Below are 92,152 nucleotides of genomic sequence, written 5' to 3' on the forward strand. Positions count from 1 at the left end.
CCAGCCGGATCGTCCGGCTCAGGGAGTCGTCGTCGATGTGGGAGAGGACCTCGCGCGCCGTGGCCACGGGGAGGCGGCCCACCCGGATCAGGGCCGGAGTGGGTGCCGTCCGCGAGAGCGCGTTCGCGCTCGGCCGGGAAGTGCACCATCAGCTGCACCGTCCTGCCGGCGCGGTCGAGCCGGACGGGCAGCGGGGCCGCTCGGGCGGCGGTGAGGTGATCCGGATGCGAAGTGGGCCGTCCGGCGCGAGGATCGAGGTACGGGCAGTGGCCCGGCTGCGCCCCGACTCCCCGGGAGTCGGCCCCTTCCCCGGCGCTCCGGTCCGCTTCCCGGCCGTCGTCGCGCCTTCCGCGACCTTCGGCGTCACTCCCGGTCGGCAGGGCTGCGCCGGCAGCGCGATGCAGACCCATCAGAATCTGGGCCGGATCCTCGTCCTCAACGCCTTCCTGAGCGCTGGATCGAACGCCCACGCCGGCTACACCGCCGCCTCCGCACTGCTGCTGGTGCCCGGCGTCCTGGCCGCCTGCTCGCCACCCGGGCCCGCAGCGCGCGAGATCCGCTCCCGGCACGACCGGCGACCGACCGGGCCTGACGGACGCACGGCGCGCAAACGCCGGAAACGCGCCTTAATCAGACGGAAAGCGGCCCTGTGGGTCGAGGGCGGACATCTTTAGGCTCGTCCCCATGCGTGTACTTTTCGCCTCGACCCGCGGCTCGGGCCACTTCCAACCACTGGTTCCCTTCATCGACGCGTGCACGGCACGGGGCGACGACGTCCTCGTCGTCGCCCCACCAGCACTCGAAGCGTTACTGGCGTCCCGGAAACAGCCGTACCGCATCAGTGGGGAGCTGCCCCAGGAGGAACTCGCGCGGGTCATGGAGCGCGGACTGGCCCTGTCCCCGGAGGACGCAGTCGCCATGACGGTCAGGGAGGTGTTCGGCCGGCTCTGCACCGCCGCGATGCTTCCCGCGCTGGAGGAGGCCTGCCGTGACTGGCGGCCCGACCTGGTCCTGCACGAGACGTTCGAGTTTGCTTCGGTGGTCGCCGCCGAGCGCCATGGAGTCCCGCATGCCCGGGTCGCGGTCTCGGCCGCGAGGTTCACCGGGGCCACCGACCATCTGCTGGGCCCCGTGCTCGACCCGTACGGCCCCGGCATCGCCGAGCGGCTCCTCGCCGCCCCTTATCTGACCCGCCTGCCCGCCTCCCTGGACCCCTCGCCGTACGCCGCGACCCGCCGCTACCACGAGAACCTCCGGCAGGAGGCGCTGCCGGACTGGTGGGACGGTGCGGAGGAACCGCTGGTCCATGTCACCCTCGGCACCGAGGCGGGCGTCCTGCCGACCGCGACCGGCCTGTACCGCGCGGTTGTGGAGGCGGTGAGCGTACTGCCGGTGCGCGTACTGCTCACGACCGGGCACCACATCGACGCGGCGGACCTCGGACCGCTGCCGCCCCATGTCCACGCGGAGCCGTGGGTGCCGCAGGCGGACGTCCTGCGCAGCGCCTCCCTCGTGGTCTGCCACGGCGGCTCGGGGACGGTCTACGGCGCCCTCGCGGCCGGCGTCCCCGTGGTCTGCGTACCTCTCTTCGCCGACCAGCCGGAGAACGCCCGGCTGGCGACCGAGGCAGGGGCGGGGGCGGCCGTCGCCCCGACCGGCGGCCCGGCGAACGAGCCGCCGGTGCTGAGCCCCGACGACGTACGGAGCATCCGTGCGGCCGCCGAACGCGTCCTCGAGGAACCGGCATACCGTGTGCGGGCCCAGTCCCTGGCCGACGAGGTGCGGACCACCGCCACGGCCGCGGAACTGCTCGCCGCCCTCGAACCGTGACCCGGGGCCACGACCGGCCCGCCGGCCTGCACGCCCGTACGGTGGGTGTCGCCTCGCCCAGGTGCTTCCGCGGCGTACGGGCGGGCATGGGAAGGAGATGGCCCGAGTATCCGTACCCGTGATCGAGCTCGTCCGGCGTACGACCGAGCCCGTCGGGGCGCAGACCCTGCGTTCCACGGCGGCCGCGGTCATCGCCTACGTCGTGGCGGTGTGGGCCCTGCCGCATCCCGCACCGCTCACGGCACCGCTCACCGCGCTGCTCGTCGTGCAGGTCACCCTCTACGCGACTCTCACCACGGGCATCCGCCGGGTGAACTCGGTCGTGGTCGGGGTGCTCATCGCCACTGCGCTCAGCGCGCTGGTGGGCCTGAACTGGTGGAGCCTCGGGCTGACGATCTTCGCCTCGCTGATCATCGGGCGGCTGGTGCGCGTCGGCGAGTTCGTACCCGAGGTGGCGATCAGCGCGATGCTCGTGCTGGGCGTCTCGCAGGTCGCGTCCACCGCCTGGGACCGGGTGCTGGAGACCCTGATCGGCGCCGGCGTGGGGCTGCTGTTCAACCTGCTCCTCGCACCTCCCGTGTGGGTGCAGCCCGCCGGTGCCTCCATCGACGGCCTGGCCCGCGAAATGGGACGGATGCTCCGTGCGATGGGCCAGGACGTGAGCGGTCACCTCACCGTCGAGCGGGCGGCCGACCGGCTCCACGCCGCCCGCCGCCTCGACCACGACATCGTGGAGGTCGACGCCTCGCTCCGGCAGGCCGAGGACAGCCTCACACTCAATCCGCGCGTCCGGCAGGGACTGCTGTACCGGGTCGTGCTGCGCACCGGCCTGGACGCCCTGGAGATCTGCGCCGTGGTGCTGCGGGTGCTCTCGCGCACCCTGACCGACCTGGCCAAGGCCCGTACCGACGAGAAGCTGCTTCCCGTCGATGTGGCCGAGTCGCTGACGGAGCTGTTCGGGCAGATGGCCGGTGCCGTCGAGAGCTTCTCGGAGCTGATCACCACTCCGCTCGCGGAGAACGCCGAGGAGGCGGAGGTCCGGCTGGCACAGGCACTCGCCGCCGGCCGCGCGACCAGGGACCGGGTGGCCGGTCTGCTGCTCGAAGACATCCAGGAACACCCCCGGCAGTGGCAGTTGCACGGCGCGCTGCTCGCCGAGGTCGACCGGATCCTGGACGAGCTCGACATCGACAAGCGCACGGAACGCCTGGGCAAGGAGCTGGACCGGCGCTCCGCGCAGCTCCACGAACGCCATCCCTGGGCGCGCGCCGTGTCACGTCGGCTGGGAGCCGGGCAGAGCTGACGGCGGGGCGTGCGGCGGAGCCCAGGACCCTGCCGGAGCGGGCGCCGTCCGGCCAGTCCGCCGGTCCGACCCCCGGCGCCACCGCCCGGATCACCCGTGACGGCACCACCACCCCCTACACGGTGACGGTGCCGTCGGCATCGCTCGGCCTCGCCGGCAAGCCCACCGCGTCCATCGGGCTCGGCTTCGTGGTCAACGACAGCGACAAGACTGCCCGGCGCGCGGCTGGTCGGAGTGGGGTGGCTCCATCGCCAACAACTCCAAGAGCGCCGCCGGCCCGCGGGGCTGTCCAGCTGACCGACTGAACCACCCCATGACGGGCGGGGCCGGGTGCACCTGACAGCACCCGGACCCGCCGCTCCATGCCGCACCGGCGCACGGCAGACTTGTCCGGAATCCCACCGTGAGGAGACCAGCTCCATGGCCCTGTTCGACATGCCGCTGCCCGAACTGCGCGCCTACCGGCCGCAGATCGACGAGCCGGACGACTTCGACGCCTTCTGGGCGAAGACCCTCGCCGAGACGCGCGCCCACGATCCCGCGGTCTCCTTCGAACCCGTCGAGACCGGGCTGACCGGCCTGCGCACCTGGGACGTCACCTTCGCCGGCTTCGGCGGCCACCCCATCAAGGGCTGGTTCAGCGCCCCCGCGCACGCCGAGGGCCCGCTCCCGCTCGTCGTCCAGTTCCACGGCTACAACGGCGGCCGCAGCCTTCCGCACTGCTGGGGCATGTGGCCGCTGGCCGGCTTCGCCCACTTCATCATGGACGTACGCGGCCAGGGCAGCGGCGGCAGCGTCGGCGACACCCCCGACCCGGTCGGCTCCGGTCCCTCCCACGCGGGCTTCATGACCCGGGGCATCGAGGACCCGGAGAGCTATTACTACCGCCGGGTCCACGCCGACGCCGTACGCGCCGTCGAAGCCGCCCGCTCCCATCCGCTGGCCGACCCCACCCGCACCGTCGCCCTCGGCGGAAGCCAGGGCGGCGGCATCACCCTCGCGGTCGGCGCACTCGTCCCCGACCTGGCCGCCATCGCCGTCGACGTCCCGTTCCTCTGCCACTTCGGACGGGCCGTCACGCTCACCGACTCCAACCCGTACGCGGAGATAGCCCGTTACCTCAAGATGCACCGTGGCAAGGAGGAGACCGTTCTGCGCACTCTCTCGTACGTCGACGGGGTTTCCTTCGCAGCCCGGGGCAGCGCCCCCGCGCTCTTCTCCGTCGCACTGATGGACCAGGTCTGCCCGCCGTCCACGGTCTTCGCCGCCCACAACGCGTACCCGGGCGAGAAGGAGATCGAGGTCTACCCGTTCAACGGGCACGAGGGCGGTGCCATGTTCCAGGAGGCCGCCCAGCTCCGCTGGCTACCGAAAGCGCTGAACAGGGCAGTCTGAACCCCGCCGCAGCCGCAGTCGGCGTGGTGTGGATCACGGACAGGCTGTGGACAGCACATATAGGTTCCACCGGGGTACGTCAATGCCCCGTGACGTGGCGAGGACAAGGGCGAACAGTGCGGCAGAAGGCCTATGCGCAGGCGATGCGCGTCATCGCGTGCGCGCTGATGGTGTGGCAGGTCTGGATGATGTGGCACATCTCCAGCCACGAGGCGGTGGGGGTGAGATGGGCCTGCGACGCGGCCGGGGGCTGCGCCAGTGACCAGCTCGCGGCAGTGTCGCCGATGCTCGGAATCGCCTGCGCCGTCGTCCTCGGCCTGCTCTCCGCCCGGTACCTGCACCGGGCGGCACCGGGCGCGGTGATCGCACTCTCGGCCGTCGCGGCCGCAGCCGGCTGGTACGACGCGCTGGCGGAGGGCCAGGTCGAGCGGAACACCGTCACCAGCTTCCACATCCTCCTACCGCTCGGCGACTTCTCCGTCTCCCAATGGCTCACCTTCCTGTGGTCCGTCGCAGGCGTGGGCTGCCTCGCCGCCTGGTGGGGCGCGGCAGTCAGCCTGCGGCGCGCCGGAGGACTGCGCCGGCTTACCCGCCGTTACACCACAGCCGACGCGGTGATCGAGGGCTGGCGGTCGGTGGGCCGCAAGTACGGCGAGGTCACCGTGGTGTTCGACGACACGGCCGGGGTGCGCCACGAGGTCCCGGCCGTCGTGGAACGCGTCGCCCTCGGGCGGGACGTCCTCGCCCTCTACGACGCCGACCGACCCGACGACCCGGCACACACCAGGGTCGTCATCCCCCGCCGGAAGGTGCTGCGCCTCTCATGACCACCTCGACCTCCACCGCGTCCTCTCCGCGCGGCTTCTTCAGACTGTTCACCGTGGTGTCCGCGATCGGCACCGGTCTCGCGCTGGCCGCACTCGTCCACGGCGCCGTGGACGGCCCCCGCTGGCTGCTGATGCTCGCGCTCCCCGTGACAGCCCTGGCCCTGACGGCGTACGGCAGGGCGGCCGAGGACATGAAGTCCGGCGTCGCCGCCCCCGGGCTGCGCTCCGGCGGCCCGCGCGCCTTCGCACCCGCCGTGGTCAACGGAGTGAGGGCGGTGAACAAGGAGAGCGGCCGGACGGCCGCCGACGGGCAGGCCCTGAAGTCCGTGTTCGCCTTCGATCTGACCGTGGTGACCGACGAACTGCCCCCATACCGCATCGAGGTCCGACACCCCCTCGACCTGCAGGGGCTGCTGCACAAGTCCAGGGCGGTCGTCGAGTACGACCCCGAGCAGCCCTGGCGGGTCGTCGTCCCCAACAACCCGCCGCGGGAGTGGCTGGCCCGCGCGGAGAACCTCGTCCCGCCCGCGGGCGAGGTGAAGCGCCGGGCCGGCGGCGTTCCGGCAGGGTTCCACGCGCTGGTGTCGGGCGTGGTGATCGCGGCCGTACTGCTGGTGCTGGTACGGGTGCTGGGCTGAGAGGCCGTCGGGCGACCTCTCGGCCGCCACGGGCTCAGCCGTTGCGCGGGTACTTCTTGAGCACCTTGCCGTTGATGTCGGCCCGCAGATAGGCGCCGCCGTACTCGTCCGAGACGTAGACGCTGAGCGTCGGCCGGTAGTCGTCGAACGGGGAGGCCGGGTCGATGTCCACGTAGTGGCTGGTGGGCTCGGCGACGCCGAGCTCCTTGTCCGCCCGCCGGATCAGCCCCGGCAGGGCGTCCCAGTTGAACTTCTCCAGGTCCACGGACTTGGCGCCCGACATGAGGGTGCCGCCCGCCCGTTCCCGGGTGGCCTTGCCGTCCCGGTAGGTGAAGACGTCGTACAGGGCCTTGTTCTTCGGGACCGGGGCCTCGGCGCTCGCGTGTACGTCGTACAGCGTGAACGACGTGACCTCGGTGCCGCCCATCACCGGCTTGAGCGCCGCGATGACGGACCGTGTGGCGGAGGGCGTCAGCAGATTCTTGGCCGGTGCCGTGGTCTTCTGCGGGCTGTCCCCCTCCTCGACGGCCGAGGGGCTGCCCATGGCCCGGCCCGGGGCCCGGTCCGGGGCGGACGAGGTGGTGCCGTCCCCCTCCGTCTTCGAGTCGGGCACCAGCGACCACACCAGGACGCCGGTCAGGGCGGTTCCGGCGAGCGCGGTGGTGATCGCGACGGCGCGGCCCCGCCTGACCCGGCGACGGATCTCCTGGGTGCCCAGCGTCGCGGGCCGGGCGCGCGGGGGAGCGGTGACGGGCGGACGCCGTACGGGAGCGGTGGGCAGGGCGGTGGTCGGGCCGGCCTGGCCGTAGCCGGCCGGCACCGCGTCCCGCCGGGTGGGCGCGTCCTGGCGAGGCGATACGGCGTCCTGCGGCGCCGCACGGCCCGGTCCGGGTGCCGGCGCCGGCTCGCTCACCGAGGCCAGCATCCGGTCGAGCTCCTCGGGACCGGGCCGCGCGGCCGTGTCCCGGGTCAGCAGCGCCTGCAGCACCGGAGCCAGCGGACCGGCCTGCCGGGGCGGCGGGATCTCCTCGTCCAGCACGGCCGCCAGTGTCGCCAGCGTGGTGGCCTTGCGCAGCGGATGCCGGCCCTCCACGGCGACGTACAGCATCATGCCGAGCGACCACAGGTCCGACGAGGGGTCGCCCTCCTTGCCGCGGATGCGCTCGGGCGCCATGTAGTCGGGGGAACCGATGATGGAGCCGGTCGCCGTCAGACTGGTGGACTCGCGGATCGCCGCGATGCCGAAGTCGGTGAGCACCGGGCTCCCGTCGGCCCGCAGCAGTACGTTGGCGGGCTTGACGTCGCGGTGCAGGATTCCGGCGGCATGGGCGGCGCGCAGCGCGGACAGCACCCCGCGGCCCAGCCCGGCGGCCTCGGCCGGGGTGAGCGTCCCCTCTGCCAGGCGCTCCGCGAGCGAGGCGCCGGGCACCAGCTCCATCACGATCCACGGATACGCACCCTCGCCGCCGTCCACGATGTGATGGACCGTGACGACACCCGGGTGGTCGAGCCGGGCCAGCGCACGGGCCTCGCGCAGCACCCGCTCGCGCAGCAGCCCGGCCGACTCCGGGTCGTTCTCGGCGAGCGCCGGATCCGGGGGCCGTACCTCCTTGAGCGCCACATCGCGGTGCAGGGCCAGGTCGTGGGCCCGCCACACCATGCCCATACCACCACTGCCGAGCCTGTTCACCAGCTCGAAACGGTCGTCGATCACACGGCGCGCAGGCCCCCCAGCGGTCATGGAAAAAGACTACGGGGCAGGTCCGCGGCAGTGCGCACCCACCCCGACCGCCTCCGGGCGCCGGGTGGCCTCCGACCGGGCGGCCGCGCCCCTGGCACGCACGCTCCCGCGTTGTCGCCCGCACCGGACCGCGTTCGCCATCCGATCCGGGCTCACCCGACCGCCGCCTCTCACACGTCGTCGTTCGGGCGGAGCCGTCCCGCACGGCGGCCGACGGCTTGCCGCACACCCATGGAAGAGCGGCAAGACATCGGCCGTCGGCATGAGCCAGGTGCTACTTGGGCGGGCGGATGTTGCCGCCGCCCGTGGTGCCCATCTGGTCGCACTGCTCCTGAAGCTTCCGGGCCTTCTCCTGGAGCCGCTGGCGCTGCTCAGGGTCGGTGGTGCGCTCGGCGGCCTCCGTCATGTGCCGGGCCTTGTCGCGCAGCTGCTGCGCACGGTCACCGGATTCACGTGCAATGCTCATCATCGCTCCTTGTGCGGTTGGGAAGAGCGGGCCCCATCAGAGAACCAGCGCCGTCGGGCCGCCGCACCTCGAATCGTCACTCAGGGTCACGGTCACCGGTGGGGTGCTGCGACGCTGGCATGATCGGGGGTATGAACGAAAGCATCATCGCCGCGTGTGACGGGGCGTCCAAGGGCAATCCGGGACCCGCTGCCTGGGCGTGGGTCGTGGCCGACGCGCAGGGGCGGCCCGAGCGCTGGGAGGCGGGGCCGCTGGGGACCGCCACCAACAATGTCGCCGAACTCACCGCGCTGCACGAGCTGTTGGAGTCGACGGACCCGTCCGTTCCGATCGAGGTGCGGATGGACTCGCAGTACGCGATGAACGCGGTCACGAAGTGGCTGCCGGGGTGGAAGCGCAACGGCTGGAAGACCTCGGCCGGAAAGCCGGTGGCCAATCGTGAGCTCGTGGTCGGCATCGACGCCCTGCTGACCGGCCGGTCCGTGCGCTTCACCTACGTTCCCGCCCACCAGGTCGACGGCGACCCGCTCAACGCGCTCGCCGACCAGGCGGCCAGCGAGGCCGCGGTGGCCCAGCGGCCGGCCGGAACCGTCCACGGTGCCACGCAGTTGCCGACGCCCGCCCCGGCCCGTGCGACCGAGGGGCGACGGAGCGGCACGGCGACGAAGAAGGCCGGGGGCGCGTCACGCCCCACCCGCTCCGGGGGAACCATCCGGGCCAGGTTCGCCGGCCGCTGCCACTGCGGAAAGTCCTACGCGGCACAGGACATGATCGCCAAGAACCCCAACGGCTGGGGCCACCCGGAGTGCCGCACCCTGCCCGCCTGACACACACTGTCCCCGCCGTGGCCGACCGGAGCGGGCGAGTGGCCGCGCGGGACCGGGCCCGCGTGCCATGATGCGGCTCCGACGGCAACGGCGGCACGCTGGGGGCGGGATGGGAAGCACAGGCACGGTACTGCGCGAGCTGCGCGGCGCGCAGAAGACGGCCAAAGGGGTGTCGCTGTACTCGCGGTACGTGAACCGGCCGGCCGGTCGGGTGCTCGCGGCCGGTGCGTACCGAATAGGGATGACGCCCAATCAAGTAACCTTGGTCAGCGCCGCATTCACCTTCGCTGCACTCGCATCGGTAGCCCTCGTCCGTCCGTCCCCCGGGCTCGCGGTCGCGGTGTACGCCGGTCTCGCCATCGGATTCGCCCTCGACTCGGCCGACGGGCAACTGGCCCGGCTCACCGGTCGGGGCGGCCCGGACGGTGAGTGGCTGGACCATGTCGTCGACTGCGCCAAGATGATCCTCGTACACACCGCCGTGCTGATCTCGTTCCGGAGATTCATCTCGCTGCCTGGCGAGGGCTGGCTGCTGCTGCCGCTGGGATTCCTGTTCACGGCCGTGCTGACCTTCTGCGCGGGGCTGCTGCGCGAACAGCTGGGAAAGGCGTCCGCCCGGCCCGCGGCGGACGCCGGAGCCGCCGCCCCGGTGTCGCGGCTGCGGGCCGTCCTACTGCTGCCCGCCGACTACGGAGTGTTCTGCCTGGTGTTTCTGCTCCTCGGCGATCCCGCCGCGTTCCGCGTCGGCTACGCGGCCCTGGCGCTGGTGCACGCGCTGTTCCTGGTGGTGTTCCTCGCCAAGTGGTTCAGGGAGCTCAGAGCGCTCCGGACTGCGGACTGACGAGTGTGTCCAGCGCCCGGCGCAGCTGGGTGCTGGACGTGTGCACGGTGTACGGGAAGTAGACGACCTCCACACCGACCTCGGCGAAGTCGCGTTCCAGCCGTTTTCCTCGCTCCGTGTCCCGCCAGTCGTCCCCCTTGAAGATCACGTCGAACCTCACCTGCTGCCAGGTCTCGACCTTGTCGGGCACCGTCTCGACGAACGCAGCGTCCACGTAGCGCACGCTGCGCACGATCTCCAGCCGCTCCGGCAGCGGAATCACCGGCCGGTGGCCCTTGGCGAGTGCGGCCATCTCGTCCGAGACAACCCCGGCGACGAGATAGTCGCACTGACTGCGGGCATGCCGCAGGATGTTGAGGTGCCCCACATGGAACAGGTCGTAGACCCCCGGCGCGTAGCCGACCCTGTGCGCCATCCGTTCTCTCCCCCCATGGTGAACGCGATGCCGGTGTCCCACACGGCAGTTGTCCGGACATGGCATCCGGTGCGGTGGGATGTCGGTATCGGAGTTGATGGTGCAACGACCTTACTGTGAAGGCCACTTGCGCATCACGTGAACGGATAAGCTCGCATTTGGGGCTGTTCCTTGGGGGGAAGACAGATTGTTCCGGGGGGAAGGCGAGCGTCCATGTCCGATGCCGAGTGTCACAAGCCGTTCGAGGACCGCACCTTGCTGGTGGTCTCGACGAACTACGCACCGGAGGTGACGGGCATCGGCCCGTACGCCGCGCAGCTTGCCGAGCACTGGGCCGCGGCCGGGGCCGACACACACGTACTGACCGGAATGCCGCACTACCCCTCCTGGCGGACCGACCCGGAGTACCGGGGGGTGTGGCGGGTCGCCGAGACGCGGGCCGGGGTCACCGTGCACCGGCGAAGACACTACGTGCCGTCCCGTCAGTCCGCCCTGCGCAGAGCCGCGTTCGAGGCGACGGTGCTCGCGCACGGCCTGCTGTCGCCGCCCGCATCGCGCCCGCCGGACACGGTGGTCTCCCAGATTCCCAGCCTCGCCGGGGGCGTCATCGGTGCCCGGCTGGCCGCCCGCCACCGTGTCCCTTACATACCGGTCGTGCAGGACCTGATGGGCGCCGCCGCCGCGCAGAGCGGTATCCGGGGCGGAGGCAGGGCGGCGGCCGCCGCCTCGGCCGCCGAACGGTACGCGCTGCGCTCCGCGGCCCTCGTCGGCGTCATCCACGAGAGCTTCGTGCCCCGTGTCACCGCGTACGGAGTGGACCCGGGGCGCATCCGCACCGTGCCCAACTGGTCCCATGTGCGGGCGCCTTCCGCCGACCGGGCCGGCACCCGGGCGCGGCTGGGCTGGAGCGAGGGCACCCCGGTGGTCCTGCACTCCGGGAACATGGGGCTCAAGCAGGGGCTTGAGGTCCTTGTCGACGCGGCCCGGCTCGCCCCGGAGATACGCGTGGTGCTCATGGGGGACGGGAATCAGCGCCAGGCGCTGCTGCAGCGCGCCGCGGGCCTGCGCAACCTGGACATCCTGCCCCCGGCCGACGCTTCCGAGTTCACGGACATCCTCGCCGCCGCCGATGTGCTCGCGGTGACACAGCGGGCATCCGTACTCGACATGAGCGTCCCGTCCAAGCTCACCTCCTACTTCGTCTCGGGCCGGCCCGTGGTGGCCTCGGTCGCCGCCGGGGGAGGCACCGCGCAGGAGGTCCAACGGTCCGGAGCCGGGCTCCTCGTCGCCCCGGAGGACCCCGCGGCCCTGCTGTCGGCCGTACGCAAGCTCATCGAGGCACCGGCCGGGGCGGACGCGCTCGGGGCCAACGGGCCACAGTACGTCGCACGTCACCTGAGCCGCGAGGCGGGCCTGGCCCGCTTCGACGCCCTGCTCACCGAGGTCCTTGCGGACACACAAGGGAGACCACGTCGATGAACCAGCCGATCCGCACCCTGGAGGACCAGGACGAACCCGCGCTGCTGAGGGACCAGTTCCGCCAGCTCCTGCGCTACCGGGCCCTGCTCGCCTGCGGCGTGGTCGTCGGGCTTCTCGGCGGCGGCTGGCTCGCCCTGAGCGGCGAGGAGGGCTACACCTCGACCGGCGAGGTCGTCGTACGCTCCGCCGCCTCGGACCCCTTCGCCGCCGGGGCCTCCGCCGACAAGGGCATCAACATCGGCTCGGAACGGCAGACCGCTGTCAGCGACACCGTGGGTAACCTGGCCGTCGCCACCCTGGCCAGGCAGGGGGACCGGGTGGAGGTCGGACCGCTGCTCTCCGGTCTCCAGGTCACCAACCCGCCGAACACCCTCGTGCTCCGCTTCTCCTATACCGGCCGGACCCCGGAACTGGCGAAGGAACGGGCCCAGGCACTGGCCGACGCCTATCTGGAGATTCGCAGACAGCGCACCGAGAACAGCATCGCCAACATGGTCGAGGGCTACCGAGCCCAGCTGAGCCCGCTCACCGCACAGCGCGACCAGCTGACGGAGCAGGCCGCCGGGAGCGACGACGTGGCCGGCGCACGGGCCAACCTTGTGGTCGCGATCTCCGAACTCAGCCGGAAGATCTCCGAGTTGCGTGCGCTGGACACCACCCCCGGATACCTGACGAAGAAGCCCGTCGCCCCGAGCGGGCCCACCGGCGCAGGGCTGCCCCTGCTGCTGGGGCTCGGCGCGGGAGTCGGCCTGGCCCTGGGACTGCTCCTGTCGTGGGTGCGCCTCGTCTTCGACCCTGCCGTGCGCTCGACCAGGGAACTGGTCCGTTCGCTCGGCGCGCCCCTGCTCGGCACCCTGCCCAGGGAGCGGGCGTCCGCCGGCACGCTGCTGGCCATCGGGCGGAGCGGCAGCCGGCTTGCCGAGGAGTACCGCGCGGTGGCCTTCCGGCTCGCCTACGATCCCTCGTTCGCCCAGCGTCGCAGGCTCCTGGTCACGGCCCCGCGCGGGGACGGCACGGGGGCGGCCGCCGCCGCGGCCAACCTGGCCGCGGCCTTCGCCGAGATGGGGCGTGACGTCATCCTGGTCGAGGCCGATCTGCGTGCCCCCGCGCTGGCCAGGGACCTGGGACCGGCGGTGCAGGGCCCCCGGCCCCGCTGGGCGACCCGGGGCGAACGGGCCTGGCCGTCGGAGAGCAGGATGAACGTCGACGTACCCGGGTCGGGCGCCTTCACCCTGATAGCGGGCCGGCACACGGACAACGTGCCGCGAGCCCTGACGTCGGCACCCGTCGGGGTGATCGTCGCCGAGGGCGACCGGCCCGGCGCGGTCGTCATCGTGCTGGCCCCGCCCGTGCTCTCGTACGCCGACGCCGTCGCGCTGATCGACCGGGTGGAGGGCGTCGTGGTGGTGTGCGACCCGCGCGAGGTCCACCGCAGTGACCTGGAGCGGATCCGGGAGATCATCGGGGCGGCGGGCGGCACCGTGCTCGGCGCCCTGCTGCACCCCGGCCGCAGCCGCCACGAGCGCCGGGCCCTCAAGAAGGCGGCCAGGCGCCGCACGGGCGGCGGGCGGCAGGGCCGGGGAAGTGACGGAGGCGGACCGGAGTACGCCGGGGACCCGGCCGAGACGCTGGGGCTGCGCCCCTTCGACTCCACCGCCGGACACAGATGAGGGCACGGACCGCGATCGTCTGCTCGGTCGCGGACCAGGGCGTGGCCGCGCTCACCAACATCCTGGTGCTGGTGGCGGCCGCCCGGCTCTCCACCGTGGCCGACTTCGCCCGGTTCTCCGCGGTCTACCTCGTCTTCACGGTGCTTCTGGGCGTGTCGGGCGCCTACATCGGTCAGCCGCTCGTGCTGAGGCGCGGCGGGAGCGAGGAGGTGCGCGGCGCCTGCCGGTCGGCGGTCACCTTCACGCTGCTCGCGGCGGCGGTGCTGGGCGCGCTGCTGGCCGGCGTCTGCCCGACGCTGCCGGGGGCCACCGCGCAGGCCCTGACGGCACTGGGACTCGTCCTGCCGGTCGTGCTGGGCCAGGACGCCATGCGGTACGCCTTCTCCACCCTGCACCTGCCGCACCTGGCGCTGGCGGGCGACGCGCTCCGACTGGTCTGCGTGCTGGGCGTGCTGGGTGTGCAGCCACACGGTGCCCCGGCCGCCCGGCTGGTCGCCGTCTGGGGGCTGTCCGCGCTGCCGGCCCTGCTGCTGTCGGCCGCCCTGCTGCACCGCGAAGTGGCCGGTACGCCCCTGCGGCTGGGAGTGCTGCTGCGACGAGGCCATCTGGGGCGGCGCTTCGTGGTGGAGTTCGCGGTGGGCAATGCCACCGGCCAGCTCTCCGTGCTCGGGCTCGGTGCGATCGGCAGCCCCCTGGTGGTCGGTGCCCTGCGCGGTGCGACCACCCTCTTCGGGCCGCTGAACGTGCTGTACACCTCGGCCACCGGCTTCGGCCCGCCCCTGCTGGGAAGACTCGCCGACGAACGGCGCAGGGTACGGGCCGCGGCGACGCTCGCAGCCGTCCTGGCGGCCGCCGCGGCCGCCTGGGCCACCGCACTGGCCCTGCTGCCCGGCCCGGTCGGACGCCACCTGCTCGGCGACACCTGGCCCACGGCCGCCGCCCTGCTCCCGGCGACCGGCAGCCAGTACGCGGCGATGGCTGTCGGTACCTGCGGACTGCTGGCCCTGCGCATCCTCGACCCGCGTACCACCCTCCGTGTCCAGGTGGTCTTCTCGCTCGCCTCGGTCGCCTTCCTCACCGGCGGCTACCTGCTCGGCGGAGTCCAGGGTGCCGCCTGGGGGCTGTGCCTGGGTTCCGTGTGCAAGGCAGTGGCCTCCTGGACACGGGTGGCCGGGCTGCTGCGTCGCACTGCCGTCGAGCGCCCACCGCTCAGTGCGGACGCCGCCCGCCCTCGGCCCGGAGGCTTGTGACCAGCAGCAGACAGAGCGCCGCGACGGCGGGCTTCCCCGCCGCCTGCAACAGCGGTCCGCGCAACAGGATGAAGGTGTACCCGGCGATCAGCGGCACGGTTACGGCCAGCACGCTGCCGGGTCCAGGGCCGTCCCGCGAGACGGCCCGCGCGTACCGCCGGTCGGTACGGGCGGCCGCGTACCCGATCAGCGCGAAGGCACCGGCCATGCCCGGCGCGCCGAAGTCGACCCAGAGCTCCGTCCACAGCGGCGCCGACAGGTTGGTCATGCTCATTCCCATCCACTGACCGACGCGCACCCCCGTGTCCTCCGGCTTGCCGCTCCACACCGACCGGGGCACGAAGAAGAGGGCGGAGCCCGCCAGTTGACGGCCGTAGGTGTGGCCACGGGTGTCGACCCAGGTGATGGTGTTGGCGAACATCACCGTCTGGTCGTAGTCCTTGGTGGCCAGCGGCTCGAACACCGACGACGACTCCACCGGCCGGTACCCGGCGCTGTCGTAGCGGAACCGGTCCGCGTACGGAAACAGCACCAGCGCTCCGACCACTCCGGCGGCCAGCACCGAGCGGTACATCGCAGCGCTGCTCGGGAACGCGGTGAAAAGCAGCGAGACCAGCACTGTCAGGAACCAGTAACGGGCGTTGGAGACCGGGTTGTTGACGATCACATTGAGGATGATCAGCCCGGCCCAGGCCAGCACCGTCGACGGGGAGCGCCGGGCCCTGCGCGACGTCACAAGACGGCGGGTGAAGAAGAGCAGCGCGAGCAGCGCGGGTACCGTCCCGAAGCCCTTGAGGAAGGCCGAACCCACATTGGACCGGCCCGACCCCACCCCGCTGGCCGCGACCGAGGCACTGATCTCCTGACGGCTGGTGAAGAAGACGGCGGGTCCGCCGAGCTTCACGATGTAGTAGCCGCTCGCCGCGAAGGCCAGCAGCACCAGCAGTCTGAGCCGCACCCGGTGCGCGACGGCCGGACCGCCCCCGGAACGCACTGCGGCCCGTTGCCGCAGCGGCCGCCGGGACGCCAGCAGGGCCCCCAGGTCGAACGCGGCACAGCCCACCAGGATCAGCGCGACGGCCGTCACCAGATCCGATCGCGGCCCGACCATCGGAGTGGGCGTCTGCCCGATCACGGCCTGGGCGAAAGGCGCCACCCCCATCGCGATGTACACGAACATCCAGAAGACGCCCTGGAGCAGCCGCCGCCGGGTGGAGAGGATCATGGTCGCGAGCCGGGTCCCCGCATAACAGGTCAGCACCAGCTGGAGCCAGTAAGCGGTGTCCCGGACGCCCGCACCCGGCTGCGCGGCGATCACCGCGGGCAGGAAGCAGACCAGAGCGAGGATGAGAGGCACGGCCAGAGCGCGCGAGAGCATCGCCCACGACATGGGCTTCGCCGGCGCCGCCTCGTGCACGGACGTCATGTGCTCCCCGTTCCCGTGGACCGGTGAACACTCTAACGAATCAACCCACTTGGGGGGTTTGGATGACTAGTCTGTAGAAGGCTGGCCGAGGTCGAGGGGAACCCTGGTGAAGATCCTGCACGTCGTCACACTGCACACCCCGGACCATGCGTTCGGCGGCCCGACCAGAGTGGCGCTCAATCTGTCGAAGGTCCAGAGGGCCGCCGGTGACGATGCCAGGATCATGGCGCTCGGCGACGGATTCGAGGGCCCCCTCCCACGCCAGGTCGAGGGAGTGCCGGCCCGTCTCTTCCGGGCCCGCCATCTGCTCCCCGCGTTCGAGGTCAGCGGGATCACCTCCGGTGCGCTCCTGCTCGCCGCGCGCCGGATGATGCGCGGCGCCGACATCGTCCACGTCCATCTCATGCGCGACCTGGTGACACTGCCCGCCGCGCTGCTCGCGCTGGCCTCCGGCACACCCCTGGTCCTCCAGACCCACGGCATGGTGGATCCCACCGAGAACCGGGTCGCCCGGCTGACGGACCTGCTGGGGGTACGCAGGGTGCTGCGCGGGGCCGACGCCGTACTGCACCTCACCGAGACCGAGCGCCTCGATGTGAACGCGGTCGCCGCGCCGGTCCCGCTGACCCGCACCGTACGGCTCGTCAACGGCGTACGCCCGCAGAGGATCAAGCCCGCCCGGGAGCCGGGGCGGGCGCCGACGGTCCTCTTCCTCGCCCGGATCCAGGAGCGCAAGCGCCCGGAGGACTTCGTCGCCGCGATGCCGGCGGTTCTGGCCGAGCACCCGGACGCCCGCTTCGTGCTGGCCGGCCCCGACACCGGCGCGCTGCCCGCGACCCTCGAACTCGCCCGCCGACTCGGGGTGATGGGATCGCTCGACCATGTGGGCCCGCTCGGTCACGAAGAGGTCCTGGCGGCGGGGCGGCAGGCCGATGTGTACGTACTGCCGTCGATCGAGGAACCCCTGGGCGTGTCCGTCCTCGAAGCGATGTCCGTCGGCACCCCTGTGGTCATCACCCGCACCTGCGGACTCGGCCCCGATGTGGCGCGCGCGGGCGCGGGCCGGGTGATCGACAGCCGGGTCGGCGAGGACGGGGAGAACGCGCGCAAGGTCGCCGCCGCCGTCCTGGAACTCCTCGAGCCGGAGGCCAACTCCAAGGCCGGCAAGGCTGCTTGGGACCTGGTCAACGAGAGCTTCACCATCGAAGCCGTGACCGCTGCCCTCCGGCGGACCTACGAGGGCGTGGTCCGCCGAAGAGCCCGTAAGCTCACATCGTCCTCCCCTCACGGGACTTGAGCGCGATCTGCCAGCGGTAGAAGCTCATCGCCAGCGCGAAGTCGAAACCCGCCCGCCCGTCGAGGAACCCCCGCCGGTACAGATACATGTAGGCGAACGACACCAGCGGCTTGAACGGTGCCTTGTGGAACAGCTGCCCCTGGCGCGACTTCACCCTCCGTACCTGCTCCTTGACCTCGGGGTGGTGCTCCAGCCACGCCTCCCAGTCCGAGTAGCGGTTGTGGCGCTCGAACCAGGCGGTGACCGGGTCGAGATCCTGGTGCTCGATCGGATTGCGGAGCGACCGGACCGACTCGGCGACCGGCTGGTAGTGGCCCTCGACCTCACCGATTCCCGGCGCGTCGAGATCCCCCACCTCCGGGTACCGGCAGCGGGTCCGGTCGGTCAGCGACCGCTTGCGGATGGTGTACCCGTGCCGCAGCCGCTTCCCGCAGAACCAGTAGCCGAGCGGGATGTCGTACGCGGCGGGCTTCGGCGTGCCGGGGTCGGCGAAGATCTGCCGCAGCTCGGCCAGCAGACCGGGACCGATCCGCTCGTCCCCGTCGAGCAGCAGGATCCAGTCCAGATCCGTGCGGACATGGTCCAGACACCACTGCTTCTTGCGCGGATGACCGCCGTCCCAGGTGTACGTGACCACCTCGGCCCCGCAGTCCTCGGCGATCTTCGCCGTGTCGTCCGTGCTGTGCGAGTCGACCACGACGACCGCCTCGAAATGGCCGAGCACCGACTTCACCGCCTCGGCGATGTTGAGCGCCTCGTTCCTCGTGGGGATCACCACGGCGATCGGCAGCTTGCTCATCCGAGGTCTCCTTCGGGCAGCCAGGCGTAGCAGCCTGTGGAGGTGAAGGCGCGGGCCTCCTCGGGGACCGTGATCGCGGCCCGCTTCCCGGCGGAGGCGGAGCCGGAGGACAGGGACTTGCCGTCGGCCCCGGTGATCCGCCAGGTGCAGTTCCCGGTGGGGGAGACGTCGTGGTAGCGGCCCGGCCGGAGCCGCTCGCCCTTGTACGTGCCGTCCGCGTACCCGAGGGCGGCCTCCCGCAGCAGGTCCCGGTGCCGGGTGCAGAGGTGCTCGACGGCCGGCTCGGCATCCGCGATCTCACCGGTCACGATCGCGCCGACCGCCACGTCCCGGTCGGCCTTGACCAGGAAATCCAGCCGGTCGCAGGTCTCCTGGCCGGTCTGGAGCACGGCCGCCGGGTCCATGCCCCTGGGCACCCGGTCGACCAGATAATCCTTCTGCCTCCGGGTGAACGAACCGGTGGCCGGGGTGAGTTCATCGGAGGGAAGCTTCGGCGGCTCACTCGTGTGCGGAGCCGGGGAGCCACCGGGTCCGGTGGTGCCGGGCCCGGCCGACGGGGCAGTGAGCGGGGCCCGCACCGCGGACGGCCCGGCGCCGTCCGCCCCCTTGTCTCCGCCGGAGGGCGAGCCGCAGGCGGCCAGTGCCGCCGTCAGTGCGACGACGGCGGCACCGGCCCGGAACAGATTCCTCATCCGGCTGTCCTCAGCGCGTAGTGGGCACTGATCTGCGCGCTGCTCAGCGCGGTCGGGTAGACGGCGGTCTCGTCGATCTGCCCGGCGAAGAAGTCGCTCGTCGGCCTGCTGGGCCAGCCGTTCATGTTGTCCCCGCCCACCCGCCAGTAGCCGTCGTACTTCTCGTTGCCGGTGTACAGGGCGGTCGAGGCGCTGAGCTTGCCGTCGACGTACAGTGCCATGCCGCCGGTGCCCTGTGTGGCGACGACGTGGTGCCAGGCGCCGTTGTTGTAGGCGGTGGGTGTGGTGATGGTCCGGGTGCTGCCGCTCTTCACCCCGAAGACCAGTCGGCCGTCGTCGCGCATGTATACGTGCTTGTCGTACTGGGTGCTGTTCTGCATGGTCAGACTGCCGAAGCCGATGATCTTCCCGCCCTTGGTCGTCGTCGTCCTGATCCAGGTCTCCACCGAGAATCTGGTCGGCTGCGGATGGCGCTTGTTGCTGTAGACGTACTGGTTCGAGCCGTTGAGCCCGATCGCGGTCGAGGGACCTGCGACAGCGGCCGGGGTCAGCAGCCGGGTGGGGGAGTTGCGTGCGAAGCCGTTGTTCTGCCCGCCGCCGGTGTCGCCCGCGAAGGTCGAGGGGTCGTCGTAACGCCAGTAGAGCGAGGCACCGTCCGCGAGTACCTTGGCGGGATACTTCTCGGCCGCGGATGCCACGGTCGCGGTGACGGCTGCCGACTTGGCACTGGTGTTGGTGCCGTCGCTCGCACTGATCCGGTACGAGTGGGTCTCGCCCGTGGCCACGTCCGTGTCGGTCCACCTCAGCTGCGGCCGGTCCCAGAACATCGAGCGACCCGTCGTGGTGTACACCGGGGTGCTCGCGCCGTCCCGGTAGATCCGGTAGGTGAGTTCGCCGTCGTCGGTGTCGAAGCTCGCCTGCCAGTTGACCTCCACCTTGCCTGCGGCGACCGTCGACACGCTGACGTTGGGCACCCACGGAGCCCCGGTGTCGGGGCCGTCGGCGAACCGGGTCAGGCCTTGCTGGGCTGCGCCGTTGACGGTGGTGAACTCGCCGCCGACCCACAGATAGTGATGGCCCCCCTTGCCGGCCTGCGCCATCACCCGCGGCCCGACCGGCTCCCCGATCCCGTCGTTGGTGTCCGGGAACCAGGGGAGCAGTTTCGGATCGTCGACGGACTGGGCCAGCAGATGTTTGCGCGGCTGGTTCGGGAACTCGCCCATGGTGGCGCAGTCATGGGCGTGACTCCCGCTGTACAGCACGCCCTTGTGCACGAGGACCGCCTGGGTGGCACCGAGGCAGGTGTCCCGCCAGCGCTGTTCGAAGTTGCTCAGGTTCAGCGCGATCCGGCCGTCGAAGACACCCCCGCCGGTGCCCTCGTTGGCGGTGTAGAAGCCGGTGGCGTCCGTGGTCAGGTCCTGCACCGTGGAGGTGTTGGGGATGAACCCGGCCGGATAGCTCTTGGTCACGGATCCGGTCGTGGCGTCCACCACCGCCAGGGCATGCGACGTGGTGCCGTTGACCGTGAAGAAGTTGCCGCCGAGTAGTACGTGCGTTCCGTCGGGTGTCAGCTCGACGGCCCGGCCCACCTCATCGGCGTCGGCCTTCCACGGCTTCAGGGCTGCGCCCGTGGTGACCGCGGCGAACTTGTTCCTGGTCTGTCCGGCCACCGAGTTGAAGTCACCGCCCAGGTATACGGTGTCGGCGGTGACGGCGAGGGCCCGAACCGTCGCGGAGACGGCGACCTTGAAGTCCTGGCGCGGGGTGCAGGTGGCGGTGTCGATCGCGGCGACATTGCTCACCCCGACGCCGCTCACCGACCCGAACCGGCCTCCCACATAAAGGGTCTTCTGGTCGGGCGAGAGCGCCAGGGCCCGGACGGTCGCCGTGCCTGAGGAGAGCGTGAACGACAGACTGCAACCGGTCGGCGCACCGGTCGCCGCGTCGAAGGCGGCGAAGTTCACCGCGGGCCGTTCCGAGGTGCCGGGGGCCGCGTCCGGCGGCCGGACGGTGGAGAAGGTGCCGCCGGTGTAGACGACACCCGCGTCCGATCCGGCCATCGACCAGACGATTCCATTGGTCTGCCAGGTGGTGAGGTCGTCCGCGGTCAGGGAGACCGGCGGGGTGAGGGCCTCGGCCGGGGAGCCCCCGGAAGCGGCGGCGGTCAGTGCTCCGGCGAGCAGGCAGAGCGCGGCGGCAGCGGCACGCACCCGGCCGTGCCCGGGGTGTCCGCGCCCCTTGGTTGGGTTCATCATTCAGCTCCGAAGGTGAGGAATTGCCGCGGCCGGCCGGTCGCGGCGCCCGGGTCCACCGGGAGTGCGGTGGACCCGGCCGTGGTCTTGGGCGATTTCATCGGTCCACCCGCACGGCCGTACCGGCGAGTTGGTCGGACAATTGGCGGATGTCCGCCTCGACCATGATTCCGGCGAGCTCCCGCGATCTCACGACCGGTTTCCAGCCGAGCAGTTCCTCGGCCTTGGTGGCGTCTCCGATCAACGCATCGACCTCGCTCGGGCGTTCGTACTTGGCGTCGTAGCGGACGTGCTCGCGCCAGTCCAGTCCCGCGTGCGCGAAGGCGTACTCCAGGAACTGCCGGACGCTGACACCCTCGCCGGTGGCGACCACATAGTCGTCCGGGGTGTCGCACTGGAGCATCCGCCACATCGCCTCGACGTACTCGGGGGCGTACCCCCAGTCGCGTACGGCATCGAGATTGCCCAGGTGGAGATGGGTCTGCAGGCCCGCCTTGATCCTGGCCACCCCGCGAGTGATCTTCCGGGTCACGAAGGTCTCGCCGCGGCGCGGGGACTCGTGGTTGAAGAGAATCCCGTTGACCGCGAACATGCCATATGCCTCACGGTAGTTGACGGTGGACCAGTACGAGTAGACCTTGGCGACGCTGTACGGGCTCCGCGGATGGAACGGGGTCCGTTCGTTCTGCGGCGGAGGGTTGGCGCCGAACATCTCGGACGACGAGGCCTGATAGACACGGGTGTCGATCCCGCTCGCGCGGACCGCCTCCAGCAGCCGGATCGTGCCGAGCCCGGTGATGTCACCCGTGTACAGCGGAGCGTCGAACGAGACGCGGACATGCGACTGCGCGCCCAGGTTGTAGACCTCGTCCGGCTTGATGTCGCGCAGCAGATTCACCAGCGCGACACCGTCGGCGAGGTCGGCATGGTGCAGCAGAAACGAACGGTTCTCCTCCTCCGGCCCCTGGTATATGTGGTCTATGCGCTCGGTGTTGAAGCTCGACGAGCGCCGTATCAGCCCATGGACCGTGTACCCCTTGTCGAGCAGCAGCTCGGACAGATAGGAACCGTCCTGTCCGGTCACACCGGTGATGAGCGCGGTCTTCGCCACGGCTCCCCCTTCTCTGGTCATCTGAGCGGCAGTTGTTCCGCACCGAATACTCCCCGCTGAAATAGCTGAATTGAGCCGTTTGCGGTAAGACATCACCGCGGGCTGCGGGTGCTGGCAGAATCCGGCCCATGACGACTGATCTCCCCGGCCCGCCCCAGGAATCCGTCCGCCCCCTCCTGCGATCCGGTGCCCGCGTCTTCGTCGCCGGCCACCGCGGCCTCGTCGGTTCGGCGCTGGTGCGCCGCCTCACCGCCGAGGGGTACGAGGTGGTCACCCGCGATCGCGCACACCTCGATCTGCGCGACGCCGGGCGGACCGAGGCGTTCCTGCGCGAGGTACGTCCGGACGCCGTGGTGCTGGCCGCCGCGAAGGTCGGCGGGATCATGGCCAACAGCACCTACCCGGTGCAGTTCCTCGAGGACAATCTGCGCATCCAGCTGAGCGTTGTCGCCGGGGCGCACGCGGCCGGGGTCGAGCGGCTGCTCTTCCTCGGCTCGTCCTGCATCTATCCGCGGCTCGCCCCGCAGCCGATCCCCGAAAGCGCCCTCCTCACCGGCGAGTTGGAGCCGACCAACGAGGCGTACGCGATGGCCAAGATCGCCGGAATCGTGCAGACACGGTCCTACCGCCGGCAGTACGGCGCCTCGTACATCAGCGCCATGCCCACCAACCTCTACGGTCCGGGCGACAACTTCGACCCGCAGACCTCGCACGTACTGCCCGCGCTCATTCGCCGCTTCCACGAGGCGCACCGGGACGGCTCGTCCGCGGTGACGCTGTGGGGCTCGGGGAGCCCGCGCCGGGAATTCCTGCACGTCGACGATCTGGCCGCCGCGTGCCTTCTGCTGCTGGAGCGCTACGACGGTGACGATCCGGTCAACATCGGCTGCGGAAGCGACCTGACGATACGTGAACTCGCTAATGTTGTACGGAATGTGACGGAGTTTCATGGAACAGTCGAATGGGACGCGACGAAGCCGGACGGTGCCCCGCGCAAACTGCTCGACATCTCCCGGCTCACCGCGCTCGGCTTCGCGCCGCGGATCGCGCTGCGTGACGGGATCGCCGCGACCTACGCGTGGTGGCTGGAGCAGCGGCCCGCACAGCTCTGAGCGGGCCCGACCAGCCGGGTGGCACGGCCAGGGCGCGCATGCCGAAAGCTTCGGTACTCCTCCCATCGACGGCCGCCACTCTCAGTACGCCCCGCGGCCGTCGGTGACGGCACGCAGGGTACGGGCCATGAGTCCCATGTCCGTGGCCACCGACCAGTTGTCGACGTACCACAGATCCAGCGAGACCGTCTCCTGCCAGGACAGGTCCGAGCGCCCGCTGACCTGCCACAGACCGGTCAGTCCCGGTTTCACCGCGAGCCGCCGCAGCTCGCGCTCGTCATAGCGGGACACCTCCTCCGGCAGCGGAGGGCGTGGACCGACCAGTGACATCTCGCCACGGAGCACATTGAGGAGTTGCGGAAGCTCGTCGAGGGAGGTCCGGCGCAGCAGACGGCCGATTCCGGTGACCCGGGGATCGCGGCGCATCTTGAACATCGGGCCGTCGATCTCGTTCGCGGCGGCGAGCCGTTCCCGCTGGCTCTCGGCGTCGGCCACCATGGTGCGGAACTTCCACATCGTAAATGGCCGGTTGTGCTGCCCGTGGCGGGTCTGGCGGTGGAACACCGGCCCGTCCGAGCCGAGCCGCACCGCCGCCCCTATCAGGACGAGCAGGGGTGCCAGGGCCAGCAGGCCGAGGGCGGCGCCGGCCCGGTCCACGACGGCCTTCAGGACCGGCTGCGGCCCCCGGCGCAGCGGTGGCGCGATATGGAGCAGGGTGAGCCCGGCCGCGGCGGTGGGCTGTACCCGGCCGGCCGCGATGCCCGAGAGCTCGGACAGCACGGAGAGCGGGAGCCCGCCGTCGTGCAGCCCCCAGGAGAGCCGGCGCAGCCGTTCCCCGGAGAGCTGCGGCCCGGGAACCACCAGCGCCAGGTCCGCGTCCTGGGCGAAGGCCCCGCCCAGGACGGTCGACACGTCGTCGTCGGCGGGTGCCGGCGCGAGCCGGCCCGGCACCGGGATCCCGCACTCCAGTGGCATCGTCCCCACCGGGACCGCGGCCACGACCGCGTACGGATGGTCCGTACGGGACGCGAGCAGCCGCACGGCGCGTTCCATTCCCGGAGCTTCGCCGACCACCAGCACCCGCCGGACCGCCTGCCGTCGGCGCCCCGGCCACGGCAGCCGTCGCAGCGCCTGCGCCGCGATCCCCGCCGGCAGGCCGGGCAGCAGGGCCACGACCGCCGTCGCGGGGTCGGTCGGATCGCCGGTCACGGTGCACAGCACGGCCAGTACGCCCAGGAGCAGCAGCCAGTCGGCGGTCGTGGTCAGCACCCCCGGCGGTCCGCCCGGATGCCGGTCCGAGTACCGGCCGCGCACGGCCCGCAGACCGGACCACACCAGTGCGGCCAGAACGCCCGCCGCGGCGGTCGAGGCCCGGGACTGCCCGTCGGTGTGCAGCAGGAGCCAGGCCGGAACTCCGAGGCCGAGGAGTTCGGCTCCGACGACGACCGGCATGCACCGGGCCGTCCTTCTCTTCGTGGCGGCCGGTACGCAACGTTCGCGCTGTGCGCTCGGTGCCCTCCACAGTTCGTCGAGTTCGTTGCCGCGAGGCCGGTTCGCAACAGACTGCGGCCGTGGCGCCCCCGCCAGTCCCACGAGCGCTGATCTGTCCGAATCGGGTAGCTCGACATGCCCCATGAACCCCCCAGTCACAGTTGCATCGTCATAAACGGGGCGCATCCGTCGATCTCGTGGACTGACGGATGCGCCCTCGCTCGGTGCACGATATCCACACACGTGCCATTTCGCTGGAGTTCTCGTGAAGTTCAGACATGCGCACTGGCTCGGATCTCGTCCCGTTCCGCGCCGGATCTCTGGGTCTGTGGGTAAGTGTTGGCATTTGGAATGCACCTGAATCGGGTTGTGTGCGGACATGTGCGCCGGTAACTGCTCGGCCCATACACCAGGTTCGTCCGCGACGATGTGCTGTCGGGAGGCCTTCCCCGGCCAACAAACGAGCAAGCGGACGAATGGTGACGGCCGGTGGCCGGATCGTTTCGGTGCGGTCTGCCGACGCGGAGAGCCACTGGGCGGTGATGGCAGTGGGACGCATGGGCTCAGCGGCTGTCGAGTTCGTCCTCGGGCCGGGACGGCCACGCGGCCGCAGTCCTGCCAGGCGCCAGAAGGTCCACCACGTCGGCCCCGGAACGCCCGTCGGCCGTGGCCCACACCGCGGCGACATGTCCGGCGCGGGCGCTGTGCAGCTCCCGGGACTCCGGGTCGAGGCGGACGAACGTACAGGTCGCGAAGAGGCCGGAGCCCGCCGAGACCAGCAGGTCGTCGGCACGGCCCACGACCTCGCCGGGGTCCGTGGCGGTGGAGGCGATCGCCCGCATGGCGATGCGGACCTGGCCCATGAGCGCGGCGGCCTCGACGTCATGGCCCCGTACGTCCCCGATGGCGAAGGCCGGCGCACCGTCCGGCAGCACGAATCCGTCGTACCAGTCGCCGCCGATGTCGAGCCCACTGCGGGCCGGCGTGTACCGGGCGGCGGTCTGGAGCCCGGGGCGGGCGGGCAGCGTCGCGGGGAGCATCTCGCGCTGGAGCACCTCGGCCGGTTCCACCCGCGCCTGATGGAGCTCCACCTGGCGGCGGGCCCGGGAGGTGAGCTGCTGCAGCGTGGTGAGCAGTTCCTCGGCGCTCGCCGAACGGGGAGGACGACGCCGGTTCATGGGCCGCTCCGCACTGCGTTCGTCCGACCGGCGTACCAGGGCCTGCCGCGGCGGCGCCGGCCGGGGTACCGACGGACCGGATCCCGGTGCGACGGCCGGGCGTCGCCCGCCTTCGGTGGAATTCGACATCCCGCATCCTGTTTCGGCGGTGTGATCTCCGCAGAACGAGCCGGAACGCGCGAACCCGCGCGGGCAGGTGGATGCTGGTGGCAGGACCGCGTCGAGGCGGCGCATCGCGACCGGACGCGGTCGCAGGAGGTGCGCGATGACCCGCACGCTGGAGTGGAAACTCCGCCTCGGACTGACCGAGGACGACGGGACGACCAGGGCGGAGGCGGTGCTGGACACCGGCACCACGCAGCTGACCGGGCACGGAGTCGCCCGCTGCAACCCGCAGGACGTGGACGTACCCGTGATCGGCGACGAACTCGCGGCGAGCCGTGCCATGAAGGACATCGCCGCACAGCTGATGAAGGCCGCCGACGAGGAGCTCGAGACCGTGGGCGCCGGACCCGCGAGCGGCCCCGTGGCCCCGCCCTACGCATGGTCCGACACCACGGCCTGATCCCCGGGAGCACGTATGACCCGCATGTCGATGACGGCGGACGGCACTCGGTACGAGGACGACGTCGAACCGCGGCTGCTGCTGGTCCACTGCCTCAGGGACCACCTGGGCCTCACCGGCACCCCCGTCGGCTGCGCCACCAGCAACTGCGGGGCATGCACCGTCGAACTCGACGGCGAAAGCGTCGAGAGCTGCTCCGTACGATCTCTGCCGCTGCGCCGGCTACCAGAACATCGTGCGCGCCGTCCTGGCGGCAGCCGCCGAGGAGCGCTGCCGGGCCCCCGCAACCCTGCCCGCGGACACCGGGCGCCCGGACGGGCGACAACCCGCGGCCACGCCGGACCCGGCCCGGCAGGAGGCATGGACATGACCGGTCCGGCCGCCACCGAGCAGCCACGCCCCGCGGTCGGCCGCTCCCGGCCCCGCAAGGAGGGCACCCGCCCCGCCTCCGGCCTGTCGGCGACGCCCGAGTACCGCGAACACCTCGCACGGGTACCGACCCGGCGAGCGGTGCCGGCCGCGGCCGGGACGGAGTGACCGGTGACCCGACCGGTGGCCGGGGCCAACGGAACGGCCGGTCCGCGGGACGGACCGGCCGAGTTCCGTGCCTGTCCGGAGAGAACGGGCCACCTCGTCGCCGAGGCCGACCGTGCGGACGACGAGTTCGAGGCGTTCCTGCTGCGCCTCCTCTCCGAGTGCACGGTCACGATCCCCGAACTCGGCACCCTGCGTGCCCAGTCGCCGCCCGTCCTCTCCGACGGCTGGGAACGCGCGGACCCCGCACTGCCCGCCGTCCGGCTGCGCCGGCTGTACCGGCCGGCGCACCGCGTGGTCTGGGCCGACCCTCGCAAGGCGCAGCCCGGTCACGCTCCGCTCGCGGCGGGCACGGCGGCGGCGCTGCCGCACATGGACGCGTTCGTCGAAGGGCACGGCCCGGGGGCCATGGAGCATCCGGCCGCGGTGGTGCGGGGGGTGGTCCGCGATGCGTGAGATCCTGCCGGTCCTCGGCCGTTGGTACGCCGCCGGGGAGCCGTTCGGGCTCGCCACCGTCGTCGCGGTCGGTCGCAGCGCGCCGCGCGGCCCCGGCGCGGCGATGGCGGTGGGCCCGGACGACGAGGTCGTGGGCAGCATCTCCGGCGGCTGCGTCGAGGGCGCGGTCTTCGAACTGGCCAAGGAAGTGGTGGAGACCGGCCGGGCCCGGCTGGAGACCTTCGGATACAGCGACGAGGACGCCTTCGCCGTCGGGCTCACCTGCGGCGGTGAGATCACCCTCCTCGTGCGCCCGGTGACGGCGGCGGACGACCCCACCTTCGGCGAGGTCGCCGCGGCGGTCGCCGGGCGCCGCCCGGTGGTGGTCGCCACCGTGACCGACGGACCCGCCCCGCGCGGCGCTTCCCTCGCGGTCCGGCCGGACACCGTTGCGGGGTCACTGGGCGCGAGCGGCCTCGACGCCGCCGTGACCGCCGACGCACGCGGTGAACTCGCCCAGGGGGCAACGGGGTTGCGGCACTACGGCCCGAACGGCGAACGGCGCGAGGACGATGTCGCCGTGTTCCTCCAGTCATTCGCCCCGCCGCCCCGGATGCTGGTCTTCGGCGCCATCGACTTCGCGGCGGCGGTCGCCGGGATCGGTGCGTTCCTCGGATACCGGGTCACCGTCTGCGACGCCCGCCCCGCCTTCGCCGACCCCCGCCGCTTCCCCGACGGCGCGGAGGTCGTCGTCGACTGGCCGCACCGCTACCTGCGCGACACGGAGACCGACGGGCGGACCGTGATGTGCGTACTCACCCACGATCCCAAGTTCGATGTCCCGCTGCTGGAGGTGGCGCTGCGCACCCCGGCCGCGTACATCGGCGTGATGGGAAGCCGCCGGACCCACGAGGACCGCATGGCCCGGCTGCGCGAGACGGGTCTCGGCGAAGCGGAACTGGCAAGGCTGCGATCCCCCATCGGCCTCGACATCGGGGCGCGCACCCCCGAGGAGGTGGCCGTCTCCATCGCAGCGGAGATCGTGGCCCTGCGCTGGGGCGGCACGGGCAGTCCGCTCACGGACACGGCCGGAGCGATCCACCGCCCGCGGCCGGATCCGGGTGACCGCGCCGGCCCCATGACCCCGCGGTCCTCGTGACCGCTGTGACGAGTGAGAGGAGCGGACCATGCAACTGCAGAACTCGTTCACCGTGCCGGTCCCGGTCGACGAGGCCTGGCGGGCACTGCTCGACATCGAACACGTCTCGCAGTGCATGCCGGGCGCGACCGTGGAGGAGTTCGACGGTGACACCGTCAAGGGCTCCGTGAAGGTACGGGTGGGACCGATCACCGTGACGTACCGGGGCACCGCGACCTTCCTGGAGAAGGACGACGCCGCCCACCGCATGGTCCTGTCCGCCCGGGGCAACGAGGTCCGGGGCCAGGGCACGGCGAGCGCGACGGTGACCGCCGCACTGACCGGCAACGACGGCGGGACGACCGTTTCGGTGACCACCGATCTGACCGTCACCGGACGGCCCGCCCAGTTCGGCCGCGGTGTCATGAGCGATGTGAGCGACGCGCTCGTCGGCCGGTTCGCGGACTGTCTCGCGCAACGGCTCTCGGCCGCAGAACCGTCCGCACCGGCGCAGTCCGCCGCCGACACGGCCAACACCGCGCCGACGGTCGGGGCCGAGCCGATCGATCTGCTGCGCACGGCGGGCGGCCCGGTGGTCAGGCGCGTCGCGGGGGCGGTGATCGCGGCCGCGCTCGTCGTGCCGGGAGTACTGCTCGCCCGGCGCTGCTGCCGCGGCTGCCGCTGCGGCGGCGTGTGCCGCACGTGTCACACCCGATGACCGCGACCGGAGCCGTAGCGTTGCGTACGGAAACGACCGCTTCCCCGCCGCCGGGCGACACCATGTCACGGGGACACCATGTGCTGGAGCGCGATCGCCGACCTCGTCGCCGGCGCGGGCATCGCCGCCGTCGGGGTGGTGTGCGTCGCGAGGACGCACCGGAAGCCCTTGTACTGGACGTACTCGGGCTTTCGCCCGGTGCGGCGAGAGTGCGTGCCGGGCGTCGCGACGGGGCGAACGTCGTCTGCCGCGGCACTGGACCTGCCGCGGCAGGCCGATGGGGTTGGTGCCCCCAGCACCTGCCGGGCCGGCAGCTCCAGGGCGGTCAGCCGAAGTGCCGCTCCACGATCGCCGCGGCGTCGGTGCCGCGCGGCAGGACGCCGTACTGGTGGCCGCGGGCCTCACCGAGCCGGGCGGCCACGAATGCCTCGGCCGAGGCCGCGGGCGCATGACGGAGCATCAGCGAGGCCTGCAGGGCCAGCGCCATGCCCTCGACCGATGCCCGGGCCCGGGTCTGCGCGGCGAGCGGGTCGCGCAGGTCCTCGGTGAGCTCCTGGCGCACCCGGCGGACGTGTGCGTCCAGCACGGAGCTGGCGCCGGCCGTGGTCTCCAGCTCGGCCCAGAAGGCGCCCAGCGACTGCGGTGTCCTTCCGATGCCGCGCAGCACATCGAGGGCGATGACGTTGCCGGACCCCTCCCACACCGCCATCACCGGTTGCTCGCGGTAGCGCCGGGCCAGCGGCCAGTCCTCGGTGTAGCCATTGCCGCCCAGGCACTCCAGCGCCTCGTAGGCGTGGTGCGGGCCGCGCTTGCAGATCCAGTACTTGGACACCGCGGTGGCCAGCCGCCGGAACATCTCCTCGGACTCGCCGCTGCCGCTCTCGTACGCATGGGCCAGCCGCATCGAGGTCCAGGTCGCGGCCTCCGTCTCCAGCGCCAGGTCGGCGAGGACGGCCGTCATGGCCGGCTGGTCGGCCAGCCGGGCGCCGAAGGCGCTGCGGTGCCGGGCGTGCCAGATCGCCTCCGACACCGACTGGCGCATGCCGGCGGTGGTGCCGAGCACACAGTCGAGCCGGGTGTGGTTGACCATCTCGATGATGGTCGGGACGCCGCGGCCGGGCTCGCCGACCCGTACCGCCCAGGTGCCGTCGAACTCCACCTCGGAGGAGGCGTTCGACTTGTTGCCGAGCTTGTTCTTCAGCCGCTGGATGCGGACGGTGTTGCGGGTGCCGTCGGCCAGAACCCGCGGCACGAGGAAGCAGGTGAGCCCGGCCTCGGCCCGGGCCAGCACCAGGAAGGCGTCCGACTGCGGGGCGGAGAAGAACCACTTGTGGCCGGTCAGCAGATGGGCGCGGCCCTCGGGGCCGGAGCCCAGCGGGACGGCCCGCGTGGTGTTGGCACGTACGTCGGAGCCGCCCTGCTTCTCCGTCATCCCCATGCCGAAGGTGAGCCCGGACTTCTCGCCCGGGGCGATCGGGCGGGGGTCGTACGAGCGGCTGAGCAGGCCCGGCAGCCAGTCCCGGCCCACCTCCGGATCGCGCTGCAGGACCGGGACCACGGCATGCGACATGGACATCGGGCAGGCGTGGCCGGGCTCGATCTGGGCGAACAGCATGAACGACGCCGCCCGCGCCACGGCCGCCCCGGGCTTCGGGTCGGCCCAGCCCGCGGTGTGCGTGCCATGGCTCACGGCCGCGCCGATGATCTCGTGGTACGCGGGGTGGAAGTCGATCTCGTCGACGCGGTTGCCGTACCGGTCGTGGGTGCGCAGGGCGGGCGGCGAGGTGTGGGCGAGCTCGGCGGCGGTCTGGAAGTGCTCGGAACCGACGAGGGTGCCGATCTCGTGCAGCTCCGGTTCGTGCCAGGCCGCGTCGAAGGTGCGGACGGCCTCGGCCAGTGGCAGGTTGGTGCCGTACTCGTCGAGGTCCTTCCGCGGAGGGGCCTGGTTGGTGACCTCGTGGGTGGGATGCGGCGCGGGGGCCCCGGGCGGCAGGTCGGTCCGGTGCTGAGTGACGGTCATGGCGGGTGGTCCTGTCCTGGGTCGGCGGTCGGGGCGGCGGGGGAATCGGGGCGGGCGGCTCGTGTTCAGGCGCCTTCGGCGCCGACCGCCCTGAGGCACAGTGCGGTGATGCTCTCCACGACCGGTTCCGGATCGGTCCGCGCACCGACCGGCGAGAGCGGGCCGAGCAGTGCCTCGCCGACCGCCCCGATCACAGCGGCGGCCGACAACTGGGCGTTCTGCGGGGGTAGTTCACCGGCGGAGATCCCGGCGACGATGACCGTCTCGGCGAGCAGGTGATAGCCGCGCCGGTAGGTGAGCCGTTCCTCCTCCACGAGCGGATCGACCGGTTCGGCCAGCAGCGCCCAGGCCGTACGGGGGCTGCGCAGCGCGCGGTACGAGAAGACCTCGACGAGCGCCCGCAGCTGTTCGCCGGCACCGCTGTGTGCCCGCACCGCCTCTCGTACGGCGCCGAGCTCATGGCCCGCGACATGCCGGAAGACGGCGGCGAGCAGCTCCTGCTTGGAGGTGAAGTGGTTGTACACACTGCCGGCGGCGACGCCGGCCCGCCGGGCGAGCGCGGAGATGCTGGCCGCCGGGTATCCGCCCTCGGCGAGGAGCTGCCGTGCCGCGTCGAGCAGCCGTTCGCGATGGGCGAGCCGGGTCGCCTCCGTACGGGCGGTGGGTCGGTAGGGCATGGTCTGAACCCCGATTCATATCTTCTGCTGTTCAGCCAAGCACTGTTGTTCGCCGGGTGCAATGGCCCGTCGCGGAATCGTCCCGCCCCGCTCAGGGAACGTCGGTGGCGCACCCGAGCTCCTGCTCGGTCCACAAGGTCTTGCCGTCGACGCTGTACCGGGTGCCCCAGTGGGCAGCGAGCTGGGAGACGATGAACAGTCCGCGTCCGCCCTCGTCGACGGTGCGGGCATGGTGCAGATGGGGTGCGACCGGGCTGCTGTCGTGGACTTCACAGGTGAGCGTGCGATCCAGGATCAGCCGCAGCCGCACGGGAGGGGTGCCGTGGCACACCGCGTTGGTGACCAGTTCGCTCACGATGAGTTCGGTCGCCTCGATCGTCTCCTCGTCGAGGTGCCAGCCGTCGAGCCGGTCGCGCACGAGTGCGCGGGCGATGCCGGGCGTGGTCCGGTCCGGGGACAGCTCCCAGGCCGCGACCCGGTCCGGCGGGACCACACCGGTCCGGGCGAGGAGCAGGGCGGCGCCCCCGGGGTGCGCGTCGGCCGGGAGGTTGTAGACCACGTCGTCGCACAGGTCCTGCAGGCTGCGGCCGGGGCCGGCCGGCTCCTCGCGCGGGCCCGCCGGCTGCCGGCCCTCGGGCATGGGGGCACCGGAGAAGAAGGCCAGGACGCTGCCCTCGCCGAGTTCGAAGGTGGCGGTGGCGAAGGGGGCGCTGTCGCCGGAGAAGAGCCGGGGGCCCTCGGGGACGTCCAGGGGCGTCGTGGTGCCGTCGGGCGCCATCAGTCCCGGTGTCGCGTTCCCCGCCCGTGCGATGGTGCAGGTGCCGGAGAACGGGTCGTGCACGGCGTACATGCAGGTGGCCGTCAGCGACTGCCCGAGCAGCCGGTCCCCGGGCGGGAGCGCCGCCCGGTCCCTGGCGAGACGGGCGGCGGTGTCGGCCAGCCGGGCCAGCACCTCGTCCGGTTCCAGGTCGAGTCCGGCCAGCGCGTGGATGGCGGTCCGCAACTGGCCCATGGTGATGGCCGTCTGGAGCCCCGGCCCCTCGACGGCGCCGACGACCAGGGCGGTACGGGCGCCGGAGAGACCGATGGTGTCGAACCAGGAGCCGTTGTTGCGTCCGGGCAGCAGGACGTGGGCGGTCTCCACGGCGACGTGGTCGCTGTCGCGTTGCGGAAGGAGCCGGCGCTGAACCGTCGAAGCGATCACATGGTCGCGCTCGTACTGCCGTGCGTTGTCGATGCTGAGGGCGACATGGGCGGCGGCCGTCAGCGTCAGCGGGAGATCGCTCTCCTCGAAGGGCTCCGAATCCCGGCACCGGTAGAGGCTGACCAGACCGAGGACCGCGCCGTGCAGTTTCAGCGGGGCCACGATCATGGAGTGGGCCCCGATCGCCTCGATCAGTCGCTCGCTGTCGGGGGCCGTGCCGAGCCAGGGCGTCCGGGCGGTGATCCGGACCAGCCGGGGCCGCAGATCCGACACGGCCAGGGCGTAGGGCGTACGGGCGGGCAGCCGGCGCATCTCGCCGACGAGACCGTCCCGGTGACCGTCGGCACCGAGCCCCCGAAGGGCCGCGCGGCGAACAGGGTGTGCAGGATCGCCGAGGCCATACCGTCCGCCCCTCCCGGCGCGGGGAGGGCTGCACCGGCATCCGACACGGACTCACCCCATCAGGCTCCGCCCCTGCCCGGATCGGCAGGTAGGGACAAGCGTCGGCGCACCGCGCGGACACTGCCACCGGAGGGGCGCCGGACGGGCGAACCGCTGCCCGCCCGGTGTGCTGCGGGCAGCGACCGCCACCGGCGTGCCCCGGGCGCGACTCAAGGGGTTCCTCGGCGCGGCGATCGGCCCGGACGGCCCGCTGCCGCACGAGCCGGGCCGGGGAAATCCGCGGCTGGACACCTGGTCCGCACCGCCCCGGTCCTCGTGGTCTGATCCCGCACGAACGGCCGGGGCGGCCCGGAGACCGCCCCGGCCCGGCTCAGGACTCCAGCGCCGCGGACACCACGGCCCTGGCCTCCTCCTGCACCCGGCCGAGATGGTCGGCGCCCAGGAACGACTCCGCGTAGATCTTGTACACGTCCTCGGTGCCCGAGGGGCGCGCGGCGAACCAGGCGTTCTCGGTGGTCACCTTGATGCCGCCGATCGGCGCACCGTTGCCGGGCGCCTCGGTCAGCACGGCCGTGACCGGCTCACCGGCCAGCGTGTCGGCCGTGACCTGCTCCGGGGAGAGGCGCGCGAGAACCGCCTTCTGCTCGCGGTCGGCGGGAGCGTCGATCCGGGCGTACGCGGGCTCACCGAACCGGGCAGTGAGCGCCGCGTAGTGCTCGGACGGGGACTTGCCCGTCACCGCGAGGATCTCCGAGGCCAGCAGCGCCAGAAGAATGCCGTCCTTGTCGGTCGTCCACACCGATCCGTCGCGGCGCAGGAACGAGGCTCCCGCGGACTCCTCGCCGCCGAACCCGAGCGAGCCGTCGACCAGACCGTCCACGAACCACTTGAAGCCGACCGGTACTTCGACCAGTTCACGGCCGAGACCTGCGGCGACCCGGTCGATCATGCCCGACGAGACCAACGTCTTGCCGACACCCGCGGAGGCCGGCCACTGCTCGCGGTGGGCGTACAGGTAGTCGATGGCGACGGCGAGGTAGTGGTTCGGGTTCATCAGCCCGGCGTCCGGGGTCACGATGCCGTGCCGGTCGGCGTCGGCGTCGTTCCCGGTCGCGATCCGGTAGCGCTCCCGCTGCCCGATCAGCGAGGCCATCGCGTACGGCGACGAGCAGTCCATCCGGATCTTTCCGTCCCAGTCCAGCGTCATGAACCGCCAGGTGGGGTCGGTCAGCGGATTGACCACCGTCAGATCGAGCCGGTACTGCTCGGCGATCCGGCCCCAGTACGCGACCGACGCGCCGCCCAACGGATCGGCGCCGATGCGCACTTCGGCCATGCGGATCGCGTCCAGGTCGAGTACGGACGGCAGGTCGGCCACATAGTTGCCGAGGAAGTCGTACGTCCCGGTGGTCGACGCCGCCCGCGCGCGGGCATACGGCAGCCGGCGCACGTCCCTCATCCCGCCCGCGATGATCTCGTTGGCCCGCTCCTGGATCCAGCCGGTGGCATCGGACCCGGCGGGACCGCCGTTCGGCGGGTTGTACTTGAACCCGCCGTCGCCGGGCGGGTTGTGGGACGGAGTGACCACCACACCGTCGGCGAGGTGCCCCTTCCGGCCCCGGTTGTGGCCGAGGACGGCGTGCGAGACCGCCGGGGTCGGAGTGTAGCCGTCGGCCGGATCGATGAGCACGGTCACGTCGTTGGCGGCGAACACCTCGACGGCGGTGATCCGGGCCGGCGCCGACAGCGCGTGGGTGTCGGCGCCGAGGAAGAGCGGCCCGTCCGTGCCCTGGCGCGCCCGGTACTCGCTGATGGCCTGGCTGGTGGCAGCGATGTGGTCCTCGTTGAACGCGGTGGCCGTGGACGACCCGCGGTGACCGGAGGTGCCGAACGCCACCCGCTGGTCCGGCTCGGCCGGGTCCGGGTGCAGCGTGTAGTACGCCGTCACCAGCCGGGCCACATCGATGAGATCCTCCGGCCGGGCCGGCTGCCCAGCTCGTTCGTGCGGCATCTGCCACTCCTCCGTGTCGTTCGCTGCGATCTTCCCCGTCACATTTTCGCGGGTGGCCCGCGCCGCTTCGCGACTGCCCCGCCCGGACGGGCCGATTCCCGCTGGCGGATCCGACGGGCCCCGGCATAGGTTCGTCCACGATCACGAGCAGTTCACCCCCGGACCGTGCGAGGCGGCGGGTTTCGGGCCGGACCAGGAGGGACGAGATGGCACCGAACGATTCCGCGCCGGACGGCCGGATACTGCTGCGCGGCGCCACCGCCGCGGACGCCGGCCCGCTGACCCGGCTCTTCCTCGCCTCGCGCGCCGAGACCATGCCGTACCTGCCGAAGGTGCACAGCGACGAGGACACCCTCGCCTGGATGACGCATGTGGTCCTGCCCGGAACGACGGTGCGGATCGCCGAGACCGGCACCGGGGAACTGCTGGGCTTCGCCTCCCTGGACGGAACCGAACTGGAACACCTCTATCTGCGCCCCGACGTACGGCGCCGGGGCATCGGCACACTGCTCCTGGCCGATGTGCGTGAACGCGCGGCCGAGGAGCTCACGCTGTACGTCTTCCAGCGCAACACGGACGCCCGGGCCTTCTACGAGCGGCACGGCTTCACCGCGATCGGGTTCGACGACGGCAGCCGCAACGAGGAGAAGGAACCGGACGTCAGATACCGGTGGACGGCGAACGGCTGACCCGGTCCTCCGCCTCCGTGCACGGCGCGGGCACCGTACGCTCCCGCGGGACACCGCGGCCGTCAGGATCGCGGACGGCCGGGCGCTGCGGCACAGTGGGCACATGGACGATCTGAATGCCCTCGCCGACGAGCATCTGGCCGCCGCCCGAGCCTCCGCACACGGCCGCAGCGCCCACCGCCTGCTGCACGAGGAACCCCTGAGGCAGACCGTCATCGCCCTGACCTCGGGTTCCGCCCTCGACGAGCACAATGCCCCCGCCGCGGCCTCCCTCCAGGTGCTCCGCGGCAGGGTCCGGCTCACGGCGGCCTCGGGCGATGTGGAGCTGAGCACCGGAGGGCTCCAGCCGATCCCGCAGGAGCGGCACGGGCTGCTGGCACTGGAGGACGCCGTGGTGCTGCTGACCGCCGTCAACGACTGAGGGCAGAGGCCGTCCGGGTGCGCTCCAGGACCCACAGCACAAAGCTGCCCGCGGCGAGCGCGCCGCCCAGGAGGCAGATGCCGCTCCAGCCCGCCCGGGACCAGACCACCGAAGCGAGCGCGGCCCCGGCCGCCCCGCCCAGGAAGAAGAGAGTCATGAACGCGGAGTTGATCCGGTTGCGGGCCTCCGGGCGGAGTGTGTAGATCACGTTCTGGCTGCTGTTGAGACCGGCCTGCTGGGCGATGTTCAGCAGGATCACGCCGACCGTCAGCCACGTCAGCGACGACTCACCGGCCAGCAGCGGCAGCCAGGCGAGCGTGAGGAGCGCCGCCGCAGTCCCCGATACCGCCTGCACCCGGCCGCGGTCGCTCAGCCGGGCCGCGATGTTCATGCCCACCACACCGATGACGCCCACCAGGCCGAAGAGCCCGATGGCGGCCGCGTTCCACTGGAAGGGCGGCCGGGTCAGCAGGAAGGTCAGCGCGGTCAGCTGCACGCTGTACGAGGCCATGGAGAACGCGCCGATGGCCGCCCGCCGCCGCAACAGCGGCTCCTGCCGCAGCAGGGCCAGCGTGGAGCGCAGCAAACCGGTGTACGACATCGAGGCCGTGCCGTGCGGCCGTGGCAGGCGGGGGAGCCGGTTGTGCAGAAGTACCGCCATGACGGCCATGAGCAGTGCGTTCACCCAGTACACGGTCCGCCAGCCGCCGAGCTCGGACAGCGCGCCCGCGGCCAGCCGTCCGAACAGCCCGCCGAGCAGTACGCCCGACATCACGACACCGACGATCCTGCCGCGCTCGGCCGGAGCCGCGAGAGCCGCCGCGAACGGCACCACTACCTGGGCCCCGACGGAGGTCAGCGCGGTCAGGAGCGTGCCCGCTATCAGCAGCGGGCCGTTGGGGGCGGCGGCCGTGACCAGGAGGAAGAAGGCGGTGAGCGCGAACAGGCCCACGGCGAGCCGCCGCCGGTCCATGATGTCACCGAGCGGAACGAGCAGGATCAGCCCCAGCGCGTACCCGGCCTGGGCGGCGGTCACGATCAGCCCCGCCGCGGTGACACCGATGCCCAGATTCACCTCGATGATGTCGAGGAGCGGCTGCGCGAAGTAGTTCCCGGCGCAGGAGAGGGCGGCGGCGAGAGCCATCAGCAGGACCAGACCGCGTCCGAGTGCGGGCTGTTGGGACATCGCGCGGGGCACGGCCCGGCCGCGGGTTCCGTGAGTGGTGTGAGCCATGTGTCTCAGCGTCCGCGATCGACCGTCCATGAGTCCAACACATGTTTTTCATTGCATCGATCGTGGTTCACGATGGAAGCATGGAACTTCAGCAGATGCGGTACGTCGTGGCGGTGGCGGAACTGGGCAGCTTCACGCGCGCCGCGAAGCGCTGCCTGGTCGTGCAGTCGGCGCTGAGCCACCAGATCGCCCGGCTGGAGAAGGAGCTGGGAGCCCGGCTCTTCGACCGCACCAGCCGTCAGGTGCGGCTCACCGCGGCGGGCGAGGTGTTCCTGCCGGAGGCCCGGCAGGCGCTGGACGCGGCGGAGCGGGCCCGCTCCGAGGTCGCCGCGACGGCGGGGGAGGTCCGCGGCCGCCTCGCTGTGGGAGCCGTCCCGACCATTGCCGCGGTCGACATCCCGGCGGCTCTGCGGGCGTTCCACCTGCGCTATCCGAAGGTGCACATCGTGCTGCGGGACGGGGCGAGCAAGGACCTGGTCCAGGAGGTGCGGGACGGGACGCTCGACGTGGCGTTCCTGGGGGTGCTGCCCAGCTACCGGCCGAAGGGCGTGAGCGATCACGAGCTCGGCACGGGAGAACTCGTCGCCGTCGTGGCGCCCACCCACGCCCTGGCCGGGCAGACGGAGGTGGGTCTCGAGCGGCTGGCGCGGGAGATGTTCGTCGACCATCCCGACGGCACCGCGGCCCGGGCCCAGTCGGAGGAGGCGTTCGCGGCGATGGGCCTCACCCGCGAGGTGGCGTTCGAGGTCAGCGGCACCGACTTCATCGTCCGGCTGGTACGCAGCGGGCTCGGCATCGCCATGCTGCCGGCCGCCTTCGCAGCGGAACTGACCGGAGTGCACGTGCTCCCCGTCCGCGACGCTCCCGCGCGCACGGAGCGCCTGGTCTGGAGCCGCTTCCGCCCCACCCCGGCGGCTGCGGCGTTCCTGACGGGACTCGGTGTCGATCCCGCCGCCGGGGTACCGCCGGATGCGGCAGCAGGCGCAGCAGGGCCGAAGAGGCGGCGGCCGACGCGAGGTTGAGGACGTCCCCCGCCCCGGTCGCCACCGGGCTCGACACCCTCCGGGCCGCCCCTGCGCGTATCACCAGGGCGATCTTCCGCAGCAGGACCACGAGTCGACCCCGTTCCGTGCCGGACAGGGGCGCCCCTGCCGAACCGCGCGGGGGTGAACCTTCCGTTGCGGATCAGGGCCCGGGGCGGGCGGATCGGGGCATTCCTCGACGGCCGGCCGGTCGTCGATGTGACCGACACCCGCCACACACGCGGCAGGATCGGGCTCAATGTGTTCGGCGGCCGGCCAGGACACGTCCGTCACCGCACTGCAGGAGATCCCGGACTCATGCTCGACAGCCTCGACCTGCTCGTCATCGGTGAATGCGTCGCCGACATCGTCCGGCTGCCGGGTGCGGCCGACCAGGTGTACCCCGGCGGCAGCCCGGCCAACGTCGCGTACGGCCTGGCCAGGCTCGGGCACGGCGCCACCCTGCTCACCCAGCTCGGCCCCGACGGCAACGGCCGGCTGATCAGGGACCACCTCGCCGGTGCCGGGGTCGAGGTCCGCACGGACGGCGCCACGGCCCCCACCCCGTCCGCCGCCGTCACCCTGGACGGGGCGGGCCGGGCCGCGTACACCTTCGAGATCACCTGGACACTCGGCCCGGTCTCCCTGGACCGGGCGCCGCACCACGTCCACACCGGTTCGATCGCGGCGGTGATGGAACCGGGGGAGGCCACCGCCCTCGGCGCCGTCGAGTCGCTGCGTACCTCCGCGACCGTCAGCTACGACCCCAATGTGCGGCCCGGGCTGATGGGGGAACACGCCTCCGCCGTCCGCAAGGCCGAGCGGTGCGTCGCGCTCAGCGATGTGGTCAAGGCCAGCGACGAGGACCTGGAATGGCTGTACCCGGGCCAGGAGCCGGAACGCGTCGCCCAGCGGTGGCTGGCCACCGGTCCGGCGGTCGTCCTCGTCACCCGGGGCGGCGAAGGCGCGCTGGCCGTACTGCCCGGCGGGCGGGTGACCGTCGACGCACTGCCCACCGAGGTCGTCGACACGGTGGGGGCGGGCGACGCCTTCATGTCGGGCACCCTGCACGCCCTCGCCGCACACGGTCTGCTCGGCGCGGACGGCCGGGAGCGGTTGCGTTCCCTGGACCGGGCCCGGACGGCCGACGTCCTGCGCCACGCGGCGGCCTGCGCCGCGGTGACCGTCGCCCGGGCCGGTGCCAACCCGCCGGACGCGGCGGAGCTGGCGGCGGCACTCGCCCGGAGCTGAACACGCCCCGGCCGCAGGAGGCCGCGCCCGGGAGCCCCCTCCTCACCAGGGCGCCACCGGATGCGGGCTGCTGTCGTCGTCCAGGAACTCCACGACGGCGAGAACGAACAGCGCGCACAACGCGATCCACACGGTGACCAGGCCTGTCGGCCGGTCCCACACCACCAGCACCGCGGCGGCCACCACGACCACCGTCCAGTTCAGCGGGCGCCTGGCGCGGTGCACCCACCGGCCGACCGGGCCGCCGGTGAAACCGGCCGCGTCCCGCACGGCACCGATGCCGCCGCTCCACATCGCCATGACACGGCCGGCGGCACGGCCCTCACCGGTGAGCCACGCGGCGAGGGCCACCACGATGCCGAGGGTGATGACCAGCCGGACCATGGCACGCATCCGGCCGACCAGGGCGTCGAAGACCGAACCGGCCGCCGGCTGCGAAACCCCGGACGGCAGGCTGTCGAGATAGAAGCCGCGGCCCACCCACAAGGCCAGTCCCAGCACCGCCGCACCGGCCGCCACCGCGAGCGCCGTCGTGACCAGGGCACGGCGGCGGCGCAGCGCCAGGAGCACCCCGCCCGCGGCCAGCACCAGCGTGACCAACGGCAGCCAGAACCCGATGATCTGGAGTGCCCGGAACCACCTCTGGGCCTTGCCCACCGAGTCGGAGGTCAGCACCGTGAAGTCGGTGTGGATCTCGGGGACCTCCGCCGCGACCCCCAGCCCCCGGTCGACGAGCCGCTGCTTCACCCGGTCGATGACCGGTGCGAGGTCGATGGTGACGGTGTCGTCGGTGAGCTTCACCGCCCCGCCGCCGCTCCCGGACAGTGCCTTCAGAGCGGCGGAGTGGGCGGCCCGGTTGAGGTCGGTCCAGACCGTCGCGAAGGCGTCGCTGGAGACGAACTTCTCCACCGTGCCGTGCACGAAGTTCGAAATGCCTGTGGTGATCGGGGCGTTCAGCTGCGACAGGGCCTTGTCGAGAACCGGCCGGTCGGCGGGGGACACATCGGCCAGCAGGGCCTTCACGTCCAGGTGCTGCATGACGGCACCGGTGACCCGATCGGAAACCGCGGCCTGCACATCGGAGTCGGAGGCCAGCGGCGCCATCATCGCCACATAGTTGTCGGTGTCGCCGATCTGGTTCTTCGCCCAGGCGGACACGATGCTCAGCGGAGTGAGGACGGCTGCGACGAGGACGAGCAGCACGGCGAGGAACGAACGGGCCCGCGGCCGGTGCCGGGCCGGGGCACGGGCCTCCAGCACGGCCACCCTGGCGCGCAGCTCCTCCAGTTCGGCGCTCTCCTTCGGGGGCCTCGGCTGATCGCGGTCCGGTTCCATCCCCCCAGGGGACGGCCTGCCGCCGCCGACGGCACGGTGGACTGGTGCGGACGGGTGAACACAGTCACCGTGGCGTGCGTGCCCGTTCGATCAGCCGGTGCACTGATGCCCCGTTCGGCTCATTGACCGCATCCTCCCCGGGGCTACTGCCGTTCGACAACCAGTAGGCGTGATCGATTACGGAGGAGGGGGCGGACATGGCGCGACTCGACAGGGACGTCGTGGTGACAGGACTGGGGCTGGTGACTCCGGCGGGCGCGGACGAGCACACCTTCTGGGAGGGGCTGTGCGCCGGTGTGTCGACGGCTCGCGGCTGCGTGGAACTGGCAGGGCTGCCGGTCGACTTCGGCTGCCCGGTGGACGGGATCGATCTGGACGGGGCGGTCGGCGGGCGTTCGGTGTGGCGGATGGCGCGGTTCGTGAAGATGGCACTGGTCGCCGCCCGCCAGGCGGTGGCGGACGCCGGTCTTTCACCGGAGCGGTGGGACGGCGACCGGGTCGCGGTGGTGCTCGGCGTCGGGGTGGGCGGGGTGTCCGTGCTCGTCGACAACGTACGCAGGCTCGACGACGGGGGAGCGGACGCGGTGTCACCGCTCCTGGTCCCGATGATGATGCCCAACGCGGCCGCGGGGGAGGTGGCCATCGCCCTGCGGGCGCACGGCCCCAGCCTGGCCCCGGCGACCGCCTGCGCCTCCGGGGCGACGGCTCTCGCCGTCGCCCGCGACCTGTTGCTGGACGACCGGTGCGACGTGGTGGTGGCGGGCGGTGCGGAGGCCGTACTGACCCCGCTGGTGGTGAGCGCCTTCGCCGGAATGGGTGCGCTCTCGCTGCGCACCCGCGATCCCGCAGGGGCGTCGCGGCCGTTCGCCGCTGACCGGGACGGGTTCGTGATCGGTGAGGGCGCCGCCGTGCTCGTACTGGAACGCAAGGCCGACACACTCGCCCGGGGCGGACGGCCGCGCGCCCTGCTGGCCGGTACGGGCTCCGCCACCGATGCCCACCACCCCACGGCCCCGGACCCGGACGGCGGCGGTGCGCGCAAGGCCGTCGAGGCCGCGCTGCGCGAGGCGGGCTGGGCGGCCCGCGAGGTCGACCACATCAACGCGCACGGCACGTCGACTTCGCTGAACGATGCGATGGAGACCGAGCTGATCTCCGGGCTCTTCCCCCACCTGCCCTCGGTGACCGCCCCGAAGGGCGTGCTCGGCCACACCCTCGCGGCGTCCGGGGCGATCGAAGCGGCCGCCACCGTACTGACCCTGGAGCACGGCCTCGTCCCGCCGATCGCCAACCTGGACTCGCTGCCGGACGGGTTCGGCCTCGACTGCGTGGTCAAGGAGCCACGGATCCAGCACGTCGAGCGGGCGCTGAGTCACTCCTTCGGCTTCGGCGGACACAACGTCGTGCTCGCCTTCGAGCGCGTCGAACCGGCTGGTCCGTCACCCGCGAATCCCGGTGTCCTCACCATTGCTTGATCGTTATATTTTCATGACCGCAACGATCGACAGTCCCTCCGCCGAACGGTCCACGGATCTCCTCACCGGTGTGCTCCTCGGCGACAACCACCGTCGGGAGCACGGCTTCTGGCAGCGGCTGATCAGTACGGAATCCTTCCGCCGCCCGGAGCACCGCACCGCCGAGGAACGTCTGGCCCTCGCGTACGAGCGGCTGCGCGTCCTCAACGACTGCCTGGACAGCGGCGCCCGGCTGGCCGCCGACCACCGGGCCCTGGCGGCCCTGCACGAATGGCTCGGGCCGGTGGACCCGGCACTCACCACGGTGGCGGGTATCCACTACAACCTCTTCCTCGGCAGCCTGCTCGACCACGGGGACGACGGTCACCACGACCTGTCGGACTTCCTGCGGCTGCGGCGCATCGGCACCTTCCTGTGTACGGAGGTGGCGCACGGCAACGACGCCGCGGCCGTCGAGACCACGGCCGAGTACGACCGCGAGCGCGACGGATTCGTGCTCCGTACCCCGCACGCCGGTGCGCAGAAGTTCATGCCCAACACCAGTACGGCCGGCGGCCCGAAGACGGGACTCGTCGCCGCGCGCCTGCTCGTCGACGGCGCCGATCACGGGGTCTTCCTCTTTCTCGTACCGCTCACCGACGCCGAACAGGCCCTGCCCGGCGTACGGATCCGCAGGCTCCCCACCCGCACCGGCAGTCCGGTCGACCACTGTCTGACCTCCTTCGACCGGGTCTTCGTGGACCGCGCCGCGCTGCTCGGCGGGGACCACGGACGGATCGGCGCGGACGGGGAGTTCAGCAGCACCATCGACAACCGCAGACGCCGCTTCCTCGCGTCGATCGGTCGGGTCACCTCGGGCAAGATCTCGATGACGGCCTGCGCGGTCGGCTGCGCGCGGGCGACCCTCGCCGTCGCCGTCCGCTACGGCGGCCACCGTTACATCTCGGGGCCCCGCGGCTCACGGCCGGTGCCGGTGATCGCCCACCGCAGCCACCACGGACCGCTCGCCTCGGCCACCGCCACCGTCTTCGCGATGAGTCTGCTGCACCGCAGGGCCCTGGACCGCTGGGAGCGGGGCGGGCAGCCGGAGGAGGCGGACCGTCTGGTCGCCGTCGCCAAGGGATGGATCACCTGGCAGGCCAGGTCCGTGATCGTCGAATGCCGTGAACGCTGCGGCGCCCAGGCGCTCCTGGAGAACAACGGCATGAGCGAACTCCTCACCGGGGTGGAGGGCGCCATCACCGCCGAGGGCGACAACGTGGCGATCCACGCCAAGGCGGCCGCGGAGATGCTCTTCGCCGCACCGGCCGGAGCCGGGCCTGCCCCCGGCGGCGGACCCGGCGACCTCGACGATCCGGGGTTCCTCGGCAGGCTGCTCGGGGAGCTGGAACGGATCTGGTTCGGCCGGGCCCGGGAGCGGATGGGCCTCGCACCGCACGGCGACCCGCTGGCGCGGTGGAACGCGGCCTCCGGGCCCGCCCTGCGCGGCGTCGAGGCCCATGCCCAGTGGCAGGCGGCAGATGCGTACGCGGAAGCGGTGGCGGCGCTGCCCGAGGGGCCCGCCCGCGAACGGCTCGATGAGCTGCGGCGGCTCTTCGCACTCGACCGGATTGCCCGCAGCAGCGGTGATCTGCTGGCAGCGGGCCTGCTGACCGCCGATCAGGTCAACGGGCTGCCGGACCGGGTGGAAGAGCTCATCACCACGGTCGCCGCCCATCTGCCCGGCCTCGTCGAGTCCTTCGCGCTGCCGCCGGAACTGCTCGCCGACTGGCCCATCGCCGGAGCCGACTACGCGACCGCCTACGACGATCCGGGCGCCGCCTGGCAGACGGACGGGGGCCGCGCGACGATTCCGGACGAGCGGTGAGAGCCATGACGAGAGAGGGAACTGCTGTACGGGGGTACCGGGTCGGAGAGGCGGCCGGGGCCCTGTGTGTCCGGTTTGTCCTGCTGGCTTGTTGGGGTACGGCGTCCGTCCTGGACCGGTGGTGCGGGGAGCGCGGGCAGTACGGTGCCGAATCGGTTCGGCACAAGGCGTAACTGGAGGCACTCCGCCCAGTTGATTCGGCGTCGGGACGGTGCCACCGCCGGCCCGGCAGCCGGACCGAATGATGGAGAGAAAGCACATGAGTACGATTCACCCCAAGATCACCGAGGTTCTGACACACACCTTCAAAGTGCCCGTTGCCGAGATCCACCCGGGCTCCACCATGGACAGCCTGGAAATGGACTCCCTCGCCGTGGCCGAGTTCGCCGTCCTCATCAGGGAGACGGCCGGCGTTGTCCGGGACTTCGACCAGATCCCCAAGAACGCCACGCTGGCCGACATCACACGGTTCATCGACCCGGCGGCCGACGGCGGGGCACGCATGGGTGGCGGGCCGGCGATGAGCGGCGCCCGATGAACAAGCCGGCCGTCGCCGTCACCGGCCTGGGCATGATCACCCCGGTCGGCAACGACACCGAATCCACCTGGGAGGGTGTGTGCGCGGGCGTGTCACCCGCCCGTACCGTCACCGAACTCGAAGGATGCGCGATCGACTTCGCGTGCATGGTCGACGGTATCGACCTGGACGCCGCGATCGGCGGCCGTGCGTCCTTCCGCATGGGGAAATACGTGAAGCTCGCCGTGCTCGCCGCCCGGGAGGCGGTCGCCGACGCCGGCCTCGACCCGGCCGGGTGGGAGAGCGCCCGGGTCGCGGTGGTCGTCGGCACCAGCAGCGGGGGCTCCGCCTCGTTGACCGAGCAGGCGGTCGTGATGGACCGGCTCGGAGCCGGGGCCACCTCGCCCTCGGGCATCCTGCTCACCATTCCGAACATGCCCGCCGCCGAGATCGCGATCCAGATGCGGGCCACCGGACCCAGCATGGCCCCGTGCACCGCGTGCTCGTCCGGCGTCACCGCGCTGTCCGTCGCCCGCGACCTCCTGGTCACCGGGCAGTGCGACATCGTGATCGCCGGGGCCACCGAGTCGATCGTCTACCCGGTCGCCATGGCCGGGTTCGCACGGTCCGGCGCCGGGGCCCGGAGGGACGGCGACCCGGCCGGGCTCTGCCGGCCCTTCGCGGCGGACCGGGCCGGTCTGGTCATGGGCGAGGGCGCGGCCGTCATGGTGCTGGAACGGACACCGGACGCCCGGGCCCGGGGCGCGGCCCCACGGGCACTGATCGCCGGAACCGGCGCCACCACCGACGCCCACCACCCCATCAGCCCGCACCCGTCCGGCGCGGTCGCCCAGGCGGCGGTGGAGGCCGCGTTGCGCGACGCGGGCTGGGCGGCCGAGGACGTCGAGCACGTCAACGCGCACGGCACGGCGACCCCGCTCAACGATGCTGCCGAGGCCGCCCTGATCGCCCGGGTCTACCCGCACCGGCCGCCCGTCACCGCCCCCAAGGGCGTACTGGGGCACTGCATGGGGGCGGCCGGAGCGATCGAGGCCGGACTCACCGTCCTCACGCTCCAGCGCGGAGTCGTCCCACCGATTGCCAACCTGGACGCCCCGGCACCCGAGTTCGACATCGACTGCGTCACCAAGCAACCGCGGCGGCAGCCCATCCGGCGTGCCGTCAGCCATTCCTTCGGCTTCGGCGGACACAACGCCGTGATCGCGCTTCAGCGTCCGTAGGCATCCGGTGTCCCGCGTGGGCGTAGGGCCCGGCGGCGGGGGCCGCGAAAACGGTCGGGCGGACCCCGGCACTGCGCGGGTCCGCCCCCCGTTCTCCGGGTGCGGCCGTTCGCCGCGGTGTGCGGTACGGGGGCAGCGGTGGCGTCCCCGGCCGAATTCGCCGCCCATGTCCTTGCCGCCGGTGTCCGAGCCGTCCGCGTAGTCGATCTGCTCCTTGCGGAGTTCGGCGGAGACTTCCTTCTGCTCCGTCACCCTCTTGGTCTCCATCCGCACCCGCTCGACGGGCACGGTCTCCTTGCGCGTGGTCGGACGTTCCGCGTGCAGGGTGACCTCGACGTCCCGTTCGCGGATGGCGGCACGTTCCGCCGCCTTCTCGCCCGGCTGGAGCGGCTCACGGATCAGGCGCACCTCTTCGTGCGTCACGAGCACGGTCCCGGTGACGTTCTCGGTGACGACGTACTTGCGCAGCCGCGCCCTTCCGCTCTCGTACTCCTCGGTGCCGACGTGCAGCTGCTCCTCGGAACGGATCATCTCCTCCTTGCCGCCCAGGTCGGCGGAGGACCGCTCGGAGCCCGCCCCGGCGCCCACCAGGGGGCCGCGAGGTGCCGGCCGCCCCGGTGTCGCGGTGCCTGCCCCGCCCCATGCCGGTGCCCCCGGCGGTGCCGGACGAGGCGGTGCGGGCCGTGCCCGTACCGGAGGCGGTGGTGCCGGTCATGGCGCTTCGTCGGAACCGGTGGTGCGTCCGGTTTCGGCCGCGCCCGTGGCTCCGGGGGTCTCCGCCGCTCCCTTGGCCGTGGTGCCCGTCCCGGACCCCGTCGTGGTTCCCGGGTCCGCGTGGCCGCCGGGCTCGGCCGTGGTGTTCTCGGCGAGGCCGTAGTGCTTGTAGAGCTCCTCCTCCTCCGCCACGGACAGATGCGCGTCCGCGTCCACCCGGGGGGCTTCCTTGACACGGTCCTTCGGGTGCGAGATGTGCAGATCGGATCCCACGCGGCGGGCTCCGGCAAGCGGAACGAAACTCTCCTTCATGCCGAACAGTCCGGTCTTCACCGTGATCCAGTCCGGTCGGCCGGTGTTGTCGTCGACATACACCCGGCCCACACTCCCGACCTTCTCGCCGTCGGTGTCGTAGACCGTCAGGCCGTCGAGCTCTCCGGAATCCGTGAAACCGTCAGCGGCTGCCATGACCGATTCCTCCTCGTCCGGGCGCGTCCTGTGGCTGAGGCCATCAGAGGAGGCGCGTCCGCATTCCATCGCGCCTCACCCGGATGGCCGCTGCAACCTCCCGGACCTCGGCGGTCCGACGGAGGCCGCCTGCCACGGCGGTGTGCGGCCCGTTCCGACTTTGGGCCATTCGAGTGAAGCGCGGAGGTTGTGCGCCGGGGCTTCCCGGTTGCGCATGCCGTCGTTGACCGGGGAAGTGGACGCGCTGCGCTCCGGGGTGGAGCACCCTCGGGAGTGCTGCGCCCCGGCACATATGATCGACGGGCCACGTGCCGAAACGTCGTCCTGCCGCGCCACCGGGGGTGCCCCATCCGTTCCGTACGCAGCCGGCTGCCTGAACAGCGCGGCGAACTGCTGGCCCGGCACGAGGACGATGTGGAACTGCACCACCTGGTGTGGCGGCTCGGACCGGGGTGGCGGGTCTGCTCCAGCGCGGTGCTCGGCGGCGGCGTCGGCCCGCGCGACTGGATCCTCAACGCTCAGGTGCCCGGCGGCTATCCGCGCCTGGACCCCGACCGCCACCTGGCCGAGATCGCCGCCGCCGAACACCTCACCGGACCCGGCGCAGGGCTGATGACGGCCGCCGACGTCACCGCGTACACGATCGCGGCCGACGAGGGCGTGACGGCGACCGCCACCTGCGGACTCGGCGTACGCGGCTGGGCCGCCGCCCCGGCGCAGGGCACACCGGGGCCGCCGCGTCCGGGCACCGTGAACATCGTCGTCACCCTCCCCGTGCCGCTGTCCGACGCCGCACTCGTCAACGCCGTCGCCACGGCCACCGAGGCAAAAGTCCAGGCGCTACTGGACGCCGGGCTCGACTGCTCGGGCACCCCCACGGACGCCGTCTGCGTCGCCGCGCCCTCTCCGGGACCGGCCCCCGCCGAACCCTTCGCGGGACCGCGCTCCCGCTGGGGCGCGCGACTCGCCAGGGCAGTGCACGCTGCCGTCCTCGAAGGCGCGCTCCGGCAATCCTGAGGAGCCACAGTGCCGCGAGCCGACCCGGCGCGGCCCATGAAGGGAGCCCCGTATGACACCGAAGACTGCCGAAGCCGCACCGCAGCGGCCGGTCGTCGCCGTTCTCGGCACCGGAATCATGGGATCGGGAATGGCCCGGAGCCTCTTGAGAGCCGGTCTCGACGTCCGCGCCTGGAACCGTACGCAGTCCAAGGCGGCTCCGCTCGTCGTCGACGGCGCCACGGTCACGGAGACGGCGGAGGAGGCCGTACGCGGTGCCGATGTCGTCCTCACCATGCTGAACGACGGCCCCTCCGTCGCCGCCGCGCTCGCCGCCGCGGCCGGGGGACTGCACGCCGGTCAGGTCCTGCTCCAGAGCTCGACGGTGGGGCCCGAAGCCACCGCCGACCTCGCGCAGCGCACCGCGGACCTGGGCCCCGTCTATCTCGACGCGCCGGTCGCCGGTACCAAACAGCCTGCGGAACAAGGTGCGTTGACCGTATTCGTCTCCGGTCCCTCCGCCGTCCGCGCGAAGGCCGAGCCCGTGCTGGACGCGATCGGGCAGCGCACGGTCTGGGTCGGCGAGGTCCCGGGAGCGGCCTCGCGGCTGAAGCTCGTGGTGAACACCTGGGTGATCACCATGGTCAACAACATCGCGGAATGCCTCAACCTCGCGGAAGGGCTGGGCGTCGACCCGCAGACCTTCCTCGACGCCATGAAGGGCGGCTCGCTGGACTCCGCCTATCTGCAGGGCAAGTCCGCCGCGGTCCTCTCAGGCGACCTCACCCCGAGCTTCACCCTGTCCAATGCGCTCAAGGACACCCGTCTCATCCTGGACGCGGCACGGTCCTCGGGGGTGCGGCTGGACCTGGTCGCGGCGTCGGCCGACCGCTTCTTGCGCGCCGAGGCCGAGGGACACGGCGACGAGGACATGATCGCCACCTACTACGCGGGCCGCGCCCCGGAGAAGGACGGCGACTGAGCCCGCCCCGCGGGCCGGGCCGTCATGGTCCGGACGAGGGCCCCGGGAGGCCGGGGTCACTCCTCGACGAGCATTCCGCTGCGGAGCTTTCGCAGAATCCTGCTGATCAGTCGCGACACATGCATCTGCGAGATGCCGAGTTCCGCGCCGATCCGGGACTGTGTCATCTCCTGGCCGAAACGCATGTCGATGATGCGGCGCTCGCGGGCGTCGAGACAGCCCAGCAGCGGCGCGAGCGCATGCAGATTCTCGACCGTCTCCAGGGCGGGGTCCGGACCGCCCAGGACATCGGCGAAGGTGCGTCCGGAAGCGTGCCGCCGTCCCGTCTCCGCCGGATCGGCCGGCATGTCCAGCGAGCCCGCCGCATACCCGTTGGCCGCCACGATGCCCTCGTTGACCTCGTCCTCGCTCAGCCCCATCTGCTCGGCCAGCTCCGGGACCGTGGGCTCGCGGTCGAGTTCCGTGACGAGCGACTCCTTGGTCCTGGCGATGTCGACCCGCAACTCCTGCAGCCGGCGCGGGACATGCACGGCCCAGGTGGTGTCGCGGAAGAATCGTTTGATCTCCCCGGTGATGTACGGGACGGCGAACGAGGTGAACTCGACCTCGCGGGAGAGCTCGAACCGGTCGATGGCCTTGATCAGCCCTATGGTGCCGACCTGGACGATGTCCTCCATGTCGCCGCCGCCCCGGTTGCGGAACCTTCCGGCTGCGAACCGCACGAGGGAGAGGTTCATCTCGATGAGGGTGTTCCGCGCGTACTGATGGGCGGGCGTCCCCTCCTCCAGGGTCTGGAGGCGGCGGAAGAACAGCCTGGACAGTTCGCGCGCGTCACTTGGGGCGATCTTCCCCGCGTCCTCGATCCACGGCAGGCCGCCGGTTTCTCCGACCTCGGCGGGCACGGCGTCGGCCGCCGGGTCCGCGCCGGTGTCGGCCGGCCCGTCCACTGGCATCGGGAGGACACTCTCCGCCCGCTGCGTACCGGCGGTCCGCGCAGTATGCGCCGTCATCTCGTCACACTCCCCTGGTCGTGGCCCATGAGGTGTATGCACCTGCCCCCGAAGGTGAATCCCATGCGGAAGAGCGGAAGTTGATCAGGCCGCACGGCAGCTGTGGCCGGGAATCGCCCTGATCCCCCGTCAGGTCCCCGCGGTCGGGCGCGGGACAGCGGAACCGCCCCACCGGTACGGGGGAGCCCGGTGGGGCGGTTGCTCAACAGACTGCCACAACCGACAGGCAATGGGGACCGACCGACGCATATCCAGCGGTAGTTGAGTCGAAATCGACGGTGCTCGGACTGTGGCGGAGCGCGTTCGGGAGAAAGACGCCAACTTCCGTCAGAGGACGGTATACGCGCTTCACCACCTCACACGCGGTCCGCCGGACCGAGACGGGCGGCCGCGATGGACCGGCTGCGCGCCGCTGTGACGGCTCCCACCACCGGCATGGCCAGCAGGGCCACGAAGATCTCTCCGTAACCGCCCTCGGACGACACGTCCATCACCACTACCTCGCCCGCGGACAGCGTGGCCCCCACCACGAAACAGGTCAGCCCGCGCAGGAGAGCGGAGCCGAGCACGCATGGGGGCACGAGTGCCAGCACCACACCCGTCACCAGGCCCAGCCCCGCCCCCACGGCGAGGGAACCCAGTACGGCGACGGCGCCCGCCAGGGGCTTGTCGAAGGAACTCCCCACCGGCCCGCCGAACAGCCCCGCCAGGGCGATCACCGCCCACAGCACGGCACAGATCCCGGCCGGAATCGCCCCGGCCCGGATGCCGAACAGCAGCCCGCGCCTCACCACGGCGCCCGACGCTCCCATGTGTCCCCCTGCCCGTGCACCGTTGTCACCCGAAAACCTGCCCCGGCGGTGCCGATCAGCGGGGCCGCGACATCTTCGCAGGTTCGCCGGTCCACCTGTCACCGGGCGGGCCATCATGTGATGGACACAGGGCATGGCCGAGGGGGCACAGATGATTTCCGAGCCGGAGATGGTGGACGAGTTCGGTGCGGTCGGGGCGGACGAGGTGGTGGGCGGCTTCGACCGGAGGCCCCCGGGGCCACGGCAGCGCCGCCCGTGGCTGTGGGCGCTGGGCGGAGCCGTACTGGCTTCGGCCGTGTGGGCCGGCGCGTTGTGCCTGTATCCCGTCGGCGAGCCGGTGCCGGACCTGCACGGCTACCGGCTGGACGGCGACCCGTGCCCGACCGTGCGGCTGAAGGCGATAGGCGCGGCGACGGCACCGAAGGACAGGACATCCGGGATCGAACTGGCGCTGGTGAACGACCCGGCCCTGGACCGGGCGAAGTGCTTAATCTCCCTCCGGCCACCAGCCGCGAAGAAGCCGGTCCGGAGCCGCTGGTCCACCGAATACTCCGTCGGCGTCACGGTGGCACTGCACAAGAAGTCCGACCCTACGGCCGAGTTCGAGGCGATGCGCGGGGTGACCGACTCCGGCATCGACGCCGAAGTGAAGGTGGAGAAGGTTCCGAACCTCGGCGACAGCGCGTACCTGCTGACGCAGAACGACGGCAACGCGGAGCTGCGGGTGCGGGAGGGCGGTGCCGTCCTCTCGCTGAGCCTCGCCGCCTACGCGCAGTTCGACAGCGGGGAGGGCGAGGTCCCGACCGGCGACGGGCCGGACACATCCGATCTGTCCCCGTACCGGTCCGCGATGATCAGCGACATGCGTGACCTGATGAGAAGCCTCAGGCACTGAATGAACAGGCTCAGGCGCTGACCGCGGTCCGCTGATTCATTGCGTTCCGTGAACACTCCGACCCCGGGGAATACGTGCCCGGACGAGGGCCTTCCAGCTGCTGTGGCGATCGGTGACCTGGCCGGCCGCCGGTGCCGTGAACAGGAGAGAGGGAAGCTCATGCCCAAGGCATACGTGTTCACCCGCAACGGCGGACCGGGCGGAGAGCCTCATCGAGCAGGACGTGCCGGTGCCGGGCCCGGGTGAGCTGCTCGTCGCGGTACGGGCCGCCGGGGTCAATCCGGTCGACTGGCGCCGCCGCCTCCAACACGTACGCCGTCCGGCTCTACGAGTCGCTGGGCTTCGCGCTCCGCCGCCGGACCCCCTTCCTCTCGGCGCTCGTCCCGCAACCGCTGTCGACGCGGCTGCCCGCCCCGGCGGCGTCTGCGGCGACCGTGAGGCCCGCCCGGCAGCCGCGCGCTGAACCGCGATTCGGGACTTTCGGCCCACCGATCGTGGGCCGAAGGACACTGCCGTCTCCCGTCTCGGGACCTTCGGCGCGGCCCGAGAGGCCGTAAGCCTCGTGTGCCACCCCCTTGGAGCGGGTGCACTGGAACCGAACGCCGGCACCGGGTCGGCAGGTCCCGGGAGGAGTGGCAGTGGCGATCGGGCTTCAGCGCCGGCTTGCGACAAGTGGAGCGGCGCTCCCCGGGGCGGACCCGGGGGAGGCGGCCGTCCACGCGCCACGCGTCGGGAACCTCGCGCTGTTCGGCGGACTGGCCCTGCTCACGTCCCTGGTCGTCCTGCTGGACCTCCACACCGGCCAGGACCTGCGCCTCGTACCACTGCTGGTGGTCGTGCCCGCACTCGTCTCGGTCTTCGGGACGATCCGGCAGACGATGGGCGTGTCCACCCTGATCATGCTCGTCGTCGTCGGCTCGCATCTGGCGTACGGCGGCACGCCCTGGGACATCATCACCGGCGTGATCGTCACCGCGCTGGCCTGCGGCCTGGGTGTCGGCGCCTGCGCGCTGCGGATCCGCCACGCCACGCAGATAGCCAGGCTGCGCTCGGCCGCCGGCGCGCTCCAGCGCCAGATCCTGCGCCCGCTGCCCATCCTGACCGACCAGATCCTCGTCCACGGCATCTATACGCCGATCGAGGAGGACCGTCTGGTCGGCGGCGACATCTACGAGGTCGTGCAGTCGCCCTACGGAACCCGAGTGATCATCGGCGACGTCCAGGGCAAGGGCCTCCCCGCGATCGGGGCGGGCTTCGCCGTGCTCGGAGCGTTCCGGGAGGCGGCCATCCGCGAGCCCGTGCTGACGGGTGTGGTCGACGCCCTGGAGGACGCGGTCGCCCGGCACAACGTCTTCTCCGCCCAGACCGGGGAGACCGAACGCTTCGTCACCGCCCTGGTGCTCGGCTTCGACGGGAGCGACCGGGTCGAGGCCGTCAACTGCGGCCATCTGCTGCCGCGGCTGCTGCACGACGGCGCGGCCGGTGCCGTGCCGCTGAGCCGCACCTCCGTCCCGCTGGGCCTGGCGGAACTCGCCCGCGAGGCGCGGGCCGCCGAGTGGCTGGACTTTCCGCTGGGCGCCACGTTGCTGATCTGTACCGACGGGGTCACCGAGGCGCGCGACGCGTCCGGTGCCTTCTACCCGCTGGACGCCCGGCTGGGCCGCTGGGCGGAGCGGGCTCCGTACGAGGTGCTGGAGGCGCTCAATGCCGATCTCGACTCCTTCTCCGGAGGCGTGCGGCGCGACGACATCGCCGCGCTCGCCCTGCGCCGGACAACGGCCGGCGGCCTCGACCGGCCCATGGCCACAGGCCGCGGCGCCCGCCGGGCGGCCGAGACGTTCAGCGGTCGGTGAGCCGAGGTGTTCGGCGGCCGGCCGCAGGGCGCCGGTGGCCGTCCCGTAGCTCGCCGGGGAAGCAGAGCGAACTCAAGGAGCGCCAGAGCGCCCTGCTGATGCGCGACGACGAGGAGGACGGGGCGCCGCCCCACCGCTCCACCGTCGACCTCGACGGCGGCGGCGCCGTCATCCGCCTGCCCGGTGGCGCCGGCCGGTAGCGCGCTTTCCCTTGCGCGCCTCGCGGCCCCGCGTCGGCCGTGCCGCAGCCGCCTCTCGCCGCCTGCCTTCGTCTCCGGCGCCGCCGCGCCCGACGCGACGAGCGATCTGCACAGCAGCATCGAGGCGGCGCAGGGCGGGAATGCCCACCACCGACCGGCTGATCCCTGCCGCCCGGTCGTCCTGCGGTCCGCTCAGCACCCCTCCTGACCAGGCGTCACCCGCCCCTGCGCCAGGTGTTCCCGCAGCCGCTCGAGGAAGACCCGCTGTCCCGTGACGAGCCGCTCCGCCGCCTCCCGGGGCGTGCACCAGGCGAACCGGTCGACCTCCGGGAACTCCCGCAGCACACCAGACCCCCTCGGCCATTCCATGGTGAACGTCCCGGGGACGGCCGAGGCGGCATCGAGATCCGCCTCCAGCGCCCACACGGTCACGCTCTTGCCGCCGGACTGACGCGCCTCGCCCAGCGCCACCCACTCGCCGTCCGGCACCGGACTCCCGAACTCCTCCGTGAACTCACGGCGAGCGGCGGCCGCCGGCTCCTCCTCGGGGCCGTACTCCCCCTTGGGGATCGACCAGGCCGCACTCTCGCGACCCGCCCAGAACGGGCCGCCCATGTGCCCGATGAGTACCTCGAAACCGGCCTCGCTCAACCGTCGGAACAGGAGAAGGCCCGCACTGCGCCTGGCGCGCTGCTGAGATGGCATGCCGTCAAGTCTGCGTTCCGGCCGGGCACACAGCCACGGACGACACCCCTGCCCGTTTGATCATTGCCGTCATCGAGCCGACGCGTCCTGTTCGCCGTGAGGTTCCCGACGCCCCCTGGTGCCGGGTTGCGCACGCGGCCATGCTGTCCGCCGACAGCGCCGTTGCCCGGACCGGGCCGCGCAACCATCAAAATCCCAGGAGGACTTGTGGGCCTTGGCACAGTCGGCAGGACAACCACACCGCGTGGGAGGGCCGCGCGAGGAAACCGGACGATCGCGCGCCCGCTCGTGCTGCTCGCGACGGTGTCCGCCATGACCATCGGCGCGATCTCGCCCGCACTCGCCGATCCGACCCAGGATCCACGCCCCCGCACCGCCGCCGAGATCCTCAGACCGGTCGCCCCGCCACCGGCGAGCAACGCGGCAGGGGCACCCCGGTCGGTCGTGGACGGCGACGGCATCGAGACCGCGCGTACGTCCCGCCCGATCGCCCCGGGCGTCCGCCTCAGCTCGTACGACCGGCTGGAGTCCGACAAGTGGCTGCGGGTCGACAACCTCTCGGTCGACCTCGCCGGCAGCGGCGTACGCGCCGACTACCTCTCCTCCGGCAAGGTCTCCGGGCGGCACACCGTCTCCGAACTGGCCGCCGGACACGACGCGGGCCGCGGCCGGCGCACCGTCGCCGCGATCAACGGCGACTTCTTCGACATCAACCAGACCGGCGCGCCCGAGGGGATCGGCATCAAGGACGGAGCCACGGTCCAGTCGCCCGCCCCCGGGATCAACCGCGCCGTCGGCATCGGCCCGGACAGCGCGGGCCGCATCCTGAACCTGTACTTCGAGGGGACACTCACCCTGCCCGCCGGGCAGCGGCCGCTCGCCGCGTACAACGCGGCCAACGTGCCGGCCGGCCAAGTGGGCGCGTACACCTCGGCCTGGGGGACCGCCGACCGGTCCCTGACCGTCGACAACGCGACCCCGGTCGCCGAAGCGGTGGTACGGGACGGCAAGGTCGTCTCCGTCTCGCACGCCCCCGGATCGGGGGCCGTCCCCGACGGCACCACCGTCCTGGTCGGCCGTGAGGCCGGAGCCGCCGCACTCGACGCCCTGAAGCCCGGCGACCCGGTGTCCCTGACCTACCGGGCCCGCACCGACGGCGGGGCCGTGCCGCGCACCGCCGTCGGCGGCCGGGAACTCCTCGTCGTCGACGGAGTGGCGCAGAACCACGACGGCGAGGGCAACAACACCGCCGCACCCCGCACCGCCGTCGGCTTCTCCGAGGACGGCCGGACCATGCAGATCCTCACCGTCGACGGACGGCAGGCCGACAGCGGCGGCGTCACCCTCACCGAACTCGCCCTGATGATGAAGCGCGCCGGCTCGTACAGCGCACTCAACCTGGACGGCGGCGGCTCGTCGACCCTCGTCGCCCGCGCACCCGGCAGCGACACGCTCCGGGTGGAGAACAGCCCGTCCGACGGCAGCGAACGCACCGTCCCCAACGGCCTCGCGCTCACCGCCCCCGACGGCAGCGGACGGCTGAAGGGCTACTGGGTCCAGCCCCGCACGCCGGCCGGCTCCGCGCCGGGCGTCGACCCCGTCAAGGGCGGCCACCCCGACCGGGTCTTCCCCGGCCTCACCCGACGCCTCACCGCGACCGGATACGACGAGACGTACGGCCCGGCGCAGGGCACACCGCGCTGGCACACCGCGCGGGGCTCCGTCGGCACCGTCGACGGCCACGGGCTCTTCACCGCACACCGCAGCGGTACCACCGAGGTACGCGCCGAACACGGAACGGCGCGCGGGAGCACGTCCCTGACCGTCCTCGACAAGCTGGCCCGGATCCGGCCCACCACCGAGCGGGTGGGCCTCGCCGACGCCGGGGCCACCGGCACCTTCGGCATCGTCGGGCTCGACGCCCACGGCACCAGCGCCCCCGTCGAGCCGCGGGACATCGCACTCGACTACGACCACAACCTCTTCGACATCCGCGACGACGGACAGGGCTCCTTCAGCGTCGCCTCGCGCACCGGCTCCGGCGCCGGACAGATCAAGGCGACCGTCGCGGGCACCAGCACCGTTCTCGCCGTCAGCGTCGGCCTCACCGAGCAGGCCGTCTCCTCCTTCGATGACGCCGGGTCCTGGAAGTTCAGCCAGGCCCGCGCGGACGGATCGCTCGAGGCCACCCCCGACGGTCACACCGGCACCGGACTGGAACTCAGCTACGACTTCACCCGGTCCACCGCCACCCGCGCCGCCTACGCCGCCCCGCCCCAGCCGGTCGCCGTGCCCGGCCAGCCCCAGTCGTTCAAGCTGTGGATCAAGGGCGACGGCCAGGGTGCCTGGCCGACCCTGCACCTCAAGGACGCGGCAGGCTCCGACCAACTGCTGCGCGGACCGTACGTCACCTGGAACGGCTGGCGGCAGGTCACCTTCGCGGTGCCGCCCGGGGCCGCCATGCCGCTCTCGGTGTCCCGCTTCTACCTCGCGGAGACCGGTGCGGCCAAGCAGTACACGGGTGAGATCGTGATCGACGACCTCACCGCCCAGGTGCCGCCCACCGTCGACCTGCCCGAACAGGCAGAACCCGCCGACCCGCTGATCGACCCGGCGGCCGTTACCGGGCGCAGGGACTGGCGGTTCGCGGTGATGTCCGACGCCCAGTTCGTCGCCCGCGACCCGGACAGCACGATCGTCGCCCAGGCACGGCGCACCCTGCGCGAGATCAAGGCGGCGGCCCCGGACTTCCTGGTCATCAACGGGGACCTCGTCGACGAGGGATCGCCCGCGGACCTGGCTTTCGCCCGCCGCATCCTCACCGAGGAACTCGGCGACTCGCTGCCCTGGTACTACGTGCCGGGCAATCATGAGGTGATGGGCGGCAGGATCGACAACTTCATCACCGAATTCGGGCCCGCCCAGCGGACGTTCGACCACAAGGGCACCCGCTTCGTCACCCTCGACACATCGAGCCTCAGCCTGCGCGGCGGCGGCTTCGCCCAGATCGAGCAGCTCCGCGCCCAGCTGGACGCGGCGGCGAAGGACCGGAACGTCGACTCGCTCATGCTGATCGAGCACGTGCCTCCGCGCGACCCGACCGTGCAGAAGGGCAGCCAGCTCGGGGACCGCAAGGAGGCGGCCCTGGTCGAACAGTGGCTCGCCGAATTCCGCCGTACGACGGGCAAGGGCGCGGCCTTCATCGGCAGCCACGTGGGTGTCTTCCATGCCTCGCACGTCGACGGAGTGCCGTATCTGATCAACGGCAACTCCGGCAAGGCACCGGCCGGGCCCGCGGACGACGGAGGCTTCACCGGCTGGTCGCTGGTCGGCGCCGACCGCGTCTCCGACGGCACACAGGCCGCCGCACGACAACGGCCCTGGCAGGGCGGACCCGACTGGGTCTCCGTGCAGACCCGCGCGCATGTGGACGCGCTGACGATCGACGCGCCCGCGGTGCTCGGCACCGGAGGCCGTACGAAGGTCACCGCGACCGTCACCCAGGGGACCCGCAGCGTCCCGGTCGGCTTCCCGCTGGCCGCGGACTGGACCGGCTCCCCGAACGTCCACATCGGTGACCGCGACGGCGCCCGGCACCGCGACACGGCGGTGCTCGACCCGTCCACCGGCACCCTCACCGCGTTGCGGCCCGGCACGATCACCCTCGCCGTGACGGTCAACGGCACGACACAGCAGGCCCGGATCAGGATCGGGGCGGCCGGGTCCGCGCCGGCAGCCTGAGGGCCGAAAGCCGGTCCGGCCACGGCGGCCGGGTACGCATCGGGGCCGCCCCGCACCACGAAACGGTGCGGGGCGGCCCCCGCTCGCCTACAGCTTGCGGTACCCGTACGCCTCCGACGCCGCGGCCTCCACCGCCGCGATGTCACCGCCCGCCGACGCGGTGACCACGGCCGCCACGGCACCCTCCACGAATGGCGCGTCCACCAGCCGCGAGCCGTCCGGCAGCTCGTCACCCTCGGCGAGCATCGACTTGACCGTGAGTACCGCGCTGCCCAGATCGACCAGCAGCGCGACTCCCGCCCCGCCGTCCACCGACCTGGCGGCCTCGGCGATCAGCTCCGCACTCGTGCCGAGACCACCCGCGGGGTTACCACCCGCGGCGGCCACCGGAGCCGTGGCGCCGCCCGCGGCAAGGCCCTTGGCCAGCTCTGCGACGGACTCGGCCACCGGGCCGCTGTGCGACACCAGCACGATCCCGACCTGCTTCCCGTCGCTCATGCCCCGCTCCCGTCCGCCGCTCCGGTATCGGCCAGCGCGGCGATGATCAGGGCCGAGGACGTCGCCCCGGGATCCTGATGCCCGATGCTGCGCTCACCCAGATAGCTCGCCCTGCCCTTGCGGGCCAGCATCGGCACCGTCGCCAGCGCCCCCGCCTCGGCCGCTTCCCGGGCCGCCCCGAACGAGGTGGCGAGCGCCTCGGCGGCCGGCAGCAGCGCATCGAGCATCGTCTTGTCCCCGGCCTGCGCCCCACCGAGCTGCGCCACGGCCGCGACGCCCACCCCGAGCGCCTCCGCCAGCTCCTCCGGGGCCACGACGGGGGCATCGCCCAGGGCCTTTCCCGTACGCCGCAGCAGCGTCCCGTACAACGGGCCCGAGGCACCGCCGACCGTCGAGATCAACTGTCGTCCGGCCAGTATCAGTACGGCCCCCGGAGTCTGCGGCGGCTCCTTGTCCAGGGCCGCTGTCACCGCGGCGAACCCGCGCTGCATATTGCTGCCGTGATCGGCGTCCCCGATCGCTGAGTCGAGGGCGGTCAGGCGGTCCGCCTCACGGCTCACCAGGGCCGAGGACGCGGTCATCCAACGGTGGAAGAAGTCGGTGTCAAGCACATGATCTCCTTGTCGCTCCAGCATGACGGGCGTGCGGTACGGGCTGGTCAACGGCCCCAGCGCAGCGCCGGCGTCTCCACCGGCGCGTCCCAGAGCCGCAGCAGTTCCTCGTCCACCTGGCAGAGCGTCACCGAACAGCCCGCCATGTCGAGTGAGGTCACGTAGTTCCCCACGAGCGTACGAGCTGCCACGACGCCCCGCTCGGACAGCACCCGCTGGACCTCGGCATTGAACCCGTACAGCTCCAGCAGCGGCGTCGCGCCCATGCCGTTGACCAGCACGACCACCGGTCCGGTCGGCCGCAGGTCGTCCAGCACCGCGTCCACCACGAAGTCCGCGATCTCCCGGGAGGTCATCATCGGCCGTCGCTCCCGCCCCGGCTCGCCGTGGATGCCGATCCCGAGCTCCAGCTCACCCGGCGGCAGATCGAACGTGGGGGAGCCCTTGGCAGGTGTGGTGACGGCGCCGAGCGCCACCCCGAAACTCCGCGACGCCTCGTTCACCCGCCTGGCGACCGCTGCCACCTGCTCCAGGGGCGCGCCCTCGTCGGCCGCCGCCCCGGCGATCTTCTCGACGAACAGGGTGGCGCCCGTACCCCGTCGCCCCGCCGTGAAGAGGCTGTCGGTCACCGCCACGTCGTCATTGACCAGCACCTGGGTGACCTGCAGGCCCTCGTCCTCGGCGAGCTCCGCGGCCATCTCGAAGTTCAGCACGTCGCCCGTGTAGTTCTTGACGACGAACAGCACCCCCGCCCCGCTGTCCACCGCGGCGGCGGCCCGCAGCATCTGATCCGGCACGGGCGAGGTGAACACCTCGCCGGGGCAGGCCGCGGAGAGCATCCCGGGCCCGACGAACCCCGCGTGCAACGGCTCGTGCCCGGAACCGCCGCCGGAGACCAGAGCCACCTTCCCGGCCACGGGCGCGTCACGTCGTACGACGACACGGTTCTCGACATCCACGGTCAGCTCGGGGTGGGCGGCGGCCATACCGCGCAGTGCGTCCGCGACAACGGTTTCGGGGACGTTGATCAGCATCCTCAACGGTATCTCCTAGCGAGGTGGGAAGGTCCGGCACCGAGCAGGGTTCACACAGGCCGGGCTGGATTCGCCGAGTCGCTGCCGACTCTACTGACCGGGTATCACGTTGTGTCGGAGGTCGCTGAACGGATGTCCGGCCGGGTACGGGAGTCCACTTCCTCAGTGGCCTCCGGGACCGGGGAACCGGCGGGGCCGGGGCCGTGTCCGCGAAGCCCTGCCCGTGCCGTGGCCCTTCCTGCGCCGTGGTGTCAGACGCCTGCCGCCCGCGCCGCCTCGTACACCTCGGCCGCCACGTCGATCAGCTGCGATGCGTCACGCATCGTGCCCTGGAGGTCCAGCAGGATCTCCGGAACGCCCGTCGCGGCATGGGCCACCAGGTCCTCGACGATCTGGGCCGCATTGCCGTGGAAGGGGGCGCGGCCCGCACCGCCGACCGGTCCGGCGCTGTACCTGGCGTTGGCGCGGGCGCAGACGCCGACCGGACGCTCCCGGCCGCGCTCGCCCGCCAGGTCCTGGACCCGCTTCCACTGCTCGGCCAGCTGGGCGGCACCCGTGGCCACCGGCATCCAGCCGTCCGCCCGGTCGACCAGCCGGCGGGTGGCCCGGGGACTGTTCGCCGGCAGATAGACCGGGATGGGGCGTGCCGGCTTCGGGCCGACCTCGGACGGGGCGATGGTGGTCAGCTCACCCTCGTACGAGACCGGGTCCGGGCCCCAGACCGCCGCGCACACGTCCAGCAGCTCGTCCAGGACCGCGCCGCGCTTCTCGAAGGGGGCGACCGAGGCGGCGGCGTACTCGTCCAGGGACCAGCCCGTGCCGAGGCCCGCGACCACCCGGCCGCCGCTCGCGGCGTCGAGCGAGGCGAGCGAACGGGCCAGCTGGAACGGCAGGTGCAGTGGCGCGACCAGGACGCTGGTCCCGAGCCGGGCCCGGCTCGTCGCCCCGCAGGCCAGCGCGAGCGTGATCAGCGGATCGGCGACGCTGCGGTACCGGTCGGGCCACGGCCGCCCCGGAACGCCGTACAACCCCTGCGTGGCGGGCTCGGGAAAGATGATCCGCTCGAAGACCCACAGGCTGTCGTAGCCGATCTCCTCCGCGGCGCGTGCCACGGCGCCCACATCGCGGCCGATGTCGTACTGCTTCATCTGCGGAAGACCGAGCCCCAGCGAGACCGGCATGAGCGCACTCCTTCTGGCAGGCGGTGGGGCAACCACCGTATGACACCTGCTGGTTGCCCGCCGGGAGCACCGGCGGACGTGAGCGCGCCCCGGGGCGGGTGTGCGTGGTGCGACCGGGGTGACACGCTCCGCCGCCGGCGAAGGCAGGGCCCTGTCGAGGCCGGGGCGGTCACGAGATATCTTGATGTCAAGCAATGTTGCAGACGTGGAGCGGAGCACAGGGTGACTGACTCGACCATCATCTATACACACACCGACGAGGCTCCGGCCCTGGCGACGTATTCGTTCCTGCCCGTCATCCAGGCATACGCCTCGACGGCCGGGGTCAATGTCGAGAGCCGTGACATCTCGCTGGCCGGACGCATCATCGCGGGCTTCCCCGAGCGTCTGGAGGAGGGCCAGCGCATCGACGACGCGCTCGCCGAGCTCGGCGAGCTGGCCAAGCGGCCCGAGGCCAACATCATCAAGCTGCCGAACATCTCGGCCTCGATCCCGCAGCTGAAGGCGGCCATTGCCGAGCTTCAGGCGCAGGGCTACGCGCTTCCGGACTACCCGGACGACCCGCAGACCGACGAGGACAAGGACGTCCGCGCGCGCTACGACAAGGTCAAGGGCAGCGCGGTGAACCCCGTGCTGCGTGAGGGCAACTCCGACCGCCGTGCCCCCGCCTCGGTCAAGAACTACGCCAAGGCGCACCCGCACCGCATGGGCAAGTGGTCCGCCGACTCGAAGACGAACGTCGCCACCATGGGCGTCGACGACTTCCGCTCCACCGAGAAGTCCACGACCATTGCCGAGGCCGGTACGCTGCGCATCGAGCTCGCGGGCGACGACGGCAGCACCACCGTGCTGCGCGAGTCGGTGCCGGTGCTCGCGGGCGAGGTCGTCGACGCGGCGGTCATGCGCGTCGCCGCCCTGCGCGAGTTCTTCACCGCGCAGGTCTCCCGCGCGAAGGCCGAGGGCGTGCTGTTCTCCGTCCACCTCAAGGCCACCATGATGAAGGTCTCCGACCCGATCATCTTCGGCCACGTGGTCCGCGCCTTCTTCCCGAACACCTTCGCCAAGTACGGCGAGGTGCTCGTCGCGGCCGGTCTGTCCCCGAACGACGGCCTCGGCGCCATCCTCAAGGGCCTGGACTCGGTGCCGCACATGGGCGCCGAGATCAAGGCCTCCTTCGAGGCCGAGCTGGCCGAGGGCCCCGCGCTGGCCATGGTCGACTCGGACAAGGGCATCACCAACCTGCACGTACCGAGTGACGTCATCGTCGACGCCTCCATGCCGGCCATGATCCGCACCTCCGGTCACATGTGGGGCCCGGACGGCCAGGAGGCCGACACTCTCGCGGTGCTGCCGGACAGCAGCTACGCGGGCGTCTACCAGGTCGTCATCGACGACTGCCGCGCCAACGGCGCCTTCGACCCGTCGACCATGGGCTCGGTGCCGAACGTCGGTCTGATGGCCCAGAAGGCCGAGGAGTACGGCAGCCACGACAAGACCTTCGAGATCCCCACCACCGGTACGGTGCGGGTTCTCGACGGCAACGGCGACGTCGTGCTGGAGCAGGCCGTGAGCGCCGGCGACATCTTCCGCATGTGCCAGGCCAAGGACCTGCCGGTCCAGGACTGGGTCAAGCTCGCCGTCACCCGCGCCCGCGCCACCGGCGTCCCGGCCGTGTTCTGGCTCGACGAGGACCGCGCCCACGATGCGCAGCTGATCGCCAAGGTCAAGAAGTACCTGGCCGACCACGACACCGACGGCCTGCAGATCGAGATCATGTCGCCGGTCAAGGCGACCGCGTACTCGCTGGAGCGCATCCGCCGCGGCGAGGACACCATCTCGGTCACCGGCAACGTGCTGCGTGACTACCTGACCGACCTGTTCCCGATCCTTGAGCTGGGCACGAGCGCGAAGATGCTCTCCATCGTCCCGCTCATGAACGGCGGCGGTCTGTTCGAGACGGGCGCCGGCGGCTCCGCGCCCAAGCACGTCCAGCAGCTGGTCAAGGAGAACTACCTGCGCTGGGACAGCCTGGGCGAGTTCTTCGCGCTCGCGGCCAGCTTCGAGCACCTGGCGGCGACCACGGGCAACGCACGCGCCCAGATCCTCGCCGACACTCTCGACCGCGCGACCGGCACCTTCCTCAACGAGGACAAGTCGCCGAGCCGCAAGCTGGGTGGCATCGACAACCGCGGCAGCCACTTCTACCTGGCCCTGTACTGGGCCCAGGAGCTGGCGCAGCAGACCGACGACGCACAGCTCGCGCAGGCGTTCGCCGCGCTCGCGAAGACGCTGGGCGAGCAGGAGCAGACCATCGTCGACGAGCTGATCGCGGTGCAGGGCTCCCCGGCCGACATCGGTGGCTACTACCAGCCCGACCCGGCCAAGGCCTCGGCCGTCATGCGCCCGTCGAAGACGTTCGTCCAGGCCATCGCGGCCATCGGCTGACGAGACGCTGCACAGGGGGGCGCGACCAGGCGCCCCCCACCCCTCCCGCCCCGGTCGGCGCCTGCCCGGCCGGGGCGGTACCGCGTCCGGGAGCGGGACCGCAGCCATGCCGCCGGCGCGAAGAGGTTCCGCGAAATCGGCCCCATGGAGCCCTTCCACCGGTAGGTTCGAACGCCCGGACCAACCGTGCCCTGGAACCGGACCAACCGTGCCCTGGAAGGGGAGGCCGTGCTGACAGGCAGGAACGCCGTGGTCACCGGTGGATCACGGGGCATCGGCCGCGCGATCGTCGAGCGCCTGTGCCGCGACGGGGCACACGTGGTCTTCAACTACGCCGCCGACGACGACGCCGCGGCCGAGGTCATCCGCACGGTGTGCGGCGACGGCGGCCGGGTCCGGGCCGTCCGGCTGGACCTCGCGGACCCGGCCGGCCCCGAGCGCCTGATGTCGGCCGCCGAGGAAGAGCTCGACGGGCTGGACATCCTGGTGAACAACGCCGCTCTCTGCCCCGCCCCGGCCCTGCTCACCGACACCGATCCGGCGGTTTTCGACCAGGTCCTGGCGGTCAACACCAGAGCGGTCTTCATGACGATCCGCCACGCGGCGTTACGGATGCGCGACGGCGGCCGCATCGTCAACATCTCCACGGCCAACACCGCGCGGCCGGGTCCCGGCATCTGCGCCTACGCCGCGAGCAAAGGGGCCGTCGAGCAGCTCACCGCCGTCGCCGCCCACGAACTCGGGGCCCGCGGGATCACGGTCAACACCGTCTCGCCCGGCGCCACCGACACCGAGCTGCTGCGCGGCAACAACCAGCCGCAGGCACTGGAGGAAGTCGCCGACATGACCCCGCTGCGCCGACTGGGGGAACCCGCGGACGTGGCCGACGTGGTCGCCTTCCTCGCCGGTCACGACGGCCGGTGGATCACAGGGCAGAACGTCCGGGCGACGGGCGGGCTTGCCTGATCGGCGGCGGGGGAAGCCCACCGCCCGGCCCCGGCCCGGGGCATCCACCGGAACGCCGGTCAACAACACCGCGCCGCAACGGAGTTCGGCCGACGACGCCCCGACCCACGGCGGACCGAGGGCCTGAAAGACGGCCTGTTCCCCTGGACGCCCTGACGGGTGAATGTCACGCGGCGGCGGGCGGTGGGCCGCGCGCAGCGGCCCCGCGGCTGATTTGCTGCACCTGGAATCTGGCGTGACGCGCGCGGGACCGGTCTGCCGGCCGTCCCGGTGGGAACGGCGCCCCTGCCGGGTGCTCGGTCCACCCGCGAACGACGATCGAAGGAGCGTCCCAGTGACGACGACGGGCACATCAGGGGCAGCCGACGAAGAGGAGACATACGCGAACGAGCTTCCCGTCCACGCCAAGGAACCCGGAAACGTCGTCATCAAGTGGCTGACCACCACCGACCACAAGACGATCGGCACGCTCTACCTCGTCACCTCGTTCGCCTTCTTCGTCATCGGCGGTGTGCTGGCCCTGGTCATGCGCGCCGAGCTGGCGCATCCGGGGATCCAGATCGTCTCGCCCGAGCAGTTCAACCAGGCGTTCACGATCCACGGCACGATCATGCTGCTGATGTTCGCGACGCCGCTGTTCGCCGGATTCACCAACTGGATCATGCCGTTGCAGATCGGCGCACCCGACGTGGCGTTCCCGCGGCTGAACATGTTCGCGTACTGGCTGTACCTCTTCGGCTCGATCCTCGTGGTCGCCGGCTTCCTCACCCCCCAGGGTGCGGCGGACTTCGGTTGGTTCGCCTACTCCCCGCTGACCGACTCGGTCCGTTCACCGGGCATCGGCAGCGACATGTGGATCATGGGTCTGGTCTTCTCCGGCTTCGGCACGATCCTCGGTTCGGTCAACTTCATCACCACGATCATCGGCATGCGCGCCCCCGGCATGACGATGTTCCGCATGCCGATCTTCGTCTGGAACGTCCTGCTGACCGCTGTGCTGGTCCTGATGGCCTTCCCGGTCCTCGCTGCCGCCCTCCTGGTGCTGGAGGCGGACCGCAAGTTCGGCGCGCACGTCTTCGACCCGGCCAACGGCGGCGCCCTGCTCTGGCAGCACCTCTTCTGGTTCTTCGGCCACCCGGAGGTGTACATCATCGCTCTGCCGTTCTTCGGTATCGTCAGTGAGGTCATCCCGGTCTTCAGCCGGAAACCGATCTTCGGCTACATCGGCCTGATCAGCGCGACGATCGCCATCGCGGGCCTCTCCATCACCGTGTGGGCGCACCACATGTTCGTCACGGGCAGTGTGCTGCTGCCGTTCTTCTCGTTCATGACGTTCCTCATCGCGGTGCCGACCGGTGTGAAGTTCTTCAACTGGATCGGCACGATGTGGAAGGGATCGCTGTCCTTCGAGACACCGATGCTCTGGTCGATCGGCTTCCTGGTGACCTTCCTCTTCGGCGGTCTGACCGGTGTGATCCTCGCGTCGCCGCCGATGGACTTCCATGTCTCGGACTCGTACTTCGTCGTCGCACATTTCCACTACGTGGTCTTCGGCACCGTGGTCTTCGCGATGTTCTCCGGATTCCACTTCTGGTGGCCGAAGTTCACCGGCAAGATGCTGGACGAGCGGCTCGGCAAGATCACGTTCTGGACGCTGTTCGTGGGCTTCCACGGCACGTTCCTGGTGCAGCACTGGCTGGGTGCCGAGGGCATGCCGCGTCGATACGCGGACTACCTCGCCGCGGACGGCTTCACCGCTCTGAACTCGGTCTCGACGATCTCCTCGTTCCTGCTCGGTCTGTCGATGCTGCCGTTCTTCTACAACGTGTGGAAGACCGCCAAGTACGGCAAGAACGTCGGGGTCGACGACCCGTGGGGCTACGGCCGTTCGCTGGAGTGGGCGACCTCCTGCCCGCCGCCGCGGCACAACTTCCTCACCCTGCCGCGGATCCGTTCCGAATCCCCGGCCTTCGACCTGCACCACCCCTCGGTCCGCGCGCTCGACGAAGCCCTCAACCGGCCGGCGACGGAGCTGCCCCGGACCGAGGGAGACGACCGGGCCTGAGCGCGGCGGCCCGGCGAGAGGAGGAGCGAGTGGACCCCGACAAGGACAGCGCCCGCGGTCTGGTCCAGCTGCAGGGCTACCTGCTGTGGAGCGCCGAGATCGAGGAGGCCCGCCGCCGGGCGGCCCGCTTCAGCGACGAGCTGCCCTGGCTCACCACGGCCCAGCGCGAGGACGTGGAACGTGTCTACACCGCCGACCGCCTCGCCGCATCTCGGGCGACGCTCGCCCGCATCTCCGCCCGCGCCACCTCGCTGCGCGGCGAGTACGAGGCGCGCTACCGCCTGCTCAGGGCACGCTGCGTGGCCGCCGGTGTCGTCTTCGCCGGCGCGGTCGGCGGCACCTGTACCGCACTCACCCTGCTGACCCGCTGACCGGGTGACGTCGTCCGTCCGCCGTCCCCAGCAGGCGAACTCGCCCCGGGCTCGTGAAGATGGAACGACGGACGCGTGCTACGGCAGGCGAACGGATGACCGTACAGGCCCGAGAAGGGACGAACACTGTGCCACGACCCAGGATCCTCGTTGTCGGCGCCGGATTCGCCGGAGTGGAATGCGTGCGCCGTCTGGAGCGCGGGCTCGCCCCGGGTGAGGCGGAGATCACGCTCGTCGCCCCGTTCTCGTACCAGCTCTACCTTCCCCTGCTGCCACATGTGGCGGCAGGCGTGCTCACCCCGCAGTCGGTCGCCGTGTCGCTGCGCCGCAGTCGCAAGCACCGCACCCGGATCATCCCGGGCGGGGCGATCGGCGTGGATCCCAAGGCGAAGATCTGCATCATCCGCAAGATCACCGACGAGATCGTCGACGAGCCCTACGACTACATCGTGCTCAGTGCCGGGAGCGTCACCCGCACCTTCGACATCCCCGGTCTGGTGGACAACGCGCGGGGCATGAAGACACTGGCCGAGGCCGCCTACGTACGAGACCACGTGATCGCCCAGCTCGATCTCGCGGACGCCAGCCACGACGAGAACGAACGAGCCTCGCGCCTGCAGTTCGTGGTGGTCGGCGGTGGCTACGCCGGTACCGAGACGGCCGCCTGTCTGCAGCGCCTCACCACCAACGCGGTCAGGCAATACCCGAGGCTCGACCCGAAGCTCATCAAGTGGCACCTCATCGACATCGCTCCGAAGCTGATGCCCGAGCTGGGCGACAAGCTGGGCCGGAGCGCCCTGGAGGTGCTGCGCGCCCGCGGCATCGAGGTGTCTCTCGGCGTCTCGATCGCCGAGGCCGCTCCGGAGAAGGTGACCTTTTCCGACGGCCGGGTGCTGCCCTGCCGGACCCTGATCTGGACGGCGGGTGTCACCGCGAGCCCGCTGGTCACCACGCTCGACGCGGAGACGGTACGTGGCCGACTGGCCGTCACCCCCGAGATGAGCCTGCCGGGCTTCGACGGCGTCTTCGCCCTCGGCGACTGCGCGGCCGTACCGGACCTCAGCAAGGGCGACGGTGCGGTCTGCCCGCCCACCGCACAGCACGCCTCGCGCCAGGGCCGCAGGCTTGCCGACAACCTCATCGCGACCCTGCGCCACCAGCCGCTGAAGCCGTACGTCCACAAGGACCTCGGCCTCGTCGTGGACCTCGGCGGCAAGGACGCGGTCTCCAAGCCGCTCGGCGTCGAGCTGCACGGAGTCCCCGCGCAGGCCGTCGCCCGCGGATATCACTGGTCGGCGCTGCGCACCAATGTCGCCAAGGCACGTGTCATGACCAACTGGGTGCTCAACGCGGTCGCGGGCGACGACTTCGTACGCACCGGCTTCCTGTCCCGGCAGCCGGCCAAACTGCGCGACTTCGAGTACACGGACGCCTACCTCACACCGGCGCAGGTCCGCGAGCACACCGCCTCGCTGCACACCGGCACCTGACCGCGCACTGCTCCGCCCCGGCCCCGCTCACTGAGGGGGCCGGGGCGGAGAAGGCCGGCCGGGTCGGCTGTTGCCCGCACCCGGCCGGCGGAATTCCACGTGGCTGCTCTCCCTGTGTTCGCGAGGCGCGGATCACGCGATGGCCCAGCCATGCCATTGCGCGGGGCCGGGGCCGCCCGTGCGGGCTCAGGTCTCCGGCACGGTGCGGTGGACGGCGCGAAGAAAGGCCGCGTTGTTCGGGGTGCGGCGGATCCGGTCGAGCAGTGTCTCCAGCGCGTTCTGCGGGTCCCTGCCGTGCAGCGCGCGCCGCAGGCCCCGTACGACTCGCAACTCGCCCGCCGGCACGAGGAGTTCCTCGCGCCGGGTGCCGGACGCCGGAATGTTCACGGCCGGGTGGATGCGCTTCTCGGCGAGCCGGCGGTCGAGCCGGAGCTCCATGTTGCCCGTGCTCTTCAGCTCCTCGAAGAAGTAGTCGTCGGCGCGGGAGCCGGTCTCCACCAGTGCGGTGGCCAGGACGGTGAGGGAGCCGCCCTCCTCGGTGCGCCGTGCGGCGCCGAAGAATCGCTTGGGGCCGAGCAGGGCGGCCGCGTCCACGCCGCCGCTGAGGGTGCGTCCGCCCGCGGCGCAGGCGTTGTTGTGGGCGCGGCACAGCCGGGTGAGGGAGTCGAGCAGGATGACGACGTCCTGGCCCTGTTCGACCAGCCGCTTGGCTCGTTCGACCGCGAGTTCGGCGAGTGCGATGTGCTCCTCGGCGGGCCGGTCGAACGTCGAGGCGAGCACCTCGCCCCGTACGGACCGGCGCATGTCGGTGACTTCTTCGGGACGTTCGTCGACCAGTACCACCATCAGATGGCACTCGGGGTGGTTGGCGGCGACGGCGGCGGCGATCTGCTGGAGCAGCACCGTCTTGCCGGTCCTCGGCGGCGCGACGAGGAGCCCGCGCTGCCCCTTGCCGATCGGTGCGACCAGGTCGACGAGCCGCATCGCGGGGCCGCCTGACGGTGTCTCCAGCCGCAGCCGTTGCCCGGGATGGAGCGGGGTGAGGTCGCGGAAGTGCGGGCGGCCGCGAAGGGCCTGCGGGGAGCGGCCGTTGACCCGCTTCACCGTGGACAGGGTGCGTGGCCGGTCGCAGAGCCCCCCGACGGCATCGCCCCGGCGCAGGCCGTGACGGCGGATCAGGGCGGCCGGGACCACCACGTCGCCGGGGGAGGGGTGGCCGCCCCGGACGCGCAGCGCGCCGTTCCCCTGATGGGTGAGGTCGAGGACACCTCTGGCCTCCTCGGTGGTCAACTCCTTTTTCAGGAGCGGGTGTTCGAGAGTGCTGGTCATGAAGAGCGGTCCTTTCGCGGACATGGCGAACGAAGGGGCCGGACGGCGCGGGCGGACGAGGTCACGCCCCGCACGACGGGCGGGAAAGCTCGGACGGAGAAAGCCTGGCCAGAGCTGGGTGAGGTGGTGCAGAAAGCCGGATCGCCGCTCGAATGGAGATGGACGCGGCGGCTTCGGAGAGGTGAATCGGCACCGGCGCCTCGAAACGAGGCAGACACATGTGCTGGCTGCACGGTACCACGGCGCTCGGGGTCCGGGGTGGGGACGAAGCCCCCGATATCCGGTTGCCGCGGCGTCCGCCGAGTGATGTGGTTCTGCCGGCCACCCGCCCGCGAGAGCCACCCGGGCCTGGAAGGGCTGCTGACGGACACCGCCGACAGCAATACGTACATGCGGCGCATCAACGACGAGCTCGGCTACGAGCCGGCGCACAGGTCGGTCGAGTACCAGCTCGATCTGCAGGAGCGGTCCGTCCGGTGGCCGGGGCGAGACCCCGACCACCGGCCTTCAGCCGGATCAGGCCGTACCCCGGAACGCGGCAAGGATCCGCTCGGCCGCCAGCGTGGCCGTCAACTCGCCGTCCCGTACCCGCTGTTCGAGCTCCGGAGTGAGCGCGCGCACCTCCGGATGGCCGCGCAGACTCTCCAGCAGCTCGTCCCGCACCATCGTCCAGGTCCAGTCGACCTGCTGATCACGGCGCTTCGCGGTGAGCCGGCCGGTCGATTCCAGCAGCGCGCGATGCTGCTCCAGCCGTTCCCACAACGTGTCGAGACCGGCCGAATCACGGGCGCTGCAGGTGAGGACCGGCGGGGTCCACGCCGCGTCCACCGGGTGCATCAGCCGCAGCGCACCCGCCAGTTCACGCGCCGCCGCGCGGGCGTCGCGCTCGTGCGGGCCGTCCGCCTTGTTGACCGCGATCGCGTCCGCCAGTTCCAGCACACCCTTCTTGATCCCCTGGAGCTGATCGCCGGTCCGGGCCAGCGTCAGCAGCAGAAACGTGTCGACCATGTCGGCCACCGCCGTCTCCGACTGCCCGACGCCCACTGTCTCCACCAGCACCACGTCGTATCCCGCGGCCTCCATCACCACGATGGACTCCCGGGTCGCCTTGGCCACCCCGCCGAGGGTCCCGGCGGTCGGAGACGGGCGCACGAACGCCGCCGGGTCCACCGCGAGCCGCTCCATCCTGGTCTTGTCGCCCAGGATGGAGCCGCCCGTACGGCTGGAGGACGGGTCGACGGCCAGCACCGCGACCCGGTGACCGAGCTCGGTGAGCATGGTGCCCAGGGCGTCGATGAAGGTGGACTTCCCGACCCCCGGCACGCCGCTGATGCCGATCCGCCGGGCGGCGCCGGAGCGCGGCAGCAACTCGCCCAGCAACTGCTGGGCCAGCGCCCGGTGATCGGGGCGGGTGGACTCGACGAGAGTGATGGCACGCGCGATGTGTGCCCGCTTCCCGTCGAGTACCCCCTTCACGTAACTGTCGATGTCGATCTTCGGAGCCATCGGGTCAGCGGCTCACAGCTCGTGACCCAGCGCGGCACCGAGCCGCGTCACCAGGTCGTACGCGGCATCCGGAATGACCGTGCCGGGCGGGAACACGGCCGTTGCGCCCGCCTCGTGCAGCGCCTCGACGTCCTGCGGCGGAATCACCCCGCCCACCACGATCACGATGTCCTCGCGCCCCTCGGCCGCCAGCTCCTCGCGAAGCGCCGGCACCAGCGTGAGGTGCCCGGCGGCCAGCGAGGAGACGCCCACGATGTGCACGTCCGCCTCCACCGCCTGCCGCGCCACCTCGGCCGGTGTCTGGAAGAGCGGGCCGACGTCGACGTCGAAGCCCAGGTCGGCGAAGGCCGTCGAGATCACTTTCTGACCGCGGTCGTGGCCGTCCTGTCCCATCTTGGCGACCAGGATGCGCGGACGGCGCCCCTCGGCCTCCTCGAACCTGTCCACCAGCGCCCGGGTCCGGTCCACGGAGGGGGATTCACCTGCCTCGTTGCGATACACACCGGAGATCGTACGGATCTGGCCCGCATGCCTCCCGTACACCTTCTCCAGGGCATCCGAGATCTCGCCCACCGTCGCCATCGCGCGTGCCGCGTCGACGGCGAGGGCCAGCAGATTGCCTTCGAGACCGGGGCCGGGCTCCCGCTCGGCCGCCGCCGTGAGCGCGTTCAGCGCGGCCCGGCAGGCCGACTCGTCGCGCTCCTCGCGCAGCCGGCGCAGCTTCTCGATCTGCTGGGCGCGCACCGACGAGTTGTCGACCTTGAGCACATCGATCTGCTCATCGCTCTCCACCCGGTACTTGTTCACCCCGATCACCGGCTGGCGCCCGGAGTCGATCCGCGCCTGGGTGCGGGCCGCGGCCTCCTCCACCCGGAGCTTCGGGATGCCCGCGTCGATGGCCTGAGCCATGCCGCCCGCGGCCTCGACCTCCTCGATGTGCTGCCAGGCCCGGCGCGCCAGGTCGTACGTCAGCTTCTCCACGTACGCGCTGCCACCCCACGGGTCGATCACCCGGCCGGTGCCCGACTCCTGCTGGAGCAGCAGCTGGGTGTTCCGGGCGATCCGGGCGGAGAAGTCCGTCGGCAGGGCGAGTGCCTCGTCGAGTGCGTTGGTGTGCAGCGACTGGGTATGCCCCTGTGTGGCGGCCATCGCCTCCACACAGGTCCGGGTGACGTTGTTGAACACGTCCTGAGCGGTCAGCGACCACCCTGAGGTCTGCGAATGGGTGCGCAGCGAAAGCGACTTGGCGTTCTTCGGTTCGAACTCCTTGACCAGCTTGGCCCAGAGCAGCCGGGCCGCCCGCAACTTTGCGATCTCCATGAAGAAGTTCATGCCGATCGCCCAGAAGAACGACAGCCGCGGTGCGAACGCGTCCACGTCGAGACCGGCGTTGCGTCCGGCCCGCAGATACTCCACACCGTCCGCGAGGGTGTACGCCAGCTCCAGATCGGCTGTCGCGCCCGCCTCCTGGATGTGATAGCCGGAGATGGAGATCGAGTTGTAGCGCGGCATCTTCTGGGAGGTGTACGCGAAGATGTCGGAGATGATCCGCATCGAGGGCTTCGGCGGATAGATGTAGGTGTTGCGGACCATGAACTCCTTCAGAATGTCGTTCTGAATGGTTCCGGCCAGCTTCTCGGGTCCTACGCCCTGTTCCTCCGCGGCCACGATGTACAGCGCCAGTACGGGGAGCACCGCGCCGTTCATCGTCATCGACACCGACATCCGGTCCAGCGGGATGCCGTCGAAGAGCTGCCGCATGTCGTAGATCGAGTCGATCGCCACGCCCGCCATGCCGACGTCACCGGTCACCCTCGGGTGGTCGCTGTCGTATCCGCGGTGGGTCGGCAGGTCGAAGGCGACGGAGAGCCCCTTCTGCCCGGCCGCGAGGTTGCGGCGGTAGAAGGCGTTGGACTCCTCGGCGGTGGAGAACCCGGCGTACTGACGGATCGTCCAGGGCTGGTTGACGTACATCGTCGGGTACGGTCCCCGCAGATACGGAGCGATGCCCGGATACGTACCGAGGAAGTCGAGCCCTTCGAGGTCGTGCCCGGTGTACAGCGGCTTGACCCCGATGCCTTCCGGGGTCTCCCACAGCAGATCGTCGTCGGAACTGCCGGAGGACTCCTTCACCGAGGTGCGCCACCGCTCCTCGGACACCTCGGCGGCGGCACCCGGACCGAGCTCGATGCCGGAGAAGTCAGGGATACGCATTACGCCACATCCATACGGTCGAGAAGGGAGGAGAGCACGGCCACCACATCGGAGCCCGCGAAGACGTACTCGTCGACGCCGGCGTACCCGGCGGGCCGGCCGGCGAGGAACACGCGCAGCGCACCTGCCGATCCCAGCGCCTCGGCGACCGCCCCGGCCTGCTCGGCGTAGAGCGCGTCGCTGGAACAGAGGCACGCCACGGCCGCGCCGCTGGCCCTGAACGCGTCGGCGGCCGAAGCCGCGTCGACCGACACCGGGTCGTGGACCGGCTCGATACCGCCCGCCTGGAAGAGGTTGGCGGCGAACGACGCCCGCGCGGTGTGCGCCGCGGCGGGGCCGAGCGCGGCGAGGAAGACCTTCGGGCGCTCCCCGGTCACCGCGAGGTGCGCGTCCGACCGGGCGCGCAGCGCCTCGAACGCCTCGTCACGGCGGACCCGGGGCAGACCGCCCGGGGCCGCGGCCGTTCCGGTCGGGGCCGGTTCGCGCTCGACCGGCCGCTCCGACAGTTGCGGGAACTCGCTGACTCCGGTGATCGGCTCCTTGCGGCGCGCCAGATCCTTGCTGCGCGCCGCCCAGGTGGCCGCGAGACGCTCGCCGATCATCCCGGAGCGAAGGGCGGCGGCCTGGCCGCCGGAGCCTTCGATCTCCTGGAAGAACGACCATGCGGCGTCGGCGAGTTCGGTGGTGAGCCGCTCGACGTACCAGGAACCTCCCGCCGGGTCGATGACCCGGGCCAGGTGCGACTCCTCCAGCAGGATCGTCGACGTGTTGCGGGCGATGCGCCGGGCGAACGCGTCCGGCAGGCCCAGCGCGTGATCGAACGGCAGCACGGTGACGGAGTCGGCGCCGCCGACACCCGCCCCCAGACATGCCAGCGTTGTGCGCAGCATGTTCACCCAGGGATCACGCCGCGTCATCATCACCGACGACGTCACCGCGTGCTGGCGCTGGGCACCGGCCCCGGCGGCCCCGCACACCTCGGCCACTCGGGACCACAGCCGGCGAGCGGCCCGCAGCTTGGCGACGGTGAGGAACTGGTCGGCGGTCGCGGCGTACCGGAACTCCATCTGCCCACAGGCCTCTTCGACCGACAGCCCGGCATCCGTCAGTGCCCGCAGCAGGGCGACACCGGTCGCCAGCGAAGCACCCAGCTCCTCGGCCGCCGAACCGCCGGCCTCGTGGTACGGCAGCCCGTCGACGGTCAGTGCCCGCAGCCCGGGAAACTCCTGTGCGCACCGCCGCGCCCAGTGGACCGCGGCCGGCAGATCGGGCTCGGCGCCGGTGCGGGCAGCCAGCCCGAGCGGGTCCGCGCCGAGATTGCCGCGCACGCTTCGCGCGTCGACGCCCCGCTCCGCGCAGATCCGCAGCAGCTCCGTGGCCGCGGCGTCGGTCTCACCTCCGGCATCGAGCACCACGGGAGCCAGATCGAGGTAGACGCCGTCCAGGGCCCCCGCCAGCGCGGACACCGGAACACCCGCGGCACCGCCCACGGCCAGCCACAGCGAGGTGACGCCGTTCTCCAGGTCGGCGAGCACCGCCTCGTTGAGACGCGCGGGATCCGCGAGGGCATGCTGTTGCCGTACGTCCCAGCCGCCCGCCGCGTTCCCCTCGGGCTTGCTGCCGCGGGTGAAGGGGGCGAAGCCCGGATATCCGGCATCGGGCGCGCTGTCGCGCGAGGTGTAGAGGGGGCGGGTGATGAGCCCGTCCTCCACCGTGGTGGACAGTGCTTCCTCGGCGGCCGAACCCTCGACGTCCTTGCCCGACTTGCGCAGCACGCCTTCGACGAGGCGTTGCCAGTGCTCATGGGCGGGGGCAGGGAATTCGGCGGCCAACGAAAGCCCGTCGGCAGGCAGGACCGTCATGCCCAGATGCTAGGTCAGGGCGCTGGGGAGGAGCATGGGTTCCCCTTGTGACCTTGCCCTCTCCGGAGCGCACTTGATCCTTCACCCACCGTCGCGTAGACGACCGGCCCCGCGGGCTGGGGAGGATTCCGTGGAGCCGGCCCGTCCAGTGGCCCCGCGGGAACCGCGGGGCCTGGAATTCGAGGGGCCTTCTTGCCGGTCCACGCTCCGATCGGCGTTGCCCTTAGGGCGGTCCTCCGGAAAGGACACCGCTATTGGTGTGGTGTGCCCCTGACCTGGTTGGGGGCGGTTGCGATTTCACATTTTCCGTTGTCGTCGCCGGTGCCCCCCGATCGATACCGTCCGGCGTTTTACTTTGTCGATTTCCCGACTGCGTGCGACGTTGGATCCGGCCAGGCCGAATGAATTCGGATACCCGTCGGGAAAAGGGGAAGTTCATCGTGCAGACCGCCAGGGCCGTCCCGGCAACCACCGTCCTCAACCTGCGCGACCTGGGCGGCATCGCCCTGGGCCCGGATCACCGGGTCCGGGCGGGTGTCGTGCTGCGGTCCGGGCAGCTCAGCGGGCTCGACGCGGCGCATGACTCGCAGGTGGCCGCGCTCGGCATCCGTACCGTCGTCGATCTGCGCACCGCCGACGAGCGCGCCGCGGCACCCGACCGGCTGCCCTCCGGGGCGCGGCTGTTCGTCGCCGACGTGCTCGGGGACAACCCGGGCGTGGCGCCTGCCCGGCTGCGCGCGCTGCTCACCGACCCCGTCGAGGCGGAGCGGACGCTGGGGGGCGGGAAGGCGGAGGGGCTGTTCGCGGACACCTACCGGCAGATGGTGCTCTCGCCGGGTGCGTCCGCCGCCTACCGGGCCTTCGTCGAGACGGTCGCCGACGACCGCGCCCGCCCGGTGCTCTTCCACTGCACGGCGGGCAAGGACCGTACCGGCTGGGCCACCGCCCTGCTCCTGATGATGATCGGGGCGTCACGCGATGTCGTGCGCGCCGAGTTCCTCGCGGTGAACCCCGTGCTGAGGGTCGCCTTCGCGCCCTATGTGCAGGACTTCCTCGACGCGGGCGGCGACCCGGCGATCGCGTCCGCGATCACCGAGGTCCGTCCGCGCTACCTCGACACGGCGCTGGACGCCGTGGAGGAGAGGTGGGGCGGGCTCGACGGCTATGTGCGCGACGGTCTGCGCATTCCCGAAGCGGCGATGGAACGGCTTCGCGACGGACTGGTGGTGCCCGCCTGAGCGGCGTCTGGTCGGCTCTTCCTCGCATGCACCCCTGGAGTGAGGGGCGCTCCAGGTTGACTTGATACCCCCAGGGGGTATGTTGTCGTGCGTCGGGGGCGCTGCCTCCCGGTCGACCCGATGGAGGAAACCGTCATGAACAACGCACTGAGGATCACCGCCTTCGCCGCCGCGCTCGCCGCGACCTTCGGAACCGCGTACGGAGTGGGCAGGAGCGTCGACCCGCTGGTGGCTGCGGAGGACCGCCCCGCGGGGCAGCACGGTGGCCACGGCGGGGGAGGGGAGGGCGGGTCGAAGGCTGCGGCCGACCACGCGCCGGGCGGGCTGCAGGTGTCCGAAGGCGGGTACACGCTGGCCCTGGAGACACCGACGGTCCGGGCCGGGGCCCGCTCCGAGATCCGGTTCGCCGTCAAGGACGACAGCGGGCGCAAGGTCACCGCCTATCGGCGTGAGCACGGCAAGGAGCTGCATTTCATCCTCGCCTCCACCGACCTCACCCAGTACCGCCATCTGCACCCCGTCCGCGCTGCCGACGGCACCTGGTCGACGCCGGTCGACCTTCCCGAAGCCGGTGGCTACCGGGTGTTCGCCGACTTCACCCCGGCTGCCGAGGGTGCCGAGAACCTCACGCTGGGGGCGGATCTGGCCGTCTCCGGCGCCTACCGCCCCGCCGCTCTCCCCGCCCCGGGCGGCACTGCCGAGGTCGACGGCTACCGCGTCACGCTCGACGGCGGACTGTTCGCCGGCCGGGCCGGCGAACTCAAACCGTCCATCAGCAAGGACGGCCGCCCCGTCACCGATCTGGAGCCCTACCTCGGCGCGTACGGGCACCTGGTCGCCCTGCGCTCGGGTGACCTGGCCTATCTGCACGTCCACCCGAACGAGGGGGGCCCGGGTCCGGTGGTGTCCTTCACGGCGACGGCGCCCAGCGCGGGCACGTACCGGCTCTTCCTCGACTTCAAGCACGAGGGCAAGGTGCGCACGGCTGCGTTCACCGTGCGGGTGGCGGAACCGGGCAACGGTGATGGCGCACATCAGGACGGCGGGACCGGCGAGCCTGCCGCGCACGCCCACTGACGCGAGCGGTTCGTGACTCGAAGTGACCCTGTGGCAGCGCGTGTTGCGCAGCGGTGGGTGAGGGCGTGCCGCCGTTCCCCCTCGGCCCCTGGGTATCGTGGGAGGACCGGATTTCGAATCCTCCGAGAGGGGCGTACGTGACCGAGCGCAAGCCTGCGGGCGTCAGCTTCGAATCATGGGTCGACAAGCAGATCCGGGAGTCCGAGCAGCGCGGCGACCTCTCGCACTCGCCGGGATTCGGCAAGCCGCTCGAAAATGCTGAGGCTCCCTACGACGAGAACTGGTGGATCAAGCGGAAGATGCAGCGCGAGGGGGTGTCGGTGCTCCCGCCGACGCTGGCCCTGCGCAAAGAGGCGGAGGATGTGGCCGAAGCCGTGTCCGGGGCGCGGACGGAGGCCGAGGTGCGGCGCATGCTGACCGAGGTCAACAAGAAGATCCGTGCGGCCGTCAGGCGGCCGCCGCCGGGACCGTTGCTGAACCTCAAGCCGTTCGACATCGACGCCGTGGTCGACGAATGGCGCGCGGCGCGCGATCGCTCGTAGCCCCCACGGGCTCGCGAGTGGGTGCCCGGCAACCGGATGCGTAATACTCCACCCATGACATCGAGCATTACGCGCCGGGGTGGCGGCGGGCGGCGGGAGACCGTGTGCATCAGGCGGGCCACCGCCCGGGACGCCAAGCGGCTCACCCGACTGATCAGGGCCTCCCGCGCCTACGAGGGGCCGTATGCCGCCGCGGTCGCCGGATACCGGGTGGGTCCCGACTACATCGAGACCCATCGGGTCTTCGCGGCCGTGGAGCCCGGCACCGAGCGGGTGCTGGGCTTCTACTCGCTCGTTCTCGATCCGCCGGAACTCGACCTGATGTTCGTCGCCGACGACGCACAGGGACTCGGCATCGGACGGCTCCTCGTCGGGCATCTGCGCGGTGAGGCGGAACGCGCCGGCCTCACCGGAGTACGCGTCGTCTCGCACCCGCCCGCCGAGGGCTTCTACCGCAGTGTGGGCGCCCGGCGGACCGGCACCCTGGCGGCCGACCCGCCCGCGGTGATGTGGGACCGGCCCGAACTGCTGCTGCCGATCGCCTGATCCGGCACGGCGGGGCCCGGCCGGGCCCCGCCGTGCACGAGCCCCGGACGAACCCTCCTCTCAGGACGCCGTGCTACGAGGGGAAGCCGCCGTACGGGCGCGTGATGATCTCCATGGCGTGACCGGCGGGATCGAGGAAGTACACGCCCCGGCCGCCGTCGTTGTGGTTGATCTCGCCCGGATGCTTCCGGTGCGGATCCGCGAAGTACTCGACCCCGAGTTCCTTGATGCGGGCGTACGCGGTGTCGAACTCCGCCTCCGAGATGAGGAAGGCGTAGTGCTGCATGGTGATCGAGGCTTCGGGAATGGTCGCGAAGTCCAGTGTGACACCGTTCGCGGTGGTGACCGGGATGAACGGGCCCCATTCCTCGCCGGTTTCGAGCCCCAGTATGTCCGCAAGGAACTCGGCGGACTCCCGGTTGTCCCGGGAGTGGATGATGGTGTGATTCAACTCGACTGACACTGTGGAATGCCTCCAACGGGCATCTCACGGGCACCTCCACGCCTCACCCGGCCGGTGACCGACGCGCGATGCCGTAATCGAAATCCTAGGTGAGGCCGAACCGATCGTCGAGGTCCGGTGAACCATCCGGCCGCCACCCCGGACCCGGCGACCGGCTACGGTGGGGAGAGGGGAAGGTGACGTACTCCGGGTATGCGGACGGAGGCTCCCGGTGACCTCGACAGCAGGTCTTCCCGACAGTCAGGGCGGCGACGACGGCCGCCACGAGACGCCCGAGGAGCGAGCGGACCGCCGGTGGACCGATCTGCTCCAGGAACTGCGCGTGGCCGAGACCGGCGTCCAGATCCTGTTCGGTTTCCTGCTTGCCGTCGTCTTCCAGCCCCGCTTCGCCGAACTCTCGGACACCGACCGCACCATCTACGTGGTCACCGTGATGCTGGGATCGGCCACCGCCGCCGCGCTGATCGGGCCCGTCTCCGTGACCGTGAAGAGGCCGCCGTCCGGGTCCAGCAGGGTCGCCTCGCTGCCCTCGGGCAGGGTCTGCTCTTCTACCAGACTGCCGCCGTTCTCCCTCGCCGCCGCGACCGTTGCCGGCACATCGGTGACGGGGAAGTGCACCTGCCAGTGCGGGCGGACCAGCGGATCCGGCGCCGCTTCCACCGCGCCGGAGCTGATCCGGGCGAGCCGGAGCCCGTCGCAGTCGACGATGACCTCGTCCTTCTCGTACGACACCTCGCAGCCCCCAGGGCGCCCGCTCGCCCAGTCGAGCACTTCTCCGTAGAAGATCGCGGCGTCGAAGGCGTTCCTGGTGTGCAGGCGCAGCCAGGCGTGCGAATGGATGTCCGGCGCGGGCGGTGAGGCCGCGGGCTCGACCCGCTCCCAGATGCCGAACACCGCACCGTCCCGGTCCGCGGCCAGCGCCCCGCGCCCCTTGCCGAGAGCCATCGGCCCCACGGCGACCGTGCCGCTGCGCTCACGGATGCGCGACGCGGCCGCGTCGACGTCGGCGACGGCGAAATAGGGCGTCCAGGCCACGGCCACCCGGTAGGCGGTCGCCACCGCGCCGATCCCGGCGACCGGTACGTCGCCGCGCTGTGCGACCGAGAACTCCTGCCCCAGCTTCCCCGGTCGGAAGGTCCACCCCAGTACTGCGGCGTAGAACTCCTGCGCCGACTCCAGGTCGCGGGTCATGAGGTTGACCCAGCAGGGCGCTGCGGGTCCGGTCAGCGGCGCCCGTGTCGGCGCTCTCCCCGGGGGGCTTGCGGTCATGGTCCTTCTGCCTTCATGGGTTGCGGGGTCTGCGTGCGCCCGTGGCCGCCGGGCCCCACCAGCCTCACCGGGGGCCGCCGCCCCCGCAACACGCGACGCCCCCGCCGCGGACCGTTGTCGGGAAGTCCGCGGGGTCAGTCGCGCTGCTCGTCGGTCTCGCGGGGGATGGGCTCGTTCCCGTGATCACCGAGCTCGTACGGCGAAAGGCCCCGGCCGTCGGGCGGAAAGTGGTCGTCGCCGTGCACATCGCGTTCCTCGATGTGGCTGCGGTGGTCCGGCCGTGGTGGCTGCTCGTCGGGTCTGGGTGGTGGGAGTTCCTGGGCCCGGCGCCGCATTCCGAGCCAGACCGCGCCGATCAGCACGGCGACCAGCGCCAATCCGACGATGCCCATCAACGACCCGGTGGCGCCCCGGCCGTCGGCGAGCGTGAGGGCCAGCGAACTCAGGTCTGCGTTCGAAACGTCCATGTTTGCCGGATACCCCGAGGTGAAGTCCTCACTCAATAATTCATATGAATTCATGTTTTAAGTGGATATGAGCTGAAAGACGTTTCGCTCCTGGGGATCGCGATCCGTTCGGATGGCGGCGGCCTCGTGTCGCCGTCGCCCTGACACGGGGTGAGCCTGGAGACATCCCCGAATCGCCCCAGGGGCACGGAGCGGAGGGAACCGCGGTGAACAGCATCAAGGAGAAGCAGACGGAGGACAGCGGATACGTCCAGGAGGTCTCGGTCGTCATCAGCGGATGCGAGAAGGCCGACGCGCGGATGGTCTTCGATGTGCTGCGGGCCGCGTTCACCACCGACCGGGCCTCGGCGGACGTACCGCAGAACCTCGCGGGCAGGCGCCCCACAGCGTGGGTGGTGACCGTCGACGTCACCGAGGCGAGGGTGGTCTCCGGGCCGGTCGCGCTCGGTGCTCCCGTGAGCGTCGATGCGCAGGGCGGTTACTGGGCGGTGGAGCGGCTCCGTCAGGGCCTGGCGCACGCCTTCGACGTCAAGGTCGTCGGGACCGTCTCCGGCGACCAGGAGGAAGAGGTGCGGCTGCGGCTGTCGAGCCGGTAGGCCGATGGGCCGGCAGGCCGACAGGCCGACGGATCACGGCCCGGCAGCGGAGCAATGGAACCGGAAGGCGCCGCACGTCTGGTAGAAAACGGACAAATGGCCACCTCTGAAAGGTGCGAGTGCGTGGACCCCTCTCGCGGGCGGGACGACGGTGCGCGACAACCGGCAGCGACCGGTGACCGTTCCACCCTGACACTGCAGATCAACGGAACCGAGCGGACGCTCACGCTCGATCACCGCACCACCCTTCTGGACGCCCTGCGCGAACACCTCGGCCTCACCGGTGCCAAGAAGGGCTGCGACCACGGACAGTGCGGGGCGTGCACCGTCGTCGTCGACGGGCGGCGCGCCAACAGCTGCCTGCTGCTCGCCGTCGCCCACGACGGCGCCGCCGTCATCACCGTCGAGGGCCTCGCCGACGGCGGCCGGCTCCACCCGCTCCAGGAAGCCTTCCTGGACCGCGACGCCCTCCAGTGCGGCTACTGCACCCCCGGCCAGCTCTGCTCGGCCGTCGGCATGCTCGGCGAAGCGGCGGACGGCTTCCCGTCCCATGCCACCCCCCGATGCGCACCCGTATCGGCTCCGGCACCGCTCGGCGCCGACGAGATCCGCGAGCGGATGAGCGGCAACCTGTGCCGCTGCGGCGCGTACCCCCGTATCGTCGAGGCGATCGAGGACGTTGCGCCGTGAAACCCTTTGCCTATCTCCGTGCCCGGTCCGCCGACGAAGCGGTCCAGGAGAGTGCCGCTCGCCCCGGCGCCGTGTTCCTCGCCGGCGGCACCAACCTCGTCGACCTGATGAAGCTCGGTGTCGAGGCCCCCGAACTGCTCATCGACATCAGCCGGCTGCCGCTGGACCAGGTGGCCGACACCGCGGACGGCGGCCTGCGGATCGGCGCGACGGCGCGCAACAGCGACCTGGCAGCCCACCCCGCGGTACGCACCCGCTACCCCGTCCTGTCCCAGGCACTGCTGTCCGGCGCCTCCGGGCAGCTGCGCAACACCGCCACGACCGGCGGAAACCTGATGCAACGCACCCGCTGTCCGTACTTCCAGGACACCTCCAAGCCGTGCAACAAACGGGAACCCGGCACCGGCTGCCCCGCCCGCGACAGCGCCCTGCGCGCCCTCGCCGTACTCGGCCACTCCGAGCACTGCGTCGCCACCCACCCCTCCGACATGGCCGTCGCCCTGGCCGCCCTCGACGCCACCGTCCGGCTGCACGGACCGGACGGCGAGCGGTCCGTGTCCGCCACCGCGTTCCACCGCCTGCCGGGAGACACCCCGGACCGGGACACCGAGATCCGGCCGGACGAACTCATCACCGAGGTGGTCCTGCCCCCGCGCCCCGACGGTGCCGTCTCCCTCTACCGCAAGGCCCGCGACCGCGCCTCCTTCGCCTTCGCCCTCGCGTCCGTCGCCGCCGTACTGAGCGTCCGCGCCGGCCGGATCGAGCACGCCGCGCTGGCTTTCGGCGGACTCGCCCACCGGCCCTGGCGCGCCCATGCCGCCGAGGACGTGCTCCGGGGTGCACCGGCCACCGACGAGACCTTCGCACGGGCCGTGGACGCCGAACTCACCGTGGCCCGCCCGCTGCGCGACAACGCGTTCAAGGTGGGCCTCGCCCGCACCCTGGCCGTCGATGCGCTCGCCGAGCTCGCCACCGACAGTTGAGCAACCGCACCAACGCCGACCCCCAGCCGTGAGGACCCCGTCATGAGCCAGGCCCCACCACCACTGGGCACCCCCGTCGTCCGCCGTGAGGGCCGGGACAAGGTCACGGGCACCGCCCGCTACGCCGCCGAGCACACCCCGCCGGGCTGTCTGTACGGCCGCCCCGTCCCCGCCACCATCGCCCGCGGCCGCGTCGACGCCATCCACGCGGAAGAGGCTTTGGCCCTGCCGGGCGTGCACGCCGTACTCACCCACGACAACGCCCCCCGGCTGAAGGAGCCCGACGACCCGATCCTCGCCGTCCTCCAGAACGACCGGGTCCCGCACCGGGGCTGGCCCGTCGCGCTCGTGGTGGCCGACACCCCGGACGGCGCCCGCGCCGGGGCCGAGGCGCTTCGGATCACGTACGAGACCACCGGGCACGACGTCCTGCTGACCGAGGACCACCCCGGCCTGTACACCCCGGAGACGGTCAACGGCGGCTACCCCGCCGTCCGCGAACGCGGCGACACCGACCGGGCCTTCCTCATGGCACCCGTCCAGATCGACGCCACCTACACCGTCGGCGCGCTGCACAACCACCCCATGGAGCCGCACGCCACGACGGCGCAGTGGGACGAGAACGGGCACCTGACCGTTCACGACTCCAGCCAGGGCTCCACCAAGGTCCGCGACAGCCTCGCCACCGCGTTCGGAATCCGGCCCCAGCAGATCACCGCCGTCTCCGAGCACGTCGGAGGCGGCTTCGGGTCCAAGGGCACCCCGCGCCCGCAGACCGTGCTCGCCGCCATGGCCGCGCGCCACACCGGGCGTCCTGTCAAGATCGCGCTGCCCCGCCGCCAGATGGCCGCCATGATCGGTCATCGCGCCCCCACCGTCCAGCACGTCCGGCTCGGCGCCGACCTCGACGGCGTCCTCACCGCGATCGACCACGAGATCATCACCCACACCTCCACCGTCAAGGAGTTCGTGGAGCAGGCGGCCGTACCGACCCGGATCATGTACGGCTCCGCCACCAGCCGCACCGCCCACCGGGTGGTCGCCCTGGACGTGCCGACCCCTTCCTGGATGCGCGCACCGGGCGAGGCCCCGGGCATGTACGCGCTGGAATCCGCCATGGACGAACTCGCCTCGGCCCTCGGCACGGACCCCGTCGAACTACGCATCCGCAACGACCCGGCGAACGAACCGGACTCCGGACGCGCCTTCAGCAGCCGCGGCCTGGCCGCCTGTCTGGAGCAGGGCGCCGCGCGCTTCGGCTGGTACGACCGCGATCCGCGCCCCGCGATCCGTGAGGAGGGGCCGCTGCTGCTCGGTACGGGCGTCGCAGCCGCCACCTACCCCGTGTACATCGCCCCCTCCAGCGCCTCGGCACACGCCGCCCCCGACGGCTCGTACCGCATCCAGGTCAACGCCACCGACATCGGCACCGGCGCCCGCACCGTGCTCGCGCAGATCGCGGCCGACGCCCTGGACACCCCGGTGGAGAACGTCCGGACCGACATCGGCAGCAGCGAACTGCCCGACGCCCCACTGGCGGGCGGATCGTCGGGCACCGCCTCCTGGGGCTGGTCCGTGCACAAGGCATGCACCCTGTTGCGGCGGCAGCTGGGCGAGCGCACCGGCCCCGTCCCCGCCGAGGGGCTCACCGTCGCCGCCGACACCCAGCAGGAGACCGCGGGGGAATCCCCGTACGCGCGCCACGCGTTCGGCGCGCACTTCGCCGAAGTCGCCGTGCATTCAAGGACCGGAGAAGTGCGACTGCGGCGGATGCTCGGTGTCTTCGCCGCCGGACGCATCCTCAACTCCCGCACCGCGCGATCCCAGTTCATCGGCGGCATGACCATGGGGATCGGCATGGCACTGACCGAGGCCAGCACCATGGACCCCGTCTTCGGTGACTTCACCGAGGGTGATCTCGCCTCCTACCATGTGCCGGTCTGCGCAGACGTGCCGGAGATCGACGCGCACTGGATCGACGAGGAGGACCCGCATCTCAACCCGATGGGCAGCAAGGGCATCGGCGAGATCGGCATCGTCGGCGCCGCCGCGGCCGTCGGCAACGCCGTCCGGCACGCCACCGGTATCAGACTGCGCAGTCTCCCGCTCACACCGGACACGCTGCTGCCGTATCTCCTGTGACCTGGGCGGTCGTCCCCTGTGTTGCGCAACCGGTGCAATCGGGTCAACCTGAGGAATGACCCAGAAGTGACATCTGCTCACTCTTCGTGTTCGGGGGGTCGTTGTTCAACGGGGCGAAGACAAGTGGGCCTCGATGTGAGGAGCCTCGACGATGACCGTTCCACTCGACCGGCACTATCTGGTCGAACTCCAGGTTTCGGCAGAGCGTGTGTCCCAGCTGCGGCGAATCATCGCGGCACACCTCCGCCACTGGAGTCTCGAACTCCACATCCGGCCGGTGTGCCGGGGTGTGGAGGAGCTGCTGACCAATGTCCACCGGCATGTCGGTGACGACAACAACTGCGTCGTCGAACTCCGTTGGTCCGGGCGGCATCTCACGGTCTCCGTCGCCGACAACGGCTCCGGGATGCCCCGGCTGCTCAGCGCCGGTGGCGGTGGCCTGAGCCGAGTCATGGCCCTGAGCGACAGCTGGGGCACCTGCCGTACACCCGAGGGCAAGGTCGTCTGGTTCACCCGGTACGCCGAGGAGCCGTACAGCGTCGGCCTGGCACCGCTCCCGCCGCTGCCCGGGGTGCGCGAGTTCCGCCGCTCGCCCGCCGCGGCCGCCGCTCCCGTCGCCGAGCCCGTGACGGCCGCCGACCCTGCTCTCGTCTGAGCCGGGCCACCGGGACCGCCGGTTCCCGCACCGCTGAGCGCTCCCCCCACTTCCGGCGCGGACGACGTGCACACCGCACAAGCGGACCGCGCCGGCCGGGTGTCCGCCCGGCGAGGCCCGCGTTGCGGCGCGGCGCACGGCGCGGCACGGTCGAAGAACCGAGGCAAGGAGGACACGGCCATGCCCATCGCGACGGTCAATCCCGCGAACGGCGAAACCCTCAGAACGTTCCAAGCGCTGGACGAAGCGGGGATCGAGCAGCGGCTCGACGCAGCCGAATCCGCGTTCAGGCAGTACCGGACCACCGGATTCGCCGAGCGGGCCCGCCTGCTGAACCAGGCCGCCGTGCTGCTGGACGAGGACCAGCAGGACATCGCGCGCACCATGACCATCGAAATGGGCAAACCCGTCAAGGCGGCCCGCGCGGAGGCCGCCAAGTGCGCCAAGGCGATGCGCTGGTACGCCGCCCACGCGGAGGAACTCCTCGCGGACGAGAATCCGTCCGCCGGCGATGTGCGGGACTCCGGCGCCTCCCGGGTCTACGTCCACTACCGGCCGCTCGGCGCCGTGCTCGCGGTGATGCCGTGGAACTTCCCGCTCTGGCAGGTCGTACGGTTCGCTGCACCGGCCCTCATGGCGGGGAACGTCGGCCTGCTGAAGCACGCCTCCAACGTCCCGCAGACGGCCATGTATCTGGAAGGCTTGTTCCGCCGGGCCGGATTCCCGGCGGGATGCTTCCAGACCTTGCTGGTGGGGTCCGGGGCGGTCGAGGCGATCCTGCGCGACCGCCGGGTCGCCGCGGCCACCCTCACCGGCAGCGAACCGGCCGGCCGCTCCGTCGCGTCGATCGCCGGCGATGAGGTGAAGCGCACCGTCCTGGAGCTGGGCGGCAGCGACCCGTACCTCGTCATGCCGTCGGCGGACGTCGCCAGGGCCGCCCGCACCGCCGTCACCGCGCGGGTCCAGAACAACGGGCAGTCCTGCATCGCCGCCAAACGGTTCATCGTGCACACGGAGGTGTACGAGGAGTTCACCGAGCGGTTCACCGTGGGTATGAGCGATCTGACCGTCGGTGACCCGATGCAGGAGTCCACCGACATCGGACCGCTCGCCAGCGAACAGGGCCGCACCGACCTGGAGGATCTGGTGGACGACGCGCTCCGGCAGGGCGCGAGCGCACTGTGCGGAGGTGGCCGGCCCGACGGCCTGGCCCCGGAACTGGAGCCCGGCTGGTTCTACGCCCCCACAGTCCTCACCGGAATCACCCCCGCCATGCGCATCCACCGCGAGGAGACCTTCGGCCCCGTCGCCTCGCTCTACCGGGTCGAAGGGCTGGACGAGGCCATCGCGCTCGCCAACGACAGCCCCTTCGGCCTCAGCTCCAACGTATGGACCCGCGACCCGGACGAGGCACGTCGCTGCGTCCGCGATCTGGAGGCGGGCGGTGTCTTCTTCAACGGCATGACGGCCTCCCATCCCGCGCTGCCCTTCGGCGGCGTCAAGCGCTCCGGCTACGGGCGCGAGCTCGCCGGGCAGGGCATCCGCGCATTCTGCAACGCGACCACGGTCTGGTACGGCCCCGAGCCCGTCGGCGCCACCTCCTAGGGCGGGCTCGAATGTCCCGCCTGGCCGGGGGCGTCCGGCACTTCCCAAGCTCTCGGCTTCGCTCGAGCGGGGGAGATCCCATTGCTCGCCGCTTGCCGGTCGTCGGCGCAGCCCGCTGCGCTCTTCTCCCTCCGCCTTGCGATCGCACGCACCGGACGCCCCCGGCCCCGCCCTCCGGGCGGACGACGCCACTTCCGAAACAAGCCTCAGAGCATTTCGGCTGGAGACATCCATGAGCAACGCCCCCGGCCCGGCAACCCCGTCCGGCCCGTCCGACGAAGAGATCGCGGCACTCGACGCGCACTGGCGGGCCGCCAACTACCTGGCCGTCGGCCAGATCTATCTGATGGACAACCCGCTCCTGACCCGGCCGCTCGCCCGGGAGGACGTCAAGCCGCGCCTGCTCGGCCACTGGGGCACCACACCCGGACTGAACCTGGTGTACACCCACCTCAACCGTGTCATCGGATCCCGTGGTGTCCAGGGCCTGTGCGTCTGGGGCCCCGGCCACGGCGGACCCGCCGTCCTCGCCAACTCCTGGCTGGAGGGCAGCTACTCGGAGACGTACCCCGACATCGGCCGTGACGCCGAAGGCATGGGGCTGCTGTTCAAGCAGTTCTCCTTCCCCGGCGGGGTGCCCAGCCATGTGGCGCCGGAGACACCTGGCTCGATCCACGAGGGCGGCGAGCTCGGCTACGCCCTCACCCACGCCTACGGGGCCGCCCTCGACCACCCCGAACTACTCGTCACCTGCGTCATCGGCGACGGCGAGGCCGAGACCGGACCGCTCGCGGCGTCCTGGCACTCCAACAAGTTCCTCGACCCGGTGCACGACGGAGCTGTCCTGCCGGTGCTCCATCTCAACGGCTACAAGATCGCCAACCCGACCGTGCTCGCGCGCCTTCCCGAGACGGAGCTCGACGCCCTGCTGCGCGGCTACGGACACGATCCCCTGTACGTCGGCGGCGACGACCCGATCGGCGTCCACCGGGCGATGGCCGCAGCGATGGACCGCGCCGTCGACCGGATCCGGGAGCTGCAGGCCGCCGCCCGCACCGGCGGCGACACCGGCCGCCCGCACTGGCCGATGATCGTGCTGCGCACCCCCAAGGGCTGGACCGGCCCGGTGGAGGTCGACGGGGTGCCCGTCGAGGGCACCTGGCGCGCCCATCAGGTTCCGCTGCCCGGGGTCCGGGACAACGAGGACCATCTGCGGCAGCTGGAGGAGTGGATGCGCTCCTACCGGCCCGAGGAACTCTTCGACGCGTCGGGGCGGCCGAGCCCCCAGGTGCTCTCCTGCGTGCCCGAGGGCGACGCCCGGCTCGGCTCGACCCCGTACGCCAACGGCGGTCTGCTCCTGCGTGATCTGCCCATCCCGCCGCTGGACGACCACGCCGTCGAGGTCGACAAGCCCGGCACCGTGCTGCACGAGCCGACCCGGGTGCTCGGCGGCCTGCTGGAGGCCGTCATGGCCGCGACCGCCGAGCGCCGCGACTTCCGCGTCGTCGGCCCCGACGAAACCGCGTCGAACCGGCTCGACGCCCTCTACGGCGCCACCGCCAAGGCCTGGCAGGAACGGATACTGCCGACCGATGAGCACCTCGCCCGCGACGGACGCGTCATGGAGGTGCTCTCCGAGCATCTGTGCCAGGGCTGGCTGGAGGGCTATCTCCTCACCGGCCGGCACGGTCTCTTCTCCTGCTACGAGGCGTTCGCCCACATCGTCGACTCGATGGTCAACCAGCACATCAAATGGCTCAGGACATCCCGTCGGCTGGTCTGGCGCCGCCCCATCGCCTCGCTCAACTACCTGCTCACCTCGCACGTCTGGCGCCAGGACCACAACGGCTTCTCCCACCAGGATCCGGGCTTCGTCGACCACATCCTCAACAAGAGTCCCGAGGTCGTACGGGTCTATCTGCCACCGGACGCCAACACCTTGCTCTCGGTCGCCGACCACGCGCTGCGCAGCCGCGACTACGTCAATGTGATCGTGGCCGGAAAACAGCCCTCCTTCGACTGGCTCACCCTCGACCAGGCCCGCGCGCACTGCGCCCGTGGCGCCGGTGTGTGGGAATGGGCGGGCACGGAGAACGGCGGCCGCGAACCCGACGTGGTGCTCGCCTGCGCCGGCGACGTACCCACACTGGAGACCCTGGCCGCGGCGGACCTGCTGCGCAGGCATCTGCCGGAGCTGGCGGTGCGGGTGGTCAATGTGGTCGACATGGCGCGGCTGCTGCCCCGCGAGGAGCATCCGCACGGGATGCCGGACTCCGAGTACGACGCGGTGTTCACCCGGAACACACCGGTGATCTTCGCCTACCACGGCTATCCGTGGCTGATCCACCGGCTCGCCTACCGGCGCGCGGGCCACGCGCAGCTGCATGTGCGCGGATACAAGGAGGAGGGCACCACCACGACGCCCTTCGACATGGTGGTCCGCAACGACCTGGACCGCTACCGGCTGGTCATGGACGTCATCGACCGGGTGCCCGGCCTCGGCGTGCGCGCCGTGGCGGTGCGCCAGGCGATGGCGGATGTCCGCACCCGCCATCACGCCTGGATCCGTGAACACGGCACGGACCTGCCGGAGGTGGCCGGCTGGACCTGGAGCGGCTGACACCCTCCCGGTGCCCCCGACGCGGGCTCAGCGGCCGACCGCGCGTGCCAGCTGGGCCTTCGTCATGTTCGACCGCCCGTGGATGTTCTTCTTCTTCGCCTCTTCGTAGAGCTGGTCGCGGGTGGGCCCTTCCGCTCCGCTGCGGGAGCGCAGACCGCCGCGCCGCGAGGACGACATGTCCTCGATGGAGGTACGGCTCGCCGTCCTCGACTCACCGGCGCGGGCGCGTTCCTTGTTGACCGTACGAGCCGCGATCTCCTCGGCCCGCTCCTCGCTGACTCCGCGCTCCTGCGCGCTCTCCTTGATGTGTTCGTACTGCCTCTCCCGCTTGGCGTTGAATCCGCGTGGCATGGAGCCCTCACCTCTCTCTCCGGGACCTGCCCCGGGGCCCGGCGGGCCCCTCCCCAGTCTCCCAGCGACGCCCCGGACCCGCATGCCTCAGGCATGCGGGTCCGGGGGGAGGGGGGCGGCGTCGCGCCGGTCCGTTCAGTAGCGCAGGGCCGCCGCGATCCCTC

Annotated in this window: 75 protein-coding genes and 9 pseudogenes; 51 read left to right on the forward strand and 33 right to left on the reverse strand. The window is 71.6% G+C overall.

Going from position 1 to position 92,152, the window contains the following annotated elements; translation table 11 throughout:
• A pseudogene (locus ACWCQ6_RS16580) lies at positions 1 to 94 on the reverse strand (MerR family transcriptional regulator); the annotation flags it as partial.
• Between the two features lie 590 nt (positions 95 to 684).
• Here ACWCQ6_RS16580 and ACWCQ6_RS16585 point away from each other — a divergent pair.
• From ACWCQ6_RS16585 to ACWCQ6_RS16605, 5 genes are all read left to right on the forward strand, one after another.
• The gene (locus ACWCQ6_RS16585; RefSeq protein WP_451089740.1) at positions 685 to 1,830 is read left to right on the forward strand and encodes a glycosyltransferase; all 1,146 of its coding nucleotides are present in this window, start codon (positions 685 to 687) and stop codon (positions 1,828 to 1,830) included.
• Between the two features lie 97 nt (positions 1,831 to 1,927).
• The gene (locus ACWCQ6_RS16590; protein ID WP_451089742.1) at positions 1,928 to 3,133 is read left to right on the forward strand and encodes an FUSC family protein; all 1,206 of its coding nucleotides are present in this window, start codon (positions 1,928 to 1,930) and stop codon (positions 3,131 to 3,133) included.
• A 420-nt stretch (positions 3,134 to 3,553) separates the two neighbouring features.
• The gene (locus ACWCQ6_RS16595) at positions 3,554 to 4,528 is read left to right on the forward strand and encodes an acetylxylan esterase (RefSeq protein WP_451089744.1); all 975 of its coding nucleotides are present in this window, start codon (positions 3,554 to 3,556) and stop codon (positions 4,526 to 4,528) included.
• Between the two features lie 116 nt (positions 4,529 to 4,644).
• Positions 4,645 to 5,355, forward strand: coding sequence for a hypothetical protein (locus ACWCQ6_RS16600; protein ID WP_451089746.1), 711 nt, complete (start codon positions 4,645 to 4,647; stop codon positions 5,353 to 5,355).
• Positions 5,352 to 5,993 carry a hypothetical protein gene (locus ACWCQ6_RS16605; protein ID WP_451089748.1) on the forward strand — a complete coding sequence of 214 codons (642 nt, stop codon included), beginning with the start codon at positions 5,352 to 5,354 and terminating at the stop codon, positions 5,991 to 5,993. Before ACWCQ6_RS16600 ends, ACWCQ6_RS16605 begins: the two co-directional genes overlap by 4 nt.
• A 34-nt stretch (positions 5,994 to 6,027) precedes the next feature.
• Here ACWCQ6_RS16605 and ACWCQ6_RS16610 read toward each other — a convergent pair whose 3' ends face one another.
• Positions 6,028 to 7,734 (reverse strand): protein kinase domain-containing protein, encoded by a 1,707-nt coding sequence (locus ACWCQ6_RS16610; protein ID WP_451089750.1) that lies wholly within the window; start codon positions 7,732 to 7,734, stop codon positions 6,028 to 6,030.
• Between the two features lie 274 nt (positions 7,735 to 8,008).
• Positions 8,009 to 8,200 carry a DUF6381 family protein gene (locus ACWCQ6_RS16615; RefSeq protein ID WP_451089752.1) on the reverse strand — a complete coding sequence of 64 codons (192 nt, stop codon included), beginning with the start codon at positions 8,198 to 8,200 and terminating at the stop codon, positions 8,009 to 8,011.
• A gap of 131 nt (positions 8,201 to 8,331) precedes the next feature.
• Between ACWCQ6_RS16615 and ACWCQ6_RS16620 the strand changes: the two genes are divergently transcribed.
• Both ACWCQ6_RS16620 and ACWCQ6_RS16625 read left to right on the forward strand, forming a co-directional pair.
• Entirely contained in the window at positions 8,332 to 9,027 is a 696-nt protein-coding gene (locus tag ACWCQ6_RS16620; RefSeq protein ID WP_451089754.1) for a ribonuclease H family protein, read from the forward strand.
• A 109-nt stretch (positions 9,028 to 9,136) separates the two neighbouring features.
• Positions 9,137 to 9,868: a CDP-alcohol phosphatidyltransferase family protein gene (locus tag ACWCQ6_RS16625; protein ID WP_451089756.1), complete on the forward strand. Its 732-nt coding sequence runs from the start codon at positions 9,137 to 9,139 to the stop codon at positions 9,866 to 9,868.
• Here ACWCQ6_RS16625 and ACWCQ6_RS16630 read toward each other — a convergent pair.
• Entirely contained in the window at positions 9,843 to 10,283 is a 441-nt protein-coding gene (locus ACWCQ6_RS16630) for an adenylyltransferase/cytidyltransferase family protein (protein WP_403775616.1), read from the reverse strand. The genes ACWCQ6_RS16625 and ACWCQ6_RS16630 overlap by 26 nt on opposite strands.
• 213 nt (positions 10,284 to 10,496) lie before the next feature.
• Between ACWCQ6_RS16630 and ACWCQ6_RS16635 the strand changes: the two genes are divergently transcribed.
• The 3 genes from ACWCQ6_RS16635 to ACWCQ6_RS16645 are packed head-to-tail and all read left to right on the forward strand — an operon-like array spanning position 10,497 to position 14,682.
• The gene (locus ACWCQ6_RS16635; RefSeq protein ID WP_451089758.1) at positions 10,497 to 11,762 is read left to right on the forward strand and encodes a glycosyltransferase; all 1,266 of its coding nucleotides are present in this window, start codon (positions 10,497 to 10,499) and stop codon (positions 11,760 to 11,762) included.
• Positions 11,759 to 13,432, forward strand: coding sequence for a lipopolysaccharide biosynthesis protein (locus ACWCQ6_RS16640; protein WP_451089760.1), 1,674 nt, complete (start codon positions 11,759 to 11,761; stop codon positions 13,430 to 13,432). Before ACWCQ6_RS16635 ends, ACWCQ6_RS16640 begins: the two co-directional genes overlap by 4 nt.
• Complete coding sequence (locus tag ACWCQ6_RS16645) at positions 13,429 to 14,682, forward strand: hypothetical protein (RefSeq protein WP_451089762.1); 1,254 nt, start codon at positions 13,429 to 13,431, stop codon at positions 14,680 to 14,682. Before ACWCQ6_RS16640 ends, ACWCQ6_RS16645 begins: the two co-directional genes overlap by 4 nt.
• Here the strand turns inward: ACWCQ6_RS16645 and ACWCQ6_RS16650 are convergent.
• Positions 14,642 to 16,108, reverse strand: coding sequence for a hypothetical protein (locus ACWCQ6_RS16650; RefSeq protein ID WP_451089764.1), 1,467 nt, complete (start codon positions 16,106 to 16,108; stop codon positions 14,642 to 14,644). The two genes, ACWCQ6_RS16645 and ACWCQ6_RS16650, sit on opposite strands and share 41 nt — an antisense overlap.
• A gap of 106 nt (positions 16,109 to 16,214) precedes the next feature.
• Here ACWCQ6_RS16650 and ACWCQ6_RS16655 point away from each other — a divergent pair, with 106 nt between their 5' ends.
• Positions 16,215 to 17,405, forward strand: a complete 1,191-nt coding sequence (locus tag ACWCQ6_RS16655; RefSeq protein ID WP_451089766.1) for a glycosyltransferase — start codon at positions 16,215 to 16,217, stop codon at positions 17,403 to 17,405.
• On the opposite strand, the gene ACWCQ6_RS16660 is transcribed toward ACWCQ6_RS16655, so the two are convergent.
• The 4 genes from ACWCQ6_RS16660 to gmd form a co-directional block, all read right to left on the reverse strand.
• Positions 17,377 to 18,204: a glycosyltransferase family 2 protein gene (locus ACWCQ6_RS16660; protein ID WP_451089768.1), complete on the reverse strand. Its 828-nt coding sequence runs from the start codon at positions 18,202 to 18,204 to the stop codon at positions 17,377 to 17,379. The genes ACWCQ6_RS16655 and ACWCQ6_RS16660 overlap by 29 nt on opposite strands.
• Positions 18,201 to 18,896: a hypothetical protein gene (locus tag ACWCQ6_RS16665; protein ID WP_451089770.1), complete on the reverse strand. Its 696-nt coding sequence runs from the start codon at positions 18,894 to 18,896 to the stop codon at positions 18,201 to 18,203. The genes ACWCQ6_RS16660 and ACWCQ6_RS16665 overlap by 4 nt, the downstream gene beginning before the upstream one ends.
• A complete protein-coding gene (locus ACWCQ6_RS16670; protein ID WP_451089772.1) occupies positions 18,893 to 21,151 on the reverse strand; it encodes a LamG-like jellyroll fold domain-containing protein in 2,259 nt (752 codons plus the stop codon). The genes ACWCQ6_RS16665 and ACWCQ6_RS16670 overlap by 4 nt, the downstream gene beginning before the upstream one ends.
• A 94-nt stretch (positions 21,152 to 21,245) precedes the next feature.
• Positions 21,246 to 22,259, reverse strand: coding sequence for a GDP-mannose 4,6-dehydratase (gene gmd / locus ACWCQ6_RS16675; RefSeq protein ID WP_451089774.1), 1,014 nt, complete (start codon positions 22,257 to 22,259; stop codon positions 21,246 to 21,248).
• 128 nt (positions 22,260 to 22,387) lie between these two features.
• Between gmd and ACWCQ6_RS16680 the strand changes: the two genes are divergently transcribed.
• A complete protein-coding gene (locus ACWCQ6_RS16680) occupies positions 22,388 to 23,371 on the forward strand; it encodes a GDP-L-fucose synthase family protein (protein WP_451089776.1) in 984 nt (327 codons plus the stop codon).
• Between the two features lie 81 nt (positions 23,372 to 23,452).
• Here the strand turns inward: ACWCQ6_RS16680 and ACWCQ6_RS16685 are convergent, their stop codons facing one another.
• A complete protein-coding gene (locus tag ACWCQ6_RS16685; RefSeq protein ID WP_451089887.1) occupies positions 23,453 to 25,006 on the reverse strand; it encodes an exopolysaccharide biosynthesis polyprenyl glycosylphosphotransferase in 1,554 nt (517 codons plus the stop codon).
• Positions 25,007 to 25,509: 503 nt separating this feature from the next.
• Positions 25,510 to 26,040: pseudogene (locus ACWCQ6_RS16690) on the reverse strand (PP2C family protein-serine/threonine phosphatase); the annotation flags it as partial.
• Between the two features lie 265 nt (positions 26,041 to 26,305).
• Here ACWCQ6_RS16690 and ACWCQ6_RS16695 point away from each other — a divergent pair.
• The 6 genes and pseudogenes from ACWCQ6_RS16695 to ACWCQ6_RS16720 form a co-directional block, all read left to right on the forward strand.
• Positions 26,306 to 26,605, forward strand: a complete 300-nt coding sequence (locus tag ACWCQ6_RS16695) for a DUF1876 domain-containing protein (protein WP_451089778.1) — start codon at positions 26,306 to 26,308, stop codon at positions 26,603 to 26,605.
• A 15-nt stretch (positions 26,606 to 26,620) separates the two neighbouring features.
• Positions 26,621 to 27,142 carry a 2Fe-2S iron-sulfur cluster-binding protein gene (locus tag ACWCQ6_RS16700; protein ID WP_451089780.1) on the forward strand — a complete coding sequence of 174 codons (522 nt, stop codon included), beginning with the start codon at positions 26,621 to 26,623 and terminating at the stop codon, positions 27,140 to 27,142.
• Positions 27,143 to 27,349: 207 nt separating this feature from the next.
• A pseudogene (locus ACWCQ6_RS16705) lies at positions 27,350 to 27,595 on the forward strand (VWA domain-containing protein); the annotation flags it as partial.
• Positions 27,588 to 28,733: an XdhC family protein gene (locus tag ACWCQ6_RS16710; protein ID WP_451089782.1), complete on the forward strand. Its 1,146-nt coding sequence runs from the start codon at positions 27,588 to 27,590 to the stop codon at positions 28,731 to 28,733. The pseudogene ACWCQ6_RS16705 and the gene ACWCQ6_RS16710, both read left to right, overlap by 8 nt.
• Before the next feature lie 28 nt (positions 28,734 to 28,761).
• Positions 28,762 to 29,430 carry an SRPBCC family protein gene (locus ACWCQ6_RS16715; protein WP_451089785.1) on the forward strand — a complete coding sequence of 223 codons (669 nt, stop codon included), beginning with the start codon at positions 28,762 to 28,764 and terminating at the stop codon, positions 29,428 to 29,430.
• A gap of 78 nt (positions 29,431 to 29,508) precedes the next feature.
• Positions 29,509 to 29,580, forward strand: a pseudogene (locus ACWCQ6_RS16720) (DUF6629 family protein); the annotation flags it as partial.
• 175 nt (positions 29,581 to 29,755) lie between these two features.
• Here the strand turns inward: ACWCQ6_RS16720 and ACWCQ6_RS16725 are convergent.
• From ACWCQ6_RS16725 to pgm, 4 genes and pseudogenes are all read right to left on the reverse strand, one after another.
• On the reverse strand, positions 29,756 to 31,450 hold the full coding sequence (locus ACWCQ6_RS16725) for an acyl-CoA dehydrogenase family protein (RefSeq protein WP_451089787.1): 1,695 nt from the start codon (positions 31,448 to 31,450) through the stop codon (positions 29,756 to 29,758).
• A gap of 65 nt (positions 31,451 to 31,515) precedes the next feature.
• Positions 31,516 to 32,127 (reverse strand): TetR/AcrR family transcriptional regulator, encoded by a 612-nt coding sequence (locus ACWCQ6_RS16730; RefSeq protein ID WP_451089789.1) that lies wholly within the window; start codon positions 32,125 to 32,127, stop codon positions 31,516 to 31,518.
• Between the two features lie 91 nt (positions 32,128 to 32,218).
• A pseudogene (locus tag ACWCQ6_RS16735) lies at positions 32,219 to 33,709 on the reverse strand (SpoIIE family protein phosphatase); the annotation flags it as partial.
• 394 nt (positions 33,710 to 34,103) lie between these two features.
• Positions 34,104 to 35,744 (reverse strand): phosphoglucomutase (alpha-D-glucose-1,6-bisphosphate-dependent), encoded by a 1,641-nt coding sequence (gene pgm / locus ACWCQ6_RS16740; RefSeq protein WP_451089791.1) that lies wholly within the window; start codon positions 35,742 to 35,744, stop codon positions 34,104 to 34,106.
• A 206-nt stretch (positions 35,745 to 35,950) separates the two neighbouring features.
• Here pgm and ACWCQ6_RS16745 point away from each other — a divergent pair, with 206 nt between their 5' ends.
• Together ACWCQ6_RS16745 and ACWCQ6_RS16750 are read left to right on the forward strand one after the other, a co-directional pair.
• The gene (locus tag ACWCQ6_RS16745; protein ID WP_451089793.1) at positions 35,951 to 36,433 is read left to right on the forward strand and encodes an N-acetyltransferase family protein; all 483 of its coding nucleotides are present in this window, start codon (positions 35,951 to 35,953) and stop codon (positions 36,431 to 36,433) included.
• 103 nt (positions 36,434 to 36,536) lie between these two features.
• The gene (locus ACWCQ6_RS16750) at positions 36,537 to 36,854 is read left to right on the forward strand and encodes a cupin (protein ID WP_451089795.1); all 318 of its coding nucleotides are present in this window, start codon (positions 36,537 to 36,539) and stop codon (positions 36,852 to 36,854) included.
• Here the strand turns inward: ACWCQ6_RS16750 and ACWCQ6_RS16755 are convergent.
• Positions 36,844 to 38,088 carry an MFS transporter gene (locus ACWCQ6_RS16755; RefSeq protein ID WP_451089797.1) on the reverse strand — a complete coding sequence of 415 codons (1,245 nt, stop codon included), beginning with the start codon at positions 38,086 to 38,088 and terminating at the stop codon, positions 36,844 to 36,846. The two genes, ACWCQ6_RS16750 and ACWCQ6_RS16755, sit on opposite strands and share 11 nt — an antisense overlap.
• 80 nt (positions 38,089 to 38,168) lie before the next feature.
• Between ACWCQ6_RS16755 and ACWCQ6_RS16760 the strand changes: the two genes are divergently transcribed.
• Entirely contained in the window at positions 38,169 to 39,110 is a 942-nt protein-coding gene (locus tag ACWCQ6_RS16760; RefSeq protein WP_451089799.1) for a LysR family transcriptional regulator, read from the forward strand.
• A 318-nt stretch (positions 39,111 to 39,428) separates the two neighbouring features.
• Positions 39,429 to 40,361 carry a carbohydrate kinase family protein gene (locus ACWCQ6_RS16765; protein WP_451089801.1) on the forward strand — a complete coding sequence of 311 codons (933 nt, stop codon included), beginning with the start codon at positions 39,429 to 39,431 and terminating at the stop codon, positions 40,359 to 40,361.
• Between the two features lie 42 nt (positions 40,362 to 40,403).
• Here the strand turns inward: ACWCQ6_RS16765 and ACWCQ6_RS16770 are convergent, their stop codons facing one another.
• Positions 40,404 to 41,696: a hypothetical protein gene (locus ACWCQ6_RS16770; protein ID WP_451089803.1), complete on the reverse strand. Its 1,293-nt coding sequence runs from the start codon at positions 41,694 to 41,696 to the stop codon at positions 40,404 to 40,406.
• Positions 41,697 to 41,893: 197 nt separating this feature from the next.
• On the opposite strand from ACWCQ6_RS16770, the gene ACWCQ6_RS16775 reads away from it, so the two are divergent.
• The 4 genes from ACWCQ6_RS16775 to ACWCQ6_RS16790 all read left to right on the forward strand — a co-directional run bounded on the left by ACWCQ6_RS16775 (position 41,894) and on the right by ACWCQ6_RS16790 (position 46,796).
• The gene (locus tag ACWCQ6_RS16775) at positions 41,894 to 43,171 is read left to right on the forward strand and encodes a beta-ketoacyl-[acyl-carrier-protein] synthase family protein (protein WP_451089805.1); all 1,278 of its coding nucleotides are present in this window, start codon (positions 41,894 to 41,896) and stop codon (positions 43,169 to 43,171) included.
• A 13-nt stretch (positions 43,172 to 43,184) separates the two neighbouring features.
• The gene (locus tag ACWCQ6_RS16780; protein ID WP_451089807.1) at positions 43,185 to 45,038 is read left to right on the forward strand and encodes an acyl-CoA dehydrogenase family protein; all 1,854 of its coding nucleotides are present in this window, start codon (positions 43,185 to 43,187) and stop codon (positions 45,036 to 45,038) included.
• 259 nt (positions 45,039 to 45,297) lie between these two features.
• Complete coding sequence (locus tag ACWCQ6_RS16785; RefSeq protein WP_451089809.1) at positions 45,298 to 45,576, forward strand: acyl carrier protein; 279 nt, start codon at positions 45,298 to 45,300, stop codon at positions 45,574 to 45,576.
• Entirely contained in the window at positions 45,573 to 46,796 is a 1,224-nt protein-coding gene (locus ACWCQ6_RS16790) for a beta-ketoacyl-[acyl-carrier-protein] synthase family protein (RefSeq protein ID WP_451089811.1), read from the forward strand. The genes ACWCQ6_RS16785 and ACWCQ6_RS16790 overlap by 4 nt, the downstream gene beginning before the upstream one ends.
• Positions 46,797 to 46,931: 135 nt before the next feature.
• On the opposite strand, the pseudogene ACWCQ6_RS16795 reads toward ACWCQ6_RS16790, so the two are convergent.
• Positions 46,932 to 47,978: pseudogene (locus ACWCQ6_RS16795) on the reverse strand (PRC and DUF2382 domain-containing protein); the annotation flags it as partial.
• A gap of 414 nt (positions 47,979 to 48,392) precedes the next feature.
• Here ACWCQ6_RS16795 and ACWCQ6_RS16800 point away from each other — a divergent pair.
• The gene (locus ACWCQ6_RS16800) at positions 48,393 to 48,995 is read left to right on the forward strand and encodes an adenosylcobinamide amidohydrolase (RefSeq protein WP_451089813.1); all 603 of its coding nucleotides are present in this window, start codon (positions 48,393 to 48,395) and stop codon (positions 48,993 to 48,995) included.
• A 52-nt stretch (positions 48,996 to 49,047) separates the two neighbouring features.
• The gene (locus ACWCQ6_RS16805; RefSeq protein WP_451089815.1) at positions 49,048 to 49,956 is read left to right on the forward strand and encodes an NAD(P)-dependent oxidoreductase; all 909 of its coding nucleotides are present in this window, start codon (positions 49,048 to 49,050) and stop codon (positions 49,954 to 49,956) included.
• Positions 49,957 to 50,012: 56 nt separating this feature from the next.
• On the opposite strand, the gene ACWCQ6_RS16810 is transcribed toward ACWCQ6_RS16805, so the two are convergent.
• Together ACWCQ6_RS16810 and ACWCQ6_RS16815 are read right to left on the reverse strand one after the other, a co-directional pair.
• Entirely contained in the window at positions 50,013 to 50,966 is a 954-nt protein-coding gene (locus ACWCQ6_RS16810; protein WP_451089817.1) for an RNA polymerase sigma factor SigF, read from the reverse strand.
• 356 nt (positions 50,967 to 51,322) lie between these two features.
• On the reverse strand, positions 51,323 to 51,778 hold the full coding sequence (locus ACWCQ6_RS16815) for a hypothetical protein (RefSeq protein WP_451089819.1): 456 nt from the start codon (positions 51,776 to 51,778) through the stop codon (positions 51,323 to 51,325).
• A 151-nt stretch (positions 51,779 to 51,929) separates the two neighbouring features.
• Between ACWCQ6_RS16815 and ACWCQ6_RS16820 the strand changes: the two genes are divergently transcribed.
• From ACWCQ6_RS16820 to ACWCQ6_RS16840, 5 genes and pseudogenes are all read left to right on the forward strand, one after another.
• Complete coding sequence (locus ACWCQ6_RS16820; RefSeq protein WP_451089821.1) at positions 51,930 to 52,673, forward strand: hypothetical protein; 744 nt, start codon at positions 51,930 to 51,932, stop codon at positions 52,671 to 52,673.
• A gap of 159 nt (positions 52,674 to 52,832) precedes the next feature.
• Positions 52,833 to 52,995, forward strand: a pseudogene (locus tag ACWCQ6_RS16825) (NADP-dependent oxidoreductase); the annotation flags it as partial.
• Positions 52,967 to 53,086: pseudogene (locus tag ACWCQ6_RS16830) on the forward strand (GNAT family N-acetyltransferase); the annotation flags it as partial. The pseudogenes ACWCQ6_RS16825 and ACWCQ6_RS16830, both read left to right, overlap by 29 nt.
• A 225-nt stretch (positions 53,087 to 53,311) precedes the next feature.
• Positions 53,312 to 54,526 (forward strand): PP2C family protein-serine/threonine phosphatase, encoded by a 1,215-nt coding sequence (locus ACWCQ6_RS16835; RefSeq protein WP_451089823.1) that lies wholly within the window; start codon positions 53,312 to 53,314, stop codon positions 54,524 to 54,526.
• On the forward strand, positions 54,523 to 54,726 hold the full coding sequence (locus ACWCQ6_RS16840; RefSeq protein ID WP_451089825.1) for a DUF6191 domain-containing protein: 204 nt from the start codon (positions 54,523 to 54,525) through the stop codon (positions 54,724 to 54,726). The genes ACWCQ6_RS16835 and ACWCQ6_RS16840 overlap by 4 nt, the downstream gene beginning before the upstream one ends.
• A 192-nt stretch (positions 54,727 to 54,918) precedes the next feature.
• Here the strand turns inward: ACWCQ6_RS16840 and ACWCQ6_RS16845 are convergent, their stop codons facing one another.
• On the reverse strand, positions 54,919 to 55,431 hold the full coding sequence (locus tag ACWCQ6_RS16845; RefSeq protein WP_451089827.1) for an NUDIX domain-containing protein: 513 nt from the start codon (positions 55,429 to 55,431) through the stop codon (positions 54,919 to 54,921).
• Between the two features lie 312 nt (positions 55,432 to 55,743).
• Between ACWCQ6_RS16845 and ACWCQ6_RS16850 the strand changes: the two genes are divergently transcribed.
• Positions 55,744 to 59,172 carry a phosphodiester glycosidase family protein gene (locus ACWCQ6_RS16850; protein WP_451089829.1) on the forward strand — a complete coding sequence of 1,143 codons (3,429 nt, stop codon included), beginning with the start codon at positions 55,744 to 55,746 and terminating at the stop codon, positions 59,170 to 59,172.
• Positions 59,173 to 59,259: 87 nt separating this feature from the next.
• Here ACWCQ6_RS16850 and ACWCQ6_RS16855 read toward each other — a convergent pair whose 3' ends face one another.
• From ACWCQ6_RS16855 to ACWCQ6_RS16870, 4 genes are all read right to left on the reverse strand, one after another.
• A complete protein-coding gene (locus tag ACWCQ6_RS16855) occupies positions 59,260 to 59,670 on the reverse strand; it encodes a PTS-dependent dihydroxyacetone kinase phosphotransferase subunit DhaM (protein WP_451089831.1) in 411 nt (136 codons plus the stop codon).
• Positions 59,667 to 60,281 (reverse strand): dihydroxyacetone kinase subunit DhaL, encoded by a 615-nt coding sequence (gene dhaL / locus ACWCQ6_RS16860; RefSeq protein ID WP_451089833.1) that lies wholly within the window; start codon positions 60,279 to 60,281, stop codon positions 59,667 to 59,669. The genes ACWCQ6_RS16855 and dhaL overlap by 4 nt, the downstream gene beginning before the upstream one ends.
• Before the next feature lie 47 nt (positions 60,282 to 60,328).
• A complete protein-coding gene (dhaK, locus tag ACWCQ6_RS16865; RefSeq protein ID WP_451089835.1) occupies positions 60,329 to 61,321 on the reverse strand; it encodes a dihydroxyacetone kinase subunit DhaK in 993 nt (330 codons plus the stop codon).
• Positions 61,322 to 61,566: 245 nt separating this feature from the next.
• A complete protein-coding gene (locus ACWCQ6_RS16870) occupies positions 61,567 to 62,496 on the reverse strand; it encodes an LLM class F420-dependent oxidoreductase (protein WP_451089837.1) in 930 nt (309 codons plus the stop codon).
• 222 nt (positions 62,497 to 62,718) lie between these two features.
• On the opposite strand from ACWCQ6_RS16870, the gene ACWCQ6_RS16875 reads away from it, so the two are divergent.
• From ACWCQ6_RS16875 to ACWCQ6_RS16895, 5 genes are all read left to right on the forward strand, one after another.
• Positions 62,719 to 64,941 carry an NADP-dependent isocitrate dehydrogenase gene (locus tag ACWCQ6_RS16875; protein ID WP_451089839.1) on the forward strand — a complete coding sequence of 741 codons (2,223 nt, stop codon included), beginning with the start codon at positions 62,719 to 62,721 and terminating at the stop codon, positions 64,939 to 64,941.
• A gap of 228 nt (positions 64,942 to 65,169) precedes the next feature.
• Entirely contained in the window at positions 65,170 to 65,907 is a 738-nt protein-coding gene (locus ACWCQ6_RS16880) for an SDR family oxidoreductase (protein ID WP_451089841.1), read from the forward strand.
• 334 nt (positions 65,908 to 66,241) lie between these two features.
• Complete coding sequence (ctaD, locus tag ACWCQ6_RS16885; protein WP_451089843.1) at positions 66,242 to 67,972, forward strand: aa3-type cytochrome oxidase subunit I; 1,731 nt, start codon at positions 66,242 to 66,244, stop codon at positions 67,970 to 67,972.
• 29 nt (positions 67,973 to 68,001) lie between these two features.
• Entirely contained in the window at positions 68,002 to 68,343 is a 342-nt protein-coding gene (locus tag ACWCQ6_RS16890; RefSeq protein WP_451089845.1) for a hypothetical protein, read from the forward strand.
• A gap of 128 nt (positions 68,344 to 68,471) precedes the next feature.
• Positions 68,472 to 69,833, forward strand: coding sequence for an NAD(P)/FAD-dependent oxidoreductase (locus ACWCQ6_RS16895; RefSeq protein ID WP_451089847.1), 1,362 nt, complete (start codon positions 68,472 to 68,474; stop codon positions 69,831 to 69,833).
• A 186-nt stretch (positions 69,834 to 70,019) separates the two neighbouring features.
• Here the strand turns inward: ACWCQ6_RS16895 and rho are convergent, their stop codons facing one another.
• From rho to mutA, 4 genes are all read right to left on the reverse strand, one after another.
• Entirely contained in the window at positions 70,020 to 71,162 is a 1,143-nt protein-coding gene (rho, locus tag ACWCQ6_RS16900; protein WP_451089849.1) for a transcription termination factor Rho, read from the reverse strand.
• A 516-nt stretch (positions 71,163 to 71,678) separates the two neighbouring features.
• Positions 71,679 to 72,668: a methylmalonyl Co-A mutase-associated GTPase MeaB gene (meaB, locus tag ACWCQ6_RS16905; protein ID WP_451089851.1), complete on the reverse strand. Its 990-nt coding sequence runs from the start codon at positions 72,666 to 72,668 to the stop codon at positions 71,679 to 71,681.
• 12 nt (positions 72,669 to 72,680) lie between these two features.
• The gene (scpA, locus tag ACWCQ6_RS16910; protein ID WP_451089853.1) at positions 72,681 to 74,882 is read right to left on the reverse strand and encodes a methylmalonyl-CoA mutase; all 2,202 of its coding nucleotides are present in this window, start codon (positions 74,880 to 74,882) and stop codon (positions 72,681 to 72,683) included.
• Positions 74,882 to 76,744: a methylmalonyl-CoA mutase small subunit gene (gene mutA / locus ACWCQ6_RS16915; protein ID WP_451089855.1), complete on the reverse strand. Its 1,863-nt coding sequence runs from the start codon at positions 76,742 to 76,744 to the stop codon at positions 74,882 to 74,884. The genes scpA and mutA overlap by 1 nt, the downstream gene beginning before the upstream one ends.
• Before the next feature lie 440 nt (positions 76,745 to 77,184).
• On the opposite strand from mutA, the gene ACWCQ6_RS16920 reads away from it, so the two are divergent.
• The 4 genes from ACWCQ6_RS16920 to ACWCQ6_RS16935 all read left to right on the forward strand — a co-directional run bounded on the left by ACWCQ6_RS16920 (position 77,185) and on the right by ACWCQ6_RS16935 (position 80,147).
• Positions 77,185 to 77,982, forward strand: a complete 798-nt coding sequence (locus ACWCQ6_RS16920; RefSeq protein WP_451089857.1) for a tyrosine-protein phosphatase — start codon at positions 77,185 to 77,187, stop codon at positions 77,980 to 77,982.
• A 135-nt stretch (positions 77,983 to 78,117) separates the two neighbouring features.
• Entirely contained in the window at positions 78,118 to 79,059 is a 942-nt protein-coding gene (locus ACWCQ6_RS16925; RefSeq protein WP_451089859.1) for a hypothetical protein, read from the forward strand.
• Positions 79,060 to 79,196: 137 nt separating this feature from the next.
• Positions 79,197 to 79,601 carry a DnaJ family domain-containing protein gene (locus tag ACWCQ6_RS16930; protein ID WP_451089861.1) on the forward strand — a complete coding sequence of 135 codons (405 nt, stop codon included), beginning with the start codon at positions 79,197 to 79,199 and terminating at the stop codon, positions 79,599 to 79,601.
• 54 nt (positions 79,602 to 79,655) lie between these two features.
• Positions 79,656 to 80,147: a GNAT family N-acetyltransferase gene (locus ACWCQ6_RS16935; protein ID WP_451089863.1), complete on the forward strand. Its 492-nt coding sequence runs from the start codon at positions 79,656 to 79,658 to the stop codon at positions 80,145 to 80,147.
• A 73-nt stretch (positions 80,148 to 80,220) separates the two neighbouring features.
• On the opposite strand, the gene ACWCQ6_RS16940 is transcribed toward ACWCQ6_RS16935, so the two are convergent.
• Positions 80,221 to 80,610, reverse strand: a complete 390-nt coding sequence (locus ACWCQ6_RS16940) for a VOC family protein (RefSeq protein WP_451089865.1) — start codon at positions 80,608 to 80,610, stop codon at positions 80,221 to 80,223.
• A 211-nt stretch (positions 80,611 to 80,821) separates the two neighbouring features.
• Between ACWCQ6_RS16940 and ACWCQ6_RS16945 the strand changes: the two are divergent.
• Positions 80,822 to 81,088: pseudogene (locus ACWCQ6_RS16945) on the forward strand (DUF6328 family protein); the annotation flags it as partial.
• Here ACWCQ6_RS16945 and ACWCQ6_RS16950 read toward each other — a convergent pair.
• Both ACWCQ6_RS16950 and ACWCQ6_RS16955 read right to left on the reverse strand, forming a co-directional pair.
• Positions 81,028 to 81,879: a VOC family protein gene (locus ACWCQ6_RS16950; RefSeq protein ID WP_451089867.1), complete on the reverse strand. Its 852-nt coding sequence runs from the start codon at positions 81,877 to 81,879 to the stop codon at positions 81,028 to 81,030. The pseudogene ACWCQ6_RS16945 and the gene ACWCQ6_RS16950 overlap by 61 nt on opposite strands.
• Before the next feature lie 134 nt (positions 81,880 to 82,013).
• A complete protein-coding gene (locus ACWCQ6_RS16955; RefSeq protein WP_451089869.1) occupies positions 82,014 to 82,346 on the reverse strand; it encodes a DUF6479 family protein in 333 nt (110 codons plus the stop codon).
• Positions 82,347 to 82,552: 206 nt separating this feature from the next.
• Here ACWCQ6_RS16955 and ACWCQ6_RS16960 point away from each other — a divergent pair, with 206 nt between their 5' ends.
• The 7 genes from ACWCQ6_RS16960 (at position 82,553) to ACWCQ6_RS16990 (ending at position 91,637) form a co-directional block, all read left to right on the forward strand.
• The gene (locus ACWCQ6_RS16960; protein ID WP_451089871.1) at positions 82,553 to 82,942 is read left to right on the forward strand and encodes a hypothetical protein; all 390 of its coding nucleotides are present in this window, start codon (positions 82,553 to 82,555) and stop codon (positions 82,940 to 82,942) included.
• A 123-nt stretch (positions 82,943 to 83,065) separates the two neighbouring features.
• A complete protein-coding gene (locus ACWCQ6_RS16965; RefSeq protein WP_451089873.1) occupies positions 83,066 to 83,632 on the forward strand; it encodes a 2Fe-2S iron-sulfur cluster-binding protein in 567 nt (188 codons plus the stop codon).
• Positions 83,629 to 84,615, forward strand: coding sequence for an FAD binding domain-containing protein (locus ACWCQ6_RS16970; RefSeq protein ID WP_451089875.1), 987 nt, complete (start codon positions 83,629 to 83,631; stop codon positions 84,613 to 84,615). Before ACWCQ6_RS16965 ends, ACWCQ6_RS16970 begins: the two co-directional genes overlap by 4 nt.
• 42 nt (positions 84,616 to 84,657) lie before the next feature.
• Positions 84,658 to 86,757 carry a xanthine dehydrogenase family protein molybdopterin-binding subunit gene (locus ACWCQ6_RS16975; protein ID WP_451089877.1) on the forward strand — a complete coding sequence of 700 codons (2,100 nt, stop codon included), beginning with the start codon at positions 84,658 to 84,660 and terminating at the stop codon, positions 86,755 to 86,757.
• Between the two features lie 151 nt (positions 86,758 to 86,908).
• Complete coding sequence (locus tag ACWCQ6_RS16980; RefSeq protein ID WP_451089879.1) at positions 86,909 to 87,412, forward strand: ATP-binding protein; 504 nt, start codon at positions 86,909 to 86,911, stop codon at positions 87,410 to 87,412.
• Between the two features lie 180 nt (positions 87,413 to 87,592).
• On the forward strand, positions 87,593 to 89,017 hold the full coding sequence (locus ACWCQ6_RS16985) for an NADP-dependent succinic semialdehyde dehydrogenase (protein ID WP_451089881.1): 1,425 nt from the start codon (positions 87,593 to 87,595) through the stop codon (positions 89,015 to 89,017).
• A gap of 232 nt (positions 89,018 to 89,249) precedes the next feature.
• Positions 89,250 to 91,637 carry a phosphoketolase family protein gene (locus ACWCQ6_RS16990; protein ID WP_451089883.1) on the forward strand — a complete coding sequence of 796 codons (2,388 nt, stop codon included), beginning with the start codon at positions 89,250 to 89,252 and terminating at the stop codon, positions 91,635 to 91,637.
• Between the two features lie 27 nt (positions 91,638 to 91,664).
• Here the strand turns inward: ACWCQ6_RS16990 and ACWCQ6_RS16995 are convergent, their stop codons facing one another.
• On the reverse strand, positions 91,665 to 91,988 hold the full coding sequence (locus tag ACWCQ6_RS16995) for a plasmid stabilization protein (protein ID WP_451089885.1): 324 nt from the start codon (positions 91,986 to 91,988) through the stop codon (positions 91,665 to 91,667).
• Between the last annotated feature and the right edge of the window lie 164 nt (positions 91,989 to 92,152).

The organism is Streptomyces sp. NPDC001880 (assembly GCF_053594575.1).

Excerpts from the sequence above, each read along its gene's own strand:
- ACWCQ6_RS16660 (WP_451089768.1), bottom strand. The coding sequence starts at position 18,204 with ATGAGCAAGCTGCCGATCGCCGTGGTGATCCCCACGAGGAACGAGGCG.
- ACWCQ6_RS16590 (WP_451089742.1), top strand. The coding sequence starts at position 1,928 with ATGGCCCGAGTATCCGTACCCGTGATCGAGCTCGTCCGGCGTACGACC.
- ACWCQ6_RS16650 (WP_451089764.1), bottom strand. The coding sequence starts at position 16,108 with ATGACGTCCGTGCACGAGGCGGCGCCGGCGAAGCCCATGTCGTGGGCG.
- ACWCQ6_RS16750 (WP_451089795.1), top strand. The coding sequence starts at position 36,537 with ATGGACGATCTGAATGCCCTCGCCGACGAGCATCTGGCCGCCGCCCGA.
- pgm (WP_451089791.1), bottom strand. The coding sequence starts at position 35,744 with ATGCCGCACGAACGAGCTGGGCAGCCGGCCCGGCCGGAGGATCTCATC.
- mutA (WP_451089855.1), bottom strand. The coding sequence starts at position 76,744 with ATGACGGTCCTGCCTGCCGACGGGCTTTCGTTGGCCGCCGAATTCCCT.
- ACWCQ6_RS16730 (WP_451089789.1), bottom strand. The coding sequence starts at position 32,127 with ATGCCCTACCGACCCACCGCCCGTACGGAGGCGACCCGGCTCGCCCAT.
- ACWCQ6_RS16985 (WP_451089881.1), top strand. The coding sequence starts at position 87,593 with ATGCCCATCGCGACGGTCAATCCCGCGAACGGCGAAACCCTCAGAACG.
- scpA (WP_451089853.1), bottom strand. The coding sequence starts at position 74,882 with ATGCGTATCCCTGACTTCTCCGGCATCGAGCTCGGTCCGGGTGCCGCC.
- ACWCQ6_RS16975 (WP_451089877.1), top strand. The coding sequence starts at position 84,658 with ATGAGCCAGGCCCCACCACCACTGGGCACCCCCGTCGTCCGCCGTGAG.
- ACWCQ6_RS16605 (WP_451089748.1), top strand. The coding sequence starts at position 5,352 with ATGACCACCTCGACCTCCACCGCGTCCTCTCCGCGCGGCTTCTTCAGA.
- ACWCQ6_RS16785 (WP_451089809.1), top strand. The coding sequence starts at position 45,298 with ATGAGTACGATTCACCCCAAGATCACCGAGGTTCTGACACACACCTTC.
- ACWCQ6_RS16810 (WP_451089817.1), bottom strand. The coding sequence starts at position 50,966 with ATGACGGCGCATACTGCGCGGACCGCCGGTACGCAGCGGGCGGAGAGT.
- ACWCQ6_RS16725 (WP_451089787.1), bottom strand. The coding sequence starts at position 31,450 with ATGACCGTCACTCAGCACCGGACCGACCTGCCGCCCGGGGCCCCCGCG.
- ACWCQ6_RS16715 (WP_451089785.1), top strand. The coding sequence starts at position 28,762 with ATGCAACTGCAGAACTCGTTCACCGTGCCGGTCCCGGTCGACGAGGCC.
- ACWCQ6_RS16635 (WP_451089758.1), top strand. The coding sequence starts at position 10,497 with ATGTCCGATGCCGAGTGTCACAAGCCGTTCGAGGACCGCACCTTGCTG.
- ACWCQ6_RS16805 (WP_451089815.1), top strand. The coding sequence starts at position 49,048 with ATGACACCGAAGACTGCCGAAGCCGCACCGCAGCGGCCGGTCGTCGCC.
- ACWCQ6_RS16700 (WP_451089780.1), top strand. The coding sequence starts at position 26,621 with ATGACCCGCATGTCGATGACGGCGGACGGCACTCGGTACGAGGACGAC.
- ACWCQ6_RS16630 (WP_403775616.1), bottom strand. The coding sequence starts at position 10,283 with ATGGCGCACAGGGTCGGCTACGCGCCGGGGGTCTACGACCTGTTCCAT.
- ACWCQ6_RS16760 (WP_451089799.1), top strand. The coding sequence starts at position 38,169 with ATGGAACTTCAGCAGATGCGGTACGTCGTGGCGGTGGCGGAACTGGGC.
- ACWCQ6_RS16585 (WP_451089740.1), top strand. The coding sequence starts at position 685 with ATGCGTGTACTTTTCGCCTCGACCCGCGGCTCGGGCCACTTCCAACCA.
- ACWCQ6_RS16755 (WP_451089797.1), bottom strand. The coding sequence starts at position 38,088 with ATGGCTCACACCACTCACGGAACCCGCGGCCGGGCCGTGCCCCGCGCG.
- ACWCQ6_RS16935 (WP_451089863.1), top strand. The coding sequence starts at position 79,656 with ATGACATCGAGCATTACGCGCCGGGGTGGCGGCGGGCGGCGGGAGACC.
- ACWCQ6_RS16820 (WP_451089821.1), top strand. The coding sequence starts at position 51,930 with ATGATTTCCGAGCCGGAGATGGTGGACGAGTTCGGTGCGGTCGGGGCG.
- ACWCQ6_RS16645 (WP_451089762.1), top strand. The coding sequence starts at position 13,429 with ATGAGGGCACGGACCGCGATCGTCTGCTCGGTCGCGGACCAGGGCGTG.
- ACWCQ6_RS16980 (WP_451089879.1), top strand. The coding sequence starts at position 86,909 with ATGACCGTTCCACTCGACCGGCACTATCTGGTCGAACTCCAGGTTTCG.
- rho (WP_451089849.1), bottom strand. The coding sequence starts at position 71,162 with ATGACCAGCACTCTCGAACACCCGCTCCTGAAAAAGGAGTTGACCACC.
- ACWCQ6_RS16640 (WP_451089760.1), top strand. The coding sequence starts at position 11,759 with ATGAACCAGCCGATCCGCACCCTGGAGGACCAGGACGAACCCGCGCTG.
- ACWCQ6_RS16625 (WP_451089756.1), top strand. The coding sequence starts at position 9,137 with ATGGGAAGCACAGGCACGGTACTGCGCGAGCTGCGCGGCGCGCAGAAG.
- ACWCQ6_RS16610 (WP_451089750.1), bottom strand. The coding sequence starts at position 7,734 with ATGACCGCTGGGGGGCCTGCGCGCCGTGTGATCGACGACCGTTTCGAG.
- ACWCQ6_RS16770 (WP_451089803.1), bottom strand. The coding sequence starts at position 41,696 with ATGGAACCGGACCGCGATCAGCCGAGGCCCCCGAAGGAGAGCGCCGAA.
- ACWCQ6_RS16990 (WP_451089883.1), top strand. The coding sequence starts at position 89,250 with ATGAGCAACGCCCCCGGCCCGGCAACCCCGTCCGGCCCGTCCGACGAA.
- ACWCQ6_RS16710 (WP_451089782.1), top strand. The coding sequence starts at position 27,588 with ATGCGTGAGATCCTGCCGGTCCTCGGCCGTTGGTACGCCGCCGGGGAG.
- ACWCQ6_RS16955 (WP_451089869.1), bottom strand. The coding sequence starts at position 82,346 with ATGGACGTTTCGAACGCAGACCTGAGTTCGCTGGCCCTCACGCTCGCC.
- ACWCQ6_RS16855 (WP_451089831.1), bottom strand. The coding sequence starts at position 59,670 with ATGAGCGACGGGAAGCAGGTCGGGATCGTGCTGGTGTCGCACAGCGGC.
- ACWCQ6_RS16695 (WP_451089778.1), top strand. The coding sequence starts at position 26,306 with ATGACCCGCACGCTGGAGTGGAAACTCCGCCTCGGACTGACCGAGGAC.
- ACWCQ6_RS16995 (WP_451089885.1), bottom strand. The coding sequence starts at position 91,988 with ATGCCACGCGGATTCAACGCCAAGCGGGAGAGGCAGTACGAACACATC.
- ACWCQ6_RS16950 (WP_451089867.1), bottom strand. The coding sequence starts at position 81,879 with ATGACCGCAAGCCCCCCGGGGAGAGCGCCGACACGGGCGCCGCTGACC.
- ACWCQ6_RS16815 (WP_451089819.1), bottom strand. The coding sequence starts at position 51,778 with ATGGGAGCGTCGGGCGCCGTGGTGAGGCGCGGGCTGCTGTTCGGCATC.
- ACWCQ6_RS16685 (WP_451089887.1), bottom strand. The coding sequence starts at position 25,006 with ATGGGGCATGTCGAGCTACCCGATTCGGACAGATCAGCGCTCGTGGGA.
- ACWCQ6_RS16615 (WP_451089752.1), bottom strand. The coding sequence starts at position 8,200 with ATGAGCATTGCACGTGAATCCGGTGACCGTGCGCAGCAGCTGCGCGAC.
- meaB (WP_451089851.1), bottom strand. The coding sequence starts at position 72,668 with ATGGCTCCGAAGATCGACATCGACAGTTACGTGAAGGGGGTACTCGAC.
- ACWCQ6_RS16620 (WP_451089754.1), top strand. The coding sequence starts at position 8,332 with ATGAACGAAAGCATCATCGCCGCGTGTGACGGGGCGTCCAAGGGCAAT.
- ACWCQ6_RS16925 (WP_451089859.1), top strand. The coding sequence starts at position 78,118 with ATGAACAACGCACTGAGGATCACCGCCTTCGCCGCCGCGCTCGCCGCG.
- ACWCQ6_RS16670 (WP_451089772.1), bottom strand. The coding sequence starts at position 21,151 with ATGATGAACCCAACCAAGGGGCGCGGACACCCCGGGCACGGCCGGGTG.
- ACWCQ6_RS16665 (WP_451089770.1), bottom strand. The coding sequence starts at position 18,896 with ATGAGGAATCTGTTCCGGGCCGGTGCCGCCGTCGTCGCACTGACGGCG.
- ACWCQ6_RS16850 (WP_451089829.1), top strand. The coding sequence starts at position 55,744 with ATGACCATCGGCGCGATCTCGCCCGCACTCGCCGATCCGACCCAGGAT.
- ACWCQ6_RS16595 (WP_451089744.1), top strand. The coding sequence starts at position 3,554 with ATGGCCCTGTTCGACATGCCGCTGCCCGAACTGCGCGCCTACCGGCCG.
- ACWCQ6_RS16870 (WP_451089837.1), bottom strand. The coding sequence starts at position 62,496 with ATGCCGGTCTCGCTGGGGCTCGGTCTTCCGCAGATGAAGCAGTACGAC.
- ACWCQ6_RS16765 (WP_451089801.1), top strand. The coding sequence starts at position 39,429 with ATGCTCGACAGCCTCGACCTGCTCGTCATCGGTGAATGCGTCGCCGAC.
- ACWCQ6_RS16845 (WP_451089827.1), bottom strand. The coding sequence starts at position 55,431 with ATGCCATCTCAGCAGCGCGCCAGGCGCAGTGCGGGCCTTCTCCTGTTC.
- ACWCQ6_RS16790 (WP_451089811.1), top strand. The coding sequence starts at position 45,573 with ATGAACAAGCCGGCCGTCGCCGTCACCGGCCTGGGCATGATCACCCCG.
- ACWCQ6_RS16680 (WP_451089776.1), top strand. The coding sequence starts at position 22,388 with ATGACGACTGATCTCCCCGGCCCGCCCCAGGAATCCGTCCGCCCCCTC.
- ACWCQ6_RS16775 (WP_451089805.1), top strand. The coding sequence starts at position 41,894 with ATGGCGCGACTCGACAGGGACGTCGTGGTGACAGGACTGGGGCTGGTG.
- ACWCQ6_RS16745 (WP_451089793.1), top strand. The coding sequence starts at position 35,951 with ATGGCACCGAACGATTCCGCGCCGGACGGCCGGATACTGCTGCGCGGC.
- ACWCQ6_RS16780 (WP_451089807.1), top strand. The coding sequence starts at position 43,185 with ATGACCGCAACGATCGACAGTCCCTCCGCCGAACGGTCCACGGATCTC.